The sequence below is a fragment of the Mycolicibacterium celeriflavum genome, assembly GCF_010731795.1.
GTDB lineage: Bacteria > Actinomycetota > Actinomycetes > Mycobacteriales > Mycobacteriaceae > Mycobacterium > Mycobacterium celeriflavum.
Genome location: NZ_AP022591.1, coordinates 1,875,835 through 1,991,177 on the forward strand (window position 1 = coordinate 1,875,835; position 115,343 = coordinate 1,991,177).

Consider the following 115,343-nt stretch of genomic DNA (forward strand, 5'->3'; position numbering starts at 1 on the left):
GGTTGGGTGCGGGAGTCGCTCGACGGCAAGCGGCTGACTGAAGTCGGCCAGGTCTTCCGGATGGCGATGTACCACCAGAACTACGGGGGCATGCACTATGAGATGGCCAACCGGATCGAGGTCTTCGCGCCGCCGTACGCGATTGCGTGGCAGCCCGGCCAAGGCGCGGACGACTCCAACCTCGACTTCGGCGGCTGGATCTGGCGCTACGACATCGAGGCGGTGGGCGACGACCGGGCGGAGGTCACCTTGACGTACGACTGGTCTGCGGTACCTCCGGAAATTCGCGAACACATCGCGTTCCCGCCCTTCGACGGGCAGCACCTCGACAACTCCCTGGTGCACCTTGCCGGACTTGCCCGAAAGCGGGCGTAGACGGCGGATGTTGCCTCGCGACGCTATGGCCGAGATTGCACTCAGGGCTGCGATGACCGTGTACGACCCTCAATGCAATCTCAACCGTAGGTGCGTCTTGTAACAGTGCCTGCGTCAGATGCAGCCCGCCACATGGTCGATGCCGCCCACTGCTCGAGGGTGAACGGAGCCGGTCTACCACTTGCTGCAGCCTTGTTCATCCGCTCGGGCGGTAGCTCGACGTAGCCGACGATCGCCGCTTCGCCGCGTAATCCCATGTGCTGTCCTTCGATTCGTTACCTTCGCGGAAGACCGAGGATCATCTGAGCGATGATGTTGAGCTGGATCTCCTTCGTGCCGCCGCCGATCAACTCGGCGGGGACCCGTAGATAAGGTTGCACAACGTCGGAGTCGATGGCCATCGCGATCCGGCCCGACGACCCCAGCGTGGCTGAAAATGTCCGGCGCAGAAGCACGTTCATCGCGACCTTGGCGATGCTGGAGGCTGGCCCGGCCCCCTGCCCGCCGAGCAACCGGATGGTTTCCCGCACACCCAGCGCCTTGATCGCATTGGCGTACGCGTCGAGTTCACCGAGTTCGCGCACGACGTCGTCGCGCTCCTCTCCCGCGGCGAGCCGACGCAGCGGTGCGGCCCGGTCGTACTGGACGTAACCACTGATGGCCGAGCGCTCCTCGGCCATCGTGGCGATGGCCAGCGCCCATCCACCAGTGGGTTCGCCGAGCAGCATCTCGTCGGGCACGAAAACGTCGTCGAGGAAGACCTCGTTGAACTCCTGCTCGCCGCTCGCCTGCTTGATCGGCTGAACCTCGATACCCTCCGACCGCATGTTGACGATGAAGTACCCGATGCCGCGATGCTTGGCGGCGGTCGGATCCGTTCGGGCCAACAGCGCCCCGAAGTCCGCCCGATGCGCTGACGAGGTCCAGATCTTGTGTCCGCTGACGCGCCAACCGCCGTCGACCTTGGTCGCCCGCGTCGTCAGTGCAGCGAGGTCCGAACCCGCTCCCGGCTCGCTGAACAGCTGGCACCACGCGAGTTCTCCGCGTTGGGTTGCCGGAATAAGCCGCTCCTGCAGTTCTTTTGATCCCGCCTTGATCAGTGACGGCAGGATCCACTCGGCGATGCCCAGGGACGGGCGCACCAGGGCGCGACGCTTGCCGAACTCCTCGTCGATGATCAGTTGCTGCAGCGGGCTGGCGTCGAACCCCCACGGCGGTGGCCAGTGCGGCGCGATCAGCCCCGCCTCGGCGATCGCCGTCCGCTGCGCTCCGGTGGCGAAGTGCTCGTAGTCGCCCTGGCGTCCCGGCCTGTCATTGCGCAACGCCGCGGCGGTGTCCAACGTCGCGGCCACGCGGGCGCGGAACTCCGATTCGGCGTCGCCCAGGTCGACCGAGAAGTTGCGCTCCTGCGTGGTGGTCACCTCGCCGAGTCGCCGGGCCCAGCGGCTTCTCGGTCCGATCGACGCGGCCAGGCTGGTGGCACGGCGCCAGTACAAGTGTAGGTCGTGTTCCCAGGTGAAACCGATCGCGCCGAACATGGTCAGTGTGTCGAGTGCGAGGTCCGGGCAGGGCGCAATTGCCATCAGTGCTGCGCCGGCCGCGGCCATCCGATGCTGGTCGAGCGGTTCACCTGTCGCCCGAACGGCGTCCCACGTTGCGGCGCTGGCCAACTCGCTGTTGACCAACAGCATCGCCGCGTTGTGCTGCAGCGCCTGGAACGTTCCGATGAGCTTGCCGAACTGCTCGCGGGTGTGCAGGTGTGCGGTCGCGGCTTCCACGCACCACTGTGCGATTCCCGCGGCCATGCTGGCGGTCAGCGCGGTCGCGAGGTATTCGGCCCGCTCGGCGTCGATGCCATGAAGAACATCGGCTTGCTCGACCGGATATGCGGTGAGGCGCATCGTGCCGAGGTCTGTCAACAGATCAGTACCTGCGACGGCCTCGACCGCGACGGCGGGGTGCACTGTGTCGACGGCGGCCCAGACCATCTGCCCTTCCTCGGTGACGGCACCCACCAAAGCGGTTGCGGCCGTGCACACTCCGGACGCCAAACCGGAGCCGCCGGAGATCAGCCACCGGTCGCCGTCGAGCTGGACGGTGAACTGCGAGTCGCGCGGCAGCACGACAACAGCCGCCAGGCCCCCGGCCAAACGGGTCAGAAGCGCCTCGGCCGATGGGGATGGTTCGGCAAGCGACGCGACCGCGCCCGTCGTCACCGTGGGTAGCAGCGGGCCGGGCAGCGACGCCTTGCCTGCCGCTTCGAGTACACAGGCGGCATCAAGCAGTTCGCCGCCCTGACCCCCGTAGCGCTCCGGAAGGTGCACGGCGTGAAAACCGCTGGCGCAGAGTTCCTCCCACCAGGGCGGAAGGTGGCCTTGCGCCAGCAGATCGAGTGCCTCACGCGTGGCGGCGATCGGAGCGCGGCGTGCGGCGAACTGGCCGACCGAGGCGCTGAGCTCGCGTTGTTCGGAGGTGAGTGCCAGGGTCATCGGGCCGCCCTGCTGGTGCGGCGCGTTTCGCGAAAGAACCTTGCCGCGGCGACGATCGCGTCGGGGGTGGGCGACGGGTTCCAGCCGAGTTCGCAGACCGCCTTCGAATGGTCCAGCGGAGTCATGATGTGCATCAGCCGGATGTTCAGCGGCGTCAGCTTGGTGTCATGCCCGCGAAATCCGGCGATCCAGCTGTTCGGGTAGCTGGCCGCCGCCATCACCTGGATCGGTATCCGTCGCCGAGGCGGCGCCGCTCCCACTGCCGCGCAGCCGATCTCGTGGATCTCCCGCGTGCTCATCCAGCGTTCGGAGACGATGTACCGCTCGCCGACGCGGCCCTGCTCTCCCGCGAGCACGAGGGCATGGGCCGCGTCCTCGATACCGACCACCTCCGCCTCGTAACCGTCGATGTAGAACGGCATCTTGCCGTGCACGGCCGCGGACAGCAGCGCGCCGTGCGGCGTCGGAAGCCAGTCGCCCGGACCGAACGAGTTCGCCACACACATCGCCACGGCGGGCAGCCCGTTCTCGACGCTGTATTGCAGCACCATCCGCTCGGCCTGCACCCGGCTGCGAATGTAGTCCCCGCCGACGTCGAGCCAGTTGTGCGCGGTGGTTTCATCCGCGAGCCCGTCCGTCGACCGTCCGATCGTGCCGATCGAACTGGTGAACACGAAGCGCTCGAGGTCGGCCTCGACGGCGATGTCGAGTACCCCGCGCAGTCCGTCGACGTTGGTGCGCCACAGCGGTGTCGGATCGAGCAGCCAGGGGCGGGCGTCGACCACGCAGTAGTAGACGACGTCGCAGCCACGCATCGCCTCACGCACGCTCTCGAGGTCGAAGATGTCACCGTGGCGAATTTCGACCGGCAGTCCGTCGATACCTCGCGTCGAGCTCGTCGCTCGGATCAACACCCGCACGTCGTCTCCGCGCGCGACCAAGTGCTTGGTGACGTGCGACCCCAGAAATCCACTGGCGCCGATCACGAGCTTCTTCATCGATGGCATCCGGCGCGCTGATCGGCTGTGGTCACCTTGCTCGCTTCTTCACATTTATCGAGACGGACCGTCTCGTCTTGCCAAGACTAGGTGTTGCTGTCACCATCTGTAAAGCCGTCAGATGCGGAGGAAGCAATGACCACCCCTGTGAGCGCGCCCCGGCGTCGCAGTGAGAAGTCCCGACTGGCGATCGTCAATGCCACGAAGGAGATACTGCTCGAGCGCGGATTCGACGGGTTGAGCATCGAGGCGGTGGCGGCGCGCGCCGGCGTCGGGAAACAGACGATCTACCGCTGGTGGCCCAGCCGGCCTGCGCTGGTCGCCGATGTCCTGCTCGAGGACGCCGACAAGATCCTGCGCCCCGTCGACCACACCGACGATCTGGCCGAAGACCTCACGCGATGGTCCACCAGACTGGCGGAGACACTCACCACCGAACGGGGGAACGCCATGCTGCGCATCCTCACCGTGGCGGGGATGGAGCACCAGGACATCAAGGCGCGCATGCAAGTCGGATTCAGCGCACCCCTGCACCAGAGCGTCAAGGCGAGGCTGTCGGCCGACGGCCTTGACGCCGCCACCTCGCAAGCGGCGGCCGACGCCATCGTCGGCGGCATCGTCTACGGAATCCTCAGTGAGGGCCGCTCGTTCCGCCGGAGCCGAGCCGAGACGATCACCCGGACCGTCATCGCTGGCGCCGCGCTATGAAACCTTCCCCCAACGTATTACGGGTCGTCGGCGCAGATGGAGTGCGCATAGTCGCCGACCGCCTCGGCGATCCCGACGCGCCGGCGGCCGTCTTCCTGCACGGCGGCGGTCAGACGAGACGATCCTGGGGCCGGGCGGCGGCGGCGGTGGCCGAACGCGGTTGGCAGGCAGTCACTGTCGACTTCCGCGGACACGGTGAATCGGACTGGTCTGCCGACGGCGACTACCGCGTCACCACCTTCGCCGAGGACGTCCTCGAAGTGCTCCGACGACTTCCCGATCGACCGGTCATCGTCGGCGCCTCGCTCGGTGGGTTCACGGCGATGCTGCTCGCCGGCGAACTCGCACCGGACGCCGTGCGCGCGATCGTGCTCGTCGACATCGTGCCGGATATGAATGAGTCCGGCGCGTCGCGAATCCACGACTTCATGGCCGAACGGATGGCCTCGGGGTTCGCGTCGCTCGACGAGGTCGCCGACATGATCCAGCAGTACAACCCGCACCGGCCCCGACCGACCGACCTCGACGGCCTGCGCACCAACCTGCGCCAGCGCGACGGCCGATGGTATTGGCACTGGGACCCGAAGTTCATCGACGGCACCGCGGCGCTGCCACCGATCGAGGTGACCGAGGTCGACAGGATGCACGCCGCGGTCGAAACGATTCTGTGTAGCGGCGTTCCGATGCTCCTGGTGCGAGGCCAGATGAGCGATCTCGTCACTCAGGAGCGCGCCGAGGAGTTCCTCGCCCGCTTCCCGCAGATCGAGTTCGTCGACGTCGGCGGGGCCGGGCACATGGTCGCAGGCGACCGCAACGACCTGTTCGCCGACGCCGTCGTCGACTTCCTCACCCGCCACACCGACGGACGACGCTGACCGACGCCTTCGGGCCGAAAGGCACTCAAATCCGTTCACCGAACGCGGGTATAAACCCTCCTATCAGGGAATGACTAGAGGGTTAATAGGCGCGAGGAGTTCCGATGAACATCATTTCGGCCGCCACCCAGGCTGTGGCGAAGACCGCTGAGGTCACTACCGCGACGGCCGGTGCGGTCGGCGGCGCGGCGGTCAACGGTGTGATCGGCGGCCTGAAGGGAGCGGCGTCCGGAGTGCGGGCCGGACTCGACAACGGCAGTCATTCGACTGCGGCGGCCGCGCTCACCATCGGCGCCATCGGTGCCGCCGGGTTGGTCGAGTGGCCCGTCCTGCTCACCGTCGGTGGCGCCGCGCTCGTGGTGCATCAACTCAACCGACGCTCGGATGCAGGGATCGATGCGGCACCCTCACTCGCCTCGGCTTCGTCGGCGACCAACGGTCGGGCCGGCACGTCGCCCGCGAAGCCCGCGAAGGCACCAAGTCGCAAGGCGCCGAGCCGCAAGGCGACGTCATCCCGTGCCTCGTCCCGAAAGCCTGCCAAGTCGGCGACCAAGACGGCGCGCAAGACGACGGCCTCGCGGCGCAGAACCACGAAGTGAGTCCGCTCCTCGGAAGGCTGGTCGGAAGCGTCACGACAGCCGTCACGGCGCCGATCACCCTGACCTCCGATTCGGTCGCGGCGGTCACCACTGCGGTCAAGGAACTCTTCGGCGGGACGCCGAGCCGACGGCGTTGGCGCAACGAGGACCGCTGCTGGATCGAAGTTCGCGGACTGTCCGACGAGAACAGCGAAACCGTGGCCGAGGCGGTGCTGCACGCCCTCCGCCGGGAGCCAGGGGTGCGTACGGCGCGGCTCAACCGACCACTGTCGCGAGTCGTGGTGACCATCGCCGAGGACGGGCCGTCGATGGAACGGCTGTGCCGGCTCGTCGCCGACGCCGAGGCACAGGCGGCAGATCGAGCCGACAACGGTGACGGGCGCCCTTCCGACCTTCCCGCCGACGGGATAGTGCTGGCGCACAAGATCATCGCGACGACCGCCAACGGCGTCGGGCTGTGCACCGCCGTGGCCGGCCGCGCGCTGATGTGGCCCGCACTGCCCGCCGGGCTCACCGCGGCGGTCACGCTCGTGGACTACCAGCCACGCTTACGCGCCATGGTCGAGAGCCGCCTCGGCCAGAGCGCCGCCGACACCGCGATCGCGATCGCTGCCGCAGCGGTCTACACAGTGACCGAGGCGCCGACATCCCTGGCTGTGGAAACGGTCCGGCATCTGACCCAGGTGGCAGAGGCGCTCGCCAGCGCGAATGCCTGGCAGCGGCGCGAACCGGCGATCGCGGCCCACGCCGAAGATGCCTCGATGCTGGTCGCGGCGCGCCGACCCGCTCCGCCGCCCCCGGGTCCGGTGGAACGCCATACGCAACGCAGCGGCCTGGCGCAGAGCCTCGCCGCCGCTTCGGTCGGGCTCATCACGCGCGACATCAACGCCGCTGGGACTGCCGCGGTGGTGGCCACACCCAAGGCCGCCCGCAACGCGCACGAAGGTTTCGCCGCGGCACTCGGCCGCGGATTGGCCGACAAGCACGGCGTCGTCGCCCTCGACCAGAAGGCCATCCGCCGTCTCGATCGGGTCGACGCCGTCGTGGTCGACCCGCGGATACTGGTGGGCAACCAGCTTCGGATCGGCCGGATGCGCGGTGTGTCCGACCGCGACCGCGCCGCGGTGTGGAAGTGGGCGCACGACAACCTCGACAACAATTCACTGGCCGTCGGCTGGCATCGCGCACCGCTTCACAACAACGGCGACAGCAACGGCGCAGCGACGGCGGAGGTGCTGGTCCGCCACGTCCACCATCCGATGGCGCCGAACGTGGTCGGCGAGATCCGACGTGCCGGCGCGGAGGTGGTGTCGGTCGAATCGGACGAACTCGACGACCTGCGCCCGTCGTTCGACGAGCTCTACCCGGTCGACGGCAGCCTTGACGCGGCATTGGCCGACACCGTCACGAAGCTGCAGCGCGACGGGCGCACGGTGGCGGTGATATCAACACAAGCGGCACAATCGATTTCGGCCGCAGACGTGTCGATCGGCCTCATCGCCGACGACGGTGCTCCACCCTGGCGCGCCGATCTGTTGGCCCCAGATCTACGCGCCGTGTGGCGGATCATGCGCGCTTTACCGGCGGCGCGCAAGGCGAGTAAGCGGGGCGTCGAACTTGCGACCAGCGCCTCGATGTTGGGTGCGCTGCTGATGATTCCTGGTGTCCGCGGACGCGGCCCCGGACCCGTGACCGCCGGTGCCACAGCCGGCCTGACGACCGGATTGTTACTGGCCCGCAACGTGCTCGGTGAAGACGCGCCGACTCCCGTTGCGATGCACGAATGGCACGCCATGTCCGTCGACGAGGTGCGCGAGCAGTTGCCCGTACCGAAACGTGACCCCGCGCAGCAGAAGTCGCGGTTGACGGTCGGAGTAAGCGCGTCTGCCGACGTGGTACAGCAGGTGACCGGGCCGGCGCTGCGGTTGGCGAGGGAGCTCGCCACCGCCCTGCGTGGCGAGCTTTCGGATCCGTTGACGCCCGTACTGGCGGTCGGCTCGGCGGCCAGTGCGCTGCTCGGTTCGCCGGTCGACGCGATCCTCGTCGGTTCGGTGCTGACCGGCAACGCCATGCTCGCCGCCTCCCAACAAGTCCGGGCCGAGCGCCTGCTCACCCGGATGCTCGCCGTGCAGGACCCGCTGGCTCGACGCATCGTCGAAGACGGGCACGAAACTGTCGAATCGGTGTACCTGCAGCCCGGCGATGTCATCGAAGTGCGACCCGGGGAGGTCGTGCCCGCCGACGCGAGAATCGTCGAGGCGGCCGAACTCGAGGTCGACGAGTCGTCGCTCACGGGCGAATCGCTTCCGGTCGCCAAACAACCCGGTGCGACACCGGGTGCGGCGCTGGGCGAACGAAGCTGCATGTTGCACGCCACCACGACGGTCGTTGCCGGAACGGCCGTGGCGATCGTCACCGCCGTCGGCGCCGCCACCCAGGCCAGCCGGGCGGCCCAGGTGGCACCGGCCGAAAAGTCCGCCGTCGGGCTACAGGCACAGCTGCGCGACCTGACCAATCAGGCGCTTCCATTCAGCCTTGCCGGTGGCGCGCTGGTCAGCGGGCTCGGGTTGCTGCGCATGGCGCCACTGCGCCGCGCGGTCACCAGCGGAGTGGCGGTAGCGGTCGCGGCCGTGCCCGAAGGCCTTCCCCTGGTGGCAACGCTGGCCCAGCAGGCGGCGGCGCGGCGGTTGACTCGCGCAGGCGTGCTGGTTCGCAGCCCACGCTCGGTCGAGGCGCTCGGACGCGTGGACGTCGTCTGCTTCGACAAGACCGGCACGCTCAGCGAGAACCGCCTGCGAGTCGCCAAGGCGCACAACGGCTCCGGCGTCACCGCTGAAGAGGTGGCCGAATGCGCCGCACGAGCCACCCCGCCCAAGAACGGCCATCGCCACGAGCACGCCACCGACGCGGCTGTGGTGGCGGCCGCGCCCGAAGCGAACGAACCGCCCGTCGGCGCCACGTATCTACCGTTCCGGTCCGGCAGACCGTTCTCGGCTTCCCTGGTCGACGGGCGCCTGTGCATCAAAGGCGCTCCCGAGGTCATCCTCGACGCATGCGAGAACCTCGATCCGAAGGTGAAGCGGGCCATGCGCGAAATGGCGGAAATGGGCCTGCGCGTCATCGCCGTCGCCCGCCGCGACGTCCCGCCTCGACAGGCGGCGGCCGCGCAGGCCAGCGACGAGGCGCTGATCAAGTTGTGCGGCAGCGGGTTACAGTTCGTCGGGCTTCTCGGCCTGTCGGACACTCCGCGTCCGGAGTCCGCGCCGCTGCTCGCCTCGCTACGGGAGCAGCGGATCGGCGTCAGGCTTCTCACCGGCGACCATCCGGTCACGGCGACGGCGATCGCGGCCGAGTTGGGCATGCCGGTCACCGAAGGACAGGTGATCAGCGGCGGCGACTGGGAGGGGTTGTCGCGCCGGGGCCAGGAGCGGGCGGTGCGCGACAAGCTGGTGTTCGCGCGGATGACGCCGGAGCACAAGGTTCAAGTGGTGCAGACCCTGGAGCGCACCGGCCAGGTCTGCGCGATGGTCGGTGACGGCGCCAACGATGCCGCGGCGATCCGGTCTGCGACGGTTGGGATCGGGGTCGCGGCGCGGGGCAGCGATCCGGCGCGCACGGCGGCCGACGTCATGTTGCTCGACGGCCGGATCGGGTCGATGCTCGACGCGCTCGACGAGGGCCGGCAGTTGTGGCGCCGGGTGCAGGCGGCCGTCGCGGTGCTGCTGGGCGGCAACGCGGGTGAGGTGGCGTTCTCCATCGTCGGTTCGGCGCTGACCGGAAGCTCGCCGCTGAACACCCGCCAGCTACTGCTGGTGAACATGATGACCGACGCCCTGCCTGCGGCGGCGCTGGCTGTCAGCCCGGCGGTCGCGTCGGCCGACGACGATGGCCGCGGCCCGAACCGGTCGGCGGTCTGGCGCACCGTGGCGATCCGGGGCACCACGACCGCCGCCGCGGCGACCTCGGCCTGGCTGATGGCCGGGTTCACGCTGGCGCCGCGGCGTGCGTCGACGGTCGCACTGGTGGCGTTGGTGAGCACTCAGTTGGGGCAGACGCTCATCGATTCACACAGCCCGCTGGTGATTGGCACCGCGGTCGGGTCTTTGGCCACGCTCGGCGTGCTCATCAGTACACCCGGCGTGAGCCAGATGCTCGGATGCACACCGCTGGGTCCGCTGGGTTGGACGCAAGCGTTGGGCACCGCCGGGGTGGCGACGGCTGCGGCCGGATGTGCACCGTGGGTGCTGCGCCGCGTTCAGTCCTCGATGTCGACGACGCCGATGCGCCACAGCACCGCATACAGTTCCCGCAGCGGGATCGTGATCAAGCCGGAGACGACGGTCAACGGGTCCGAGCAAGTTTTCACACCAGTTGGGGACACACCTCCGACGGTCCACACATCGGGCGTCCAGACGTCGAACACGCCATGACGGGAGGGCAACGAATGGCCGAATCCTCGCGAAACGCCGCAACCCACCGCGATGCCGTCCAACGAGTCCGCCACGCTCAGACGTTCTCGCTGGATCTGCCGATCGTCGGTCGAGTCCGAATTCCGCGACCCGAACAGCTCGCGTTCTACGGTGCGCTCGGAGCGCTCGCGGCGGTGGAAATCATCGAGTGGCCGGTCGCATTGGCGTTGGCCGCCGGTCATGTACTGCTGCAGAACGAACACAGCCGCGTCGCGCAGGAGATCGGCGAGGCTCTGGAGGATGTGTAGCCGGCGGCGGGTCGTGACGGGAATCATGGAGCCGCGGCTTGACCAATTAGGCGTGCTAAGCGCACGATCACAGCGTGATCGAGTTGAGTGAACAGCAGATCCTCGAACAGATCGCCGACCGGCTCACTGGGACCTATCCCGGCGTCCCCGTCGACGCGGTATCGCGACTCGTCCATGAACAGCACGCGCGTTTCGAGGGCAGCCGTATCCGCGACTTCGTCCCGCTTCTCGTGGAGCGGCATGCGCGAGCCGAGTTGAACAAAGTGAGCAGCGCCACCGCGGTGTAGCGTTCTGCGCCGAGCCGTCCAGGGGCTCGCGTCCAGTGTCCGCAGCCGCATAGCGTGAAAGGCCCTCATGGCAGACAAGAAGGCCGGCAGAGTCGTCGGCAAGGTCGCGTTCATCACCGGCGCTGCGCGTGGTCAGGGCCGTGAACATGCGATCCGGCTCGCCGAAGAAGGGGCCGACATCATCGCGATCGACGTCTGCGACGACATCGACGCTGCCGGATACCCCGGACCCTCCGAGGCGGACCTGGCCGACACCGCGGCACTGGTCGAGAAGTCGGGGCGGCGCATCGTGACCGCCAAGGCCGACGTGCGCGACCTGGCAAGCCTCCGCGCGGCCGTCGACCGCGGCGTGAGCGAACTCGGCCCGCTCGACATCGTCGTGGCCAACGCCGGCATCAGTGCCAGCCCGGCCCCTGCCGCGATGATCGAGGAGTCCGCGTGGCAGACGATGCTCGACATCAACGTGACCGGCGTTTGGCACACCGTGACGGCGGCCTTACCGCACATGACCAACGGCGGCGGATCGATCATCTTGGTCAGCTCGATGTTGGGCCTGCGCGGCGGCGGCTACATGGCCCACTATACGTCGGCGAAACACGCTGTGGTGGGCTTGATGAATTCCCTCGCCAATGAACTTGCGCCACAATGGATCAGGGTCAACTCGATCCATCCCGGCAACATTCTGACGCCGATGATCGACAACGACCACTTCCGTCGCACTGTGCGACCGGACCTCACCGATCCGACGATGGAGGACGCCACGCAAGTCATCGGGCACTTCCACCTGCTGCCGAAGCCAGTGATCGAGGCGAGCGCCGTGAGCAACGCCGTGCTGTTTTTGGCGTCCGACGAGGCGCAATACATCACCGGGGCGGCGCTGCCCGTCGACGCGGGTGCGGTCGCGAGATTCTGAACTACCGCCCCTGCAAACGTCGCAATCCTGACGCATTACGGTTGTTCGATCGAAGCCGGCCACGACAGATCAGGAGACCGTCGGAGATGACGATTCTGGACCGCTTCCGACTCGACGACAAGGTCGTCGTCATCACCGGCGCATCGTCCGGCCTCGGCGTCTCATTCGCCGAGGCGTGCGCCCAAGCCGGTGCCGACGTGGTGCTGGCTGCCCGGCGGATCGAAAAGCTCGATGCAACAGCGCAACTCGTACGCACAGCAGGCAGGCGTTCACTGAGCGTCCAGACCGACGTCGCGGATCCCGAACAGTGCGCCGCGCTCGTCGATGCGGCGATGCAGGAGTTCGGTCGTGTCGACGTCCTGGTGAACAACGCCGGCGTCGGAACCGCGGTGCCCGCTGTCAAGGAGACTCCCGAACAATTCCGCACGGTCATCGATGTCAACCTGAACGGCTCCTATTGGGCCGCTCAAGCATGCGGGCGGGTGATGCAGCCAGGGAGTTCGATCATCAACGTCTCGAGTGTCTTGGGTCTTACCACCGCGGCGCTGCCGCAAGCCGCCTACAGCGCAAGCAAGGCTGCGATCCTCGGCCTCACCCGCGACCTCGCCCAGCAGTGGGGCGGACGAAAAGGCATACGTGTCAACGCTCTGGCGCCAGGCTTCTTCAAATCCGAGATGACCGACGAGTATGCGCCGGGGTACCTCGATCGCACGCTGTCCAGCCGCGTGGTGTTCAACCGGGTGGGTGAGCCGTATGAACTGTCGGCCACGGTGGTTTGGCTCGCCTCCGAAGCCAGTGGCTATGTCACCGGTCAAACCATCGTCGTCGACGGCGGTGTGACCATCACATAGCAACTGCGCCGCTAACGCTTCGCACTCGCTTTGGTCACGAACAGTGAACGGCTATGCCTGGCTGGCGATGAAGGTGATTTGATCGGGGCAGCGGCTCGATGAGACGACGCCCGGAAGGTTGCCTATGGGTTCGTTGGGACCGCCACTTTCGACTGCCCTGCTGCTCGCGGTCGCCATCATCGCCGCGCTCTGCGGGTTCACCGCATCGGCCGTGATGCGCCGAAAGAAGCGGCACACGCCGAACGTCTTTCTCCTGGGCGCGCTCTGCGGATTCGTGGCGGGCGTGACCCTGCGGAGGACCAAACTCCGCCGGATGACTCAAGCCACGCTTGCGCTCTCGGCAGCATTCTTCCGCATCCGCTCCCACGGCCATGTCATCAGTGCCCACACGATGAGGACGATCGTGACCTCGGCCAGCAGATACAGCGGCCACGGACCCAAGACGTCCAACAGGGACGCGGTCGGGGGTTTCCTGTTGAGGTAACCGTAATTGGTCCCCACGATCGTGTTGAAGATGAACGTCGAAGCCGCCCATACCAGGGTTATGACGACCACGAAACGGTAACTGCGCCAACAGGGACGCATGCCTCTGCCCCATGTGAGGTAGATGGCCGCCCACACCGCGAAAACGTGAAGCACGAAGAACGTGACGAACAGGTGGTGGGGAAAATCGGGCGCGCCTTCTTCCGGTGTGCCTACGTCCGGTGTGATCAACGCCTGCGAGCTCAGGACCAGGCACCAGTAGTACGTGAGCGCGAACGCCCAATGCCGTTGCGACCACAGCGCGTAGGCAGCCATCAACTCCGCGATGTCGCACAGCTGGATCTGCACCGACGTCTGGACATCTGGCCGGATCAGTTTGTAGACCAACGCCACCACGAAGGCCGTCAGGATCAGGACCGCGAAGATTCGGCCGAACATCCGGGCCTGGGCTTCGGTCTGCCGGCGTCCGATCCAGACCAGTAGCGCAGCGCCTATGGCGAAGATCGCGAGGACCACCAGGTGTGACGGCCCATACGCCGCGAATTCTCGTTGTGCGTAGAACAATCCGACCACCTCCCCTACGTCAGCGTGGCCTGGGGGCAGGTGGCGAAGGCGTGACCGGCGGCGCGCTGCCGTAGAGGCCGAGGCTTTGCGCGGCTACCGTGGCGAGTTCGCCTTGCAGGTCCGAGACCGGTCGGCTGCCCCGAATATGGATCGCGTTCGTGAGCAGAATGACGTAGGTGTTCGATCCCGGGTCCATCCATATCGAAGTCCCGGTGAATCCGGTATGCCCGAAGCTACCGACCGGGAAGACCAACCCCCGCGGCCTGGAATGACCGGTGTCGATGTCCCAGCCGAAGCCGCGCAGCTCTTGTCCCGAGATCGCTGGAAACGGCTCAGGCACTGAGGAATCCGAGTTGGATGCCTCGAGAACGGCTCTGCGAGCGGCTTCGTTCGCCGCTTCGAGTTGGTGAGCTGCGTGGCCGGGTTGCTCCGGAGCGGTCATCAACTGCAGAGTCGCCTGCTTCAGCGGAAACTTGCTCGGGCGGCCCGCCAGCCGATCGAGCAGAGCCTGTGCATAGATGCTCAGATCCCGCGCCGTCGAGAACACACCGGCATGCCCGGCGACCCCACCCATGCGGCGCGCCGTCGGATCGTGCACGGTGCCGCGTAGCAGGCGGTCAATATCCGGATTTCTCCTCGGATCGGCTCTGCTCTCCTCGTCTAGCGCTGTCGGCGCGATACGCGGCAGAAGGCTCGTGCGCCAGGTACCTGTAGGACAGGTACCTGGCGCGCGGGGGTCGGCCGGCGGGGCCCACGCGATCGCTGCTCCTCTGATCTCATGCGGGCCACATGCTTTGGCGGGGGGAAGGTAGCGGGTGTCGTCCATGCCAAGCGGCGCAAACACATTGCGCTGAACGTAAACGTCCTCCGACTCACCGGTGACCTCTTCGATCAGCGCGCCGAGGAGAATGAAGTTGATGTCGGAGTAGCGAAACACCTCGCCGGGCAGCGATTGCAGCGGTGTCGTGAGCGCACGACGGAGACCTTCTGATTTGTCGGCTCCGTCCAGTCCCCATGGGTCTCTCAAGTCGATATCGCCCGCTATACCCGACGTGTGCGTGAGCAACATGCGAACCGTGACCCGTGCGCGCTGAGGGTCGTTGGCCTCGTTGAAGCCGGGCAGATACGTCTGCACGGGCGAATCGAATCCAACCTTGCCTTGTTCGTAGAGCTGCATGACGGCGGTCGCCGTTGCGAGGCATTTGGTCAACGAGGCGAGGTCGAAAATCGTGTCCTCGGTCATCGGCTCAGCAGGTGCGGGCACTCCGTCCAGTCCGGGTTCACCGGCGAGCTTGCGCATGCCGTACGCCCGGTGCAAAACGAGCCTTCCGCCGTGCCCCACCGCCACCACGGCGCCTGGCATCCTGTGCGCGGCAACCGCGTTGTTCATCAAGACGGAAACTGCCGAGAAGTCGATCGCCGGGACCGCAGGGGGCGCCGGCGACGGTCTCGGACTGATGACTGTCGTCGAACGATCGTCGGTTGCGGCCGGATGATCTACCCGGCCGCACGCGGAAGGCGCTGCAGCGGTAAGCAGGACGGCCGCCACCACAATGGCCCTGCGCACAGATGATTGACCGAACCGGGCGAGTCGGTCTGCTGACATGACCACCTTGTCGGTCGAACGTGCGATTGCCCTCAGCATAGGGTGAAGGCAACGCCTCGCGAACCGAATCCGAACGTCGTTGCCTGGTGTTTCGTGCCTGCGTATGAATCCGCCAACCCGCATCCGGTGCGCCCACCGTGTTGTTACCATCGCGCCGTGCACGAGTCCCCGGCGACACCTGGTCGCGGCGAAGGGCCGTCTCGTTCACGCCGCGAAGTCCTCAAGTACACCCTCTCCGCCCCTGCTCTGTTGCTCCTCGGAGCGGTGGGGGCGACCATTCGCGGGCCGGAGGCATCGGCCGAATCCCTGCGGTTGGCCGATTTTGCGACCCGGTTGGCCCCGGCGGATCAGCTCAAGGCGGCGGGCTTCGACGGTGCCCTGGTCTACGTATCCGAACTTCGGCCGGGTGCGGACTTCGACTTCAAACCCGTCACCCGCGAGTATGCCGATTCGCTGCGTGCGGAGGGACTCCACGTCGTCAGCTGTTATCAGTACGGGAAACCGGGTTGGCCGACGCCGTCGGACTACACCCGCGGGTATGAGGGCGGCGTGGCAGACGCTCAGACAGCGCTGCGACTGCACGGTGCCGCCGGAGGCCCGGATTCGGCGCCGATCTTCTTCAGCCTCGATGAGGACATCGACCGCGACACCTGGGACAGCGTTGCGGTCGAGTGGTACAGAGGGATCAATTCGGTGCTCGGGGCACATCGCACCGGCCTCTACGGGCACTCACGGGCGTGTTCGTGGGCGATCGGAGACGAGGTGATCGGGCGCTCGACCACTGACGGACACTGGTGGGCCTGGCAGACGAAGGCGTGGTCCGGTGGACAGCGAGAACCCCGGGCCGTGCTCTATCAAGCTGTGGTGATCGGCCCGTCAGAGCCTGGGGTACCCGTCGGCGACACCCACGTGGACGAGAACGAGGTGCTTGCGCCCGACTTCGGACAGTGGGGTCTCGACAGAGCTTGACGTCCATGCGCCAGCCGTCATCCGGAACATGGTCTTGACCAGCACTGATGCCGCTGCCGGCCATCTGTACGGCCACAGTTTCGCCACATCGCGGTCAATAATCGGCGGGGGAACACTCGCGGCCGATTCCGATTTAATACTCTGCTGACATGCCGGATCGTGGACCGGCCGGGGGGACGGTCGTAAAGCTGGGACTGTGCTGCCTGTTGGCTGGTGTGTTGGCGGCCGCCATGATGTTTCCGTTCGCGGGTGGGTTCGGGCTGCTGTCCAATCGCGCGTCGGACATCGTCGCCAACGGGTCGGCCCAGCTGGTGGAGGAAGACGTTCCGCAGGTGACGACGATGGTCGACGCTGCAGGTCGACCGATCGCCTGGCTGTACAGCCAGCGCCGGTTCGAGGTCGCGAGCGAACAGATCGCCAACACGATGAAACTGGCGATCGTGTCGATCGAGGACAAGCGGTTCGCCGAACACGCCGGGGTGGACTGGCAGGGCACGCTGACCGGCTTGTCCGGCTATCTCTCCGGGAACCTCGACACCCGCGGCGGTTCGACCATCGAGCAGCAGTACGTCAAGAACTTCCAGTTGCTGGTGACGGCCCAGACGAACGCCGAGAGGCGGGCCGCAGTCGAGGTGACACCCGCCCGCAAGCTGCGGGAAATGCGGATGGCGCTGACGCTCGACAAGACGTTCACCAAAGCCGAGATCCTCACCCGCTACCTCAATCTCGTCGGCTTCGGCAATGGGGCGTTCGGAGTGCAGGACGCGGCCCAGACCTACTTCGGCATCAACGCGTCTCAGCTGAACTGGCAGCAGGCGGCGCTGCTGGCCGGCATGGTCCAGTCGCCCACCTCGCTGGACCCTTACATCAATCCCCAAGGTGCGCTGCAGCGTCGCAACCTCGTGTTGGACACCATGATCGAGCACCTTCCCGCGCGCGCCGACGAGCTTCGCGTTGCCAAGTCGCAGCCGCTCGGGGTGCTGCCCCAGCCCAAGCAGCTGCCGGGCGGCTGCATCGCCGCAAACGACCGCGGATTCTTCTGTGAGTACGTGCTGGCTTATCTCGCACGTGCCGGCATCAGCAAGGAGCAGGTTGCGCGGGGCGGATACCTGATCCGTACCACGCTCGACCCAAAGGTTCAGGAGTCGGTCAAACGCGCGATCGACAAGGTCGCGAGCCCGACGCTGGAGGGCATCGCCAGCGTGATGAGCGTCATCGAGCCCGGCAAGAAGTCGCATCGCGTTCTGGCGATGGCCAGCAACCGAACGTACGGCCTCAACGACGAGGCCGGCGAGACGGTGCAACCGCAGCCGTTCTCGCTCGTCGGCGACGGGGCGGGGTCCATCTTCAAGATCTTCACCACCGCGGCGGCGATGGAAATGGGCATGGGAATCAATACCCAACTGGCCGTGCCGGGGTTCTTCCAAGCCAAAGGTCTGGGCAGCAGCGATACGCCGGGTTGCCCCAAGGAGACCTGGTGCGTGAAGAATGCCGGCAACTACCGCGGGTCGATGAATGTCACCGACGCGCTGGCCAGCTCGCCCAACACCGCGTTCGCCAAGTTGATTCAACAAGTCGGGGTCCCCCGCGCGGTCGACATGGCCGTTCGGTTGGGGCTGCGCTCGTATGCGATCCCCGGAACGGCGCGCGCATATGACCCGACGGGCAACGAGAGTCTGGCCGACTTCATCAAGGAGCAGAACGCCGGATCCTTCACCCTCGGACCGTTCCAGCTCAACGCGCTCGAATTGTCCAACGTGGCAGCGACTTTGAGCTCTGGCGGAGTGTGGTGCCCGCCGAGTCCCATCGACAAGATCGTCGACCGCGACGGCAACGAGGTCACGTTCACCACTGAGAGCTGTGACCAAGCCGTGCCGGAGGGACTGGCGAACACGCTCGCGAATGCGCTGAGCAAGGACGACAAGGGCGGCGGCACGGCGGCGGGCGCGGCCGCTTCGGTGGGTTGGGACCTGCCGCTGTCGGCCAAGACCGGCACCACCGAATCCCACCGGTCCTCCGGGTTCGTCGGCTTCACCAACCAGTACGCGGGCAGTGTCTACATCTTCGACGACTCCAACTCGCCGTCCGAGATCTGCTCGTTCCCGCTACGGAAGTGTTCGAGCGGTGACCTGTATGGCGGTAACGAGCCGGCACGCACCTGGTTCGAGGCGATGAAGCCGATCGCCACCGATTTCGGCGAGGTGCGTCTTCCGCCGACCGATCCCCGCTACGTCGAGGGCGGACCGGGTGGCGAGGTGCCCGACGTTTCGGGCATGAACCTCGAAACCGCCCGCCAGCGGCTGCGAGATGCCGGTTTCCAGGTCGCCGAAAAGCCGACGCCGGTCAACAGCTACGCGTCGTACGGCGCCGTGGTCGGGACCACCCCGAGCGGTCGAACCATCCCCGGGTCCGTCGTCACAATCTACACCAGCAACGGGGTCGCGCCCGCGCCGCCGCCGCGGCGGGAAGAACCGCCGCCCCCGCTCGGTGCCCCGGGTGGTCCTCCGCCTCCGCCGGTGGATCCGATGATCGTGCAGATTCCGGGGTTGCCGCCGATCACCGTGCCGATGCTCGGGCCGCCACCACAGGGGCCACCGCCGCCACCCGGACTACCTCCGCCGCCACCGCCGCCTCCACCGCCACCCCCGCCGCCGCCGTAGAGCTTCTGCAGGAGCGCTGAATCAGTAGTGGATCTGACGTTCGCTAGTCCGACGAACCGAGCGCTTCGCGTCGCGGAATCACTCGCGGGTGAGTTGGTCGGAATCTGCGAATAGGAGATTCCCCTCGTCGGAGATCACCGCCCAGCGTCGGGCAGGATCGGCGAAATGGTTGCTTCCGATGTCCACCGCGGCCGCCGCCATCTCGCCGAAGTCCTCGACGATGACGCCGTGAGTTTCGGTGTCTGTGTCCGGATTTACTCGGACGCGGACGTCTACCGCGAACTCCGAGTCGTCGCCCTGCTCGCGATCAGCAGCATCTTTGTCAGCCACTGTCTCCCCCTGACAACCGTCAAGTGATCCCCGAGAACGTCAGTGAATCACGATCTTTGCCCGCCCGTTGACGCAATTGCCGTTTTGCCTGCTTCCGTTCCCGCGGCCCATTGGGCTCCGGCGTCAGGCGTTCTCCTTGATCCACGCCATGACCATGCGCAGCATCTCGGGTGTCTGGTCGGCCAAGTGGCGACCGAAGTGGCTCTCGAGCTTTCCCCCGACGATCGGAACTTTGACCTTGATGGTTCCGCTGCACTTGATGCGCTCGCCGTTGTGCGTGGGCACCATCACGACGGTGCTGTGCGCGGAGCCCGGGGCGCCGCGGGCGTGAACGTGGACCTCCCCGCGTACCTCTTCCCCGCGATCGAGAATCCAGGTCTCGTCCTGCACGAGTTCCAGACCACGGGGATAGAGCTTGGCCAAGACGCCGGGTAGGACCGCATTCCGTAGATCCTGGACGACCCTCAGCCGTACGTCGCCGTTCGGGTCGACGGTGAATGAGTCGAGTTCGGTGGTCTCACTGTGTGGCGCGATGTTCTCCAGCCAATAGTCACGCTCGGAGAACGCGGCATGAATCTGTTGCAAACTGACCGAGGATTCGACCGAACACTCAAATCGCCGTGACATGGCGGCAGGTTATCGAAGCCGGCGTGGGTGCGCACGGCGCTTCGATCACTGGGCCCTGTTTTGCGGACGTACCGCGTCATCAGACGTCTCGGGAATATGCTCGCCACATGGCCGAGTGGTTGGTTCTGGCACTTCTTGTTCCGGCCATTGTCGTTCCGGTTGTGCTTCTCTTCGGCTTCGCCGGTTGCGACCAGGTTTTCGGGCTAGATCGTCTGGACGCTCCACAACCCGCGCCCATCATCGAGTCGGCCACAGGCAAGAGTCTGAGCACCATCACGCTGACATGGGCGATCGACCAAACGGCAACGAGTATCGAGTTCGAACGAACCAGAGTCGACGCGCCGGGCGAGCTGTACAAATTCACCGTGCCGGCATCACCTCCCAGCCACGATGACAGTGCCGGGTTGAACCCCGCAACGACCTATGAGTACACGGCGCGTGCGGTTTTCGCTGACGGTGACAGATCCGAAGCGTCGGCGCCGGTACGGGCCAGCACCCTCACCCCTCCCGCCTTCGACGCTGTAGGGGCTGGGAACACCGGCGCAGGCACCGCCAACGTCACCACCACCTGGTCTCATACAGCGTCCGGTGACTCCAGTGCGGTCGTGGTCGGTTTGCGGTGGTCACACACGGGCGGGTTCTTCCCCCCTAGTGGGACGCCTACGCGGACGGCAACGTACGGCGGAACTCTCATGACCTCGCTCGGGGTGGTCGGCCTCAACAACGCGGCACTCACCGACATCAACGGCACTTTCGTCTACCACGAGTTCTTCGGCTTACTCAGCCCCCCGACGGGTGAGCAACCAGTGTCGATCTCCGTTGCACGACCTGGCGCCGGTTCCATAACTGTCGAAGGATGCTCGGCCTCCTACAGCGCGGTGTCCGCATTCGGTTCCATCTCGGCGAACTTCGGCACGGAACCGGGCACGTCGCTGTCGCAGAATGTCATTTCGGCCATGTCTGAAAGGGTCGTCCAGATGTTCACGACGGCGTCAGGTCCGATCACCAACTACAACCAGACATTGCGTTTCGGTGGCGTGGCCAACGGAATTGGCTTCGTCATAGGAGACGCCCCAGGAGCCGCGTCGGTTCCATTCACCGCAACCCGAGCAGACAGTGTCGATTATGCCGGGCTCGCTGTGCGACTTACTCCGATCTCCTAGAAGGCTAGCCATGGCGAATCCTCTCACCGGCGACTACAGCGCAGTGGTGCAGATCGCCATGCGGCAGATCAATGGGCTCCTGGCCACCCTCCACCAGAACGGCGACCAGGACACCCCACTGAAGTTCTTTCACAGCATGGCCACACGCATCGGCGACCCTCGCCGTAGACGTCCGGAGGTCGGCGCGTTCGGGGACTGGGTGGTGGCATACCAGAAAGCCGGACCCGGCCGCGGGCTTGATGATCTTCGTACTCAGCTGACTGCCACCGCGCCGCCGGGAACCGCGAAGATGCTTTCAGATGCGTTCGTCGGGTTCGATCAGGACTGGGAGGTCGAGCTGCCTCCTGACGTGGTGCGCGGAATAGTGAAGCTGCAGGTGTCCTCGATTTCGATCACAGTTCCGACCGGGTCGTCAACCGAGGTCACCATTCACGCGGACGTCCGGGCGCAGTACTACCCGGATCCCGGTACCACCGAGATACCCAACTCGATACACGGCGAGGTGCGGGCCGCTTTCGACGTCAGGCAGACGCCGCAGGGTTCCGGACGTCGACTGCTGATTCAGCCCTCGGCTCAGGACTCCAAGTTCGAGTTCGTCGCCGCGCCCGGAAGCGGATTGACGACAGCAGAGGTGGGCAAGATTGCTGCGCAGGTTCGCAAGTTCGTTCGCGAAGGTGTGTCTCTGCTGCCCGTGGACTTGCCTCCTCACTTCGCGTTCACCGAGTTCAAGGGTCTCGGGTCCGGCGCCAACCAGGTGATCGCCCTGCCGTTCCAATTGTCGGGTGCTCCTTCGCCAGCCGACGGCCTCCAAAGCCTCACGCAATCCTTCATAGGCGCAAGTGGATTCGGCTTCGCGGTCAGTAAAGAACACGTCGGTACCCTCATTGATCTCGAGGCGATTCGCCAGGCGATCAAGAACCGGCGGCCACTGAAGTTCAGCATCGGCACCATCTTCGGCGGGTCTGTTTCCGTGACATATCGCCTGCGCTTCAGCTCCGGGCCGACCTTGACGTTCAAAAACGGTGCGATCGAGATCGGCGGTCGAGTCGCGGCGGAAACCGATACGTCGTGGGCACCCAACGGCTTCGTCAGCTTCAAGCAGCGAGTCACGCTCGTCTTGGACGCGACCAGCCAGAGAATCAGCTTGGAAAGCGCTGGCGAGCCCGATGTCGATGAGTCATGGTTCATCCCGCACGGCAGGGCGGTCAACATCGTGAGGGCTGAGCTTGACGCAGCGCTGGAGCGGAACCGCACAGCGATCCACCGCGTCTTCGACGACGCCAGAAACACAATCACCAACGGGCTGCGGAGGTTTGATGCCAGCACGTCGGCTTCGTACACTGCCGTCCACATCACCACCGACGGCGTAGTTGTCCGCGGCGAGATTCGCACCGCCGGACGCCGCGCACCGGTCGTCGAGATCGGTGAGACGCACAACGGCGCCGCGTTCACCGCGCTTCAAAGTTGGATCCCGGCCGGCCGCATCGATCGGTTCGTCTGGACGTGGGTGGAACGTTCAGGGGCCGACAGCATCTGGTCAGGTGTCGAAAGATCCTTCGTCGACGAGCACCGCTTCATCCTTCCCAAGCCCGAAGGCCTCACCAACGTCAGCCAGATCTGCCTACGGATAGAAGGCAGCCAGATCACGCCGTCCGGACAGCACGTCAGCATCGCAGGCGGCACGACGTGCAAAGTCCCAGAGCCTGAGTTCGAGATGAGCGTGCCATCGTGGTGGGCACCGCTCACCATTCCGTTCTGGAGACCGAGCCCGCCCGACACGGTCCCCTTGAGGCAGGCAATTGCCGGACACATAAGTGTGCCCGGGTTTCCCGGCGACACTGCGCCCAAACTGAACGCTCTTGTCTACTTCGTTGACGATCGCCAGGATCGCTTCTTGGATCCGCTGATCGAAGCGCTGGCTCAATCGCCCCATAGGTCTTCGGTCGTGATGACGGTAGTCGTACCGACCGGCACATTCGACACGTCTCGGCGGGAGGTGGAAAGCAAACTCGGTGTGAATCGGGAAAGCCTTCCGCCGGTACACTTCACCGAAGACGACGAGGGCGGCTGGACACGGACATTCGGGGTTTCCAGCACGCCGTCGATGTACCTGCTCAATTCGAAGAGCGAGTTCGTCTGGAGGAACGACGGCGATCCAGACGTGGCGGACGTGCTTGCGGCACTGGACAAGTACGCGGTCGCCACGTTGCCCTCCGGTTTCCGTCCGCTCCGGCTGACCGTCTCGCCAGGCGATCCGGCGCCGAATGTGAGGTTCGAAGACGAGGGACATCAGTACGCGCTGCACCGCATGCGTGGACGCGAGGTCTTCCTGACGTTCTGGCAATCGTGGTCTGCGCCTTGCTTCTCGGAACTGCAACGGCTGCAGCGACTACACCAGACGAGTCGACAGCCGCCCTTCATCGTCGGGTTACACGGCGGCGCCGACGGCAAGGCTGTCGGCGACGTCCGCAAGCGCCTCGGCCTGTCGTACCCGCTCGTCCAGGACCACCAACAGCGGATTGCCCGCGCATACGGCGTCCGTTGCTGGCCCACGTCGGTCAAGGTCGACGCCGAAGGGCGCGTCGAACACATCCAGTTCGGAACGGCGCACGAACACATGCGACCTGGCGTCGACCAAGGATCGGCAGCGCCGGTCTGAACGGCCGAACTATGCAACTTGCCCTGACAGCATTCGTCGTGCTTGCAATCGATCAAGGGTGCAAGCTGCTGGTTCGCAGTGACCGGTTCGAAAGCGTGCAGTTGGGGCAGTTCGGAAGCCTGCGCATGATCGGGGGACGATTGTGGTTGCGTCGGCTGGCCGGCCGTGGCCCGAAAGCGCTGTGGCTCTGGGCTGTATCGGCCGGTGTGCTGATAACCGCAAGTGCCTGGATTCCATCGTCGTTTGTGTTCGTCGGGCTGCTGGTCGGCGGCTCGTTGAGCAACCTCCTGGAGAGTTCGGTGCGGGGATCGGTCACCGATTACGTGTGTCTGCGGTTCTGGCCGGCGTTCAACCTCGCCGATGTCGCGCTCGCGGCCGGCGCGCTCGGCATTGTGATCGAGCTGCTGAAGACGCTAGAGGCAACTGCGGGGTGACATGAGCGCACCGCAGGCAACTCCCGCAGCGATGATCGGCTTCCCCCGGTTCTTCGTGTTTGCCGGGCGTCGCGTCAACTCGTACAAAGCCTTTTTGGCCGTTGGCATCTGCACCGGCACACTGTCGACGGCAGCGGTGGCAGACGCGTCCGGGCTCTCTCCACTGCGGGTCGGGCTGGCGGCGATGGTGTCCGCGCTCGCCGGGTTGATCGGGGCGCGGGTGTACCACGTGCTCGTGCACGCGCCCACCTACCTCAAAGCGGGCTCGCCAGGCGCGTTGTGGGATGGCGCGGCCGGAGGTTTGAGCGTTTTCGGCGCCCTGCTCACCTTCGTCCCGATCTCGTTCGCCGCGGCAGCCGTGGTGGGCATTCCGTTTGCCGCGTTGTGCGATTACATGGGGATCGGCGTGCTCGTCGGTGGCTTCTGGATCCGGTTGGGATGCGCGTTCAACGGCTGTTGCGCGGGCCGCGAAACCGACACCCTATTCGGGGTCCGCCTGCACGACACCCTGGGTGTGCGGAAGCGACGCCTCCCGGTGCAATTTCTCGAAATGGCGTGGTGGTTCCTCGGATTCCTGTGCATTGCCACTTTGTGGCCCAAGGGATTCCCGCCAGGGAGCTACGCGCTGGCCGTCCTTGCGTGGTATGGCGCGGGACGTTTCGTTCTCGAGCCCCTGCGCGAACGGCCAGATGTCATATGCGGTCGCGTGCGGATCAATCAGCTCGTGGCCGCGCTGATCGCGTTGTGTGCTGGCAGTGCGCTGGTCTTCCTTGTCTGGCGTTCGTGACGCCCGGCTCTTTCCGATCACGGCTCCGACGCAGCCATTCATCGAGTTTCGAAGTTTTCTCACGACGATGGCCTGCCGGTTTGTCTCACGCTCCGGGCCTACACTCTCACGGCCTCAATGAGGAACTCCGACATGCCGCCGGGAAGAGGACGGCGCGAGAAGGACTGGAAACCAGCTTCCTCCAGCCAGCTCATCCATTCAGGCCATGTTCGGACCATTCCCTCTCCGGAGGCGAGCGTCAAAAAGTAGGCGCAAAGGTGCGCTACGAAGGGCGGCCCCATCTCGTCGTCGTCCTGTAGCGCCTCGATCACATAGAGGCTCGCACCCGGCCGAAGCGCCCGCGCAGCCTTCGCGAGCAAACTGCGTACCTTTTCTTCGGACCAGATCGAGAGGAATCGGGAGAACAACATCGCATCGAATCCCCCGGGGAGCTCTTCCGCGAAACAGTCCCCGCCGACCGCCGTGACCCTCTCGGCCATCCCCTGCGCCGCCAGGCGGGCGCGGGTGGACTCCGCGACGGTCGGAAGGTCGAGTACGGTCACGTGCAGGTCAGGCCAGCGGCCCGCGAGGATGGTGGCGTTCACGGCCTCGCCGCCGCCCACGTCCAGCAACCTGCGGTGGCGCGACAGGTCAAGCGTCTCCGCGAGGAAGGCCGCGGTCCCAAACGAGACGAGGCTCATCATCTCGTGAAAGATCTTCTCCAACGGTGGATTTTCCGCGAGCCGCATATAGAGGTTCGACGCAGATCCCGGGATCTCCTGCAGCCCGACGTTGGTGTTGGCCTTGAGCGCCTCAGCGAACCGCGCCATGGGTCGATACTGAATATGGTTCGCCATTCGCACAGCGGGCACCATGTTCGCCGGGTGCGCTTTCGAGAAGAACCGCTCCGCGCCTGAGGTGTTGAAGTAACGATCGCCCTCCTTTCGGAGCAGGCCGACCGCGCTGCAGCCGAGCAGGAGAATACGCGCGGGCTGGTTCTCGAGCTTCAGGTGCTCGGCGACCTCATCGCGCGTGAGGCCCGGCGAGCGAGAGAGCAACGTAAACAGGTCGAGCTCGACCGCGGAAGCCAAGAATTGGAAATAATACATCCCGAGAAATAGATCTAAAATCGCATTCTCGTCTTGTTCGGTTAGCTCTTTCATGCCAGGCTCCGTGCGCTGAATAGGTCGAACAACCGGTAACAGCGTCGCACTCGGCCGGCGGGTTGCCGCTGTTCGCGCTCAGTTGCCGGTTGGCAGGCCGATGTCCACCCCGTCTTCCGCGAGCTGTTCTCTCAAGAATTTGAATCTCTGGTACTGCGTGACGGTGATCGGGCCCGAATAGCCTTCGCTCTGGAGCTTCCGCGGAGGGTATTTCAGGTAGGTCTGCATCAGCTCCTTGACCGCATCGTTGATGGATACGAGGGTCCACGTGTGCTCGGTGTAGTTGTTCATGAAGATGTCGTAGCGTTCCTGCGGGTCCTGCCAGAGATCGAAGATCTGCGGAACGGTCGCGACGTACGCTTGCGCACCTTTCCAGCCGAGGTTGGTGTCGACCGCGAGACCTCCGGTGGTCGCACCGTCATCACCGCGCAGATTGAAGACGGCCTTGTAGTGACCGACGCGCACCGCCCCGGGCGTCAGTTCGTTCTCACTGAAGTAGAACCAGGACTTGCGCTCGGACTTGCCGGTTCCCAACAACACCGGTGACATGTCGTAGCTGTCGAAGATGATGGGCTCGCCCTCACGGTCCTTCTCCGGCAATTGCACCCCAGCCAGCGCGGCGAAGGTCGCCATGTAATCAAGGCCGCCGACGATATCGGAGTTGCGTGATCCAGCTTTGATCCCCGGGCCCCAGGCGATTGCCGGAACGCGATTGCCGCCCTCGCGAACGGTGCCCTTGGTACCGCGGAACGGCGTGTAGCCGGCGTCGGGGTAGACGTCCTGCCAGGCGCCGTTGTCCGTCGTCCAGAACACATACGTGTTCTTGTCTAGGCCCAGCGAGCGGATCTTGTCCATGATGCGGCCGATCCGGGCGTCGTTCTCCACGATTGAATCCGCAAATTTCGACTTCGAGAGCGACTTGCCCTTGAAATCAGGGTGCGGCATGTTCGGCTGATGCACTTTCATGAAGTTGACGTGCATGAAGAACGGGTTGTCGGATTTCGCGTTGTTGTCTAGGAACTCCAACGCGTCCTGCTCGACGTACTCGTCGTAGAACGGAATGCCGACGAGCCCTTTCTCCGGCGTATTGACGTACTGGCCGTTGACCTGGAAGTCCTCTTTCGCCTTCTCGCCTGCTTTGCCCGATAGCGCGCCCTGCGTCACGCGCTCGAACATCGCGCGTAGTTCCTCATCCATGTCGGGGAACCATTCCGGGTCGGCATAGGTGTACGCGTTGAGGTGATAGAGCCCGCAGTGCCGCATTTCGTCGTAGCCGTGCGCGTTGGGTAGTGCGTAATCGGACTCTCCGAGGTGCCATTTGCCGGTGAAGAACGTCTTGTAATCGGCGGTCTTGAGCATGGACGCGAGAGTCCACTCGGCAGCCGGCAGCCCGCCACCCTGCCCCTGGAAGGCCACGGTCGTCATGCCGCTGCGATTCGGGATACGTCCGGTGAGAATCGCCGCGCGCCCGGGTGTGCAACTCGGTTGCGCGTAGAACGACATGAACTGCATGCCTTCTTCGGCCATCTGGTCGAGACCGGGAGTGGGCATCCCGCGGTTTTCGCCACCCCCGTACACGCCCGCATCGCCGTAACCGAAGTCGTCGGAGACGATGAGAACAATGTTCGGCTTGGACTTGCTCGATTTGCTCGGCGTGGACTTGCTCGATTTGCTCGGCTTGGACTTGCTCGACCCTTGCGCCATGTGTACCTCCCAGTGATGTGCAGTCAGATACCCACTCACCCTGCCACCAATCAGAGGTCGGCGGACAAACATTGCGGGGTTCGGGCGGACAACGACCAAAATTGTTGCCCCTCACCACGTTCGCTTTGCCGCCCGTTGCCCGCCCAGAGGGGCCGCGTCGTGGGTTGGCCGATGATGCCGGGCGAACGCAACGTCAGCGCGAGGAGTTCGTTCGCTTGGGTCAGGTACCTCGCCCGGCGTGAGCTCGCACGATGGACGACCTGGTGTCACGCTGCGCCAAAACGGGCGCCGCACGGATCGCCGACAAGGCGCAATTTGCCAGGTACCTCGCCCGGACGGCAACGCGAACCCACCCGGTCGATATCACCGTTGCGGACGCTACTGCGCGAGGTATCCCCCGTCGACAGGCAGCACCACGCCGGTGATGAAGGAGGCGTCGTCGGAAGCGAGGAAGACGATGGCGCTGGCGACTTCGGCCGGTTCGCCGATACGGCCCATCGGGTGCATGCGTTCGATCTCGGCCAGATACTCCGCGCCACCCGGCTCGTCCGGCAGCTGCTTGACGCGCTCGGTTCGGATCGTTCCGGGTGCCACGGCGTTGACTCTGATCCCCTGGTCCGCCCACTCGACCGCTAGGTGCTTGGTCAAGCCAGTGGCGATGAACTTGGCGGGCCCGTAGGCCGCCTGCCGTTTCTGCCCGGCCAGTCCGGAAATCGAGGAGAGGCAGACGATGGCCCCACCACCGGTCGACAGCATCGCCTCGATCGCGAACTTGCAGGTGAGAAACATGCCACGCCCATCGATGCCCATCACCTCGTCCCAACCGGCGGTGGTCACCTCCATCGCATCACCTAGCGGAATGATGCCGGCGTTGGCGACCAACACGTCGAGCCGTCCGAAGCGATCGGTCGCTGCTCCGATCATCCGCCGCGCGTCGTTCTCGACCGAGACGTCGCCGATAACTGTCCCGACCTCCGCACCGGTGTGCCGCAGTTCATCGGCCAGCGCCAGCAGCGGCTCGCCCTGAACGTCGGTCACGATCAGCCGCGCGCCCTCACGCGCGAAGAGCTCCGCGGTCGCCCGACCGATGCCGAACGCTGCCCCGGTGATCACAGCGGACTTGTCCAGGAGGCGTCTTGGTCCTTGGATCACAGTTTCCAATTTGCGGTCAGTCCGCCGCTATTCGCGCCTGCGTTCACCGCACTATCGTTTCATTGCTGGTCGGACGGTGTCCGAGCTTTGATCGTCGCGGTGCGCGGCGGGGCCAAAATGAGAGCAGGCCAGGGATTACGTCCCTGGCCTGCGACTTCAAAAGTGGAGCTGCCGGGAATCGAACCCGTATAAAGGCCCTTGACCTGCGGTTTTAGGCGAGCGACTCCGGACGAAATCGGACGAATCCGCAGGAAACCGGCTGCGGTGTCTTGACAGTGTCAATGCCGCATCGCCAGCAAGGCCGTTGGGCGCTCCGATCCCTTTATGGTTGAGGGCCGACCTGGGGAGCGATACGTCCTGCCAATAGGTCGTTGATGGACCATTTCGGTTGCCATAGCTGCCGCTTCGCGACTGCCGGATATGTGAACGAGACTGTTCGCGGTGTCCGTCAACACGCCGATTTGACCACTTCGGCCCGACACGCCAAGGAGAATTTTTTATCCACAGATTCTCCGGTCGTTCGCAGAGCCACCTTGTTAGCGGTCACCTTGAATGACCTTGAGCTGGTGCTTCAGCGTTGCCGTGTCGGCTGCCAGCTAGAAGGGACCAGCTCGGCGCCGGTTTTGCCATGAGTATGGGACCGCCTGCTTGCCACTGATGGGACCACCGGGCTGGCTGCTTTGCCAGTTATGGGACCACCCCGGCGTGGCTTCGGGGCTTCCGGTCGTTCGGCCGCTGTATTGGCCGAATGAGCTACCGGGAGGTGTCGGTGATCGAAATCAAGGAGATGCTGCGGCTGTGGCTGCAGGGTCGAGGACTGCGTGAGGTGGCCCGGCTATCGGGCACCGACCGCAAGACCGTGCGCCGTTATGTGGATCGGGCACGCGCGTGCGGGCTGGACCGTGACGGCGATGTCTGCCAGCTGACCGATGAGCTGTTGGCGGCGGTGATCGCCGGGGTGCGGTCGAGTCGGCCCAACGGCAAGAGCGAGGCGTGGGAGACCATCGCCGCTCAGGGCGAGCAGATCAAGGCGTGGCTGGATCAGGACCTGACGCTGACCAAGGTGCACACACTGCTGGGCCGCCGTGGTGTGGTGGTGTCGTATCGAACGTTGCACCGCTATGCGGTAACGGAATTGGGGTTCGGGCAGCGGCAGACCACGGTTCGGGTGGCCGACGGTGAGCCGGGCGCCGAAGTGCAGGTCGACTTCGGCCGGCTGGGCATGCTCACCGACGCAGCCGACGGGCGCCGCCGGGTGGTGCACGGGTTGATCTTCACCGCGGTGTATTCGCGGCATATGTTCGTCTGGCCGACCTACCGCCAAACACTCAATGATGTGATCGGCGGGTTCGAGGCTGCCTGGGCGTTCTTCGGCGGGGTGTTCGCGGTGGTGATCCCCGACAATCTGAAGGCCATCGTCGATAAGGCCGATGCGACCGACCCCAAGCTCAACGACGCGTTTCGCGAGTACGCCCAGGCTCGTGGGTTCGCCGTGGACCCCGCCCGGGTACGCAGCCCGCGCGACAAGCCGCGGGTCGAGCGCAGTGTGCCGTATGTGAGGTCGAATTTCTTCGCCGGAGAACAGTTCCGCGACATCGACGACTGCCGGGCGCGAGCCCAGCAGTGGTGTGCGCAGGTGGCCGGGATGCGGGTGCACGGCACCACCCGATGCCGGCCCGCCGAGGTGTTCGCCACCGACGAGGCACCCAAGCTCAAGGCGGCACCCGATGACGTGTTCGACATCCCGACCTGGACCCATCCCAAGGTCGCCCCGGATCGGCACGTGCAGATCGCCAAGGCCCTCTACAGCGTCCCCGGGGAGCTGGTGGGTCGGCGGCTGGATGCCCGGGCCGATGCGCGCACGGTCAAACTGTATTGGCGCGGTGAGCTGATCAAGGTCCACCCCGTCGTCGCGCCGGGGCGCCGCCAGACCGATCCCGCCGATCTGCCGGCCGAGGCGTCGGTCTATGCGATGCGGGATCTGAACACCCTGCAGCGCAAGGCATCAGCGCACGGTGACCATGTCGGCGCGTATGCCGCGGCGGTGCTGGAGCATCCGCTGCCGTGGACCAAGATGCGCCAGGTCTACCGGCTGCTCGGGCTGGTGCGTCGCCACGGCGCGGGCGCGGCCGATGACGCCTGCCGCCGCGCGCTGGACGCCGAAGTCATCGACGTCGGGCTGATCGAGCGCATGCTGTCCCGGGGTGCGGGCGAGCAGCTGCCGCTGATGGCGAAACCGCCAGCGACGGCGTCGCGGTTCGTCCGCTCTGCCACCGACTTCACGGTGCGGAGGCCCTCATGAGCCCCGCCCGGCCCGACACCACCCCGGCGGTCAAGCCGATCGAGGTCTCCAGCGACCTCAAAGCGCTGATGCGCCGCCTCAAGCTCGGCCAGCTGCTCGACACCCTGCCCGAGCGGCTGGCGCTGGCCCGGTCTAATCGGCTGCCGCACCACGACTTCCTGGAGATGCTGCTGGCTGACGAGGTCACCCGCCGCGACCGCCAATCCGCAGCACGGCGCGCCAAAGCCGCTCACCTGGACCCGCAGATGCAGCTACACGCCTGGGACGACACCGCAGCGATCACCTACGACCAACAACTGTGGGCAGAGCTGACCTCGCTGCGATTCCTCGCCGACGCCTACAACGTGCTCATCATGGGGCCGGTCGGAGTCGGAAAACGTTCCTGGCCAACGCATTAGGGCACGTCGCCGTCCGGCGTCACCACAGCGTGCACACCGAACGCGCCGACAAACTGTTCAAACGCCTACGCGGTGCCCGCCTGGACGCCACCTACGAAGACGAGATGCGCAAACTACACCGCGTCGAGCTACTCATCATCGACGACCTCGCGCTGCACCGGCTCGAAGCCACCGAAACCAGCGACTTCTACGAGCTCATCGTCGAGCGCCACCGCACCGCGTCGACCATCATCACCAGCAACCGTGAACCACCAGAGATCCTGACCATGATGGCCGACCCACTCCTGCCCAATCCGCGATGGACCGGCTGCAATCCGCGACTACGAACTCGTCGTCGAAGGCGAGTCCTACCGGCAGCGCCAGAAACCCCGCCCCGCAAATCCGGCCCACACCAATCCGTCGGATTGACCGGCGGCACCATCATCGGTCACCATCACCACACGGCCCGCGACCGGAAACAACCGGTCCCATCCTCATGGCAAAACGGTGGTCCCATCACCCTGGCAGGCGACAGCCGCACCCCTGCGGAGCCGTCGTTAGAGGGCGGCTTATATCAAGTTATCCCCAACGGGTCAACCCGAGCGACCGCCTTATCCCCAGGTCATCCACATAGCTGCTCCAAAGATTAGCTTGCGCCGCCGCCAGCAACGTCTACAGTCCTCAGCGTCGGGCCTGCTAGAAGCCACGGCTTACAAAAAAGCGGCCCCTCCGGTTGCAACGGAGGGGCCGCCTGAACACTCCCCCAACGCGATATCAAGGAAGCGAAGATGACGATAACCGACGACCACAGCGCGGGCCACTTTCGGATGCGCGCAGCCTGCCCCGGCTGTGGCAGCACCGATGGGGCCATCACCACAACGGGTGGTCAGGACACGGTCCGCTGCGTGAAGTGCAACCGATACTGCTACAACGCGCCACGTACCGAGACGGGCCGCGCACGCCGCTCGCTTCGGTCCCGACCGCAGGTATCTCCCAGTCAGCGGCAACGGATCTTGGTGCGCGACAAGCGGGCGTGTTTTGTCTGCGGTCGCAAGAATGTACATCTGGACATCGGGCACATCATCTCGATCCGTGAGGGGCGAGCGCATGGCCTGTCCGAGACTGAGTTGTTCGCCGACGACAACTTGGTGGCGATGTGTCCGGAGTGCAATGCCGGTCAGGGATCAGCGACGTTGCCGCTGCCCTTCCTGGTAGCCGTCTTACGCGCCGCGGGTCGGCCGGTTTCGATGCCGTTGCTCGTCGCAGTACTCCGTGTCCGGTGCGCGACCTAGACCAAGCGACGGGAGCTGTCGGCTGTCAGATGCGCTCAATGGGCCGATCATCGGCCATCCAGATTCCCGCGCCGCGAAAGTCCTCCGGTACGGGATAGCGCCCATAGATGCCGTCTAGGTCGCCCTGCTGCACCTGAGCGTGTTCGCGATCGGCGTGCGCAATCAGACGTGCCGCTCTCGCAGCCTCCACAGCGCGGCGGTCCTCGTTGGCCTCGTACCAGAGAAGCAGGAGCCTGGAAGCCACCACCAGGACGACCACTGCCACCAGGACGGGCCACATTTCGATGATCGCGCTGAGCACGATCATTAGGATCAGCGCCTGGCCGAGCGAGCGCATAACCAATGGTAGGCGCTGCCCGTCCTATGGGCTCAGACTTTCGCGACCTCGCGCATGGTGGCGACGTTGAAAGCGCCCCGGTAGATCGGTAGGGCGTAGCCGTTCGGTGTCTCGTCGGTGACCAGGATGGCGCGGGCACGGTACAGAGTCGAGCAGATCCCGGCGATGCTGCCCCCCAACGTGCCATCAACGATCCGCCCCTCAGCGGTGCCGAAGGTCAACGCGCACGCATACGGGCGTGCAGCCGTGGCGACGTACCGCAGCATCGACTGTGGGGACGGGCAGGAGTAAACCCCACAGCTGCAACCTTCGCACGGTGGCAGATGACCCGCGATCGGACACACTGCCCGCATCATGCCAGCGGTCGGCAGGACCGCGGCGCTTCCCAGGATGCCGAACGCCCGCGGCGACACCAAAGCCCCGTCCGCGATCCGCCACAGCTTCCAGGTATTCACGGCTTCCAGGTATTCACGTCGCGCGATACTTCGCCCGTCGTCGGTTGCGCCGCACCCTCAGCCGGGCGATGACCCAGCCTCGTGGTGCCGCTGCCCGACGTGCGTCCCAGAATTGAGAGTATGCCTTGCGTTCTGTCGACGCGGGCCAGTCGTCGGGGTCGAACTCGCGAAGCGGCCCGGGCGGATATTCCATCGTCCTCCACCAGTCCCACCCCGAGCGGTTCTCCCGCAGCCGGGCCATTACGCCTCTCGCAGTTCGTGAACGGTGGCGTGTCGCTCCGGTTCCTGCTCGCTCGGCAATGCCAGTTCGCGGACCAGCCGGCTTATGGTGCGCTGGCACTCCCTCAACTCCATCAACAAGGGGTTCGCCTTCGGCATCTGGCCGCGGCCCCCGGTGACGACAAGGCCATCCTCGACGATTCGGCGGTCAAGTTCTTCGATACGGTCGGCTTCGCGGCATAGCTCGCGCAGCAACACCAACTCGCAGCTTTCGAGGACGTATTTGGTCGTTATTTCACGCCAAAGCCCCCTTCCGCGCACCTTTAGGCCCGTTGGCGCGCGGGGTGGTTTCGATATGGTCATGGTCCCTCTGATTCGCGAATTAGCTTGCAGTACAGCATGTTTCGGTGATCTAATGGTGTTGCGGCGCAACGGATTCGACACGTCGCCGCAATGGCAGAAATCCCCTCTACCTGCGAAGATGCCTTTTTCGACCCCTCGCCATCTCGGGGACGGAAAGGTTCCTGACGTAGGTGCTAGTGACCTCTGGGCTTCAACTTTCGAGTACGCCCCCCAAAGCCCAAAGCTATTGCGGGCGAGCATGTTTCAAAAGATCGAGTCGGCCCGCCTCGATGGTAAGCATGTCACCAGTGACAGCGAACCACCGGCACTCGAATGGCATCCTTCATCAATGTTGATGTTATGTTGAAGTCCGACCGAGAACCCCGATGTCGTGGGCGACAGATGTATGGGTCGACGGGTTCTGGGAGACTTTGCACACCCCACCCGATTGCGACACAACATGGTCGGGATGCGCCGGGGGCCGCTGGAATCAGCGACACCCCCGGCGCAACGGGTCACGGCGTTGTGACCGCCCCCGTGACGATCGCCGGCTCAACGAACCACAGGCCGAAGCCCGCGTAGAAGCCACGCAACGCGCGAATCCGAACCAAGTGCATCACCTGCGCCTTGGTGAGATCCATACGTCGAGCGCACTCATCGAGGTCGACGTAGTCGCGATCGAACATCGCTTACGCAACGAGGTCGATCAGCGCGAAGCTGGCGGGGCGAAGGTGCCCTAGCCCGATTCTCGCCTCAGCACGCATGACGGCGGCGTTCTTTGCGAAGTGGTCGCCGCCCGCGTCGACGTCGAGCCTCATACTCTCGCGCACGTACAGCCGGATCTGGCTCCAGTCCGCCAAGATCGCGGTGCCCGTGGGCACGCTCGGCGAAACCACCCGCTGAATACTGGTCGGGCCAAACACGTTGGCGCTGCCAGCGTTGCCGTCGGTAAAGCCGTCCAGCAGGAAGCCGACACCATCGGCCGCTTCTTTCGTCAGGTCGATTGCCTCGGCATCCGCGGGCGAGACGACCCAGGCGTTCGGCATGACGCCGATGGTCTGCAACGCGGTGACACCCTTCCGGAGCGTGGTCACCACATCGGTAGCGAAGGGCACAGCCGTGGTTCCGGCCACGGTCAGGATGCCGGTCATGTTCTCGCCGGTGCCGCTACCGCTGACGACCTGACTTTCCAGCGCGTCTAGCACGCCTTCGGTCATCTCGGTTTCGAGCCAGCGCACCACTTCGGCGGCGTCTTGCCACAAACGGATCGGAATTTCTTCCGAGAGGTGAGCGATGACGCGGGCGCGGTCCTCGACCGGCTCCACGGTGAAAACGCTCGTGGGTTTGGAGCCCAGATCGGCAACGGGCGCAGCGTTATTCGTCCTCACCGTCTGCCGGAAGTACTCAAACGCGTTGGACTGCACCGTTGCCCGGTTGACCAGCAGATCCACCAGCCGCGTCGGCCGGGCCTTCGGGGTGACGGCGGGGTCGACGAGCACTGGCACGTCGACCGAACCCGACGAGATAGCACGGGCCTCGCCGCTCATCTTCCGAATCGCGTCGGCCGCGCGATGTGCCCACGCGTTACTAGCGCTGTTGTCGCCCACGCGGGCGGTAGCTCGGGCGACCGCGGCGACGTCGGGATTCTCACGGCCGGAACGGGCGATGTCGTCGCGCACTGCGGCGATGTCGGCATCGAGTTCGCGCAAGCTCTCCGTGATCGACTGGAATCGCTTGGTTTCGTCGGCGGTGAGGTCGCTCGCGCCACGCGCCTCCACGGCCGCGAGGATTTTTGCACGCTCGGCCTTCCGGTCCGCGTGCAGCGTGAGTAGCCTTCTCAGCTTCTCATTCATACGGTGATCTCCTATGGGGAGGTTGATCGCGGGGACGTTTGCCCATAACGATCAGTAGAGAACGCGCATAACGCTTGTTCTCTGATTGGCAGTTTGCTAAGTGCCATAGCCCAGACGTTTCGTGTCGGCGCCGCTGCATCCACGGAGTGCCACCGCATGCAGATCCGCCCGTGCCGGGCGGGGAAAGTTAGTAGTCGGTGCTAATGCTCAGGGCTCGGGAACCTCGGGCATGGGCTCGGGCGGAAGCTCGGACCACTTGGGCAGGCTCGCCGGGTCCGGTTCGGGCAGCGGCTCAGGCTGGTTCTCGGCGGCGATCACGTCGAACTTCGCCATGTCGAGATTCCACGCCCACTCACGTCGCGCCTTCTCGGCGTCGATGGTCACGGCAAGCGCACGACCGATCGAGCGGATGCCGGCGTAGCCGCTGGCCCTCCACAAATCGGCGACCGTCATCATGTAGGTCAGTTCGCCGTCTGTGGCCTTCTCGATGTTGAAGTCACCCCGGGCGATCCGGCGGTTATGGAGTTCCTCGAATCTGAGTTTCGATCTGTCGTACTTCACGAGTGCGCCTCTAGAGGTTGTTCAACTCCGTTGACGTAGCGACGGATTCGGGCCTTGTCGTCCCGATCGCGCTTGGCGGCGTGCTCATCCATGATCTGGCGCCGTTCCGGCATCGGGTCGGGTCGTCCCCGTGCGAGCCAGGCCAACAAGGATTCGATCTGCTCGTTGCTCAGGTGAAATGAGCACCCGCGCATGTGTAGTCGAATCCCGCCGTTCACCGGCACGAAATACGTCCGCGCAAGGGTTCGGCTCATGCTTCTGCATCCTCGGGTTCGAGACGGCCGCGCTTCTCCAGCTCGCGTTCAAGGAGATCGGAGGGTAGGCCGCGCGTGGCGCGCTCCTCAGCCAGTCGTCTGCGGCGGTCCAGTTCCATCTCCAACTCACGCTGCGGCGCGTGGCGAAGGGTGGAGCGATCCCATTGGTTCTCAAGCTTCGGTGTCGTCGCGCGCTCACCACTAGCGACGAACTCATTGAGCCGACGGATCTCGTCGTAGGACACGTGCAAGCTGAAGGTCCAACCGAGCAACTTGACGCCGTCCCGGGTGCGCAGAAATTCGAGCCGGTTCTTGTTCCTTGTCATTTAGTGGTGGTTCCCCTCAAAGATGATGTTGACGAGTTCGTTGGTTTCGGCTTTGTGTTCGGTTGATGCCAACCTTTGATGTCCCCTTCGGTGAAAATCGCCGCGTTGAGGCGGCCCTATTAGAAATACCTTTTAGAAATAGCGTCTAAGGTTGAAGTTTGCAGAATGGGAATTGTTTAACCGGCACATGCCAACCCCACCACCTGCCTTACCCCAGCCAGCCGCGCTGCCCAACGGGACATAACGTCCCCCCAAAGGGGAACCAGCCACCCGCGCAGCGGCTACGGTCGCGTGCGCTCCCTTCGCCTGCGCTCACCACACCCCGATACCGCAACCCGCAGTGCGAGCTGCGCTCGCGGCGTACCAAGAGGTAGGCAGGGGGATCGAGTTGGTGAGTTAGGTATGAGTTACGTAGGTGGTTCCGGTTCGTGTTCAAGCGTCTACCGTCAACCCCGATGCCCCTGGTCCGCAATCGTCGAACAATGAAGCGGGGGTTAGAAGGTGAGGTACGAGCCTTCTATATAGGGGGGTACCCAGTACCCAGTCCCCAGGCAGGTCAGAGGCGGTTTACTGAGCACGCTGGGTACAGGGTGGTTGTACCCAGCCGTCGCCGTCTTTGCGGATGCCGGCGCGGTTGATTCGCTGCTTGGCCGTGTTGTCCGTGATGCCCTCGCCCGCTGCGAGTTTGGCCGATGCCTCCCGCAGCGTCATCCCCCGGCAGTTGTCGTTGAGCCACGCCAGCAGTTGAGCGCCAGTGTCCAGCCGCGCCGTGGTGCGCTGCTGCTTAGGCTTATCCACGGCCTCACCGCCGCCGTCCCACGGACCACGGTTGAGGACCCTGTAGACCGGACCCGCCATCGGCTCGGCTACCAACTGCTGAGCCTGTTCGAGCCCATTGCTGCGGATGATGAGTGCCGTGTTGCCGCCACGTAGCTTGCGCCTCGCCGTCTGGCGCACCTGGATCCAGGTGCGCGCCTTCTGGGTGCTGGTGGACAGCCCCATCGGTGGGCTACCGGGAGTGGACCACCCGTGCTCCGACTCATGGTGAATCACCACTACGGCGACGCCGCGGTTCGTAAGCTGCGTCAGCCCGTCAAAGACAGTCGTCATCGCAGAGGGGTCGCTGGTGTCGCCGGTAATCCCCGCGAGGTTGTCGACCACGATGAAATTAAGCCCCTCCGCCATGACGTGATCTGTCAACGCATCCCACTCGTCCTGACGAACAGTTCGCCCGACGTGGAACATCGGAACTTCGGCATCGGACTCGCCCGGCGGTAGATGTCGATAAAGCCGCTGAGCGTATTCCACGTTAGAGCCGGGATCGGTCCACAGAATTGCCGGTCGCCACAACTTCGACTTGTCCGGCTGCATGTCCAGAAACTCGCGATCCTCCACGATCAGCGACAGCAGCATCGAGGAAACGAGGTAGGACTTACCGACGTTCGAACGGCCGTAAATCATTGTCAGCGATGAGCAGATCGTTTCGTGAAATATCCACGGCGGCGTATCTCGCGACTGTTCGTATGCCTCTTTTAGCGTGGTCCGCGGGAACCGTTTGGCGACGTCGATACTCATTCGACGTCCCGTCCGCACCATTTACACGTCGGCCTTGACGCCTGAGAACGCGCAACTCCGTCGCAGTATTTACACTCATCCGGCAGTTTCAGCGTCTCGGCAAACGTCATGGATTCCGAAAATTCGTAGGTCATTAAAGATAGTTCCCCCATTGTCCGCTTATTCCATTACACGCAGTTCTTTGGTGAGTTCAGCGGACTTCGCGGTCCACGGCGCGGGCCATGTCGAGCACAACTAGCAGTCGGTGGCCTTCGGCGATCCGGTCGGCGTCGAGTGGGACGCGGCGATCCTGTAGTGCTTGGGCCAGCTTCCGGCCTTCGGCGTTGCGGTGACGCTGCGCGGTCTGCCGCTCTTTCGCGCACTGCGAGCACGGCCGGCCAGCCACCTTGACCAGGTGCTTGCCACGATTGCACATCATGTCGAATTCCTTGTGAGTCACGAGATTTGGGCAGCCGTATCCGGCTCTCAGTTGAAGTCGTCGGGCACCGTGGGCGGGCTGAATGTGATCCAGAGGTCGCCGCCGTACTCCCCGAACAGAATCCTAGGCGGGACGTCGAGCACGCGGAGGTGAGCATCGCCGGTACGGCCGGTATCGGATGTGCGGTGACGCGCATGGACTGCCGCTCTGCCCCGAACCGCATGCGGACGTTCGTGTTTCGTGTATTCGAGGCATTTCGCTTGATGCATCCGCGCAGCAAACAACGAACCATGCCAGCGTCGGCCGCAGCACCGCAGGTACCACGGTCGCGAGGACGGAGCCGTCTGCTCACCGAGCAGTTCATCGAGTAGGAATGGGTCGGTCACAGGGTGCCGGTTTGAGGCCTTGCGGACCCTGCCGTCCGGATGAAGCTGAAAGTCGGGATGCCCGGCGATGGGCCGCCACTTCGACGTCGGTCCGCGCTTTCCCGTCTTCTTAATTCTATCAATTGGGCCTTGTGCAGCCGGAGCATGTTTCACGCCGCGCTACCGTCGCGATCCTTTCAACCTCGCGCTCATTGCGCACCGCCGACAGGCTGCAGCGCGCGCCTGCGGGCCGATGCGGGCGTGATTCCACTCGCCGCGGGTGCGTGGGCGTTGGTGTTCTTGAAGATGGCCAGTGCGGCTCGGACGTCGTCATCCGACATCACCCACGTACGACCTAGCTTCGTGCCGGGGATGATCCCCGCGTTGAGCCGGCGGCTCAACCAGTCGACGGAGGGAAACGGCAGGACAAGCTCCCTGATTGGGCGAGCCAGGGGCTCATGGGTTTTCGCGTTCATGCGGTCAAGCGTTGCACCGGGACCGGACAAACTGACCGCAGAATCGGGGCCGGGCAACGCGCTAACGCCGGTCGGCCAAGGCGTCTCGGTTCACCGACTGTGCAGTTCACCGATGGTTCTGCCGCTTCGGGTGATGTAGAGGCGGTTGTTGGTGTCCATCAGCACATCTAGAACGATGTTGCGCAGGCCTACCGCCTGACCAGCGACTATGACAGTTTTCAGCGGGTCGTCGTCGTATGACAAGTTGCGCAGGTCAAAGAGTGCGATGCTGCGGAAGTAGTCACGGAAGTAGTAGACGGAAAGACGCAGGCGCAGCCGATGCCGCTTAGCACCGGATCGCGCCAATCTCGGCGACCGGCTTTAGGTGGAGCGGGTGTAGTTGAGCGCGCCGCCCTACTTGAACGCAAGGGCGGCGGCGATTGCATCCGCCGCGGCCTCCGCGCTCTTGCGGTCGACGTGGCCGTACAAATCGACGGTCGTCTTGATCGACTCATGGCCTAGATGCGCTTGGACGACCGGCAGCGGGACACCGGCCTGAATCATCCACGACGCGCAAGTATGACGCAGGTCGTGTATCCGCGGCCGTGTCTTCAGTTTCGCCTTGGGTAGGGCCTTGTTCCACACGTTCGACCTCCACGAGTACAGGCGCACCGGCCCGTTGCCGGTTGTGGTGAACAACCACTTATGCGAGTAATCGAGCTGATCGAGCACAGCTCTCGGAACATTGACCGTCCTGATTGACTTCGGTGTCTTGGGTGCGCCCAGCTCGTAGCCGCCCGGTGTCCGCTTCCACGACCTTGAGATCCGCACCGTTCCCGCTGCGCGGTCGACGTCAGCGGGAGTTAGCGCAGTGACTTCTGAGAAGCGCGCACCGCTGGCGACCAGGAACGTCACAAGCGGTTGGTAGTGCTCGGAGAACGCCCCTAGCAACGCCTGAAACTCGGACTTGTCGAGGCAGACCATTTCTTTACGCGGTGTTCTGGGCAGGCGTTGGTTGGCGCACGGATTGGCTGTTAGTAGTCCTTCGCGCACGGCGCAGTTGAGCGCCGACGAAAGAAACCCGTGTTTGTTGGAGATCGTCTTTCCCGAGCCGGTCAGGCTATTGAGCCACAGCGCGATATCCGCTCGGGTGAGCGACGACAAGGGCATGGGGGCTATCGCAGTCTCACCGATCTGAGCCGCGTACCGCCGGTACTCGGCGATGGTCTTCCGCTCGCAGCCTGTCAGGTGGTCGATGTGGGCGGTCAGGTAGTCGGCGAGGGTCGGACCCGTCTTGACGGATCGCGGTGTGTCACCGATCTCCCACGCCTCCATCGCCCGCTTCCCGCCAACGCTGTTGACGAGTGCGCGGAACTTCTCGGCGTCCGGCTCGTCGGCGAACGGCACGGAGGTTTGACGCGCGTCAAGGGTGAACAGCACCGCGTACGTGATGCTGCCGTCGCGGCGGGGACGCTTGCGGATGGATGCCATACAGCACCGTAACTCTTGACAAACCATTGACACAAGAAAAACCCCCCATCTCTGGGGGGTTTGACCTGCTGTTTTGAGTGGAGCTGCCGGGAATCGAACCCGGGTCCTACGGCATTCCCTCAAGGCTTCTCCGTGCGCAGTTCGCTATGCCTCTACTCGGATCTCCTGATCACGCGAACAAGTCAGGATGACGATCCCAGTCGCTGTTTGGTGTCCCGATGAGTCCCGCGACCGAACTCACCGGTTGATCCCTCTAGATGACGCCAGGATCCGGGTCGAGGGAGTCCCCGGTCTGACGGACTCACAGTCGCTTATGCAGCGAGTGCGAAGTCGCGCTGATTGGAATCGGCGCTTAATTGGTTGCAACGACGCTTACGGTGGTCTCTTGCCTGCACCGGCACGCTTCCCTTGATTCGATACGCGAAGTCGAAACCGTTCAGCCCCTCGCATCCCCGCCGACCTTCGGCAGGACATTCCATCGTACGCCAGACCCAACAACGGATGCCAAGCATTTATGCCCGTGCCGACCTTTCGTCGCTGGTCAGATCACATAGTTGAGGTGCTCGACGACACGCTTGCCGGTGTCCTCGTCGCCCCCATAGGCGACGGCATCGCCGTGTCGAACCAGGTTTGTCCGGCCCCCGGCCAGGCGGGCGAACAGTAAGGCATCGAGGGTGATCGTCGCCGTCGGATCGGCCTCGCCGAAGTCCTCCACCACCTTGCCTCGCCCCTCGACCGCGACGTTGATCGTCCTGCCCAGTGGGCCCGTCAGCACGATCGACACCCGCGACCCGTCCGGAGCCCGGCCCAGCTTGCCGACCACGAACCCCATGCTGGCGGCCATCTCGTCCAGCGCGAGTCCCGCCGGCGCACCGGTCGGGTTCGTCTCGGATCGACCGATCGCGTCCCGGATGTCGTGCTCGTGCATCCAGCAGTCGAAGATCCTCACCCGCATGAACCGGCCGTAGGTGTCCGGACCCGCCGGCGTCGCGGTGATCTCGTCCCAGCCAGCGTCGGACATCGCCGTCAACGCGTCGCGCCGTTCGGCGGTGATGGTCCGGTACATCGCCAGCAGTTCGTTGGCGGGAAGGTCGCGCAGCTTGCGCACCCACCGTTCGTTCACCACGCCGATGTCATTGCGGACGTGCTCGAGCGTCGACACGTCGATATCGGCCTCCGGCGTCCCCACGCCCTGCAACATCGACTCGGTTCCGATCACGTGCGCGACGACGTCGCGCACCGACCACCCCGGTAGCGGTGTCGGTGCCTGCCACTGCGCGTCGGAGAACCCAGCGAGCACGTCGCCGATGGCGTCCCACTGCGCAAACAGTGCGTCGAGAACCGTTGCCTTGTCCAACCGGGTCACCGGGCGCGAGGGGCTGCTCACCGGGCGACGGTACCGCTCGGAGCCCGTGAGCGACCGTGGAATGTCCGCGGTTTGCGGCGTGTCGAGGGGCAAACACGGTCACTCGCGGTAAGTCAAGGAGTCAGGTCATGCCCTTGGCGCGGCGACCCAGCTCGCGGGTGATCTCGCGCTGGGCGTCGCGGCGCGCCAAATCTTGACGCTTGTCGCGGGCCTCTTTACCGCGGGCCAACGCCAATTCCACCTTCACCTTGCCCTCGGAGAAGTACAGCGACAGCGGCACCAGGGTGAGGTTGCCGTCGCGGATTCGACCGATGAGCTGGTCGATCTGTTTGCGGTGCATCAACAGCTTCCGGTTGCGCCGCGGCGCGTGGTTCGTCCAGGTGCCGTGGTGATATTCGGGGATGTGCACGTTGCGCAGCCACACCTCTCCGTCGTCGACGGTGGCGAACGCGTCGGCCAGCGAGGCCTGCCCGTCGCGCAGGCTCTTCACCTCGGTGCCGACCAATTGGATGCCCGCCTCGAAAGTTTCCAGGATCGAATAGTTGTGCCGAGCCTTGCGATTCGACGCGACGATCCTGTTGTTGCCGGACTTGGTCGGGTCCGCTTTCCTGGGCATGGCTACCTTCGGATGTAGAGCCGAAGTGTGACGTAGGCGGTGATTCCGGACATCGCCAGACCCAGGAACAGCATCAGCGGGGCGCTGAAGTACAGCACGTCGGCGTAGTCGACCTTGGCGATCAGGTTCGCCTGATAGAACTGGTTCAGCGCGTTCTCCAGGAACAACGCCCGCACCAATATCAGCCCGACGATCGCGATGACCACGCCTATCAACGCGGCCAGCATCGCCTCGACCAGGAACGGCAACTGGGTGTACCAGCGGCTGGCGCCGACCAGTCGCATGATGCCGATCTCGGTGCGCCTGGTGTACGCCGCGACTTGAACCATGTTGGCGATCAACAGGACCGCGCCAATCGCCTGCACCAATGCCACCGCGAACGCGGCGTTGCTGATCCCGTCGAGCACCGCGAACAACCGATCGATCAGGTCTTTCTGGTTGAGCACGTTGAGCACACCGGGTTGGCCGACCATCGCCTCGTCGAATTCCTTGTGCTGCTCGGGATTCTCGAGCTTGACGATGAACGACGCCGGAAACGCATCGCGGCCCGCCACATCCTTGTACTGCGGGAACTTCTTGATCGCGTCCTCGTAGGCCTCGTCGCGGTTGAGGAACCGCACCGAACGCACGTCCTCGCGCTCCTCGATCTGCTGACGCAGCGCCTTGCAGGGGTCGGCGTCGCACGACGGGTCGTTGGCGGAGACGTCGTCGGTGAGGAAGACCTGGCTCTCAACCCGGTCCAGGTAGATGTTGCGGGACTGGTCGGCGAGGCGCACGACGAGCAGGCCGCCGCCGAACAGGCCGATCGAGATCGCGGTCGTCAGGATCATCGCAACGGTCATCGTGACGTTGCGACGAAAACCCGTCAGGACCTCGTTGATGAGGAAGCCGAAGCGCACTAGCGATCCATTCCGTAGACGCCGCGCTGCTCGTCGCGAATCAGCCGGCCGAGTTCGAGTTCGACGACCCGCTGACGCATTGAGTCGACGATGTGGTGGTCATGGGTGGCCATCAACACCGTGGTTCCGGTGCGGTTGATCCGCTCGAGCAGATCCATGATGTCCTTGCTGGTTTCGGGATCCAGGTTGCCGGTGGGCTCGTCGGCGAGCAGCACCAGGGGCCGGTTGACGAAGGCCCGGGCGATCGCGACGCGCTGCTGTTCGCCGCCGGACAGTTCCGCGGGCAGCCGGTTGGCCTTGCCCGACAGGCCGACCATCTCCAGCACGTCGGGAACCACCCGATTGATGACGTCGCCGCGCTTGCCGATGACCTCGAGCGCGAACGCAACGTTCTCGAAGACGGACTTCTGCTGCAGCAGCCGGAAGTCCTGGAATACGCAGCCGATCACCTGGCGCAGGCTGGGGATGTGGCGGCCGGGCAGCTTGTTGACGTGGAACTTCGACACCTGGATGTCCCCGTGTGTGGGGCTGTCCTCGGCCAGCAGCAGGCGCATGAACGTCGACTTGCCCGAACCCGACGGTCCGATGAGGAAGACGAACTCACCCTTGTCGATTTTGACCGAGACGTTGTCGAGCGCGGGCCGCGCAGACGACTTGTACTGCTTCGTCACGTTGTTGAGGGTGATCATCACGGGTCGCCAGTGTAGCCGGGCGACGGCAATGCCCTAGCTGGGCGGAGTTGTGGCGCCCTGCGGCAGCAGCTGCGGTTGCTGCGGCATCAGTGGTGGCGCCTCGGTCGTCGTCTCCGGTGCGGTCGTCTCGGTTGTCGGGGTCCGCGGGCCGACACCGTCCGGGTCCAGCACCGTCGTCGTCGGCGTCGGACTGGTCGTCGTGGTCTCGGTCGGGCTCGTCGTGGTCGTGGTGGTCGTGGTCGGGGCCGTCGTGGTCGTGTACGACGGTTCCGTGGTACGACGCACGTTGGTGCGCGGCACCCAGGTGTAGTTGGGGTCCGGAACGAACCCCGGTGGGACCACGGCGGGAACGGGGGTGGGCCCGCGTTGCGGTTCGACCGTCTGATTCACCCAGAACAGCCCGACGAACGCGACGATGAGCACGATCGTCGACACCCGCATCCGGCCGAATCGGGCCTTGAACCAGTTCGTCACTGGTTCTGCTCCGGCGCACCCCTGGTCTCATCACCGGACCCGCCCGCGGCGGCCGCCGGGTGCGGGATCGCCGCGACCATCGGGGTTTGCCCGTCGGCGGGTGAAACGATCCCGCCGCGACGCAACGCGCGGATCACGAGCACCCGGAGCCGCCGGCCGACCTCGAACTGCTTACCGGGCAGGGTCCGGGCCACCATCCGCAGGTTGACGGTGTCGAGTTCGATGCTCTCCACACCCATCAACTGCGGGGCGTCGAGCAGCAGATCACGCAGCCCCGGTTCCTCGTACGCGCTGTCGGCTACCCCGTGCAGCAGGTCGTTCACCTCGTTGAGGTCGGCCGATGTCGGAACGGGGATGTCGATGACGGCGCGCGCCCAGTCCTTCGACAGGTTCACCGATTTGACGATCTGACCGTTGGGAATCGTCATCATCTCGCCCTCGCTCGACCGGATCTTGGTGACGCGCAGCGTGACATCCTCGACGGTGCCCTCCGCCGGAACGGTCACACCGGTTACCGTCAACGCCACCAGATCCCCGAAGCCGTACTGCTTTTCGGTGATGATGAAGAACCCGGCGAGCAGATCCTGCACCAGGCGCTGCGCACCGAAGCCCAGCGCGGCGCCCAGGACTGCGGCCGGGGCGACGAGCGAACCGATCGGGACGGCGAGTATGTCGGTGATCTCGACAAGCACGATGACGAACAGCAGTGCGACCGAAACCCAGGAGATCACCGAGGCGACGGCCTGGCGATGCTTGCTGCTCTCCGAGCGCACCAGCTGATCGCTGCCCATGTACTCGGCGTCGAGGCGACGCACGATCCTGACCGCGGCCCAGTTGATGAACCGGGCGGCCAGCACGCCGCCGATCAGCAGCAGCGCAATCCGCACTCCCCGGTCGAGGATCCAGACGCCGATGTTGCCGGCCCAGAACCCGTGCCAGCCGTCGGCGAAGTTCAATGCGAGTACGGTGCTGTTCATCTTCGGCTAAACGTCATTTTGGCTCTTGCGCCAACGAATCCCGGCTTCCAGGAAACCGTCGATGTCGCCATCCAGCACACCGGCCGGATTTCCGACCTCGAACTCGGTGCGCAGGTCCTTGACCATCTGGTAGGGGTGCAGCACGTAGGAGCGCATCTGGTTGCCCCATGAGCTGCCACCGTCGCCCTTGAGCGCATCCATCTCGGCGCGCTCCTCTAACCGCTTGCGCTCCAACAGCTTTGCCTGCAAAACCCGCATCGCCGACACCTTGTTCTGCAACTGCGACTTCTCGTTCTGGCAGGTCACCACGATACCGGTCGGGATGTGCGTCAGGCGAACCGCGGAGTCGGTGGTGTTGACCGACTGGCCGCCGGGCCCGCTGGATCGGTACACGTCAACGCGCACATCGCTTTCCGGTATCTCGATGTGGTCGGTGGTGTCCACCACCGGCAGCACCTCGACGTCTGCGAACGACGTCTGCCTGCGGCTCTGGTTGTCGAACGGGCTGATGCGCACCAGTCGGTGGGTACCCTGCTCGACCGAGAGAGTGCCGTAGGCGAACGGCGCGTGCACCGCGAACGTCGCGCTCTTGATGCCCGCTTCCTCGGCGTAGGAGGTGTCGAACACCTCGACGGGATAGTTGTGCTTCTCGGCCCATCGGACGTACATGCGCATCAGCATTTCGGCCCAGTCCGCCGCGTCCACTCCGCCGGCGCCCGACCGGATGGTGACAACGGCCTCGCGCTCGTCGTACTCGCCGGAGAGCAGGGTGCGGACCTCCATCGCCTCGATGTCCTCGCGCAGCTTCGTGAGCTCCGCGTCGGCTTCGGCGAGTGCTTCCGCAGCGCTGGCGCCTTCCTCTTCCGCGGCCATCTCGTAGAGCACCGGCAGGTCGTCGAGGCGCTGGCGCAGTTCTTCGACGCGCCGCAACTCACCCTGGGTGTGCGACAGCTCGCTGGTGACCTTCTGCGCGCGCGCCTGGTCGTCCCAGAGATTCGGATCGGAGGCTTCGTGCTCGAGCTTTTCGATGCGACCGCGAAGGGCCTCGACATCGAGCACCCGCTCCACCGTGGTCAGGGTGGAGTCGAGGGCGGCGAGGTCGGCTTGACGGTCAGGATCCACGGGAGTTCAGGTTACCTGTCAGCAGTTTGGCGCCGGTTCTCACGACTGGCGGCACGGAACCGACCGAGCGTTCTAGCATCGGGTGGTAACCAGCCCGGCCCAGCGCGACAGCCCCTTGCGCGAGGCCGGGCAGCGACAGAAAGCTCCGACAAAAGGTATCCATGCGCCCATATCACGTGGCGATCGTCGGCTCAGGGCCCTCGGGTTACTTTGCCGCGGCGTCGTTGTTGAAGTTCGCCGACTCGACCGACGACACCGACCAGAAAAGAGACGTCCGCGTCGACATGCTGGAAATGCTGCCCACCCCGTGGGGGCTGGTGCGCTCCGGTGTGGCGCCCGACCATCCCAAGATCAAGTCGATCAGCGCCCAGTTCGACAAGACCGCGATGGACCCGCGGTTCCGGTTCTTCGGCAACATCGCGGTCGGTGAGCACGTGCAGGCCGCAGAGCTGGCCGAGCGCTATGACGCGGTGATCTACGCCGTCGGCGCGCAGTCCGACCGGTCACTGGGCATCCCCGGCGAGGACTTGCCGGGCAGCGTCGCCGCCGTGGACTTCGTCGGCTGGTACAACGCGCACCCCCACTTCGAGGAGATCACGCCGGACATCTCGAGCGGCCGGGCGGTCGTGATCGGCAATGGGAACGTCGCGCTCGATGTCGCGCGGATTCTGGTCACCGACCCCGACATGTTGGCCGCGACGGACATCGCCGACCACGCGCTGCGGTCACTTCACGACCGAGGCGTGGAGGAAGTTCTGGTCATCGGCAGGCGCGGCCCGCTGCAGGCGCCGTTCACCACGCTGGAGCTGCGGGAGCTCGGCCAGCTCGAGGGCCTCGGCGACGTGGACGTGATCGTCGATCCGGCGGACTTCGCCGACATCACCGACGAGGACCTCGAGGCGGCCGGCAAGACCGTGCGCAACAACATCAAGGTGCTGCGCGGATACGCCGAACAGTCGCCGAAGAACGCCAAGCGGCGCATCGTGTTCCGGTTCTGCACCTCCCCGATCGAGATCAAGGGCGATGGCCGCGTGGAATCGATCGTGTTGGGCCGCAACGAGCTGGTCGACGCAGGTGGCCGCATCGTCGCCAAGGACACCGGTGAGCGCGAGGAGGTGCCCGCGCAGCTGGTGGTACGCGCCGTCGGGTATCGAGGGGTGCCGACGCCGGGACTGCCGTTCGACGAGCGCAACGGCACGATCCCGCACACCAGAGGCCGTATCGACGGCAGCCGCAACGAGTACGTCGTCGGCTGGATCAAGCGTGGTCCGACCGGTGTCATCGGCAGCAACAAGAGCGACTCGCAGGAGACCGTCGACACGCTGATCGAGGATCTGTCGGGGGCGCAGTTGTCCGACTTCGACGCCGAGCATTCCCAGCGCCTGGCGGAATGGCTGGTTGAGCGGCAACCGAAGCTGGTCACCGATGACCACTGGAAGCTGATCGACGAGTACGAGCGGTCAGCGGGCCAACCGCACGGCAGGCCTCGGGTGAAGTTGACGAGCGTGGCGGAGATGTTGCGGATCGGGCACGGCTAGGGCACCTACTCCGCCCGCTCCTACGCTCGAGACTGCGCTGAGGGCAGTGGATCGAGGGTCAACGACCCTGGATGCAATTTCAGGAGTAGGGCGTGGGCGGCGGGGCCGGTGGCGGGACTTCGGGCGACGCGAACCGCCAGTTGTCCGGGTTCTTCGGCGAGTAGACCACCGGGAACAGCTGGCCCATCGTCGGCCAGTCGTCGACATCGACCTCAAGGCGCTGGTACACCACATGTTCGTTGACCGTCGGACCGTTGATGACGCCGGTGATCGTCGCGTATTGCGGTCCCGTGACGTCGGTGGGCCGCGGGCTCACCCCGGTCACCAGCAGTTGCCCCGACGGCCAGTCGGGAGGAGCGCCGCGGCGCCGCATCAGCAGCGGTCGGGCCAGCAGCACCAGTGCACCGACCAGCAGCAGTATCACCGCGAATTCCCACACACCGACATGGTAGGACGACAGTCATGAGTTCCGAGGCGAGCGCGAGTGAGGATCGCAGCGAAGCGAGGACCGGTGGGCCCACGCCCGCAGGGCAGGGGACGAGTGCGAGCCGAGGCATGGGCTCCGAGGATCTGACGCTGGCGCTGGCCTTGGCAGACGAAGCGGATGCGCAGACCATGGCTCGCTTCGGCGCGGTGGACCTCGTCATCGAAACCAAACCGGATCTGACGCCTGCCACCGATGCCGACCTCGAAGTCGAATCGATGATCCGCCGGCGGCTGGGCCAGGCCCGCCCCGACGATTCCGTGTTCGGCGAGGAGTTCGGCGGCGCCGCGGAGTTCGTCGGCAGGCAGTGGGTCGTCGACCCCATCGACGGGACCAAGAACTTCGTCCGCGGCGTGCCGGTCTGGGCAACGCTGATCGCGCTGCTGCAGGACGGCGTGCCGACGCTCGGCGTCGTGAGCGCCCCCGCGCTGCAGCGACGTTGGTGGGCGCTGGCGGGGCAGGGTGCATTTTCGCGAGTGAACGGGCGGCCGCAGCGACGGCTGAGCGTTTCGAAGGTCGACGATCTCGGGTCGGCGAGCCTGGCGTTCTCCAGCCTCTCCGGGTGGGCCGAGCGCGGCATCCGGGACCGGTTCATCGCGTTGACCGACGACGTATGGCGGGTGCGCGGTTACGGCGACTTCTACAACTACTGCCTCGTCGCCGAGGGTGCGGTCGACATCGCGATGGAACCCGAGGTGTCGACGTGGGACCTGGCACCGCTCGACGTCCTGGTACGCGAGGCCGGCGGCCGGTTCACCAACCTCGCAGGCGACCCCGGTCCGCACGGCGGCAGCGCGGTGGCGACCAACGGCCTCTTGCACGACGCCGTGCTCGGCCGCCTGTAGGCCTGCCTGCGCTTGTGAATTGCACAACAACTTACTCGCCAGTCAGTTCACATACCTTACTCTGGAGTCAGTTCGACGAGTTCGGACGTCCCAACCCATAGCGAGGCCAGTCGACATGACCAACCCCCTGCCGTCGAAAAACGGATCGAAACCGAAGCGACGCGGTAAAGAAAGCGCAGTTGGGCTGAAACGGCACAAGCGCAGCGCGACCGACCTGGGCCTGGCTCTGGTCACTCCGCTGGTCGGTCAGGAGTTCCTGGATCGCTACAACCTGCGCGATCCTCTCAACCGCGGGCTGAAGTACGGCGTGAAGCAGGTGTTCTCGGTCGCCGGCGCCGCCAGCCGTCAGTTCAAGCGCGTCTCCGGCAACCAGGCGGGCCCGACGCGGCTGAAGAAGAGCGGTTCGGACTACTTCGACCTCACCCCCGACGACGAGCAGAAGATGATCGTCGACACCGTCAGCGAGTTCGCCGAGGAGGCCATCCGCCCAGCTGCGCGTGAGGCCGACGAAGCCGCCGACTATCCCGAGGATCTGGTCACAACGGCCTCCGAACTCGGCATCACCGCGATCAACGTGCCCGAGGATTTCGAAGGCATCGCGGCGCATCGCGCGGCGGTCACCAACGTGCTGGTCGCCGAGGCGCTGGCCTACGGCGACATGGGACTCGCACTTCCGATCCTGGCCCCTGCGGGTGTCGCGTCGGCGCTGACGCATTGGGGCAGCGCCGATCAGCAAGCCACATATCTGAAGGAATTCGCGGGCGAGAACGTGCCGCAGTCCTGCGTGGCGATCGCCGAGCCGCGCCCGCTGTTCGATCCGACGGCGCTGAAGACGACGGCCGTGCGCACCCCGAGCGGCTACCGCATCGACGGGGTCAAGTCCCTGGTCCCGGCCGCCGCCAACGCCGAATTGTTCATCGTCGCAGCGCAACTCAACGGCAAGCCGGCGCTTTTCATCGTCGAGTCGTCGTCGAAGGGGCTGTGCGTCACACCCGATCCCGGCATGGGCATCCGCGCGGCGGCGATCGGCCAGGTCACGCTCGACGGTGTCACCGTGCCGCTGTCAGCGCGACTGGGCGAAGAGGGGGCCACCGATGAGGACTACTCGGACGCCGTCGCGCTCTCGCGACTGGGCTGGGCGGCGCTGGCCGTCGGCACCTCGCACGCGGTGCTCGACTACGTCGTGCCATATGTGAAGGAACGTCGCGCCTTCGGCGAGCCGATCGCGCACCGCCAGGCAGTGGCGTTCATGTGCGCCAACATGGCGATCGAATTCGACGGCCTGCGGCTGATCACCTGGCGCGGGGCTTCTCGCGCGGACCAGGGATTGCCGTTCGCCCGCGAAGCGGCGTTGGCCAAACGCCTCGGCACCGACAAAGGCATGCAGATCGGTCTGGACGGCGTGCAACTGCTCGGCGGCCACGGCTACACCAAGGAACACCCCGTCGAACGCTGGTACCGCGATCTGCGCGCGATCGGCGTCGCCGAGGGCGTCGTAGTCATCTAACGAAAGTCGAACCATGGCAATCAATTTGGAACTGCCGCGCAAACTCGAGGCAGTCATCGAGAAGGCGCACCAGGGCGCGGCGGAGATGCTGCGGCCGATATCCCGCAAGTGGGACCTGCGCGAGCACGAATACCCGGTCGAGTTGGAGACCCTGGCGACGTTGTTCGAGGGCATCCAGGGCGCGAACGCGATCGCGTTCGCCGGCGCCGAGGCCTTCGCGGGTGGCGACGAGCCCAAGGCCGTCAACCACAACGGCGCCAACATGTCCGCGGTGCTCAACGTGTTGGAGATCAGTTGGGGCGACGTCGCGTTGATGTTGTCGGTGCCTCGGCAGGGGTTGGGCAACGCCGCGATCTCCAGCGTCGCCACGAAGGAGCAACTGGAGCTGCTCGGCAAGGATGTCTGGGCCGCGATGGCGATCACCGAACCCGACTTCGGGTCCGACTCGGCGGCGGTGTCGACCACGGCCAAGCTCGACGGCGACGAGTACGTCATCAACGGCGAGAAGATCTTCGTCACCGCCGGCTCCCGGGCCACTCACATCGTGGTCTGGGCGACGCTGGACAAGTCGCTGGGGCGCGCGGCGATCAAGTCGTTCATCGTGCCGCGCGAACACCCCGGCGTGACCGTCGAGCGTCTCGAGGACAAGCTGGGAATCAAGGCTTCCGACACCGCGGTGATCCGGTTCGACAATGTGCGGATCCCCAAGGAGAACCTGCTCGGCAGCCCGGAGATCCACGTCGACAAGGGTTTTGCCGGGGTCATGGAGACCTTCGACAACACTCGTCCCGTCGTCGCCGCGATGGCCGTCGGAATCGCCCGCGCCGCACTCGAGGAACTGCGCAAGCTCCTCACCCAGGCAGGCGTCGAAATCTCCTACGACAAGCCGTCACACGCGCAGAGCGCGCCCGCCGCGGAGTTCCTGCGGATGGAATCGGATTGGGAGGCAGCCTATCTGCTGACGGTGCGTTCGGCATGGCAGGCCGACAACGACATCCCCAACTCCAAAGAAGCGTCGATGGGCAAGGCGAAGGCCGCCCGGGTGGCCAGCGACATCACGCTCAAGGCGGTCGAACTGGCGGGCACCGTCGGCTACTCCGAGGTGACCCTGCTCGAGAAGTGGGCCCGCGACAGCAAGATCCTCGACATCTTCGAGGGCACCCAGCAGATCCAACTGCTGGTGGTGGCGCGCCGCCTGCTCGGGCTGTCGTCGGCCGAGTTGAAGTAGGACTGGGCTGCGGCGCAACGCCGTTTGTGAATCTGACGACGCAAATTCGCGAAAAACGTCGCCAGATTCACAAAGGAGGCGGCGCTAGGACATAGTGCGGGTCAGAACCCGTCGCGGACCACCACGCGGGTGCGGCCGGTGACGCCGCCGCCGATGATGGTGCGCAAGGTGTGCGGCGCCTCGAGCACCGAGACGTCGGTCGTGATGTCGGCGAGGTGCTTGGGCTTGAGTTCGCCTTCGAGCTGCTTCCAGACCTCGCGGCGCGGCTCGATCGCGAGCTGCACCGAGTCGATGCCGGCCAGCGTCACGCCGCGCAGGATGAACGGCATCACCGTCGTCGGCAGCTCGGCGGACCGGGCCAGACCCGAAATCGCAGCGACCCCACCATAATCCAATGTGCTCAATGCGTATGCGAGGGTGTCGCCGCCGACGCTGTCCAGGACCGCCGCCCACTTCGACTTGCCGAGCGGACGGACCTTCTCCCCCGCGTCGGGTAGCCGTCCGATCACCTCGCCGGCACCGAGGCCCATCAGATAGTCGTGCGCCTGCGCCTTGCCGGTCGATGCGACCACCTCGTAACCGAGGCCGGCCAACAGGTCGACGCTGACACTGCCGACGCCGCCGGTCGCCCCAGTCACCAGAACCGGCCCGTCCTGCGGGCGGACGCCGTGGGCGCGAATCGCGTTGACGCTCATCGCCGCCGTGAAGCCGGCAGTTCCGATCGCGGCGGCCTCCGCCGTCGTCAGCCCGTCGATCTTGACCAGGTAGTCGGCCGGGTAGCGGGCGGTGTCGGCGTAGCCGCCGTGCCTGCCGGTCCCGACGTCGTAGCCGTGAGCCAACACCCGGTCGCCGACCGCGAATTCCGGCGACGAGGAGGCCGCGACAGTGCCGGCCACGTCGATACCGGGGATCAGCGGATACGACCGCGCGACACCGCCTTTGGGTGTGACCGCCAGCGCGTCCTTGTAGTTGATGCCCGAGTACTCGACCGAGACCGTCACGTCCCCCTCGGGCAGGTACGTATCGTCGACGATTTCGTGACCGAGGGTGATTTCTCCCTCGGCGTCCTGATGTGCGACCAAGGCGTTGACTGCGCTCATGGGCCTCATTGTTCACTACATGCGAAAGTCCCCGGCCACCCCTCGAGTCAGGGTGTCCGGGGACCTTGCGACGTGCCTACGAGCCCAGGTACGAGATCAGGTCAGGCTTCATCTCCTGCAACTGCGCGCCCCAGTACTCCCAGCTGTGCGTGCCGTACGGCGGGAAGTTGAACACTCCGTTGTTGCCGCCCGCGGCGATGTAGTTGTCCCGGAACGTGATGTTCGTGCGGATCGTCAGGCCCTCGAGGAACTCGGCTGGCAGGTTCGCGCCACCGAGTTCGTTCGGCGTGCCGTTGCCGCAGTACACCCAGAGGCGGGTGTTGTTGGCGACGAGCTGCGGAATCTGCACCATCGGGTCGTTGCGCTTCCACGCGCTGTTCGGGTCTTCGGTCGGTCCCCACATGTCGTTGGCCTTGAAACCGCCCGCGTCGCCCATCGCCATGTTGATCAGGAACGGCCACTGGCCCTCAGACGGGTTGAGGAACGCCGACAGCGCCCCGGCGTAGATGAACTGGTCGGGGTGATACACCGACAGGATCATCGCGGAGTTGCCCGACATCGACAGGCCGACCGCGGCGTTGCCGGAGGTGGACACGCCCCTGTTGGCCGACAGCCACTGCGGCAGCTCACTGGTCAGGAACGTTTCCCACTTGTAGGTCTGGCAACCGGCCTTGCCGCAGGCAGGCGCGTACCAGTCGGAGTAGAAGCTGGACTGGCCGCCCACCGGCAGAACCAGCGACAGCGGTGTCTCGTAGAACCATTCGAACGCCTGGGTTTCCAGGTCCCAGCCGTTGAAGTCCTCACGGGCACGCAGGCCGTCGAGCAGGTACACCGCCTTGGAGCCGGTGCCCTTCTGGAACTGCACCTTGATGTCGCGGCCCATCGACGGCGACGGCACCATCAGGTACTCGACCGGCAGGCCGGGCCGGGAGAACGCGCCAGCGGTCGCTGACTGGCCGGTCAGGCTCACCACGCCGGGCAGCAGGGCCGCCGCGAAGGCAGCCACCGCGAAGCGCCGCGCCCATGGGCCACGAATCTTGTCAATCAAGCTCATTCTGCAAGTCCATCCATTTTCCGGTTGCCGCATACGAGGCGTTTCCGTTCGCGATCAAGCGATCGCCATCGACACCGCAGCTACTTTTTCACTGCGCTGTCATGCCCGCTCGACCGACCCCGGGGCCGTCGAACGGACCGAGAACATTTCAGTTGTCGCGTGTGCAGTAAAACATGATGATCAGCACATAAGAAACCCAGGGCGGTGTGGCGCGCCGCTTTGTGGGGTCGATCCGCTATTGACGCAGCCGTCGGCCACGCGTCCGTTTCGAGGTTCGGCGGGCCCGTCAGGTGCCCGTAGGCTGCCGATCATGGCAACGGCCCGCACGCCGCGACTGTCGGTCGAGGACTGGATCCAAGCCGGCTATGCGATCCTCGCCGAAGAAGGGATCAAGGCGCTCAAGTTGGATTCGCTGTGCTCCCGCGTCGGGGCCACCAAAGGCAGCTTTTACTGGCACTTCACCGACATGGCCGGCTACCGGGCCGCGCTGATCCAGGCCTGGGGCGAGTTGCGCGACGACGATCGCCGGCATTTCGCCACGCTGACCGACCTGCCGCCGCGCCAGCGGCTGTCGCAAATGATGTCGGCCTTGGTCGACGCCAGGCACTGGACGCTCGAACGCGCGATGCGGGAGTGGGCCCGAACCGACGCCGCGGTGGCCGCAGGCGTGCGCGCGTCGGATGCGCGGGTGCTCGAAGCCGTGCGACAGGCGTTCGTCGATCACGGGTTCGACGACGAGGAGGCCGACTTGCGCGCCAACGCGACATTCGCGGCGGGTATCGGCTTCCTTCACCTCTCCGGTTCGACGGTGAGCGCGAAAATCGCGGCGCGCCGGGAACGGTTCCTCGACATCATGCTCACCGGCTGACCCGCTACCATACAAAAAAGTATGGTAGCGTCCGGCGCATGACCGCCGCCTCGGCCACCTCTCTCATCGACGCCGAATTCGTCGGCCGGCTCGCCGAGCGGGCGCCGGAAGCCGAACGACTGCGCATGCTGCCGTCGGCGACGGTCGACGAACTCGTCGCCTCAGGCCTGACCGACCTGCTGGTGCCCGCGCGGTACGGCGGCAGGCAGGCGCCGCTTCCGGCGATCCTCGATCCGGTCCGTCAGATGGCGCACGGCTGTGCGTCCAGCGCGTGGACCATCGGCTTCTACATCCTGCACAACTGGATGCTGGCGCTGTTCGACGAGCGGGCCCAGGAGGAGGCCTTCGCGACCCGTCCCTTCCTCGCGCCCGCTCCCCTGGCGCCGACGGGCCGCGGGGTGCCCGTCGACGCCGGAATCAGGCTCACTGGCCGGTGGTCGTGGGCCACCGGCGTGATGCACGGCAACTGGATCATCGTCGGCGCACTGTGCGGCCCCGAGAACGACCTTGGGGCGATCTACCCTGCGCTCGCGCTGCTGCCGATCAAGGACGCCGTCATCGACGACGTCTGGCACACCGACGGCATGCGGGCAACCGGTTCGAACGATGTGGTGATCACCGACGCCTTCGTCCCCGAGCACCGGCTGGTGCGGGTCGCCGACATCTACACCGGCACCGCACCCGGCGCTGCCCTGCACGACGCCGACACGTACCGCTGGCCGATGGTGCCCGCGCTGGCGCTGCTGGCGGCCATGCCGGCGTTGGGCAGCGCCGAACGCGTCGCGCAGATCTACACCGAACGCCTGTCGGAGCGCATCCTGGCGTACGAGGGCGTCACGCAGAAGGACAAACCGATCGCCCAGGCCCGCCTCGGCGAGGCCGAGGTGCGGCTGCGGGCACTGCGCGGCTTGCTGGCCGACACGGTCGGCGAGCTGGAAACCATTGTCGCGGCGGGTGATTCGGTACCGCGTCCGGTGCGCGGTGCGGCACGGATGGCGGCGGCATACATCGTGCACGAGTCACGCGAGGTCATCGGACTGTTGCTCGAGGCGTCGGGGGCCAGCGCCCACTTCGTCGACAACCCGCTTCAGCGAATCAAGCGCGACGTCGACGTGTTGGCCGGCCACGTCGTCTTCGACTACGACACCAGCCGGGAACTCGCCGGAGCATTGCGATTGGGTATGAAGGTGTCACGGACCGCGATGGTGTGACCGAAGGGGGAATCATGGCCGAAGATCTACGCGACCGGATCACCAAACTGTTCCAGAAGAACGTCGCGAACCGGTTCACGAAAATGATGCCGTTCCAGACGCTGCTCGAAACGACGGGACGCAAGTCGGGCGAACCGCGTCGCACGCCACTGGGCGGGCGCCGCGTCGGCAACGAGTTCTGGTTCGTCTCCGAATTCGGCGACAGTTCCCAGTACATCAAGAACATCAAGGCCGACCCGGCCGTCCGGGTCAGGTTGAACGGCAAGTGGCACAAGGGCGTTGCCCACCTGGTTCCGGATGACGATCCGCAAGCGCGGCTGCGCTCGCTGCCGCAGTTCAACAGCTTCGGCGTGCGCACCTTCGGCACGAATCTGATGACCGTTCGCGTCGATCTCGAGGATTGACTCCGAGCTATAAGTAAAACTAAACTCAGTTTTAGTTTCGGGCGCGATTGGCCCCCGCCGTAGCCGTCGATGGAGCGAACCATGGAATCGTTTGTTCACCTGCGCAAGGGCCGCACGCCCAAGCGCCTGCACGCCGACCTCGACGGCCTGAAAGACGACGAACTGGGCCGCGGCGGGTTCGTCGGTCGCACCGCGAACATCTACCGCCGCCACGACCCGACGGCGTACCGCGCGTCGGGTCCGCTGCGCCCGGTCGACGTGATGACCAGCGAGCTGAAACCGACCGACGCCACCGAGGCCGCCGGCACGCCGCTGCTGCTCTTCAGCAATTCGGACTGCCGGATCTCGCTGAGTCGGCGCAGCGAGCAGATGCCGTTCTTCGTCCGCCACGTCGACGGTGACCTGCTGTCGTTCGTGCACCGGGGTACGGGCCTGCTCGAGACGGAGTTCGGACCGTTGCGCTACCGCGAGGGCGACTGGGTGTACCTGCCGAAGGCGACGACGTGGCGGCAGATCCCCGACAGCGAGACCACCCTGCTGATGATCGAGGCGACCGACGAGTTCCGGGTGCCGCCGCCCGGACCGCTCGGCAGGCATTTTCCATTCGATCCCGCGCAGGTCACCGTTCCGGAACCGGCGCCGATCGACACCGGCGACGGCCCGCAGCACGAAGGCGAGTACGAGGTCCGTCTGGTGCATGAGGGCGGACCGACATCGCTGTTCTACCAACACAATCCGATGGACGTCGAAGGATGGCGCGGCGACAACTTCCCGTTCACCTTCAACATCGACGACTACAACGTCATCGCCAGCGAGAGCGTGCACCTGCCGCCCACCGTGCACCTGTTCATGCAGGCGACCGGTGTGGCGGTGATGAACTTTTTGCCCCGGCCCGCCGAAACCATGCCCGGCACCGAGCGTCCGCCGTGGTATCACCGCAACGTCGACTACGACGAGGTCTCGTTCTTCCACGGCGGCGATCTGTTCGGCATCCCCATGCCACCGGGACTGGTCAGCCACGCCCCACAGGGCGTGCACCACGGTGCGCCCGAGAAGGCCCGCGAGCGGGCGCGGCGCAAGTTCGACGAGCAGGACCGCGTCGGTTGGTACGTCATCTCGATCGACACCACCCGGCGACTGACGCCGTCGGCGGAGGTCTTGGCAAACGACCTGGGGCAGCACTGAGATGACGCAGACGACGGAGGCCCCGGTGCGCTACGAATACGACCGCATCCCGTATCTCGTTGCCTATCAGAACACTTCGGGTGTGCGCGACGTGTACGGCGGGGTGGCCGAATTGGTGGTGCTGGAAAGCCACCTGCTGCGCCCGAAGGACCCAGAGCCATCAGCCGCCGGAGCCGCCCCGGCGGCGACCAAAGACACCGTGCTGGTGTTCATGCACCCGATCGGCGGCGGCGCATACCTGCCGATGATGAACGCCCTCGCGCGGGCAGGCCATCACGTCATCTACTGCAACAGCCGCTTCCGCGGGACGGACTCCGCGCTGCTGATGGAGAAGGTGGTCGAGGATCTCGGCGAGTGCATCAAGGACGCCAAGAACCGGTTGGGCTACTCGAAGGTGGTGCTGGCCGGGTGGAGCGGCGGCGGTTCGCTGTCGGTGTTCTATCAGCAGCAGGCGCAACACCCGACGGTCACCGCCAGCCCGTCGGGCGACGGCCCGGACCTGACCAAGCTGGGCCTGATCCCAGCCGACGGGCTGATGTTGCTGGCCGCCCACATTAGCCGCCACGGCACGATGACCGAGTGGCTGGACGCGTCGATCCTCGACGAGTCCGACCCGTCGAAGCGGGATCCCGAACTCGACCTCTACAACCCGGACAACCCCAACCAGCCGCCATACACCCCGGAGTTCCTCGACCGCTACCGGCAGGCGCAGATCGACCGCAACCGCCGAATCACCAAGTGGGTCAAAGAGAAATTGGCCGAGCTGAAGGCGGCGGGCCGACCCGATGACGAGTTCGCCTTCGTCGTGCACGGCACAATGGCCGACCCGCGCTGGCTGGACCCGACGGTCGACCCCAACGAACGCGAACCGGGGACCTGCTATCTGGGCGATCCTCGAGTGGTGAACAACAGCCCCGTCGGACTGGCCCGGTTCTGCACGCTGCGCAGTTGGCTGTCGCAGTGGAGCTACGACGACGCCAACGGCGACGCGGTGCAGTGCGGCCCGGACGTCGCGGTGCCGACGCTGGTGATCGGCAACCTCGCCGATGACGCTTGCACGCCGAGCCACACCCGCCGGCTGTTCGAGGCGATCGGGCATCATGACAAGGAGATGCACGAGATTCCGGGCGCGAACCACTACTACGCGGGCGCCGACCAGCGCGACAAACTGCGCCATGCGGTCGGCGTGGTCACCGACTGGCTGCACAGGCACGGCTTCTCGCTATGACGGTCTCCGGTCCGCTGGACGGCATCCGCGTGATCGAGGTCGGCACGCTGATCTCCGGGCCCTTCGCCGGGCGCCTGCTCGGCGACATGGGCGCCGAGGTGGTCAAGATCGAGCCGCCCGGCGCGCCGGACCCACTGCGCACCTGGGGGCAGGCCGAACTCGACGGGCACCACTTCTTCTGGACCGTGCACGCCCGCAACAAGAAAGCGGTGACGCTGAACCTGCGGACGGACGCCGGCCGCGCGCTGTTCCTCGACCTCGTCGAGCGCTCCGACATCATCGTGGAGAACTTCCGGCCCGGCACGCTGGAGAAGTGGAACCTCGGCTATGACGTGCTGCGCGAACGCAACCGCGGCATCATCCTGGTCCGCGTCTCCGGCTACGGGCAGACCGGGCCGGAGGCCCACAAGGCGGGCTACGCCTCGGTCGCCGAGGCCGCCAGCGGCCTGCGGCACATGAACGGCTTTCCCGGTGGCCCTCCGCCGCGGCTGGCGCTGTCGCTGGGCGACAGCCTGGCGGGCATGTTCGCCGCCCAGGGCGCATTGGCGGCGCTCTACCGCCGGTCGGTCACCGGCGAGGGCCAGGTCGTCGATGCGGCACTGACCGACTCTTGTTTGGCCGTACAGGAATCCACCATCCCCGACTACGACGTCGGCGGCGTGGTGCGCGGTCCGTCGGGCACCCGGCTGGAGGGCATCGCGCCGTCGAACATCTACCGCAGCGCCGACGGCAGTTGGGTGGTGATCGCGGCCAACCAGGACACCGTCTTCCGGCGCTTGTGCCAGGCGATGGGTCGCCCGGAGCTCGCCACCGACGACCGGTTCGCCAACCATGTGGCCCGTGGCCGTAACCAGGACGAGCTGGACAAGATCATCGGCGACTGGGCCGCCGACCGGCAGCCCGCTGAAATCATCGAAACACTCAGCGCCGCAGGGGTGATCGCCGGACCGATCAACACCGTCGCCGAGGTCGTCTCCGATCCGCAGTTCGCTTCGCGCGGAATGATCGCCGATCACTACGACGAGCGGATCGGCCGCAATGTCAAGGGCCCCGGCGTCGTACCGGTACTGTCGCAGACGCCGGGCACCATCCGGTTCGCCGGATCGGCGCGGCCCGGCCAGCACAACGACGAGATCTACCGCGGCCTGTTGGGCAAGTCCGCCGACGAACTCGACGCGCTACGGGCGGAGGGAGTGCTGTGATTCCCGAGCATGTCGACATCCGCGACGTCTCGCTGCGCGACGGCCTGCAGATCGAGGAGCCGATTCCGTTGTCGGCCAAGCTCGAACTGCTCGCCGCCGTGGCCGCGACCGGGGTGCGCGAGATGGAGGCGACGGCGTTCGTCTCGCCCTCGAAGGTGCCGGCGCTGGCCGACGCCGCCGAACTGGCGTCACACCTGCAGCAGTTCCGCGACTCCCACGGCATCGACTTCTCGGCGCTGGTGGCCAGCCCGAACGGCGCGAAACGCGCGATCGCGGCGGGATTGTCGTCGATCGAGTACGTGGTGTCGGCTGCCGACGGCCACAGCCACGCCAACGTGGGCCGCTCCTCGGCCGAGTCCACCGCGCTGATCGGTGAGATCACCGCGATCGCGCATGACAGCGGCGCCACCGTCGAGGTGATCGTCGCGACCGCGTGGGACTGTCCGTTCGACGGGCCGACGCCGCATCAGCGGGTGGTCGACGTGATCACCACCGCGCTGGCGAACGACGTCGACCGGTTGGCGATCGCCGACACGATCGGCACCACCACGCCGCGACGTGTCACCGAGACTGTGGCTGCACTGCGCCCCCTGATCGGTGACGTACCGCTGGGCGCGCACTTCCACAACACCCGCGGCGCCGGGTTGGCGAGCGCATACGCCGCGGTCGAGGCCGGCGTCACCCGGCTGGACGCCTCGGTGGGCGGCCTCGGCGGATGCCCGTTCGCGCCGGGGGCGAGCGGCAACATCGCCAGCGAAGACCTCGTATACCTGTTACGCGACAGCGGGATTCACGTCGACGTCGACCTTTCCGCGGCGATCGATGCGGCCGCTGTCGCGCAGCGCCTCGTCGGCCACGAGCTCCCCAGCTCACTGCTACGCGCGGGCGACCGGATCCTCGGCGATTAAGTTGCCCGCCGAGACGCTCAGCGCCAAGGGCCGCCAGACTCGGGAAGCGATCGAGCAGGCGGCGCGGAAGCTGTTCGCCGAACGCGGGTTCCACGGCACGACGCTCGGCGATATCACCTCGGCGGCCGGGAAGTCGCCGGCGGCCTTCTACCGCTACTTCGCCGATAAGGAGGATCTGCTGGCGGCGCTGGCGGAGTCGTTCCTGCACGACATGGTGGCGCCCTCGGGGTCCAGCCTCGAGTTGCCCGGGTCGCCGGACGACGACGCGTTCTTCCGCACGGTGGTCACCGGCTACTGGAACATGTTCAAACAGAACATCGGCATCATGATCGCCGTCGCACAGCTCGCGGCTACCCAACCGCGATTCGCCGCCGTGCAGAACGAGTTCCGTCGCTTCGGGATGGACATCGTCGCCGCATCCGTGCGCCGAGCCCAGGAGCAGGGCTACGCCGGCGAACTCAACCCCGAACACACCGCGGCGGCGATCGCCTTGCTGTTCGAGAACTTCACCACGGTCTTCGTCGGCACCTCCGGCCTAGGGGTCGAGATCACCGACGAGGACGCCGTCGCGACGCTGTCGAGGATCTGGAAGAAGACGCTTTATGGCTTCTAGTCCACCGCCGCCGCGTCAACAACCGTGCGCTCGGCGAAAAGTCTGAAAGGAATCACTGTGGATTTCGCTCTTCCCGATCATCTGCCCGGCCTCCTCGCCGAGATGGACGCTTTCATCGAGGCCGAGATCAAACCGCTCGAACGCGACCACATCCAGTATTTCGACAAGCGCCGCGAACACGCCCGCACCGACTGGGACAACGGCGGCATCCCGCGGCGGGAGTGGGAGGACCTGCTCGGCGAAATGCGACGACGCGCGGACAAGGCGGGGTGGCTGCGCTACGGACTGCCGTCACAGTTCGGCGGCCGCGACGGCAGCAACATCGACATGGCGGTCATCCGGGAACATCTGGCACACAAGGGACTCGGACTGCACAACGACCTGCAGGACGAGTCGTCGATCGTCGGGAACTTCCCTCAGGTCATCATGATGGACCGGTTCGGCACCGAGACGCAGAAGGCCGAGTGGACCGAAGCGCTGATCACCGGTGAACGGTCGATGGCGTTCGGCCTCACCGAACCCAACCACGGTTCGGACGCCACCTGGCTGGAGACCGTCGCAGTGCGCGACGGTGACGAATGGGTCATCAACGGCGCCAAGCGGTTCAACACCGGCGTCCACCGCGCCACCCACGACCTGGTGTTCGCCCGCACTTCCGGCGAACCCGGTCAGGCCCGCGGCATCACCGCGTTCCTGGTGCCCACGGACGCCCCCGGCTTCACCGTGCCGTACTACTGGTGGACGTTCAACATGCCGACCGATCACGGCGAGGTGGAGTTGAAGGATGTCCGGGTGCCCGCAGACGCGGTGCTCGGTGAGCTCGACCGCGGGCTCGAGGTCGGCCAGACCTTCCTGCACGAGAACAGAATCCGGCAGGCCGCCAGCAGCCTGGGCGCAGCCCAGTACTGCATCGACCGTGCGGTCGCGTACGCCAACGACCGCAGCGTCTTCGGCAAGGCGCTGTCGGTCAACCAGGCCGTTCAGTGGCCACTGGTCGAACTGCAGACCGAGGCGCAGATGGTCCGGCTCCTGGTGTACTACGCGGCCACCGAGCTCGACCGCAACCACCACATGGAGGTCTCGGACAAGGTGTCGATGGCCAATTACCGCGCCAATCGGTTGGTGTGTGAGGCCGCCGACCGCGCAATGCAGGTGTTCGGCGGGGTCGGCTACAGCCGCCACGAGCCGTTCGAGCACATCTACCGCCACCACCGCCGCTACCGCATCACCGAGGGCGCCGAGGAGATTCAGATCCGGCGGGTCGCGCAGCGGCTGTTCGGGTTCGGACGCAAGTGAAGGATCGGCTCGAGGCCGTCCTGCGCCCGGTCGTGGGCGACGACGTCGCCGTCGAGAATCTGCGCGCACTGACCGGCGGGGCGAGCCGCACGACGTGGGCATTCGACGCGGTGACATCGGATCGGACGCGGGCGCTGATCCTGCGCACCGGTCCGCCCGACGACGTGCACGCGTCGATGGAACTCGAGGCGCGCGTGCAGCAGCGCGCTGCGGCGGCCGGGGCGCCGGTGCCACACATCCTGGCCGCGGACAACTCCCTTGCTGCGCTGGGCAATCCGTACCTGATCTGCGAGGCCATCGGCGGCGAGACGATCGTGCGCCGAATCCACCGCGCGCTCGACGACACCGGCCGGGAGCGACTTCTGCACCACTGCGCGCGGGCACTGGCCGCCATCCACCGCGCCGACTACGACGGTGTCGGGCTGTCGGCCTCCGACCAGCTCGCCGAGTGGCAGGACCGGCTCGACGAGATGGGCGACACCACCGCCACTTTCGAGTGGGCATTCCGCTGGCTGGCCGCCCACCGGCCGGCGCCGTCGCGCCAGGTGCTGGTGCACGGCGACTTCCGGATGGGCAACCTGATCGTCGACGACTCCGGTCTGGCGGCCGTCCTGGACTGGGAACTGGTCCACCTTGGCGAGCGGTACGAGGATCTGGCGTGGTTCTGCATTCGGGCGTGGCGGTTCGGCGCACCCGAGGAACTCGGCGCCGGCGGGCTCGGGAGCGTCGAAACTTTCCTGCGCGCCTACGAATCCGCGTCGGGCGAGCCGCTCGACCGGGACGCGTTTCGGTGGTGGCTCACTGTCGCCACGCTGCGCTGGGGCGTGATCTGCCGGTTCCAGGCCGAACGCCACCTGTCGGGGCAAGCAGAGTCCGTCGAACTCGCCGCGATAGGTCGGCGGGTGAGCGAAACCGAATGGGATGTGCTGGATCTGCTCGAAGGAGGCGGTCCGAGGTGACCTGGTTGTACGGCCGGCCGACGGCGGCGGAGCTCGTCGCCGCCGTCGCCGGCTTCCTCGACAACGACGTGCGCAACGCCACCAGGCCCGACAGCCAGCCCGGCGACGCCGGCCAGGTGAACTTCCACGCGCGGGTGGCGGCCAACGTGCTGCGCATCGTCGAACGCGAGCTGCTGGACACCTCGGCCGGTGAGGTCACCGACGCGTTGGCCGGAATCGGGTATCGCGACGAGCCGCAGCTGGCTGCCGCGATCCGCGCCGGCGAACTCGACGGCCGGGCGGCCGACGTGCTGCCCGTCCTGCGGACGATCGTGCGCCACCGGCTCGACGTCAACCACCCCGGTTACTGACGATTTGTGGAGCCGCAGCGGCGGTGAGTGGCTGTTGGGAATTGCCGGTAGAGGTGTCTGGTGATGGTGAATGGTCGGGTGACCAGTTGTCGACCGGCGGCGATCGGCGGGTTATCCGGTGGCGTGGTGGAGTCGGGTGAGGTTGAGGGCTGCGGCGGCCAGGTGAAGTTCGGCGGTGACTGCTGTGAGTCCGCGTCGGGCGTAGCGGCGTAGTCCGATGCGGTCTTTGAGGTGTCCGATAACGGGTTCCACGGTCGCTGACCGGCGTTGGTATCGCTGTGCCTGATCGGGATCGCGCAGAATGTGACGCATCGCATCAGTCGGTGACAGATCCGGCGGTGGAGGGCCCTGGCTGGGTTGGTTTTTAGCGTCCCGGTGGACGACTCGGCCGCTGCCGGGGCGATGAGCCGCTCGGGTCCGGGGCTGGTGAGGTTGGCTTCGGTGAAGTAGCCGTTGTCGGCCAACGCCAGCCCGATCGTCTTGCCCAACGCATCCATCTGAGCGGTTGCTGCGGCCAAAGCCGGTGTCCAACAATGCAGATCGTTAGCGTCTTGGGATACGTGCACCCCGATCACGAGGTGATCATCAGAAGACACGATCTGACTGTTGTAGCCCTGAACCGACCCCCCGCCGGAGCCCTCGACCATCAACCGCGCCTCGGGGTCGGTCAGATTGACCACAGGTCCTCCCGTGGGGCCGCGACGGGCCTGGTCGCGATCCCGGATGCGTGCGACTGCACCGCGCCGATCGACCACCCCGGCTGCCTGGTCCTGTTGGGCGCGTCGCAGCCCAGCTTGAGCTTTTCTGAGGTTCTTGCCGATATCGCGGCGCGCCCTGGCTTGTACGGTCCCGCGCACGTTGATCACCGACGCCAGCCGGTGCTGTTCGCGGGCAATCCTGGCCCGCCACAACCGGACCTGATCGGTACCTGCCGGCGGGGCACCCACCACCGTTTCACCAGATTCGACTCGCTGCAGATACTGCTCCTGGCGGTCCTGATCGGCAGCGTCGGCCTCGGCGTCGCAAGCGTCCTGACGTCGGATTTCTTCCATCGCTTTTTTGATCGCGGCTACGCGCCCGGCCGGGGTCTTCATCTCCGCCGGCGGCCCCGCGGCGGGCACACCGGCGGCGGCCTCGGCGGCGTCTTCGGCGGCATCGACGGCGGCTGCGTCGCTGACTGCGGCTTCGGCGATCCGGCGGGACTGCTCACGCACCCACTGCCGAGACCGATTGGCTGATTTCGAGGCGTTGGCAGCGATCTTGGTGCCGTCGATGGCGATCGACTCGATGCGCACCATCTGCGCCTGGGCACACAACCGCAGCACCTGAGCGAACAGGTCGGTGAACGCGTCGTCGTGCTCGGCGCGGAACCGCGCGATCGTGGTGTGATCCGGGGCGTCTTGAGCGCACAGCACCCGGTAAGCGACATGATCAGCGCACAGCCGTTCAATCCGGCGCGAAGACCGCTGACCCGAGGCATAGGCATAGATCAACAACGCCACCAACATCTTCGGGTCATAACCGGCTCGCCCGACACCGCCGGTACGCCGACCAGCGTGAAACGCCGAGGTATCCAACTGCTCGACGGCATCGAGGATGAACCACACCAGATGATCAGCAGCCAGCCAATCCGCCATATTCGGCGGCAACAGAAACTGCTGATCACGCTCTACCGGACGATAAGAATGAGCCACCCACTCATCCTCGAACCGACCCCGTCACAAACCCGCCAACGACACAATCCATTTCGCAACAGCCACTGAGCGCCGGTAATACTCCACAAATCGCGGCTTAGACCCGGCGGACGCGGGCGAGCCAGGCTGGTTCGTCGACCAGCGAGCCGGCGGGCTTGCCGAAGGTCTCGACGTGCGGCTCACCGATGACCCCGCGATACGTCGTGCTGTCCAAGGCCTCCAGCACCCAGCCGTCGCCGAAGGCGCCGCGGATGTCGGATTCGCTGACCTCCGGACCAAAACCGTGGCCGCGATCGGACAGCGCCAGCACGTGCACCAGCGCACCCGACCGGCACGCTGCGTGCAGGCTGCGCACGTACCGCGCCCGGTCCGCCTCGTCGAAGATGTGGAACAGCGCGCTGTCGACGATGGTGTCGTAACCCGGGTTGCCGAGATTCATCGCGTCAGCCACCTCGAAACGCGCATCGACGCCCTTGGCTGCGGCGTTGCTGCGCGCGAACTCGATCGCCGACGGCACGAAGTCGACGCCGACCACGTCGTAGCCCAGGCGGGTGAGCATGATCGTGTGCTCGCCGGCGCCGCAGCCGACGTCCAGCACCTTGCCGCGGATCAGGCCCGCTCGTTCCAGGTCGACGATCGCGGGTTGAGGCTCGCCGATCACCCAGGGCGCGGTGCCGCTCTTGTAGGCGTCGTCGAATAGCGAGAGAGTAGGTGTCACATCCATGACCGCCAGTGTTCAACCTCAACCAGTATTGAGGTCAAGGAGGACCTGTGACCGTTGCCGACGACACCGTCGCCGAGGTGGCAGACCGCCTGTTCGGGGCGATCGAGTCCGGCGACCACGACGCGATTCGCCGGCTGTGGAACGACGACATCGTGGTCTGGAAGGTCGCCGACGGGGAACGCGACAAGGACCGGGCGTTGCGGGTCCTCGACTGGTTCATCGACACCACGACACAGCGCCGCTACGAAATCCTCGACCGTCAACTGTTCGACGGTGGGTTCGTCCAGCAGCACGTCCTGCACGCCACCGGACACAACGGCGGGGTGATCGCGATGCGCGTCGGCATCGTGATCAAGCTGGGGGCCAACGGGCTGATCAGCCGAATCGACGAGTACTTCGACCCGGCGGAGATCGCCCCGCTGCTCGACCAACGATGAGGAGATGACATGGCAAGCCTGAGCGAGTTTTTCAGCGATCCGGGCTCGGCCGGCACATGGACGCTGGACCCCGGCCGGTCCACCATCGCGGTCAAGACCAAGTCGATGTGGGGCCTCGTGCCCGTCAAAGGCAAATTCACCGAGTTCAGCGGTGAGGGCCAACTGACCGCTCCGCAAACGGTTTCCGGCCGCATCGAGATCAAGGCCACGTCGCTGCGCACCGGGATCCGCAAACGCGACGAGCACCTGCACTCCGCGGATTTCTTTGAGGCGGAAAAGTTTCCGGTGATCACAGCTGTTATCACCGGCGCCGACGCGGTCGACGGCGACACCATCGACCTGCGCGCCGAACTGACCGTCAAGGACGTGACCAGACCGCTGACGCTGCGAACCAAGGTGGTCCCGGTCGGTGATGGCGGAATGCGGCTGATCACCAAGGCCATCGTGGATCGGCAGGACTTCACCGTCGACGGCAACCTGGTGGGCATGATCGGTGACAAGGCGACGATCTCCGGCGACTTGGTGTTCCGCCACGCCGGCTAGCCGTACCATCACCCGCATGGTCGAGTCATCGCGTCCGTTGCGGGTCCTCGTCTACAGCGACAACCCCAGGACCCGAGAAGAGGTCCGGCTCGCGCTCGGCAAGCGGGTGCATCCGGATTTGCCCGAGCTGACCTACTTCGATGTGGCGACCGGCCCCATGGTCATCCGCCAGATGGATCAGGGTGGGTTCGATCTGGTGATCCTCGACGGCGAGGCCACCCCGACCGGCGGGATGGGAATCGCCAAGCAACTCAAGGACGAGATCGACGACTGTCCACCGATCCTGGTGCTGACTGGCCGACCGGATGACGCGTGGCTGGCCCGTTGGTCGCGCGCCGAAGCCGCCGTGCCGCACCCCATCGATCCGATCCGTCTCGGGGATGCCGTGGCGTCACTGCTGCGCACGCCAGTGCAATAGCTGGAAATACGTAATCGCCTGCTGCACTGGGCTATTGAGGGCACGACGGCATAGCCAGGCGTTGCCAATAGCGATACTAACCAAAAGGTGTGGCGCGCATCCCAAAGCCCGCTAGGGTGTGGGTAAGCTCACATCGAACAGCCCACGAGGGAGCGTTTGCTCGGTATGGATTTGTACACGCCAATCCTGGTGCTTGGCGCTATTGCCGCTGCGTTCGCGGTCGGCTCGGTCGCCATTGCTCTGCTGGTCGGCCCGCGGCGCTACAACCGGGCCAAGCTCGAGGCCTACGAATGCGGCATCGAGCCGGTGCCGCACGGCGGTCCGTCCGGTCAGCCGACCGGCCAGCGGTTTCCCATCAAGTACTACCTGACCGCGATGTTGTTCATCATCTTCGACATCGAGATCGTGTTCCTCTACCCGTGGGCCGTGGCCTTCGACAATCTGGGGCTGTTTGCGCTGGTAGAGATGCTGCTGTTCATGGCGACGGTGTTCGTGGCCTACGCCTACGTCTGGCGGCGGGGAGGGCTGGCATGGGACTAGAGGAGAAACTGCCCGGCGGGATCCTGCTGTCCACCGTGGAGAAGGTGGCGGGGTACATCCGCAAGGGCTCGCTGTGGCCTGCGACGTTCGGGCTGGCGTGCTGCGCGATCGAGATGATGTCGACGGCCAGCCCCCGGTTCGACATCTCCCGCTTCGGCATGGAGCGGTTCTCGGCGACGCCCCGGCAGGCCGACCTGATGATCGTCGCCGGCCGGGTCAGCCAGAAGATGGCGCCGGTGCTGCGGCAGATCTACGACCAGATGGCCGAGCCGAAATGGGTGCTGGCGATGGGGGTCTGCGCCTCATCGGGCGGCATGTTCAACAACTACGCGATCGTGCAGGGCGTCGATCACGTCGTCCCGGTGGACATCTACCTGCCGGGCTGCCCGCCTCGTCCGGAGATGTTGCTGCACGCGATCCTGAAGTTGCACGACAAGATTCAGGAGATGCCGCTCGGCGTGCACCGCGAGGAGGCGGTCCGCGAGGCCGAGCAGGCCGCGCTCGCCGTCACCCCGACCATCGAGCTCAAAGGGCTGCTGCGGTGAGCGCGACCAACGGCAACGGCACCTCCGGCCAAGGGGCACCCGAGATCATCGGCGTGCGCCGCGGCATGTTCGGGGCCAAGGGGTCGGGCGACACCTCGGGTTACGGCCGCCTGGTGCGGCCGGTGGCGCTGCCGGGCAGTTCGCCGCGGCCCTACGGCAGCTACTTCGACGAGGTCGTCGACCGGCTGGCCGAAGTGCTCGGTGAGGACGCCTACGCGGTGTCGATCGAGCGGGTGGTGGTCTACCGCGACGAGTTGACCCTCGAAGTGCAGCGTGAGCAACTGCCGACGGTGGCGACGGCGCTTCGCGACGACCCGCAGTTGCGCTTCGAGCTGTGTCTCGGCGTGAGTGGAGTGCATTACCCGGACGACGCCGGACGTGAACTGCACGCGGTCTATCCGCTGATGTCGATCACCCACAACCGGCGGATTCGGGTGGAGGTCGCCGCCCCCGACGCGGACCCGCACATTCCGTCGCTGTTCGGGGTGTATCCCACCACCGACTGGCACGAACGCGAGACCTACGACTTCTTCGGCATCATCTTCGACGGACATCCCGCCCTGACCCGAATCGAGATGCCGGACGACTGGGTGGGTCACCCGCAACGCAAGGACTACCCGTTGGGCGGCATCCCGGTGGAGTACCACGGCGCCGAGATTCCTCCGCCCGATCAACGGAGGGCCTACAACTGATGAGCATTTCCCACGTTCCGCCCGCGCAGGGCGGCGCTTCGTCCGCGGGCGCGCCCGATGGTGAGACGGTTGTCGTTGTCGGAGGCCAGGATTGGGACCAGGTGGTGCAGGCCGCCAAAGACGCCGCGGCACCGCACGCCGGCGAACGGATCGTCGTCAATATGGGCCCGCAGCATCCCTCGACTCACGGGGTGCTTCGGCTCATCCTCGAGATCGAGGGCGAGACGATCATCTCGGCCCGCTGCGGAATCGGCTACCTGCACACCGGAATCGAGAAGAACCTCGAGTTCCGCAACTGGACGCAGGGCGTGACGTTCGTTACGCGGATGGACTACCTGTCGCCGTTCTTCAACGAGACGGCCTACTGCCTCGCCGTCGAGAAACTGCTGGACGTCACCGACGCGATCCCGGAGCGCGCCAGCGTCATCCGCGTGATGATGATGGAACTCAACCGGATCTCCTCGCACCTGGTCGCACTCGCGACCGGCGGCATGGAACTCGGCGCGATGAGCGCGATGTTCTACGGCTTCCGTGAGCGTGAGCTGATCCTATCGGTGTTCGAGACCATCACAGGCCTGCGGATGAACAGTGCCTACATCCGGCCGGGCGGGGTCGCCGTCGACCTGCCCGACGAGGCGGTCCCGCAGATACGCGATCTGCTCGAGCTGATGCCGAAGCGGCTCAAGGACCTCGAGGACCTGCTCAACGAGAACTACATCTGGAAGGGCCGCACGGTAGGCATCGGCTACCTCGACCTGACCGGCTGCATGGCGCTGGGGATCACCGGCCCGTGCCTGCGCTCCACCGGGCTGCCGCACGACCTGCGCAGGGCCCAACCCTATTGCGGCTACGAGACATACGACTTCGACGTGATCACCGACGACGGCTGCGACTCTTACGGCCGGTATCTCATCCGGGTGAAGGAGATGCACGAGTCGTTGAAGATCGTCGAGCAGTGCCTGGATCGACTGAGGCCGGGGCCGGTGATGATCCAGGACAAGAAGCTGGGGTGGCCGGCCGACTTGAAGGTCGGTCCCGACGGACTGGGCAACTCGAATGAACACATCGCCAAAATCATGGGGCATTCGATGGAGGGGCTGATTCACCACTTCAAACTCGTCACCGAGGGGATCCGCGTGCCTGCCGGACAGGTGTACGTCGGGATCGAGTCTCCGCGAGGCGAACTCGGCGTGCACATGGTCTCCGACGGCGGCACCCGCCCCTACCGGGTGCACTACCGGGACCCGTCATTCAACAACCTGCAGGCCGTCGCCGCGATGTGCGAGGGCGGCATGGTCGCCGATGCGATCACCGCAGTGGCGTCGATCGACCCGGTGATGGGGGGCGTGGACCGCTAGTGAGCATTTTCCTCGAGCTCGGTCAGCGACCCGACGAACCCGGCCCGCCGATCCACGGGCCGGCGGCGTATCCCGACGATGTCGCGACGCGACTCGCCGTCGACGCCGAAAAGATCATCGCGCGCTATCCGCAGTCCCGGTCGGCGCTGCTGCCGCTGCTGCACCTCGTGCAGTCCGAGGACGGTTGCCTGACCCCGGCCGGAATCTCGTTCTGCGCCAAGCAGTTGGAGCTCACCGACGCCGAGGTCACCGCGGTGGCCACCTTCTACTCGATGTACCGGCGCACGCCGACCGGCGAGTACCTGGTCGGCGTCTGCACCAACACGCTGTGCGCGATCATGGGCGGCGATGCGATCCTCGAAGCGCTGCAGGACCATCTGGGAGTGCACGCCGGGCAGACGACGCCGTCCGTTAATGGAGGGCCCAGCGTCACGCTCGAGCACATCGAATGCAACGCCGCATGCGACTACGCGCCGGTGGTGATGGTCAACTGGGAGTTCTTCGACAACCAGACGCCCTCGTCGGCACGCGAACTCGTCGACGGACTGCGTGCCGGAGACCCGCCGGAACCGACGCGCGGCGCGCCGCTGTGCACCTTCCGCGAAACCGCGCGCACGCTGGCGGGCCTGCCGGATCCGCGGTCGGACAACGGCAAGGTCGGCGACGCCACGCTCGCGGGCTTGCGGGTGGCGCGCGAACGCGGGATGCATGCTCCCGAAGCCGCCAGCGAGGCGGCGCCGACGGGCGCACCCGACGACCAGAAGGCGGCGGCCGAAGCCACCCAGAACGCGCCCGCACCCGGCCCGGCGGCTACCGTGCCGCCGAAGCCGGACACCACCGAAACCAACCCGGACGCAACGGATTCGCGCGCATGACAGATTTGACCCCCGTGCTCAGCCGGTTCTGGGACGAACCGGAACCCTGGTCGCTGGACACCTACCAGCGCCACGGTGGATACGGCGCACTCGAGCGGGCATTGAAGATGGATCCCGACGACGTCATCACGCTGGTGAAGGAGTCCGGCCTGCGCGGGCGCGGCGGCGCGGGCTTTCCCACGGGCACGAAGTGGTCGTTCATACCCCAGGACGACACCGGCGCGGGTGCGAAACCGCACTACCTGGTGATCAACGCCGACGAGTCGGAACCCGGTACGTGCAAAGACATCCCGCTGATGTTGATGACGCCGCACTTCCTCGTGGAGGGCGCGATCATCGCGGCCTACGCGATCCGGGCGCATCACGCCTTCATCTACCTGCGCGGCGAGGTGGTGCCCGTGCTGCGCCGGCTGCACGCCGCGGTCGCCGAGGCCCACGAAGCCGGCTTCCTCGGAAACGACATCCAGGGTTCGGGTTTCGACCTGGAATTGATCGTGCATGCGGGTGCGGGCGCATACATCTGCGGCGAGGAGACTGCGCTGCTGGACTCGTTGGAGGGCCGCCGCGGTCAGCCCCGGCTGCGCCCGCCGTTCCCCGCGGTCGCCGGGCTGTACGCCTGTCCCACCGTGGTCAACAACGTCGAGTCGATCGCCAGCGTGCCGCCCATCGTGAGCAACGGCATCGACTGGTTCCGGTCGATGGGCTCGGAGAAGTCGCCGGGCTTCACGCTCTACTCGCTGTCGGGTCACGTCACCAACCCCGGCCAGTACGAGGCGCCGCTCGGCATCACGCTGCGCGAACTGCTGGAGTACGCGGGTGGGGTGCGCGCCGGCCACAAGTTAAAATTCTGGACGCCGGGCGGCTCGTCCACCCCGCTGCTCACCGACGAACACCTCGACGTGCCATTGGATTACGAGGGCATGGCGGGCGCCGACACCATGCTGGGCACCAAGGCGCTGCAGATCTTCGACGAGACCACCTGCGTGGTGCGGGCGGTGCGCCGCTGGACGGAGTTCTACGCCCACGAATCGTGCGGAAAGTGCACGCCGTGCCGGGAGGGCACCTACTGGCTGGCCCAGATCTACGAGCGCCTCGAGACCGGGGCGGGCACGGAGGCCGATATCGACAAGCTGCTCGACATCTCCGACAACATCTTCGGAAAGTCGTTCTGCGCGCTGGGCGACGGTGCGGCATCGCCGATCATGTCGTCGATCAAGTTCTTCCGCGACGAGTACATCGACCATCTTCAAGGCGGGTGTCCGTTCGATCCGCACGCCTCCACGCTGATGGCGACCGAAAAGGCGGGTGTGTGATGACGCAGACGGCCGACACCGGCGCCTCGGCGACCGAGGTGGAGATGGTCCACCTGTCCATCGATGGCGTGGACGTCGCTGTGCCCAAGGGCACGTTGGTGATTCGCGCGGCCGAGCTGATCGGCATCCAGATCCCCCGCTTCTGTGATCATCCACTGCTCGACCCGGTGGGCGCCTGCCGGCAGTGCCTGGTCGAGGTGGAGGGCCAGCGCAAGCCGATGGCGTCGTGCACCACGACGTGCACGCCCGACATGGTGGTGCAGACGCAGTACACGTCCCCCGCCGCGGACAAGGCGCAACAGGGCGTCATGGAGTTGCTGCTGATCAACCATCCGCTGGACTGCCCGGTGTGCGACAAGGGCGGCGAGTGCCCGTTGCAGAACCAGGCGATGTCCAACGGCCGCGCCGAAACCCGCTTCGAAGACGTCAAGCGCACCTTCCCCAAGCCGATCAACATCTCCTCGCAAGTGCTGCTGGATCGCGAGCGGTGCGTGCTGTGCGCCCGTTGCACCCGGTTCTCCGAACAGATCGCCGGCGACCCGTTCATCGACATGCTGGAACGCGGTGCACTGCAACAGGTCGGCATTGCCCCCGGCGAGCCGTTCCAGTCCTACTTCTCGGGCAACACCGTGCAGATCTGTCCGGTCGGCGCGCTGACCGGAGCGGCCTACCGGTTCCGGGCCCGGCCGTTCGACCTGGTGTCGAGCCCCAGCGTGTGTGAGCACTGCGCGTCGGGTTGTGCCCAGCGCACCGACCATCGCCGCGGAAAGGTGATGCGCCGCTTGGCCGGTGACGAACCTCAGGTGAACGAGGAATGGAACTGCGACAAGGGCCGATGGGCGTTCACCTACACCACCCAGGGTGACCGCATCACCACCCCGCTCATCCGCGATGACGACGGCAAGCTGCGGCCCGCATCCTGGTCCGAGGCACTGGCGGTGGCTGGTGAGGGCTTGGCCGCGGCCACCGGTAGCGCCGGCGTACTGGTCGGCGGTCGGATGACCGTCGAGGACGCTTACGCCTATTCGAAGTTCGCGCGGATCGTGCTGAACACCAACGACATCGACTTTCGGGCCCGGCCGCACAGTTCCGAGGAAGCCGACTTCCTCGCCGCCCACGTCGCGGGGCAACCGATGACGGTCACCTACAGCGACCTCGAGAACGCGCCCGCGGTCTTGCTGGCCGGGTTCGAGCCGGAAGAAGAATCTCCGATCGTGTTCCTGCGGTTGCGCAAGGCGGTGCGGAAAAAGGCGCTGCAGGTGATCTCTGTTGCACCGTTCGCCACCCGGAGCCTGACGAAGCTGCGCGGCCGACTGGTCGCAGCGGCACCCGGCCGCGAGGCCGTCGCACTCGACGTTCTGACCGAGGACCCGCAGCTGAGGCTGCCGGGTTCGGTGATCCTGCTCGGCGAGCGGCTGGCCACCTCGCCCGGGGCCCTTTCTGCGGCAGGCAGATTGGCGGCGGCGACGGGCGCCCGGCTGGCATGGGTGCCGCGCCGCGCCGGTGAGCGGGGCGCGACGGAGGCCGGCGCGTTGCCGAACCTGCTGCCCGGCGGCCGACCGGTCACCGACAGCGCGGCGCGCGAGCAGACGGCGGCGGCGTGGCATGTCGGCGAGTTACCGAGCACGCCGGGTCGGGATACCACCGCGATCCTGGAGGCCGCGCGCAGCGGCGAACTGGGTGCCCTACTCGTCGGCGGCGTGGAAATCGCCGACCTGCCGGACCCCGAGGCCGCGCTGGCGGCAATCGAGTCCGCGCCGTTCGTGGTCAGCCTCGAGCTTCGGGAAAGCGAAGTCACCGCGGTCGCCGACGTCGTCTTCCCCATCGCACCGGTCGTGGAAAAAGCCGGCTCGTTCCTGAACTGGGAAGGCCGCCTTCGCCCGTTCCAGCCGTCGCTGAAGACGAACGCGACCCCAGACCTTCGGGTGCTGAACTTCCTGGCCGACGAGATCGGAGTGGCGCTGAACCTGCCGAACGCGTCGGCGGCCGGCGACGAGATGTCGCGCCTCGGGCTGTGGGCGGGTCGACGACCGGGCCCCCCGGACATCCCGCCGTCGAAGCCGGCTGCACCGGCCGCCGGCCAGGCCGTGCTCGCCGGTTGGCGGATGCTGCTCGACGAGGGCCGCCTGCAGGACGGTGAGCCACACCTGGCAGGTACCGCCCGCCCGCCCGTCGCGCGGCTCTCTGCGGCGACCGCCGCCGAGATCGGTGTGGCAGAAGGCGATCTGGTCACCGCGCGGACACCTCACGGATCGATCACCCTGCCGTTGGCCATCACCGACATGGACGACCGGGTGATCTGGCTGCCGCTGAACTCCCCTGGTTCGGCCGTGCATCGGAGCCTGGGCGTCTCGACCGGAGACATCGTGTCGATCGGGCGGGCCGAACCGTGACCCATCCCGATCCGACGCTGTTCGGACACGACCCGTGGTGGCTGATCGTCGGTAAGGCGGTCGCGATCTTCGCGTTCCTGATGCTGTCGGTCCTCTCGGCGATCCTGATCGAACGCAAACTGCTGGGACGCATGCAGATGCGCTACGGCCCCAACCGCGTCGGACCCAGAGGCCTACTGCAGTCACTGGTGGACGGCGTCAAGCTGGCGCTCAAAGAGGGCTTGATTCCCGTCGGGGTCGACAAGTTCGTCTACCTGGCCGCGCCGGTGATCGCGGCGGTTCCCGCGTTCATCGCGTTCGCGGTCATCCCGATGGGCGGCGAGGTCTCGATCTTCGGTCACCGCACGGCGTTACAGCTGACCGACATGCCCGTCGCGGTGCTGTACATTCTCGCTGCGACGTCGATCGGCGTGTACGGGATCGTGTTGGCCGGGTGGGCCTCTGGGTCGACGTACCCGCTGCTCGGTGGTATCCGCTCGAGCGCACAGGTCATCTCGTACGAGATCGCGATGGCGTTGTCCTTCGTGGCGGTGTTCATCTACGCCGGCACCATGTCGACGTCCGGGATCGTCGCCGCCCAGGACGGCACCTGGTTCATCTTCCTGCTGCTGCCGTCATTCCTGGTCTACATCACCTCGATGGTCGGCGAAACCAACCGTGCGCCATTCGATCTGCCTGAGGCCGAAGGTGAACTCGTCGGTGGATTCCACACCGAGTACTCGTCGATCAAGTTCGCGATGTTCATGCTCGCCGAGTACGTGAACATGACCACCGTGTCCGCGTTGGCGACCACGATGTTCCTCGGCGGCTGGCACGCCCCGTGGCCGATAAACATGTGGGACGGCGCCAACACCGGCTGGTGGCCGCTGCTCTGGTTCGTCGCCAAGGTGTGGGCGTTCATGTTCCTGTTCTTCTGGCTGCGCGCCACGCTGCCCCGGATGCGCTACGACCAGTTCATGGCCCTGGGATGGAAGGCGCTGATTCCGTTCTCGTTGGCCTGGATCATGATTGTCGCCACGGCGCGCGCGCTGCGTAACGAAGGCTTCAGTCAGGTGACGACGACGCTGGCGTCTCTGGGCACCATCGTGGCGCTGCTGATCGTCGCCGTGCTGTGGCGGTCGGCGCGCCGCAGAAACATCCGCACAATCCCTGAGCAGAAGCTGGACCAGGGAGTCTTCCCCACCCCGCCGCTGCCGATTGCCAAGAAGCCGACCGCAACCAAGGAGCTTGCTCCAGAGGAGAAGACACATGCCTAAGTTCTTCGACGCGATAGCGGGCTTCGCGGTCACCTTCGGGACCATGTTCAAAAGGCCCATCACCGAGGAGTATCCGGAGAAGCCGGGACCCGTCGCGAAGCGCTATCACGGCCGCCACCAACTGAACCGGTACCCGGACGGGCTGGAGAAGTGCATCGGCTGCGAACTGTGCGCCTGGGCATGCCCCGCCGACGCCATCTACGTCGAGGGGGACGACAACACCGAAGATGAACGCTATTCCCCCGGTGAGCGTTACGGCCGCGTTTACCAGATCAACTACCTTCGCTGCATCGGCTGCGGCTTGTGCATCGAGGCCTGCCCCACCCGCGCGCTGACGATGACCAACGACTACGAGATGGCCGACGACAACCGCGCCGACCTCATCTGGGGCAAGGACAAGCTGCTGGCGCCGCTGCAGCAGGGCATGCTGCCGCCGCCGCATCCGATGGCGCCCGGCAGCACCGATGAGGACTACTACCTGGGCAATGTCACCCCCGTCACGCAGGAGGCGGAGAAGGTCACCGAGGACGTGCGATGAGGCTGGACCTGGTCGCGGCCGTGGCCGCCGACAACCCGGGACACACCACGACCACCGAGGCCGTGCTGTTCTGGGTGCTGGGCGCGGTCGCGGTGCTCGGCGCGCTCGGGGTGATATCGGCGCCGAAAGCCGTGTATTCGGCGATGTTCCTGGCCACGACGATGATCGTGCTGGCGGTGTTCTACATCGCCCAGGGCGCGCTGTTCCTCGGTGTCGTGCAAGTGGTGGTGTACACCGGCGCGGTGATGATGCTGTTCTTGTTCGTACTGATGCTCATCGGCGTCGACTCCTCGGAGTCGTTGGTGGAAGCGATTCGGGGGCAACGGGTTGCCGCGACCGTCGTCGGCATCGGTTTCGGCATCCTGCTGATCGGCGGCATCGGCAACGTCTCGGCGGGCGGGTTCACCGGCCTCGCGCAAGCCAACGCGAACGGCAACGTGGAGGGACTGGCCGCGCTGATCTTCGTCCGCCATCTGTGGGCTTTCGAGTTGACCAGTGCGCTGCTGATCACCGCCGCGCTCGGCGCGATGGTGCTCGCGCACCGGGAACGCTTCGAACGTCGCAAGACCCAGCGTGAACTCGCCGAAGAGCGGTTCCGGCCCGGCGGGTATCCGACGACATTGCCCAATCCCGGTGTGTTCGCACGCAACAACGCGGTCGACATCGCGGCCCGACTGCCCGACGGGTCCGGATCAGACCTGTCCGTCAGCCCCATTCTGCACAAGAGGACGGTGCTGGCGACGAACGGCCGAGGGGATGACGAATGAATCCCGACAACTACCTCTACCTGTCGGCGCTGTTGTTCACGATCGGCGCGGCCGGCGTCCTGCTGCGCCGCAACGCCATCGTGATGTTCATGTGCGTGGAGTTGATGCTCAATGCGGCCAATCTGGCGTTCGTCTCGTTTTCCCGCATGCACGGCCACCTGGACGGTCAGGTCGTGGCGTTCTTCACCATGGTCGTCGCCGCCTGTGAGGTGGTGATCGGGCTCGCGATCATCATGACCATCTTCCGTGCCCGCCAGTCGGCTTCGGTCGACGAGGCCAGCCTGCTGAAACACTAGAGGGGCGATGACGATTCCTGTTTGGCTGACCATCGCGCTGCCGCTGGCCGGTGCCGCAATCCTGCTGCTGGGCGGACGCCGCACCGACACCTGGGGCCACCTGCTGGGCTCTGCCGCCGCGATCGCCTCCTTCGTCGTCGGCGTCGTGTTGTTCACCGACATGCTGGGCCGCGACGCCGAGCACCGCACGGTTCACGAGGTGCTGTTCTCCTGGGTGCCGGTCGGCGGGCTGCAGGTCGACTTCGGCATGCAACTCGACCAGCTGTCCATGTGCTTCGTGCTGCTGATCACCGGCGTCGGCTCGCTCATCCACATCTACTCCATCGGGTATATGGCCGACGATCCCGGGCGACGCCGCTTCTTTGGGTACCTCAACCTGTTCCTGTCGGCGATGCTGCTGCTGGTGCTCGCCGACAACTACCTCGGGCTCTACATCGGCTGGGAGGGCGTCGGTTTGGCGTCCTATCTGTTGATCGGCTTCTGGGCCCACAAACCGTCGGCGGCCACGGCGGCCAAGAAGGCATTCGTCGTCAACCGCGTCGGCGACATGGGCCTGGCCATTGCGATGATGGTGATGTTCGCCTACATCGGGTCGATCTCGTATGCCGGCGTGTTCGCCGCCGCCCCCGCAGCCGGCGAAGGGGTGCTCACCGCGATCGGGCTGCTGCTGTTGCTGGCCGCGTGCGGGAAGTCGGCGCAGGTGCCGCTGCAGTCGTGGCTGGGCGACGCCATGGAGGGTCCGACGCCGGTGTCGGCGCTCATCCACGCCGCCACCATGGTGACCGCGGGCGTCTACCTGATCGTGCGCTCAGGCCCGGTGTTCGACCTCGCGCCGAACGCACAGTTGGGTGTGGTGATCGTCGGGACGGTCACCCTGCTGTTCGGCGCGATCATCGGCTGCGCGAAAGACGACATCAAGAAAGCCCTTGCGGCGTCGACGATGTCGCAGATCGGTTACATGGTGCTGGCGGCGGGGCTCGGCCCGATCGGCTACGCATTCGCGATCATGCACCTGCTGACCCACGGCTTCTTCAAGGCCGGTTTGTTCCTGGGCGCCGGATCGGTGATGCACGCGATGAACGACGAGGTCGACATGCGCCGCTACGGCGGCCTGCGTAAGGCGCTGCCGATCACCTTCGCCACGTTCGGCCTCGGCTACCTCGCGATCATCGGAGTGCCGCCGCTGGCCGGCTTCTTCTCCAAGGACGGCATCATCGAAGCGGCGTTGGGTGCCGGCGGTGTCAAGGGTTTCATCCTCGGCGGCGCGGCGATCCTGGGCGCCGGCATCACCGCGTTCTACATGACCAGGGTGATGCTGATGACATTCTTCGGGGAAAAGCGTTGGGCACCAGATACGCATCCGCACGAGGCACCGGCAGTGATGACGTGGCCGATGATCCTGCTGGCCATCGGATCCGTCGGCTCCGGCGCGGCGTTCGCGATCGGCGGCACGCTCGAGCATTGGCTGGAGCCGGTGGTCGGCGCGCATGAGATTCACCACGTCGCGCCAGTGTGGGTGGTGACGACGGTGATCCTGGCGGTCGTCGCAATCGGCATCGCCATTGCCTACCGGATGTATGCCGCCAAGCCTGTGCCCGAACGGGTCCCGGCCGGATCGGCGCTCACCGTCGCGGCCCGCAGAGATCTGTACGGGGACGCATTCAACGAACATGCGCTGATGCGGCCCGGTCAGCTGCTGACCCGAGGGCTCGTCGAGATCGACGACGAGGCGGTCGACGGCGCCGCCAGCGGGCTCGCCGGTCTGGTCAGCCGCGTGTCCGACGGGTTGCGCCGGTTGCAGACCGGTTACGCCCGCTCCTATGCGCTCTCGATGCTCGGAGGTGCGGTTCTGATGGTCGCGGCGATGCTGGCGGTGCAGCTGTGGTGAACAACTTCCCGTGGCTGACCGTGCTGTGGGCGACCCCGACCGTCGGCGCTGCGCTGGTGATCCTGCTGCCGGCCGCGCAGCGGGTACTGGCCAAGTGGTTCGCGTTGGCCGTCTCGATCGCGGTGCTGGCGATCACCGCACTGCTCGCGGTGCGGTTCCAACCGGGCGGTGAGCAGTATCAGTTCGTCGAATCGCACCGGTGGATCCCGTCTTTCGGCACCGGCTACATCCTCGGCGTCGACGGCATCGCGATGGCGATCGTGGTGCTCACCGCGGTGCTGGTGCCGCTGCTGATCATCGCCGGATGGAACGACGCAGACACCCGCACGGGCCTGCGGGGACGGTCGGTACAGACCTATCTCGCGTTGACGCTGGCCGTCGAGGGCATGGTGCTGATGTCGCTGGTCTCACTCGACATCCTGCTGTTCTACGTGTTCTTCGAAGCGATGCTGATCCCGATGTACTTCCTCATCGGCGGATTCGGCGGCGAGAACCGGTCCAAAGCCGCGGTGAAATTCCTGCTGTACAACCTGTTCGGCGGCCTGATCATGCTGGCCGCGGTGATCGGACTGTACGTGGTCACCGGCGCGAGCGACGCCTTCGCTGCCGGCACATTCGACTTCCGCGAGATCGTGGCCGCTGTATCCAGCGGCGAGTTCGTCGTCAACCCCGCCGTGATGAACGTGCTGTTCCTCGGCTTCATGTTCGCGTTCGCGGTCAAGGCGCCGCTGTGGCCGTTTCACCGCTGGCTGCCCGACGCCGCGGTCGAGGCGACGCCGGCCAGCGCGGTGCTGATGATGGCGGTCATGGACAAGGTCGGCACGTTCGGGATGCTGCGCTACTGCCTGCAGTTGTTCCCCGACGCGTCAACGTATTTCCAGCCGCTGGTGGTGACGCTGGCGGTGATCGGAATCGTCTACGGCGCGATCCTCGCGATCGGGCAGACCGACGTCATGCGGTTGATCGCCTACACGTCGATCTCCCACTTCGGATTCATCATCCTGGGCATCTTCGTGATGACCAGCCAGGGCCAGTCCGGCTCGACGCTGTACATGGTCAACCACGGTCTGTCGACGGCGGCCCTGTTCCTGATCGCGGGATTCCTGGTGTCACGCAGGGGAACTCGTTTGATCAACGACTACGGAGGCGTGCAGAAGGTGGCGCCGGTGATGGCCGGCACCTTCCTGTTCGCCGGGCTGGCGACGCTGTCACTTCCGGGCCTGGCGCCGTTCATCAGCGAATTCCTGGTGCTCATCGGCACGTTCACCCGCTTCCCGGTGCTCGCGGTGTTCGCGTCGACCGCACTGGTGCTGTCGGCCATCTACATCCTGTGGATGTACCAGCGGATGATGACGGGACCGGTCACCGACGGCAACGCCCGGGTGCGCGACCTGGTGCCGCGCGAACTCGTCGTCGTCACACCGCTGATCGCCTTGCTGCTCGTGTTGGGGGTGTATCCGAAACCCGCACTCGACGTCATCAATCCCGCGGTCGACCACACCTTGACCACGATCGACCAGCCTGACCCTGCACCCAGACTCGCGGAAGGGCCGACACCATGACCCTCACTCCGCCGACCGTCGAATACGGCCTGTTGTCCCCGATGTTGATCATCTTCGGGGTCGCGATCGCCGGGGTCCTCGTCGAAGCGTTCCTGCCGCGGCAACGCCGCTACGCCAGCCAACTGCTGCTCTGCTTCGGCGGCCTGGCGGCGGCCCTGGTGGCCGTGGTGATGCTCGCGCGCGACCTGCACGGCGCCGTCGGCCGTTCGGCGGTGATGGGCGCGGTCGTCGTCGACGCTCCCGCGCTGTTCCTGCAGGGCACGATCCTGCTCGTCGGCGTGCTGGGCGTTCTGCTGATCGCCGAACGGCAGGTCGGCGCGAACGTCGACGCGGACGGCGGCACACGCGGCCTGGACGGCTTCACGCCCCAGGCATCCGCGGTGCCCGGCAGCGTCGCCGAGCAGTTGGCCACCAAGGCCGGCGTCATCCAGACCGAGGTCTTCCCGCTGACGATGTTCGCGGTCGGCGGCATGTTGTTGTTCCCCGCCGCCGACGACCTCTTGACGATGTTCATCGCCCTCGAAGTGCTGTCGTTGCCCCTGTACCTGCTGTGCGGGCTGGCGCGCAAGCGTCGCCTGCTGTCGCAAGAGGCGGCGTTGAAATACTTTCTGCTGGGCGCCTTCTCGTCGGCGTTCTTCCTCTACGGCGTCGCGATGCTGTACGGGTATGCGGGGACACTGAACCTGGACGGCATCGCCGAGGCCGTCGCCGCGGGATCGGGTAAGACCTCGCTGGCGTTGATCGGCACGGGACTGCTGCTGGTCGGCGTGCTGTTCAAGGTCGGCGCGGTGCCCTTCCACTCCTGGATCCCCGACGTGTATCAAGGGGCGCCGACCCCGATCACGGCGTTCATGGCGGCTGCGACGAAGATCGCCGCGTTCGGCGCGATGCTGCGGGTGTTCTACGTTGCGCTCCCCGGACTTCGCGACGACTGGCTTCCGGTGCTGTGGGCGATCGCCATCCTCACGATGGTGATCGCCACCGTGGCCGCGGTGACCCAGGCGGACGTCAAGCGGATGTTGGCCTATTCCGCGGTGTCGCATACCGGTTTCATGCTCACCGGGTTGATCGGTGGAAGCGAGGCGGGGCTATCGTCAACACTGTTCTATCTTTTCGCGTACGGGTTCAGCACCGTCGGGGCGTTCGCGGTCGTCGGCCTGGTCCGTGACGCGGCCGGCGAGGAGGACACCGCCATGGCCCGGTGGGCGGGTCTGGGCCGGCGGTATCCCGTTGTCGGAATTGTCTTTTCCCTGTTCTTACTCGCTTTCGCGGGCATTCCGCTGACCAGCGGCTTCGTCAGCAAGTTCGCGGTCTTCAAGGCCGCGGGCGAGGGCGGCGCGATCGCGTTGGTGGTCGTCGGCGTCGTCGCGAGCGCGATCGCCGCATACTTCTACGTGCGGGTCATCGTGTTGATGTTCTTCACCGAGCCGCCCGATGACGCGCCGACGGTGGTAGTGCCAAGCCTGTTGAGCACGACGGTCGTCACCGCGACGGCGGCGGTCACGTTCGCGCTCGGCGCGCTGCCGCAGCCACTGCTGGATCTGGCGAACAACGCGAACCAGTTCCTGCGTTAGCTGGCGGGGAGCAGACCGACCTGACGGTAGGCGGCTTCCAGGTAGCGTCGCATCTGCCTCTCGGTCGGCGGATTCGGTTGCAACACCCGGTATGTCACGGCGCCGGCCAGCATGTCGACGAGAACGTCGAGATCGGCGTCCTCGGCGACGGCGCCGTCCCGCTGAGCACGTTCCAGCATGGCGATGGTGAGGTTGCGGCGCGGCGTGATGTACCGGTCCCAATACGTCTGCATCAACTGCGGATGCGTCACCGCAGAGCCGTAGATCTGCGCCACCAGCGCCCGGAACCGAGGGTCGGTCGCGGTCCGCGCCGCGCCGGCGATGTTGCGTCGGACGAAGACCGCAGGAGGTGTCGCCGCAATCTCCTCCGGGGTCGGCCACTGCACATCGGTGCTCACGTGCGCCTCGATCGCGTCGGCGACAAGTGGTTCCTTGCCTGACCATCGCCGGTAGACGGTCGGCTTGCCGACGCCGGCACGTTTGGCCACCTGCTCGATGCTCATACCGGCGATTCCGTGTTCGATGAACATCTCGAGTGCCGCCGCCACGATCGCGGCGTCGAGCTCCTGGCTCCGCGGCCGGCCGCGGCTCGGTGCGGTCATCGCACGGTCCCTGTCGTGAGCGCACGAGTCAGCCACTGGCGCAATGCTTTCTGTCGGCGGCCGCGCCACGCGAGATGGCCGTCGGGTCGGACGAGCAACGCGTCACCGTCGATGCGTCGGTCGATCAACGAAATGCTGTCAGCACCGAGGTGATTGATCGCGATCGCGGTGAGGTCATCATCGGCCCCCAGAAGCCCCCACCGCCCGTGCAATTCGGCGCCGGACACCCCGGGCACCCGGTCGCCCGGGCGCAGCCCCCGGCACGGCAGCGATCGGCGCGCCAACGGTCCGTGACGGTACGTCACCCACAACTGCGACGTCCGGTACGTCACCCAACGTTGCAAAGCTGGCAGGTTCATCACCGGAACCACCACGCGGTCGCGGATCAATCGACCGATTCTGCTCTGCGCCACATTCACTTTGGTCACCGCGCTGGTGCCGCGCAACACTTCGGTGGCAAGCGGACGGCGTTCGGCTTCATACGTGTTCAGCAGCTTCTCGTCGGCGCGACCGGCGGTGACGAGCGCGAGTTTCCATGCGAGGTTCTCGGCGTCACCGAGGCCGGTCAGCATTCCCTGACCGCCGAAAGGTGCATGAGTGTGCGCGGCGTCGCCGGCGATCAGCACCCGACCACGCCGGTATGTCGTTGCCAGCCGGCGATGCACGGTGAACATCGACAACCACTCGGACTCTTCTATGGGAGCCGAGCGGCCGGTGCGCTCCGGGATGATGCGCTCCAACCGCGCGAGAATCTCTTGCTGTGTGGGTTTTTTCGGTTGCGCATCCGGATCGTAGGCGATGATGCGCCACAGCCCACCGGGCATCGGCATCGCTCCGATCATCCCGTCCTGGTGTATCCAACCGGTGGTGCCCGACCGATCGAGGTCCCAGCCGATACGCAGGTCGGCGAGCAGGAAACGTTCGGTGAGCCGGACTCCGGGGAAGTCGATGCCGGCCGCACTCCGCGCGACGCTGGCTGCACCGTCGCAGCCGATCAACCAGCGGGCCCCGATGGTGTCCCCGGTATCAGTGACCGCCGTGACCGCATCCGGCTCCTGGCGCACGTCGGCCAAGGCTGTGCCCCAGTGGATTTCGCCGCCGAGCGCAGCGAGCCGGTCCCGCAGCGCACCCTCGACGGCGGCCTGGGAAATCACCATCGGCGGTGCCGCGGTATGCATGCCGGGGTCGCCGAACCGGATGCGCATGATCGGCTTGTCACCAAGATACGTCAGGATGCTCATCGCCCGCACCGACCGCTCGGGCAGATCACCGAGTGCGCCGAGGCGGTCCAGTACTTCGGACCCGCGAGCGTGCAGGAAGTTCGCCCGCGACGTGGTGGCCGGTGCGACCGCTTTGTCGATCACCTGAACACGGACACCTTGTAACAGCAGGCCGCAGGCCACGGCCAAACCGGTGGGCCCTGCCCCCACCACGAGGACGTCGGGATCATTCATCGCTGCATTTCCTTTACGCTTCCGTTTCGTAATTGAATGTAGTCGCTCGGACGGCCGAACGCTAGATCCTGTCGAACAACTAGCTGCACAGCATGGCGTCGAGGTATTCGCGCCACCGGTGCCGCGGGGCAGGTCCGCCCGCCCATGCGATGCGTCGGGACAAGGAAGCGGACGGTGCGCTTCCACGCGGTGTCTGTCGGACAGATCGGAGCGGTATCGTCGGCGCCGCTGACCTGGTTTCGGGTCACATGACTATTGACAGTGATGGCGCCGACAGTCTGCGCCGGCCAGGGCGCTGTCGGTGTCTCATGAGACGCTGATCTTTGATGGCGCGGCACACCACATTCCGGTTCTGTCTCGATCCGACGGTCGAGCAGTGTGCGGTGCTGGCCCGGCACGCCGGAGCCTCGCGGTTCGCGTTCAACCAGTGCTTGCAGATCGTGAAAACCACGCTGACACAGCGTCGCACCGATCCGGGCGTGGAGGTGCCGTGGACCGGTTTTGACCTGATCAATGCGTTCAACGCGTGGAAGAAGAGCGAGGCTGCCGGCCGAGTCTTCGCCGTCGATGCCCACGGCGGCGTCGAGGTGGCGGTGACAGGCCTGTCCTGGCGGCGTGAGGTCTGTCAGCAGGTGTTCGAGGAAGCTGCCGTCGACCTGGGCAACGGCCTCAAAGCGTGGTCGGATTCGCGCTCGGGCAAGCGATCGGGCCGCCGTGTCGGCTTCCCCCGTTTCAAGAAGAAGACCGGCGCTAGCGCCTCGCTTCGGTTGCGCAACAAGCATTCCAAGGGTAAACCGCCGGCGATCCGTGTCGGCGATGGCAACCGGCCTCGGTCGGTCACACTGCCCGGCATCGGTCTTATCTCGGTGCATGACGACACCCGCGATCTGCGGCGGATGATCGCCAAAGATCGGGCGAAAATCTTGTTCGCCACGATCAGCTATCGCGGCGGCCGGTGGTGGTGTGCGTTGAATGTCGAGGCCGCCGACTTGCACCCACGCCAGCAGCACCCGACTCGCGCCGACGACGCCGACGGTTGGGTGGGTGTGGACCGCGGCCTATCGACGTTCCTGGTCGCCGCCACCAGCGACGGCACCGAAGTCGCCCGCATCCGCGATGCGCCCAAAGCGCTGGCTGCTGGGCTCAAACAGCAGCGACGGCTAGCCAAGTCGTTGTCCCGCAAGCAGAAAGGATCACACCACCGCAAGCATGCCGCCGCCCGGCTGGGCAGGCATCATCACCGTGTCGCCAACATTCGACGCCATTTCCTGCACCAGGTATCAGGCGAGCTGGTCAAGACCCACGACCGGCTCGTCATCGAAGATCTCAACGTGGCGGGCATGCTGGCCAACCATCGGCTGGCTCGGGCGATCTCGGACGCGGGCTGGTCGGAGTTTGCCCGCCTGCTGCGCTACAAGCAGGCGTGGCGCGGCGGCGAGGTCATGGAAGCCGACCGCTGGTATCCCTCGACTCGCCTGTGTCCCCAATGCGGGGCGGTCAAGAATGACATGACGCTGGCCGATCGGGTGTTCACCTGCGGTTGCGGGTATTGCGCCGACCGGGACACCAACGCTGCGACGAATCTGGCCCGCTGGGGCCACAGCCATGACCTTCATCGATCCCCGGACCCCCAAGCAGGAGGCCGGGCCACCAATGCCCGCCGACGGGACGGCTCTGGCCAACACTCTTATGTTGGTGAAACCAGCCCGAAAGACGCGGGAACCGACGTTCACACCTCGCCCGCGGCCTGAACCGAAGACGCCCGAGAAGGGCGGTGCCGAACACTCACCAGAGTTGTTCGACACGCTTTAGATTCGGTGCATGACCGATGCCCTTGTCCTCGTCGTCGATCACGGCCCGGTGCGGGTCCTGACCCTCAACCGGCCCGAGGCGCAAAACGCGTTGAGTCGCGGCCTGATCAAGGCCGCATATACCGCGTTGACCGAGGCCGACGCCGACGAGTCCGTCGGCGCGGTGGTGCTCACCGGTGCAGACCCTGCCTTCTGCGCCGGCGTGGACCTCAAGGAGGCGCAGCGCGACGGCCTGAGCTATTTCGAGGAGTTCCGCTCCCAGAGCTGCATCGCCGCGACCGGCAACATGCGCACGCCGATCATCGGGGCGATCAACGGCGCGACGTTCACGGGAGGTCTGGAGATGGCGCTCGGCTGCGACTTCCTCGTGGCCTCCGAGCGCGCCGTGTTCGCCGACACCCACGCCCGGGTCGGCATTCTGCCCGGCGGCGGCATGACTGCCCGCCTCCCCCAGGTGGTCGGGCTCGCGATGGCCCGCCGACTCTCGATGACCGGCGAGGTTATCGACGCGGCCCGCGCCGAACACATCGGGCTGGTGACCGAGGTTGTCGCGCATGACCGGTTGCTCGACCGCGCGGTCGAACTGGCCATGCAGATCGCCGAGGTGCCCGGACCGGTCATGCTCGGCCTGAAGGAGATCTATACGACCGGGGCGGCCGCGGTGATCGATCCGGCGTTGGCCGCCGAGCAGAGAATCGCGTTCGCACAGCATCGCGATTTCGAGGGGCTGGGCGATCAGTTCCGCGCAGTGTCAGAGCGCAACAAGCGCCAGATCGACCGCTGAATCCCTTTGCGCGAGCGGGCGTGTTTGCTGCGCAACACGCCGCCCAACTTCGACGGTCGCGCACGCTCATGGGCTCTCGAGCGTGCACAAAGTGCTGCCCCGGCGCGGCGTGTCGTGTACAAACACGCACGCTCGCGCTATAGGGGGCTGGCGCTAGTGGTTACGCATCAGGACGAACTCGACGGTGCGGCCGCCGAACTCGCCGCGCGGGGGCGTCGACATCTCCACTTGTTTGCGGGCCTGCGCTGCGACAGGCGTATCCGGGTCGAGCACCGACAGGTAGACCTGGTGCTCGGAGAGCGACGCGACCGCGCGCTCGAAGCAGCCGTCGTCGACAGCCTCGACGTGGGTGCCGCCGGGGCCGTTCTGGAACAGCCAGCGCGGCGGGTCGGGCAGGCTGTCATACGCGTCGAGGACCGCGGTCGCGAACTCGATGTGATCGCGCTGGTTCGGCGCGCCCGGCGCCCACTCGGGACCGCCGTAGATGCTGATCACCAGGTCCGGGTCGAACTCGGTGATCGCGTCGACGACCTTCGCGCGCAGCTCGGCGGTGTTGCGGATCTCGCTGTCGGGAAAGTCCCAGAACCTGACATCGTCCACACCGACGATGGCCGCCGACCGCAGCTGCTCCTGCTCGCGCACCGGACCGGCCTGTTCGGGCGCCATCCCGGCGATGCCGGCCTCGCCGCGGCTGGCGAACACGTAGTGGATGGTCTTGCCCTCGGCGGTCCACTTCGCCACTGCCGCGGCGCATCCGTACTCGGGGTCGTCGGGGTGCGGGACCATCACGAGCGCGGTGCGCCAATCGGTTGGAAACGCCTCGGGCACGCCTGTCATGTCACCACACCGTGGACCACTATTGCGGCGGTCTGCTCGACCCAGTCGTCGCCGAGCGGCTCGCCGGGCCGCAGCAGCATCCGCAGCAACGTCGCGCCGCCGATCACCTCCACCAACCGGTCCGGGTCGACATCGGGATGAACCTCGCGTCGCTGCACCGCGTCGGTCAACCGGTTGCGCACCGCCACGAACACCCCGGTGAACCGGTCCATCACCCGGTCGTTGAGATCGGCGTCGGCGGCCATGTCGGAGATCAGGCCGGGCAACGCCGCGCGCACCACTGGGCTGGAGAACACGTCGCGGGCGGCCGCGAGCATCGCGCGGATGTCGGCGGCGATGTCGCCCGGCGGTGTGTCGATCGCGGTCGGCGCGGCCGGAAACGCGGCTTCGTGGACGAGTTCGGCCTTGCTGGACCACCGTCGATACAGGGCGGTCTTGGTGGTGCCCGCCCGTTCGGCCACCGCGGCGATCGTGAGGTTCGAATAGCCGATTTCGGCAAGCAGATCCGCAGTGGCCTGCAGTATGGCAGCGTCAATACGCGGATCCCGGGGTCTCCCGGCGCCCGAGGTCTTGTCAACCGATGACGCGTCTGATTTCATATCGCTACTTACCGTATCGTAATTCTCGGTCGAAGGAAGAACTTGTGGCTAGTGAACCGGCTGTCGAGGACGTCAACCGCCTCGAGCATTCGAGTCGCGATCTGAGCACCCTCCCAGGTGTGATGTCGCGGTGGCTCTCGACGGTGCTGCCAGGCGGAGCGGCGCCGGAGATCACCGTGGAAAGCGGCGTCGACGCCAACGGGATGTCGTCGGAAACGATCATCCTGACCGGACGCTGGACCGCCGACGGTCAGGCACAGGAACAGAAGTGGGTGGCCCGGGTGGCGCCCACGGCCGAGGACGTCCCGGTGTTCTCGTCCTACCGGATGGACCACCAGTTCGACGTGATCCGGTTGGTTCAGGAGAAGACCGATGTTCCGGTGCCGCAGGTGCGGTGGCTGGAGAACAGCGGCGACGTGCTCGGTACGCCGTTCTTCCTGATGGACTACGTCGAGGGCCGGGTGCCGCCCGATGTCATGCCGTACACCTTCGGCGGTAACTGGTTCGCCGACTCCCCGGCCGAACGGCAGCGGGAACTTCAGGACAACACCGTCGGCGTGATCGCCGAACTGCACTCAATCCCGCAACCGGAGACCACCTTCGGATTCCTCGACGACGGAAGCGACCGCAATGCGTTGCGGCGCAACCTGAACTGGCTCAAGGACTGGTATCAGTTCGCCGTCCCGGACATCGGACGCTCGTCGCTGATCGAGCGTGCCCTCCAGTGGCTCGAGGCAAACTGGCCTGCCGACGTCGCGGCGAGCGACCCGGTCCTGGTGTGGGGCGACTCGCGGGTCGGAAACGTGCTGTACTCGGATTACCGACCGGTGGCCGTACTCGACTGGGAGATGGCCACCCTCGGGCCGCGCGAGATGGATGCGGCCTGGATGATCTTCGCGCACAACGTTTTCCAAGAATTGGCGGGCCTCGCGGGGCTGCCCGGGCTGCCCGACTTCATGCGCGAGGACGACGTCAAGTCCACCTACGCCGCGCTGACCGGCGTCGAACTCGGCGACCTGCACTGGTTCTACGTCTACTCCGGCGTGATCTGGGCGTGCGTGTTCATGCGCACCAGCGCTCGGCGGGTGCGCTTCGGCGAGATCGAACGGCCCGACGACGTCGAATCGCTGTTCTACCACGGCTCACTACTCAAACGACTGATCGGAGAGGATGCCTGATGCTCGGGCCCACCGACGAATTCCCCATCCACCAGCTTCCGCAACCGATTGCCTGGCCCGGGTCGTCCGACCGGAACTTCTACGACCGCTCGTACTTCAACGCCCACGACCGCACCGGCGACATCTTTCTGGTCACCGGCATCGGCTACTACCCCAACCTGGGCGTCAAGGACGCATTCGTCCTGGTGCGACGGGGCGACGTACAGACCGCGGTGCACCTCTCCGACGGCATCGACTCCGACCGGCTCAACCAGCATGTGCTCGGCTACCGCGTCGAGGTGAACGAACCGCTGCACAAGCTGCGGATCGTCTGTGAGGAGACCGAGGGCATTGCCGTCGACCTCACCTGGGACGGCCTCTTCGACGCGGTGCAGGAACAGCGTCACGTGCTGCGCACCGGAACCCGAATCACGTTGGACGCTCAGCGTTTTGCACAGGTCGGGTCGTGGAGCGGCGTCATCGCGGTCGACGGTGAAGAAATCAAAGTCGACCCGTCGGTGTGGATCGGCAGCCGCGACCGGTCGTGGGGCATCCGCCCTATCGGCGAGCCCGAACCCGCCGGCAGGCCGGCGCATCCGCCGTTCGAGGGGATGTGGTGGCTGTACGTGCCGATGGCGTTCGACGACTACGGGATCGTGCTGATCATCCAGGAGGAGCCGAACGGCTTCCGCAGCCTCAACGACTGCACGCGGATCTGGCGCGACGGCCGCGTCCAACAACTCGGCTGGCCGCGCGTCAAGATCCACTACACCTCGGGCACGCGAATCCCCTACGGCGCGACCATCGAAGCGACCACACCGGACGGCTCGCCCGTGGTGTTCGAGGTCGAGTCGAAGCTGGCGGTCCCCATTCACATCGGCGGCGGGTACGGCGGCGACTCGGACTGGCTGCACGGCATGTGGAAGGGCGACAAGTTCACCGAACGCCTCACCTACGACATGACCGATCCGGCGGTAAACGGCCGTGCCATGTTCGGGGTCATCGATCACGTCGGCCGTGCGGTGTGCCGGGAGGGCGGTCGATCCGCCGAGGGTTGGGGTTTGTTCGAGCATGGTGCGCTCGGCCGGCATGACCCGTCGGGATTCAAGGACTGGCTCACGGTCGCCGACTGAGCTTTCTCGGTGCGCTGCTGATCGCCAGGCGATTGCTAGCGCACCGAAACCACCCATAGCGCCGCCGCGGCGATCGCCTCCACCAGAAGGTAGAACCAGTTCGGGTAGAACGACGTTCGCTGATCGACGACGGCCGACACCACGCGGCCGAACGCCATTCCGGCCAGCGCGGCAGCGACCGTGAGCACCACGCCCGTCCGCAGAGCGCCTCCCTCGACGGTCGCGTACGCCAGCACGCCGGCCATAGCCAAACCGAATCCCCCGTACACGGCACGCACTTCCGATCGCGATGCGGCGCCGCCGAGCGTGGTGCCGAACGGCCGCACGAGCGCGTCGGGCGCGGCCAACGCGTAAATACCCATACCCGCGAAAAACACCGCGATCACCGCCACTACGACGTGTGCCAAGGTAGCCTCCTGTCGACCGACCAGGAGTCCAGCATGACCGCACGCGGGGCTGAAGCGCTTCCACAAACCTGCTGTCCGTCGGTCTGGCTGTGGCCCGGCCAAGCGTTGTACGCCGGCCCGAGCCTCAAACTCGCCCCGCATTCCGGATCGGTGTGGTGCCTGGCGGTCGGTATCGGTGGACCGCTCACCGTCGCGGTCCGCCACGCGAATCGGGTCGAGGCGGGCAGTGTCCTGATACCGCCACGGATGACTCACCAGTTGATCTGCCACGGCCAGGGCCTGGTCTCGTGTTACCTCGAGCCGACGACGAGCCGCGCCGAAAGCTGCCACGCCAAGATGGGCGAATGGCATGGCGCACTCGGTACTGGTCATGTCGACGAGGAACGGCTGCAGTTCACCCCCGCCGACGACACCGAGGCGTCACGCTGGCTGGCGCTGGCCGCACCCGCCGTAGACAAACGGATCGATCCACGAATCATCAATGCTGTCAACCGAATTCGTGAGGGTCCAGCCGCGTCGATCCCGTCGCGGGCACTGGCCGCCGAGGCGGGTCTGTCAGAGTCGCGGTTCCTTCACCTGTTCCGCGACGAGTTGGGCACCACCGTGCGCCGCTACCGGCTGTGGACTCGGTTGATGGAGGCCTGCAACGCCATTGCCGAGGGTAAGAGCCTGACCGACGCGGCGATGCGCACCGGCTTCGCCAGCCCCTCGCATCTGTCCGACCGCTTCAAGTCGACGTTCGGATTGTCCGCGTCACAGTTGCTGGCGACCGGAGTGGTCGTCCGCGTCCCGGACCAAACCCGGCGAGCAGACGCAAATTGACCCGAAATGCCGGTCAAAATGGGCACTTTGCGGCTGCTCGCGCTAATCGCGCCTGTCAGGCAACTGGCGTTGCCGGGACCGGCGCCCGGCCGAACACCATCGACTCCTCGATCCGGTCGAAGCGGTGGTCGATCGCGTCGAGCACATAATTGTGCCGGACGTTCCACGGCCGGTGCGTCCCCGACTTCGGCAACGCGTGCGCGGCGCGTTGTACGTAGCCGGCGTTGATGTTCCACGCCGGCTTCTCCGGCATCGGTTTGTCGCCGAGATGCGGATAGGCGTGGGTGTACCCGTGAGAGTCCATGTAGGACACCAGCCTTGCGAAAGCGCGGGCGGTCAGATCCGCGCGCAGCGTCCACGAGGCGTTGATGTAGCCGACGCACCAGGCCAGGTTCGGCACGTCCTCGAGCATGTGCTCCTTGTAGACGAACCGGTCCTGCGGTTTGATCTCGTCGCCATCGATGCTGAGATGAACACCGCCGAGCGCCTGCAGCTGTATCCCGGTGGCGGTGATGATCACATCGGCGTCGATCCGCTGCCCGGAACGCAACACGATGCCGGATGCGTCGATATGGTCGATGTGGTCGGTCACCACGTCCAGGCGGCCGTTGTTGATCGCCTCGTAGAAGTCGTTGTCGAGCATCGCGCACAATCGTTGGTCCCACGGGTCGTAACGCGGGTTGAAGTGGACGTCGACCGGATAGTCCGCCGGTAGATTGCGTTTGGCGTTCCTGCGGATGAAGCGCCTGCTGAGCTTGGGAGCCGCGCGGGCGAACGCATAGATGAACACCGTGAAGATCGTGTTGTAGATGCGAGCGCCCCAGTAACCGGCCCGTCCCGGCAGCACTGCGCGGATCGCCTGCACGACGGGGTTGACCCGCGGCCCCGAGAGCATGTACGTCGGCGACCGCTGCAGCATCGTCACATGTCCGGCCGTCTCGGTCAGCGACGGGATCATGCTGACCGCCGTTGCGCCGCTACCGATCACCACGATGCGCTTGCCGGCGTAGTCGAGCGACTCGGGCCAGTGCTGAGGATGAACCACCTCGCCACTGAATTCGTCGAGGCCGGGGAAATCCGGCCGGTAGGGCTCGTCGTAGTTGTAGTAGCCGGTGCCGAAGAACAGGAAGCGGCCGCGATACGTCGTCGGCGTCCCGTCTTGCTCGGTCTGCACCGTCCACGTGTCGGTCGTCGAGTCCCAATCCGCGGCCAACACATGGGTGTTGAACCGGATGTGCTTGTCGATGCCGTGCTTTCGGGCGGTCTGGGTCAGGTATTCGCGGATGTCGGGGCCGTCGGCCACGTTCTCCGGACGCGTCCACGGTTCGAAGGGGTAACTCAGCGTGAAGATGTCGCTGTCGGACCGGATGCCCGGATAGCGGTGCAGATCCCAGGTGCCGCCGATGCGTGCTCGGCGCTCGAGCACCGCGTAGCTCAGGTTGGGGTTCTTCTCCTGCAGGCGATAGGCGGCGCCGATCCCCGAAATGCCCGCGCCGATGATCAGTACGTCGGCGTACTGCACCCGGTCGTCCATCCGCAACCTCCCTTGGTTCCGCTGAGTACCACGATAGGAGTCAGGCGGCCAGCGCGTCGACGATCTCGGCCAACGCATCGATGGCGATGGGTCCGGGCTGGTAGAGGCAGATCCGGTCGGACACTCCGTCGACGCGGTCGCGGATGTGGGCGGCCACCTCGGCCGGACTGCCGCACGCGGCGATGGTGTGCAGCACCTCGTCGTCGATCAGCGTGCCCATGTCCTGCCAGCGGCCCTGCTTGGACAGCGCGTTGAGCTCCGGTTGCAGCTCACCCCAGCCGTGCACGTCGAGCACCGGACGGTAGGCGGGCGTGGAGCCGTAGAAGGCCAGCAGCCTGCGCGCGGCCGCGTGCGCCGTCGCGTCGCTGCCCACCGACACGATGATCTCCGGCACCACCGCGAAGTCGTCGAGCGTACGGCCCGCCCGCACCAACCCGTCGCGCACGGCGGGCATCGTCACCTCGTGCAGGAACCGTTTGGAGCCGAACGGCATCACCAACAGGCCGTCGGCGACCTCGGCGGTGGCGCGGGTCAGCCGCGGCCCCAGCGCGCCGAGATAGATCGGCGGCATTCCGTACGGGTTCGGTCCCGGGTTGAACGTCGGGGTCATCAGCGTGTGCCGGAAGTACTCACCGCGGAAATCGAGGCGTTCGCCGGTCTCCCACGCCGCGAACACCGCGCGCAGCGCACCGACCATCTCCTTCATCCGGGCGACCGGACGGTCGAAGGCCGCGCCATAGCGCTTCTCGATCTGCGCGCGCACCTGCGTGCCGAGTCCCAACGTGAAGCGTCCCTTGGTGAGCAGCGCAAGATCGTAGGCTTGATGGGCGAGTTGAACGGGATTGCGCGGTAACGCGATGGCCACGTTGGTCATCAGGTCGAGGCCCTCGACGGTGGACGCCAATGTCAGCGGCGCGAAAACGTCGTGCGGTCCCTCGAAGGTGAACACTCCGCTGGCGCCCGCGTCGCGCAGCAGGTGCGCCCGCTCGATCGCATCGGTTGGGCCGAACAACGCTGTCATGACCTTCACGGCGTGAGAGCCTAATCGCGTGCCTTCTTCCTCCGTCCCGACCGCCACCGATGTGGTGGTGGTGGGCGCCGGGTTCGCGGGGCTGTCGGCAGCACGTGAGTTGGTACGCCTCGGCCACGACGTCGTGGTGCTCGAAGGCCGCGACCGGGTTGGCGGGCGGTCGTCGACGGCGACGATTGCGGGTGTCCCCGTCGACCTGGGTGGCACATTCGTGGGGCCGACTCAGGACGCTGTCGGCGAATTGGCGGCCGAGCTGGGGTGCGCAACGGTCCCGACGTACAGCCAGGGCAAGAACCTGATCCGCTGGCGAGGCAAGGTCCGGTCCTATCGCAGCACCATCCCGCGGCTGTCGATCATCGAACTGCTCGACGTGTCGCGGATCCAGTGGCGCTTCGAGCGCGTCTGCCGCAAGGTGCCGGTGGACAAGCCGTGGGAGGCCACGATCGCGCACAGCCTGGATTCTCAGACGCTCGACGGCTGGCTGAAGTCCGTGCACGCCAGCGCCGGAACCCGGGATCTGATGGCGATCATGTCGAGGGTCACCTGGGGGTGCGAACCCGACGTGGTGTCGATGCTGCACGCGGTTCGTTACGTCAAGGCCGCCGGGGGCCTGGACCGCATGCTCGACGTCGAGGGCGGCGCCCAGCAGGGCCGATTTCCCGATGGCACACAACAGATCGCGATACGGATGGCCGAGCAACTGGGTCCGCGTGTCGTGCTCGATGCCGTGGTGCGCAGCATCGAACGCCGCAGCGACGGCACCCTCACCGTGACATCGGATCGCGGGCCCGTGCGCGCCAAGGCCGTCGTCGTCGCAATCCCGCCCGAACACCGCGACGCGATCGCGTTCCTGCCCGAGCTGCCCGCCGAGTACGGCAAGCTCGCGCAGCACTGGCCCCAGGGCAACCTCAGCAAGGCCTACGCCGCATACGAGACGCCGTTCTGGCGTGCGAAAGGCTTGTCCGGCGAGGCGCTTTCCGACGAAGGCCCGGTGTTCATCACGTTCGACGTGAGCCCGGGCGATGAGGGCCCCGGCGTCCTGCTCGGGTTCACCGACGCCCGTTCGTTCGACGCGCTGCCGCCGGCGCAGCGCCGCGAACGCGCGCTGTCGGGCTTCGCGGCGTTGTTCGGCGACGCCGCATTGGCGCCGATCGACTACGTCGATCACTGTTGGGGCGCAGAGCAATTCGCACCGGGCGGGCCGACGGCCGCTGTGCCGCCTGGCTCCTGGACCACATACGGGCCGTGGTTACGCAAGCCCGTCGACGGGATCTATTGGGCCGGTACGGAAACCGCCGACACCTGGACCGGCTTTCTCGACGGCGCGGTGCGCTCCGGTCGGCGCGCGGCCGACGAGGTCCATCGCGCACTGACCGGTTCAGACCGTATAGAGCCGAACTAGGAACTGATGCGGCCCTCGGAGGTCACCGAGTCGATCAGCAGCCGCAGGTGCTTGTTCACCTCGTCCGGGCGTTCCAGGATCGCGCAGTGTCCACCGGACAGTTCGACGAACTGAGTCAGATTGGGTGCTGCACGGGCGATCCGGCGCGCCGACGCGATCGGCAGCAGCCGGTCCTTCTCGCTGCCGATCACCAGGGTCGGAACCACGAGGTTATCGAGCCCGATGTGTCGTGGACCGAGGTGGTCGACGAGCGTATGCGCCCAGCCGCCGCGGCCTGCGGGCGCAGTCGAGAGGAACAACTCGTGGACGAATGCGGCGATGGCGGGGTCGGCGTCGCGGCCCACCGCGAGCATCGACAGGAAGCGCTGATTCGCGCCCGCGGCGGCGCGCGGCAGCGGCATCGCGCCGAAGGTCTTCAGGAACGTCCCTGCGGTGAGTACGCGGGCGCCGGCCAGTGGCGCCGGCACGGGCAGCAGCTGGACGTTGCGCAGCAGGTCGCCGGTCGTGGTGTTGATGAGGGCGACGGCGTCCGCGCGTTCGGTCACCCGCTCGGCGTACCTCTCCGCCCACGAGGTGATCGCGATGCCGCCCATCGAATGGCCCGCGATGACCGCCCGCTCGTCCGGTGCGAGCGTCGCGTCGAGCACGGAATCGAGGTCGGCCGCCAGATGATCGAGGCTGTAGGCGCGGCGGCGGACCGGTACCGCGCTGCGACCGTGGCCGCGGTGGTCGTACGCGATGACGCGGTAGTCCCGCGACAGATCGGTGATCTGATGCGCCCACACCCGGATCGCGCACGTAATGCCGTGGGCCAGCACGATCGGGTAGCCGTCCTCGGGTCCGAAGACCTCGGCATGCAGGCGGATGCCGTCTTTGGAGCGTATCGCGACGGCGCGGCTCTCGGGCAGCGACTCGGCGGGAGCGAAAACGGCGGCCTTGCCCCGGCCTTGGGGACCACGACTCATCTGCGCTCCGTTCGACCTCGGCAACGTTGCCGCATCAGTGGGCTCATCCAACAGCGTGCAGCACCGCGGCGCGGATATCGGTCATTCGAGGATGTTAAATAGCGCCATGCGCGCAATTCAGATAGCCAGCCTCGACGGACCTTCGGCGGCGAAGCTTGTCGAGGTCGACGAACCGGACGGCTCCGATGCGGTGGTGATCGACGTGCACGCGGCCGGTGTCGCGTTCCCCGACGTGCTGCAGTCGCGCGGGCTCTATCAGTACAAGCCGGAGTTGCCGTATACGCCCGGCGGCGAGGTCGCCGGCGTGGTGCGCAGCGCGCCGGCGGACGCGCACGTGCAGGCGGGTGATCGTGTCGCGGCACTGACGATGCTGTGCGGCGCGATGGCCGAAGTCGTCGCGCTGCCCGCCGACCGCGTTTTCAAGCTGCCGGACAACGTCTCCTTCGAAGCCGGCGCGGGTTTGCTCTTCAACGACCTCACCATGCACCACGCGCTGCGGACGCGTGGCCGGCTGGCCGAGGGCGAAACCGTGCTCGTGCACGGGGCGGCCGGCGGCATCGGCACATCGACACTGCGGTTGGCGCCGGCGTGGGGGGCATCGCGGGTGATCGCAGTGGTGAGCAGCGAGGACAAGGCCGAGGTGGCCAGGGCCGCCGGGGCGACCGATGTGGCGCTGGCGGACGGTTTCAAGGACGCCGTGAAGGGGTTGACCGACGGCCGCGGGGTGGACATCGTGGTCGATCCGGTCGGCGGCGACCGCTTCACCGACTCGCTGCGCTCGCTGGCCCCGGGCGGACGGCTGCTCGTGATCGGCTTCACCGGCGGCGAGATCCCGACCGTGAAGGTGAACCGGTTGCTGCTCAACAACGTCGACGCGGTCGGCGTGGGGTGGGGCGCATGGACGTTCACCCATCCGAACTACCTTGCCGAGCAGTGGGCCGAACTCGAGCCGCTGCTGGCCTCGGGCAAGGTGTCGGCGCCGCAACCCCAGGTTTTCCCACTCGAGCGCGCCGCCGACGCGATCGCCGCGCTGGAGGACCGCTCGGCAAAGGGCAAGGTCGTCGTCGCAGTGCGGTGATCACAGGTAGGGGTCGGCCCAGGCGCTGATGATCCGGGCGGCGCGGGCTGCCTGGTTCTTCTCGGTGAGCAGATGATCGGCACCCTCGAGTGAGACGAAGCTGCGGGGGTGTCGGGCGGCGCGGAAGATCTCGCTGGCGTTCTCGATGCCGACGGTGTTGTCGGTCGGGGAATGCATGACGAGCAGCGCGCGGCGCAGGGTCCGGATGCGTTCCTGCAGATCGACGTTGCGGACGTCTTCGATGAAGTGTCGCTTCAACGTGAGCGCCTTGCCGCCGATGAGAAACGGCGCCTCCCCCTCGGCCTCGATCCGCTCCACGAGCGCGTCGTACGTGTGCTCGACGTGGGCGGGCTCGGACGGCGCCGCGATGCTGGCCAGCGCGGCGACACTCGGACACTGGTGGGCGGCGGCGATGGCGGCCGACCCGCCGAAGGAGTGTCCGACCAGCAGGCGCACCTCGCGACCCTCGGAGTTCATGAACTCGACGGCGCGCGCGGTGTCGGCCACCTTGTGCGAGAACGACCCGTCGCTCCACTCGCCTTCGGAGTCACCGAGGCCGAGGTTGTCGAACCGCAGCATGCCGATGCCATCGCTGGCGAGCTGCTTGCAGATGCGGCTCGCCGCGGGACTGTCCTTGCCGAGGGTGAAGCCGTGCGCGAACACGCCCCACCCGCGAACGTCGCCGTCGGGCACCTCGAGCACGCCCGCGAGCGTGGGTCCGCTGGTGCTCGGGAAACTGACACGCTGCGCCACGCGGGTCATCCTGTCATCCGGCGACCATGTGTCGTCGATCACTTCTTCGGGTACCAGGGTGCCATGGCAAACCGAATCATCATCGCGGCGCTCGCCGTGGCGGCTCCGATCGTCGCGCTGTCCGGCTGCGCCTCAGAGGACGCTGACGAACAGACCACGACGCCCGGCACCTCGGCGGCGCCGGCGGGCACCGAGCGACTGAACGCACAGGTGAAAACCGCCGACGGCACGCCCGTCGCCAATGCGACCCTGGATTTCGCGAACGGCTTCGCCAGGGTGACGGTCGAGACGATCGAAGGCGGCATATTGAGCCCGGGTTTCCACGGCCTGCACATCCATTCGGTGGGCAAGTGCGAAGCCAATTCCGTCGCGCCCACGGGCGGAGAGCCAGGTGACTTCCTGTCGGCGGGGGGACACTTCCAGGCACCCGGGCACACCGGCCATCCGGCCAGCGGCGATCTCACCGCGCTGGAGGTCCGTGCCGACGGGTCGGCAGAACTCGTCACGACCACCGATGCGTTCACGGCTCAGGATCTGTTGGCCGGTGAGGGCACCGCGCTGATGATCCACCAGGACGAGGACAACTTCGCCCACATTCCCGACCGCTACACCCAGCCCAATGGCACGCCCGGTCCGGATCAGGAAACGCTGGCCACCGGTGATGCCGGTACACGGGTGGCGTGCGGTGTCATCGAGTCGGCGTCGGGTACCACCACCACGACCACGACCACGACGACAACCACGACGACGACACCGACGACGGTGACGGAGACGGAGACGACCGTGATCAGCCCGACGGTGGTGCCGCCGCCGGCGACAGAGACCACGACGGCGGGCACAACGACCGTGACGACCACGACGACCGCGCCGCCGACGACGACGACGACCCCGACCGAGACCCCACCACCTGCGCCGCCGGCTCCGGGCGGCTGACGAGGATCAGGGCCGCTGCAGCAGGTCGCGTTTGACCTCCAGCCGGCGCAACTTGCCCGATGAAGTCCTCGGTAGTGCGCCGGGCTGAACGAAGATGACGTCGGCGGGTACCACGCCGCACTCGGATGCGACGCGCTCGATGAGGTCGGCGCGCGACTGCGCCTCATCGGGGCCGCGGAATTCCGCGACGATCGCGACGCCGGGCCGGACGGAGCGCTCCCCGACCCCGACCGCCACCACGGCGCCCTCGCGGACGCCGGGTGCGCCGGCCGCCACCCGTTCGACCTCGGCGGGGAAGATGTTGCGTCCGGCCACGGTGATCAGTTCCTTGGCTCGGCCACAGACCACCAGGCCGCCGTCGACCAAATAGCCGAGATCGCCTGTGGCGAACCATTCGTCGGGGTCCAACGGGGCGTCGTCGCGGTACCCCGACATCATCGAGGTTCCGCGGATCAGGATTTCGCCGACCTGCGCGCCGTCGCGCGGCTCGACACGCACCGACATGCCGGGGATCGGCTCGCCCAGCACCGCATGGCCGGCGTCGTCGACGATCAGGCCACGACCAGGCTCGGGAACTGTTACCGCACAAGAGGATTCAGCGAGGCCGTAGGAGGGCGCGAGCGCACCGGCGGAGAACCCGAACCGGGCCATCTCGGTGGCGAACAGGGCGGTCAGTTCACAGTCGACGGGTTCGCCGCCGTTGAGCGCGAACCGCATGCTGCTGAGGTCGACGTCGGTGACCCGGCGCGAGTACTTCCCGATCAATCCGTATGCCATGTTCGGCGCAGCGGTGATCGTAGCCCGACTCTCGGTGAGCCAGTTCAACCATCGAAACGGTGAGGCCTGGAATGCGGTGGTCGGCGCCTGCCACAGGTCGATACCGCCCAGAGCTCCGGCCAGCACGAAGCTCAGGCCCATGTCGTGGTACAGCGGCAGCCAGGAACAACCGGCGTCGGCGGGCGTCACCCCGATGCGGGTGCTGAGGCCCTTGAGGTTGGCGAGCACCGCATCCGGTGACAGCTGCACCGCGCGTGGCACACCCGTCGAGCCCGCCGTGCCCTGCAGCACGGCGATGGCGGCAGACTCGGCGGGCGGCCTGAAGGTCGTCGACCTGGCAAGCGTCGCAACGGAATCCAGTTCTTTCACCACCGGCCCACGGTCGACGAGGGCGAGGTGCTCGAGATGACTTCCCCGGGTGAGCACGTGGCTGACACCCATACCCGCGAACCGGGCCACCGTCGTCTGCGCCCACTTGTCTGTGTCCGCGCCTCGCACCGGGCTGGGCGCGATGGTCACCGCGACGCCCGCCTGGAAGGCGCCCAGTATCGCTGCGATCAGCTCGACGGTGGGTTCGCCCGCCAGCCCCAACGCGGTGACTTCCTCGTTGAGCAGCCAGTCCGCGACGTTCTCCGACCGGGCGTGCACCTCCGGCCAGGGGTGGCGGGTCCATGCGTCGTCGTCGAAGACGTACAGGCTGTTGTCGGAGCCGGTCAGCCGCTCCGCAAAGGCCTTCGCCAACGAGTCCATGGACAACCTCGCAGTGTTTACGCGCTCGAATGAACGATTGTCGATCTGGTCAATTGCGTCCCAAGCTAACCGATGGAAGTTCGCCGTGGGAAATCACCCCGATGCGGTGGTGAGAGACGAAAGCGGCCCCCGGAGTTTCTTCCGGGGGCCGCTTCACCTAGTAGCGGGGACAGGATTCGAACCTGCGACCTCTGGGTTATGAGCCCAGCGAGCTACCGAGCTGCTCCACCCCGCGTCGGGTGAACGCAACGTTACCGAAGGCGCTCGTGCACTTCCAAATCGCGCGGTCACGGGCCTTTCGGTGAGCGGCGAGCGTGCGCAAACGTCGTGCCGCGAGCGGCGTGTCGCGCAGCAGACACGCACGCTCGCGCGAAACGGAAACGGGGAACAGGGGCTAGCCGGCGGACTGGTACTTACCCATCGCATCGTCGAGGCGTTGCAGCGCCTCGCCGAACTCGCCGAAGTCCCCGCTCTGCTGGGCCTTACGCAGCGCGTCGAGCGCCGAGTTGACCTCTTGCAGCGCAGCGGCTTTCGGGCCGGACAACTCCACCGGGCCGCCCGGCGGCACCGCGTCAGGCGCGGGCGCCTCCGGTACCTGACCCTGCTGATTGGCCGGCGTGCGACCGGTCGGCGCCTCACCGTCGGCCGGGGGCTGCGCGGCGGGCTGCTGTCCACCCGGTCCCGCGATCGGCGCAGGCCCGGTGGCGGTCGCGTCGGCGCCGGGTCCGAACAACTCGGTCAGCGCATCGCGGACCGTGGGCCCGTAGCCGACCTTGTCGTTGTACATCATCGCCACCCGGATGAGGCGCGGGTACGACGACGCGGCGTCGCTGGCTCCCGGCGAGGCGTACACCGGCGCGACGTAGAGCAGCCCACCATCTGCCACCGGCAGCGTCAGCAGGTTGCCCCACCGGATGCGGTTCTGATTGTCGCGGCCGATCACGCCGAGGTCCTGGCTGACCGCGGTATCGGTGCTGATCGCGTTGAACGCCAGCTTCGGACCGTTGACCTGCCCGGGGATCGTCAGCACCGTGAGCTTGCCGTAGGTGTCGGGATCAGAACTGGCGCTGATGTAGGCGGCGAGGAAGTCGCGGCGGAACCGGTTCATCGCGCTGGTCAGTTGGAACGACGCCGAACGGTCTCTGGTGACAAGGTCTTTGGCGACGATGTAGTACGGCGGCTGATAGCTGCTCGCGGTCGGGTTCGGATCGAGCGGCACGTCCCAGAAGTCCGACGTGGAGAAGAACGTCACCGGGTCGTCGACGTGGTACTTGGCCAGCAGCGCACGCTGCACCTTGAACAGGTCCTCGGGATACCGCAGATGCTGCCGCAGTTCCGGCGAGATCTCGCTCTTGGGCTTCACCGTGCCGGGGAACACCTTCATCCACGCCTTGAGAACCGGATCCTGCTCGTCATGCGCGTAGAGGGTCACCGTGCCGTCGTAGGCGTCGACGGTGGCCTTCACCGAGTTGCGGATGTAGGACACCTGCTTGTCCGGTGCGAGCCGGTTGAACGCCACCTCGTTGGAGTCGGCGGTGGCACTCGACAACGTCGTCAACTCCGAATACGGGTAGTTGTCCAACGTGGTGTAGCCGTCGATGATCCACACCATCCGCTTGTTCACGATCGCGGGATAGATGTTCGTGTCGGTGGTCAACCACGGCGCCACCGCCTCGACGCGGTCCGCCGGATCGCGGTTGAACAGGATCTTGCTGTTCGGGCCGATCACGTTGGAGAACAAGAAGTTTCGTTCGGCGAACTTCGCGGCGAAGACCGACCGCGCGAGCCAGTTGCCGACCGGGACGCCGCCGCGGCCGGTGTAGGTGTAGTTCTTGGTCGCGGTGTTCGTCTCGTAGTCGTACTCGCGGTCGGCGTCGCCGTTCTTGCCGACGATCGCGTAGTCGGCGGGGGTGTTGGAGATGACCGGTCCGTAATAGATGCGCGGCTGATCCAGCGGTGCCGGCCCCGGCGAGATGACGCTGCCGTTGGCGCCGACCACGCTGGCCAGGAACTCCGGATAACCGCCGTTCTGGTTGGGGTCGTTGGCGACGCCACGCACGGTGTTGGCCGGTGAGGCGATGAACCCGTTGCCGTGGGTGTAGACGGTGTGGCGGTTGATCCAGTCGCGCTGGTTGTCGATCAGCCGGTCGGGATTGAGCTCGCGCGCGGCGACCACGTAGTCGCGCAGGTTGCCGTCGGGTCCGATGTAGCGGTCCATCGACAGCTGTTCGGGGAAGTAGTAGAAGTTCTTGCCCTGCTGGAACTGGGTGAACGCCGGGCTGACGATGGTCGGATCCAGCAGCCGGATATTCGACGTCGTCGCCCGGTCCGCGGCGACCTGCTGGGCGGTGGCCGGCGAGTCGCCGCTGTAATTGCGGTAGGTGACCACGTCGTCGGTCAGCCCGTAAGCCTGTCTGGTCGCCTTGATACTTCGGCTGATGTATTCGCTTTCCTTCTGCGCCGCATTGGGTTTGACGCTGAACTGCTCGACGACCAGCGGCCAGCCCGCGCCGACCACCAATGAGGAGAGCAGCAACAGCACCACGCCGATCGCGGGGATACGCAAATCGCGCAGCACAATCGCCGAGAACACCGCGGCCGCGCAGATCACCGCGATGGCCATCAGGATGAGCTTGGCCGGCAGGACCGCGTTGATGTCTGTGTAGCCGGCACCGGTGAACGGCTTGCCACCGCGGGTGTGGCTCAGCAACTCGTAGCGGTCCAACCAGTAGGCGAGAGCCTTGAGCAGCATCAGGATGCCGACCAGGGTGATCAGCTGGATGCGCGCCGCCCGGCTCAACGCGCCGGCGCGCCCGGACAGCCGGATGCCGCCGAACAGATAGTGACCCAACAGGTTTCCGAGAAACGCCAGGAAGGTCGCTACGAAAAGATAGTTCAGAACGAGCCGGTAGAACGGCAGGTCGAAGGCATAGAAGCCGAGATCCATGCCGAACTGCGGGTCGGTGACCCCGAAGCTGTCGCCGTGCAGGAACAGCTGGACCGTCTGCCATTGCCCCAGCGCGAACAGGCCGACGAACAAGCCGATGAGCGCGGGTACGCCGAAGCCGACGAGTCGCAAGCGCGCCATCACCGCGGTGCGGTAACTGGCGACCGGGTCGTTGGGACCGTTGGTCGGCACGAACACCGGTCTGGTGCGGTACGCCAGCGCCAGCCCGGCGAACAGGATCGCGCCGACCAGAACCGACACGACGAGGAACAGCAGGATCTGGGTGAACAGCACGGTGGTGAAGACCGAGCGGTAGCCGAGTTCGCCGAACCACAGCCAGTCGACGTAGGTGTCGATCAACCGTGGTCCGATCAACAACAGCAGGATGGCGATGGCGCCCACCCCGATGAGAATCCGGCTACGTCGTGTCAGCTTCGGCATTCGTGCCGCGGGCCGCATACCCACTCGTCGACTCCAGTTCCATTCCCGTACGTCGCGATCGACGTGGCCCCAACTCTACGCAACCGCCGACGGGCGGTGGCCGGTCAATCACCTAGCAATGGGGCCGTTCACCACCGGCGGACAACGTCTTCAAGGCGTCGACGGTCTGCGCCAGCGTGTCGACCTTGACCAGTTCCAGGCCGTCCTGCGGCGCGGTCTTGGCCTCCTCGCAGTTGTCGGCGGGCACCAGGAAGATCGTCGCGCCCGCCTCGCGCGCGGACTGCGTCTTGTGGGTGATGCCGCCGATCGAGCCGACCTTGCCGTCCCCGCTGATCGTTCCGCTGCCCGCGACGAACTCGCCGCCGTTGAGGTCACCGGTGGTGAGTTTGTCGACCACGGCCAGCGAGAACATCAAGCCCGCGGACGGACCGCCGATGTTGGCGAGGTGGAAGTCGACCGAGAACGGCGCCCAGGGCGCGTCGAGCACGCCGATGCCGAGATAGCCGTGGTCGCCCTCGGGATGCTTGCCCAGCGTGATGGTGGCGACGCCGGGCGGCCCGTCCTTACGGCGGTAGTCGAGCACCACGGTGTCACCGGGCTTGGTGTCCTCGAGCAAGGCCTGGAATTCGTCGAGCGTCGCCACCGGCTTGCCGTTGACGCCGTCGATCGCGTCGCCGTCCTTCAGCTTGCCCGCCGATGGTCCGTCGTCGTTGACGGTTTCCACCGTCACCGCCATCGGAAAATCCAGGTAGTGCAGCGCGGCGTATTCGGCGCTGCGTTCGGAGTTGCGAAAGTCGGTGGTGTTGGCCTCCTTGACCTCTTCTCGCGTCATGTCCGGCGGGTAGACCAGGTCGCGCGGCACCAGCTGCTCGCGGCCCGACAGCCACAGCGCCATCGCCTGCCCCAGCGTGAGCTGGTCGCGCTGGGACACCGTGGTCATGTTCAGATGCCCTGAGGTCGGATAGACGTCGGCGCCCTCAATTTCGACGACCTGCTTACCGTCGACCTCGCCGAGCGTGTTGAACGTCGGCCCCGGACCCAGCGACACGTAGGGCACCACCACGACCGACGCGAGCACGCCGAAGGCCAGAATCGGGACGAGCGCGACGAGCAACGTCAAAGTCCGCCTGTTCACGCCGCCCAATGTAAAGGGTGCGGCCAGCTTCGCTGTCAGCGTGACCTGCCCGGCCACATCACCTGCGGCCGGTGAGTACGGTTGAGGCATGGCTGACCCGCCTTTCGGCTTCTCCGCCGGGGACGACCCCGAGCGCGACAAGCGCAAGAAGGACCCCGATCAGGGGCCCGGCGCCGACCCGTTCGGCATGGGTTCTCAAGGCGGGTCCGAGTTCGACATGTCGCAGCTGGGGCAGATCTTCAGCAAGCTCGGCGAGATGTTCAGCGGGGCGGGCGGCGCGATGGCCGGCGGCAAGCAGTCCGGACCCGTGAACTACGACCTGGCCCGCCAGCTGGCGTCGAGCCAGATCGGCTTCGTCGCGCCGGTGCCGGAGAAGACGAGTGCGGCGATCGCCGACGCCGTGCACCTCGCCGATACCTGGCTGGACGGCGTGACGGCGCTGCCCGCGGGCACCAGCAAGGCGGTCGCATGGACGCCGACCGACTGGATCGACCACACGCTCGAAACGTGGAAACGGTTGTGTGACCCGGTCGCCGAGCAGATCTCGACGGTGTGGGTGTCCGCGCTGCCCGACGAGGCCAGGACCATGGCCGGTCCCCTGCTGTCGATGATGACGCAGATGGGCGGGATGGCGTTCGGCTCACAGCTGGGTCAGGCGCTGGGCAAGCTGTCGCGAGAAGTGTTGACTTCCACCGACATCGGGCTGCCACTCGGCCCCAAAGGGGTGGCCGCACTGATGCCGGAGGCGGTCGAGTCGTTGTCCGAGGGCCTCGAGCAGCCGCGCAGCGAGATCCTCACCTTCCTCGCCGCCCGCGAGGCCGCCCACCACCGCCTGTTCAGCCATGTGCCGTGGCTGGCCAGCCAGCTGCTGAATGCGGTCGAGGCGTTCGCCCGCGGCATGAAGATCGACATGAGCGGCATCGAAGAACTGGCCTCGGGCATCAATCCGGCGGCGCTGGCCGACCCGGCGCAGATGGAGCAACTGCTCAACCAGGGCATCTTCGAGCCGAAGGCGACGCCGGAGCAGACCGCGGCGCTGGAGCGCCTGGAGACGCTTCTGGCGCTGATCGAAGGGTGGGTGCAGACCGTCGTCACCGAGGCGCTCGGCGACCGCATCCCCGGTACCTCGGCGCTGGCGGAGGTGCTGCGCAGGCGGCGGGCCACCGGCGGACCGGCCGAGCAGACGTTTGCGACCCTGGTGGGGCTGGAACTTCGGCCACGCAAGATGCGTGAGGCCGCGGTGCTCTGGGAGCGCTTGACCCAGGCCGTCGGCTCCGATGGCCGTGACGCCGTATGGCAGCATCCGGACCTGCTGCCCAGCGCCGAGGACCTCGACGAGCCCGCCGGGTTCATCGACAGGATGATCGGCGGCGACACCAGCGGTATGGACAGCGCCATCGAGGAGGCGATTGCCGACCTCGAGAAGGACATCCAGAACCCCGATCGCGGTAAGGACGACGACCAATAGACGGTATGGGGGGCTGGGGCCTCGCTCACATGTGAACGTGGGTTGCCGTCAGGAAGTGGTCCTGGCCGGTAGAGCCACAGATGTGGGAGGCCCCAGTGAAGGTTCAGCGTACGAGTGTTGGTTTGGATGTGCACGCACGTTCGGTGGTTGCGTGCGGTCTTGATGGTGACACCGGAGAGCTCTTCGAGCGGCGATTGACCCCGGATCACGGCGAGATCGTGGCGTGGCTGAACGACCTTCCGGGTCCGGTGGCCGCGACCTACGAGTCCGGCCCGACGGGGTTTGTGTTGGCGCGCAGCATCAACGCCGCCGGGATCAGGTGTTCGGTCGCCGCGTCGTCGAAGCTGCAGCGTCCGGTCGGTGATCGAGTCAAGACCGATAAACGCGATGCTCGCCATCTGGCCCGGTTGTTACATTTGGGCGAAATTGTGGAAGTCGAGATCCCTAGTGTTGAGCAGGAATCCGCACGCGATCTGTTCCGCGCGCGTGAGGCCTGCCGCAAAGATCTGATGGCCGCACGCAACCGGCTCTCGAAGCTGCTGCTGCGCCGGGGCATCGTCTACTACGGCGGGACGGCCTGGTCGCGCAATCACGAGCGATGGCTGCAAAGCCAGCGGTTCGACGACCCCGCGCTGGCGATCGCCTACGACACCGCCTTCGACACGATGCTGACCACCACCGCTCGCCGTGACCGCCTCGATGCAGCCATCACCGCGATGGCCGCCGATTCCACGTTCACCCCGGTGGTGACGCGGCTGGGGTGTCTGCGCGGTGTTTCCACGTTGACGGCGTTCGGGTTGGCCACCGAAATCGGTGACTGGCATCGGCTGACCGGCCGCTCGATCGGCGCCTATCTCGGGCTGGTGCCCTGCGAGTACTCCACGGGAGACAATCGGACCCAGGGCGGGCTGACCCGTACCGGCAACACCCACGCACGCCGGTTGCTGATCGAGGCGGCCTGGCATCACCGGCCAGCGTATCGGCCCGGCGAGGTGATGCGACGACGCTGGGATGCCGCCTCGGCGGCGGCACGGTCCGCGGCCAGCACGCCAACCGACGACTGCACGCCCGCTGGGTGCGATTCAACGAACGCCGCAAACGCCCGTGGTGGCCAACGCCGCCATCGCTCGCGAGCTGGCCGGCTGGTGCTGGTCATTGGCCGTCATGGAGGACTGAGGCCACCGATCGTCCAGGTGGGCGTATCGAGGTGTCGGCAAGCGTCTTGGAGTGACCCGCGAAAATCGCTATGAGCAATCATGTTGCCCTGCAAGTTGATCACGCTCGATCAGTAGACCTGCGATCCACTCCGACTCGAAGACCCGTCCTGCGGTAACCAACCCGCGCATATCAGACTGACACGCGTCGATAAGACACGCTCGACACCAACGGCTGCTCACCTGGTCAACGAAGCGGCGGCCGCGACGACGGTTGCGGCCGCCGCCTCACCCTGCCCACTTGACAAACCGCCCCCCATATCAGCGATTTGGGTGTCTTGGGTGGGTCGCGTTCAGCGCGACCACGTGCACCGAAACGCCGCTGCGCGCAGCCCTGTGGATAACTTCCGGTGGCCCTCGCGCGGCGTGGCACGCTCGACCGATGACGCGATATGCGCTGAGCGCGGCGACACCGGTGCTGCTGCGCCCGGACGGCGCCGTGCAGGTGGGCTGGGATCCGCGGCGCGCGGTCATGATCCGTCCGCCGGCAGGGCTACCCGCGGCGGCGGTGGCGAGCATGCTGCGCCATCTGCAGTCCGGCGCGAGCCAGGCCGACCTGCAAGCGCACGCCCCCACGGTTGACCGGGCAGTCGTCGAAGACCTGATCGCATTGTTGGTCGACGCCGGTCTGGTCACCCCCACCCGGGCTCGACGAGGCCGCGCCGCGGCGGTGCGCATCCACGGCCGCGGCCCGCTGTCCGATCTGCTCGCCACCGCGCTGCGATGTTCGGGTGCGCGCCTCACCCACAGCAACCGCAGCGACACCGGCGCGCCGACCGAGCCGACCGATCTGGTGGTGCTCACCGACTACCTGGTCGCCGACCCGCGCGTGGTGCGCGAGTTGCACGCCGCCGGGGTGGCACACCTGCCGGTGCGGGTGCGCGACGGCGTCGGCCTGGTCGGGCCGCTGGTCATCCCCGGCGTGACGAGCTGCCTCGGGTGCGCGGATTTGCATCGCAGCGACCGAGATGCGGCGTGGCCCGCGGTCGCCGCGCAGTTGCGCCACACCGTCGGATGCGCCGATCGGGCGACCGTGCTGGGCACTGCGGCGCTCGCGCTCAACCAGGTCGACCGGGTCATCCGGGCCGTCCGTGGCGGGGCCGACACGGGTGGCTCCGCCGGGCCGCCGCAGACGCTCGACACGACGCTGGAGTTCGACGTCAACGTGGGTTCGGTGGTGGCGAGGCGGTGGTCGCGTCATCCGGGCTGCGAATGTTGACATCCATTGTTGGCAAGTCGTCGCGGGGTGTTCAGCGCGGTCGTGGATGATGGTCTGGTGAGTGACATCAAGCGGGGCCGGGCCGCGCGAAACGCCAAGCTGGCGAGCCTGCCCGTCGGCATGGCGGGCCGGGCCGCGTTGGGCTTCGGTAAACGGCTGACCGGTAAGTCGAAGGACGAGGTCAACGCCGAGCTGATGGACAAGGCGGCCCAGCAGCTGTTCACCGTGCTCGGTGACCTCAAGGGCGGCGCGATGAAGGTCGGCCAGGCGCTGTCGGTGGTGGAGGCCGCGATCCCCGAGCGATACGGCAAGCCGTACCGCGAGGCGTTGACCAAGTTGCAGCGCGAGGCGCCGCCGCTGCCGGCGGCCAAGGTGCACCGGGTGCTGGATCAGCAACTGGGCACCAAGTGGCGCGAGCGGTTCCAGTCGTTCGACGACAAGGCGATAGCGTCGGCGAGCATCGGCCAGGTCCACAAGGCGGTGTGGTCAGACGGTCGCGAGGTGGCCGTCAAGATCCAGTACCCCGGCGCCGACGAGGCGTTGCGCGCCGACCTGAAGACCATGCAGCGCATGGTCGGTGTGCTCAAGCAGTTGGCCCCCGGCGCGGACGTGCAGGGCGTGGTCGACGAACTCATCGAGCGCACCGAGATGGAACTCGATTACCGGCTCGAGGCCGACAACCAGCGCGCGTTCGCCAAGGCCTACGAGGACGACCCGAAATTCGTGGTGCCCAAGGTGGTGGCCAGCGCGCCGAAGGTCGTCATTCAGGAGTGGATCGAGGGCATCCCGCTGTCGCAGATCATCCGCGAGGGCACCCAGGAGCAGCGTGACCTGATGGCGACCCGGCTGTTCGAGTTCTGCGACGATGCGCCGCGCCGGCTCGAGATGGTGCACGGGGACGCCCATCCTGGGAACTTCATGCTGCTGCCCGACGACAAGATGGGTGTCATCGACTTCGGCGCGGTGGCGCCGATGCCGGGCGGCTGGCCAGTGGAGCTCGGCCAGATTCTGCGCTACGCCGTCGACAAGGACTACGACAAGCTGCTGCCCACCATGGAGAAGGCCGGCTTCATCCAGAAGGGCCAGCAGGTTTCCACGCGCGAAATCGATGAGATGCTCAAGCAGTACGTCGAACCGCTGGAGGTTCCGGTCTTCCACTACCGCCGGTCGTGGTTGCAGCGGATGACCACGTTGGAACTCGACCGCGCGGCGGGCCAGATCAGAACCGCTCGGCAGATGGACATCCCGCCGAAGTTGGCGATTCCCATGCGGGTGATCGCATCGATCGTCGCGATCTCCTGTCAGCTCGACGCCCACGTCGACACCCGGCGCATCGCCGATGAGTACGTTCCCGGCTTCGCCAACCCCGACGACGTCTAGCGGCCCCAGTCCCCGAGGCTCAGTTCAAGAACTCGCCTAGCAGGCGTTCCACAACTTCGGGTTGATCGACAGGAATCAGGTGGTTGGCCTCGTCGATGAGTTCAATTCGCGCGTGGGGCAACCGATCGCGTAACCGGGCGGCCATCTTGGGCCCGTCGTGAAGTGACTCCCGCCGGCCGACCATCACGAGGACGGGAAACTCAGCGGAGTTGAGCCGTTGCAGGTCGCAGGACCCGGGTCGCAACAGCGACAGAACCGGTTTGTGGAATCCGATTGCGCCGGTGACGTACTGCTGGATGATCATCCGCCACGGGTCCTGTTGCAGGCGCCGCCGGCCCACCGGTGTGGCCGTTGCTTCGATGAACTTTTCCAGACGCGCCTCGGTCGGGCGAAGATGGTTGGCAAGTAACCCGGACAGAATCCAGGTGAAATGCTGGTTGCTGACCAGTCCGACCGGTGCGATCAACGCAAGACGTTCGATGCGGCCAGGAAAGGCCATGGCGTAATGCGTCGCCATCCAACTCCCCATCGACATGCCGACCACCGCGGCTCGTTGGATACCGAGGGCGCTCAGCGCCTCGTCGAGCCATTCGACGACGAGGCCCGCGCCGGTGATCGGCTTTATCGAAACGCTCTTGTTGAGATCGCCGGGGGCGTCGAGCATCGTGACGCTGTGGTTCGCCACGAAAGTCGGCAGGAGCGGTACCCAGGAGGCGGAGCTGAACGCCAGAGGATGGATCGCGACGAGCGGAGGCATCGCTGGATGTCCCGCCGTCAGTACGTGCGTCAGGCCGAAGGACGTCTCCACATCGGATTCGGTGATCGGTACGGGGCTGGACGCGAGTGCCGCGTCATAGAGCTCGACGTATCGAGCGCGCGCGTCGTCGGACCGAAATGCCGCGACCTTCGCCATGGCGCCCCCTTAGCCGATGGGATCAACGTAACGATCACTCGGCCGTCCCGCCGGGAAACCCGACACCCCTAAGCCGCTGCCGGGTTTTCCGTGTTCTTGCGTGGCCGGCCCCGCGGCCGTTTGCGAGCGATGACGGTCCCGCGTTCGAGGATCTCACCACCCCAAACGCCCCATGGCTCTTGACGTTCCAGCGCAGCGGCCAGGCACTCGCGGCGGATCGGGCAATCCGCGCACAACGCCTTGGCGCGCTCGAGCTCGACGGGGTCTTCGGCGAACCACAGATCCGGATCGGCTCTGTGACACGGCACCGTCAACTTCGTCTTCTCTCGGCATGTCCCCGATGGGACGCTCTTTGCGCGAGCGCTCATCGCAGATGACATGGCTCGTACCTCGGCTTCCTTGGTTTCGTATCTCTTCGGATCAGTTCTGGCTGGATCCGGGACCGAGTCTTCGAGGCGTCGAACGGCTTTCGAAAGACGAAGGCCACGGATCCGGTTGACTGCGGGTCCGTGGCCTCTGTGGCGGAGATCGTGGCTTTACCTAAG

General features: G+C 66.1%; 108 protein-coding genes, 1 tRNA gene, 1 other RNA gene and 3 pseudogenes (2 of these 113 only partly in view). 61 read left to right on the plus strand and 52 right to left on the minus strand.

Features of this window, described 5'->3' with window-relative positions; all coding sequences use genetic code 11:
* Positions 1–375, plus strand: partial view of an SRPBCC family protein gene (locus tag G6N18_RS09200; protein WP_083002107.1) — the 3' portion only. Its footprint begins 105 nt before the window's first position; only the last 375 of its 480 coding nucleotides appear in the window; its start codon lies beyond the left edge, outside the window; its stop codon occupies positions 373–375.
* A 275-nt stretch (positions 376–650) separates the two neighbouring features.
* Here the strand turns inward: G6N18_RS09200 and G6N18_RS09205 are convergent, their stop codons facing one another.
* Both G6N18_RS09205 and G6N18_RS09210 read right to left on the minus strand, forming a co-directional pair.
* Positions 651–2,864, minus strand: a complete 2,214-nt coding sequence (locus G6N18_RS09205; protein WP_083002110.1) for an acyl-CoA dehydrogenase family protein — start codon at positions 2,862–2,864, stop codon at positions 651–653.
* Positions 2,861–3,862 carry an NAD-dependent epimerase/dehydratase family protein gene (locus tag G6N18_RS09210; protein ID WP_083002112.1) on the minus strand — a complete coding sequence of 334 codons (1,002 nt, stop codon included), beginning with the start codon at positions 3,860–3,862 and terminating at the stop codon, positions 2,861–2,863. The genes G6N18_RS09205 and G6N18_RS09210 overlap by 4 nt, the downstream gene beginning before the upstream one ends.
* Positions 3,863–3,997: 135 nt before the next feature.
* Here G6N18_RS09210 and G6N18_RS09215 point away from each other — a divergent pair, with 135 nt between their 5' ends.
* The 4 genes and pseudogenes from G6N18_RS09215 to G6N18_RS24890 form a co-directional block, all read left to right on the plus strand.
* The gene (locus tag G6N18_RS09215) at positions 3,998–4,570 is read left to right on the plus strand and encodes a TetR/AcrR family transcriptional regulator (protein ID WP_083002115.1); all 573 of its coding nucleotides are present in this window, start codon (positions 3,998–4,000) and stop codon (positions 4,568–4,570) included.
* Positions 4,567–5,445: an alpha/beta fold hydrolase gene (locus tag G6N18_RS09220; RefSeq protein ID WP_082949153.1), complete on the plus strand. Its 879-nt coding sequence runs from the start codon at positions 4,567–4,569 to the stop codon at positions 5,443–5,445. Before G6N18_RS09215 ends, G6N18_RS09220 begins: the two co-directional genes overlap by 4 nt.
* A gap of 104 nt (positions 5,446–5,549) precedes the next feature.
* Complete coding sequence (locus G6N18_RS09225; RefSeq protein WP_083002118.1) at positions 5,550–6,044, plus strand: hypothetical protein; 495 nt, start codon at positions 5,550–5,552, stop codon at positions 6,042–6,044.
* Positions 6,041–10,354: pseudogene (locus tag G6N18_RS24890) on the plus strand (HAD-IC family P-type ATPase); the annotation flags it as partial. The gene G6N18_RS09225 and the pseudogene G6N18_RS24890, both read left to right, overlap by 4 nt.
* Here G6N18_RS24890 and G6N18_RS24515 read toward each other — a convergent pair.
* Positions 10,300–10,548, minus strand: a complete 249-nt coding sequence (locus G6N18_RS24515; RefSeq protein ID WP_237671821.1) for an Rv1535 domain-containing protein — start codon at positions 10,546–10,548, stop codon at positions 10,300–10,302. The pseudogene G6N18_RS24890 and the gene G6N18_RS24515 overlap by 55 nt on opposite strands.
* Here G6N18_RS24515 and G6N18_RS09235 point away from each other — a divergent pair.
* The 4 genes from G6N18_RS09235 to G6N18_RS09250 all read left to right on the plus strand — a co-directional run bounded on the left by G6N18_RS09235 (position 10,489) and on the right by G6N18_RS09250 (position 12,812).
* Positions 10,489–10,761 carry a hypothetical protein gene (locus G6N18_RS09235; protein WP_083002123.1) on the plus strand — a complete coding sequence of 91 codons (273 nt, stop codon included), beginning with the start codon at positions 10,489–10,491 and terminating at the stop codon, positions 10,759–10,761. The genes G6N18_RS24515 and G6N18_RS09235 overlap by 60 nt on opposite strands.
* Positions 10,762–10,835: 74 nt before the next feature.
* Positions 10,836–11,048 (plus strand): three-helix bundle dimerization domain-containing protein, encoded by a 213-nt coding sequence (locus G6N18_RS09240; protein ID WP_067214732.1) that lies wholly within the window; start codon positions 10,836–10,838, stop codon positions 11,046–11,048.
* A 67-nt stretch (positions 11,049–11,115) separates the two neighbouring features.
* The gene (locus G6N18_RS09245) at positions 11,116–11,961 is read left to right on the plus strand and encodes a mycofactocin-coupled SDR family oxidoreductase (RefSeq protein WP_083002126.1); all 846 of its coding nucleotides are present in this window, start codon (positions 11,116–11,118) and stop codon (positions 11,959–11,961) included.
* 86 nt (positions 11,962–12,047) lie between these two features.
* On the plus strand, positions 12,048–12,812 hold the full coding sequence (locus G6N18_RS09250; RefSeq protein ID WP_083002128.1) for an SDR family NAD(P)-dependent oxidoreductase: 765 nt from the start codon (positions 12,048–12,050) through the stop codon (positions 12,810–12,812).
* Between the two features lie 318 nt (positions 12,813–13,130).
* Here G6N18_RS09250 and G6N18_RS09255 read toward each other — a convergent pair whose 3' ends face one another.
* Positions 13,131–13,868, minus strand: coding sequence for a YwaF family protein (locus G6N18_RS09255; protein WP_083002133.1), 738 nt, complete (start codon positions 13,866–13,868; stop codon positions 13,131–13,133).
* Positions 13,869–13,878: 10 nt separating this feature from the next.
* The gene (locus G6N18_RS09260) at positions 13,879–15,249 is read right to left on the minus strand and encodes a serine hydrolase domain-containing protein (RefSeq protein WP_407663563.1); all 1,371 of its coding nucleotides are present in this window, start codon (positions 15,247–15,249) and stop codon (positions 13,879–13,881) included.
* A 372-nt stretch (positions 15,250–15,621) separates the two neighbouring features.
* On the opposite strand from G6N18_RS09260, the gene G6N18_RS09265 reads away from it, so the two are divergent.
* Both G6N18_RS09265 and ponA2 read left to right on the plus strand, forming a co-directional pair.
* Complete coding sequence (locus G6N18_RS09265; RefSeq protein ID WP_083002136.1) at positions 15,622–16,434, plus strand: DUF1906 domain-containing protein; 813 nt, start codon at positions 15,622–15,624, stop codon at positions 16,432–16,434.
* Between the two features lie 149 nt (positions 16,435–16,583).
* Positions 16,584–19,094, plus strand: a complete 2,511-nt coding sequence (gene ponA2, locus G6N18_RS09270) for a transglycosylase/D,D-transpeptidase PonA2 (RefSeq protein WP_083002139.1) — start codon at positions 16,584–16,586, stop codon at positions 19,092–19,094.
* 78 nt (positions 19,095–19,172) lie between these two features.
* Here the strand turns inward: ponA2 and G6N18_RS09275 are convergent, their stop codons facing one another.
* Positions 19,173–19,424 (minus strand): hypothetical protein, encoded by a 252-nt coding sequence (locus G6N18_RS09275; RefSeq protein WP_067224494.1) that lies wholly within the window; start codon positions 19,422–19,424, stop codon positions 19,173–19,175.
* 123 nt (positions 19,425–19,547) lie between these two features.
* Positions 19,548–20,051, minus strand: coding sequence for a DUF2505 domain-containing protein (locus tag G6N18_RS09280; RefSeq protein WP_083002141.1), 504 nt, complete (start codon positions 20,049–20,051; stop codon positions 19,548–19,550).
* A gap of 107 nt (positions 20,052–20,158) precedes the next feature.
* On the opposite strand from G6N18_RS09280, the gene G6N18_RS09285 reads away from it, so the two are divergent.
* From G6N18_RS09285 to G6N18_RS09300, 4 genes are read left to right on the plus strand one after another with little or no spacing between them, the layout of a single operon-like run.
* Positions 20,159–21,214: a fibronectin type III domain-containing protein gene (locus tag G6N18_RS09285; protein ID WP_083002144.1), complete on the plus strand. Its 1,056-nt coding sequence runs from the start codon at positions 20,159–20,161 to the stop codon at positions 21,212–21,214.
* Between the two features lie 10 nt (positions 21,215–21,224).
* Entirely contained in the window at positions 21,225–23,873 is a 2,649-nt protein-coding gene (locus G6N18_RS09290) for a redoxin family protein (protein WP_163689844.1), read from the plus strand.
* A 38-nt stretch (positions 23,874–23,911) separates the two neighbouring features.
* Positions 23,912–24,307, plus strand: a complete 396-nt coding sequence (locus G6N18_RS09295) for a signal peptidase II (protein ID WP_163689846.1) — start codon at positions 23,912–23,914, stop codon at positions 24,305–24,307.
* A 1-nt stretch (position 24,308) separates the two neighbouring features.
* Positions 24,309–25,094 (plus strand): prolipoprotein diacylglyceryl transferase, encoded by a 786-nt coding sequence (locus G6N18_RS09300; protein WP_083002152.1) that lies wholly within the window; start codon positions 24,309–24,311, stop codon positions 25,092–25,094.
* A gap of 98 nt (positions 25,095–25,192) precedes the next feature.
* Here G6N18_RS09300 and G6N18_RS09305 read toward each other — a convergent pair whose 3' ends face one another.
* The 3 genes from G6N18_RS09305 to G6N18_RS09315 form a co-directional block, all read right to left on the minus strand.
* Positions 25,193–26,236, minus strand: coding sequence for a methyltransferase (locus G6N18_RS09305; protein ID WP_083002155.1), 1,044 nt, complete (start codon positions 26,234–26,236; stop codon positions 25,193–25,195).
* 78 nt (positions 26,237–26,314) lie between these two features.
* On the minus strand, positions 26,315–28,012 hold the full coding sequence (locus G6N18_RS09310; protein WP_083002157.1) for an arylsulfatase: 1,698 nt from the start codon (positions 28,010–28,012) through the stop codon (positions 26,315–26,317).
* 306 nt (positions 28,013–28,318) lie between these two features.
* Complete coding sequence (locus G6N18_RS09315; RefSeq protein WP_083002160.1) at positions 28,319–29,092, minus strand: SDR family NAD(P)-dependent oxidoreductase; 774 nt, start codon at positions 29,090–29,092, stop codon at positions 28,319–28,321.
* A 748-nt stretch (positions 29,093–29,840) separates the two neighbouring features.
* On the opposite strand from G6N18_RS09315, the gene istA reads away from it, so the two are divergent.
* Positions 29,841–31,394, plus strand: a complete 1,554-nt coding sequence (gene istA / locus G6N18_RS09320; protein WP_163689847.1) for an IS21 family transposase — start codon at positions 29,841–29,843, stop codon at positions 31,392–31,394.
* Positions 31,391–32,200, plus strand: a pseudogene (locus G6N18_RS09325) (ATP-binding protein). The gene istA and the pseudogene G6N18_RS09325 overlap by 4 nt, the downstream one beginning before the upstream one ends.
* 888 nt (positions 32,201–33,088) lie before the next feature.
* On the opposite strand, the gene G6N18_RS09335 reads toward G6N18_RS09325, so the two are convergent.
* The 21 genes from G6N18_RS09335 to prfB form a co-directional block, all read right to left on the minus strand.
* Positions 33,089–33,400, minus strand: a complete 312-nt coding sequence (locus G6N18_RS09335; RefSeq protein WP_083006724.1) for a hypothetical protein — start codon at positions 33,398–33,400, stop codon at positions 33,089–33,091.
* 32 nt (positions 33,401–33,432) lie between these two features.
* Positions 33,433–33,855 carry a hypothetical protein gene (locus G6N18_RS09340; protein ID WP_083006722.1) on the minus strand — a complete coding sequence of 141 codons (423 nt, stop codon included), beginning with the start codon at positions 33,853–33,855 and terminating at the stop codon, positions 33,433–33,435.
* A 240-nt stretch (positions 33,856–34,095) separates the two neighbouring features.
* Complete coding sequence (locus G6N18_RS24805) at positions 34,096–34,677, minus strand: P27 family phage terminase small subunit (RefSeq protein ID WP_109749580.1); 582 nt, start codon at positions 34,675–34,677, stop codon at positions 34,096–34,098.
* Positions 34,678–34,931: 254 nt separating this feature from the next.
* On the minus strand, positions 34,932–35,057 hold the full coding sequence (locus G6N18_RS24725; RefSeq protein ID WP_264007206.1) for a hypothetical protein: 126 nt from the start codon (positions 35,055–35,057) through the stop codon (positions 34,932–34,934).
* Positions 35,058–35,105: 48 nt separating this feature from the next.
* Positions 35,106–36,269 (minus strand): phage major capsid protein, encoded by a 1,164-nt coding sequence (locus G6N18_RS09350; RefSeq protein WP_083006717.1) that lies wholly within the window; start codon positions 36,267–36,269, stop codon positions 35,106–35,108.
* A 207-nt stretch (positions 36,270–36,476) separates the two neighbouring features.
* Entirely contained in the window at positions 36,477–36,830 is a 354-nt protein-coding gene (locus tag G6N18_RS09355) for a hypothetical protein (RefSeq protein WP_083006715.1), read from the minus strand.
* Positions 36,827–37,084 (minus strand): hypothetical protein, encoded by a 258-nt coding sequence (locus tag G6N18_RS09360; protein ID WP_133052483.1) that lies wholly within the window; start codon positions 37,082–37,084, stop codon positions 36,827–36,829. Before G6N18_RS09360 ends, G6N18_RS09355 begins: the two co-directional genes overlap by 4 nt.
* The gene (locus G6N18_RS09365; protein WP_083006710.1) at positions 37,081–37,410 is read right to left on the minus strand and encodes a hypothetical protein; all 330 of its coding nucleotides are present in this window, start codon (positions 37,408–37,410) and stop codon (positions 37,081–37,083) included. Before G6N18_RS09365 ends, G6N18_RS09360 begins: the two co-directional genes overlap by 4 nt.
* A gap of 567 nt (positions 37,411–37,977) precedes the next feature.
* Positions 37,978–38,985 carry an AAA family ATPase gene (locus G6N18_RS09370; RefSeq protein WP_163689851.1) on the minus strand — a complete coding sequence of 336 codons (1,008 nt, stop codon included), beginning with the start codon at positions 38,983–38,985 and terminating at the stop codon, positions 37,978–37,980.
* A gap of 190 nt (positions 38,986–39,175) precedes the next feature.
* Complete coding sequence (locus tag G6N18_RS09375; protein ID WP_083006706.1) at positions 39,176–39,424, minus strand: hypothetical protein; 249 nt, start codon at positions 39,422–39,424, stop codon at positions 39,176–39,178.
* Between the two features lie 553 nt (positions 39,425–39,977).
* Positions 39,978–40,244 (minus strand): hypothetical protein, encoded by a 267-nt coding sequence (locus G6N18_RS09380; protein ID WP_083006701.1) that lies wholly within the window; start codon positions 40,242–40,244, stop codon positions 39,978–39,980.
* A gap of 90 nt (positions 40,245–40,334) precedes the next feature.
* Positions 40,335–40,589: a hypothetical protein gene (locus G6N18_RS09385; RefSeq protein WP_083006699.1), complete on the minus strand. Its 255-nt coding sequence runs from the start codon at positions 40,587–40,589 to the stop codon at positions 40,335–40,337.
* 48 nt (positions 40,590–40,637) lie between these two features.
* Positions 40,638–41,714 (minus strand): tyrosine-type recombinase/integrase, encoded by a 1,077-nt coding sequence (locus tag G6N18_RS09390; protein WP_083006697.1) that lies wholly within the window; start codon positions 41,712–41,714, stop codon positions 40,638–40,640.
* Between the two features lie 75 nt (positions 41,715–41,789).
* Positions 41,790–42,158, minus strand: a transfer-messenger RNA (tmRNA) gene (gene ssrA / locus G6N18_RS09395).
* A gap of 97 nt (positions 42,159–42,255) precedes the next feature.
* Positions 42,256–43,101: a maleylpyruvate isomerase family mycothiol-dependent enzyme gene (locus G6N18_RS09400; protein ID WP_083006695.1), complete on the minus strand. Its 846-nt coding sequence runs from the start codon at positions 43,099–43,101 to the stop codon at positions 42,256–42,258.
* Positions 43,102–43,201: 100 nt separating this feature from the next.
* Positions 43,202–43,696: an SsrA-binding protein SmpB gene (gene smpB / locus G6N18_RS09405; RefSeq protein WP_083006692.1), complete on the minus strand. Its 495-nt coding sequence runs from the start codon at positions 43,694–43,696 to the stop codon at positions 43,202–43,204.
* 2 nt (positions 43,697–43,698) lie between these two features.
* On the minus strand, positions 43,699–44,595 hold the full coding sequence (gene ftsX / locus G6N18_RS09410; RefSeq protein WP_083006690.1) for a permease-like cell division protein FtsX: 897 nt from the start codon (positions 44,593–44,595) through the stop codon (positions 43,699–43,701).
* Positions 44,595–45,284 carry a cell division ATP-binding protein FtsE gene (gene ftsE / locus G6N18_RS09415; protein ID WP_067224511.1) on the minus strand — a complete coding sequence of 230 codons (690 nt, stop codon included), beginning with the start codon at positions 45,282–45,284 and terminating at the stop codon, positions 44,595–44,597. The genes ftsX and ftsE overlap by 1 nt, the downstream gene beginning before the upstream one ends.
* Positions 45,285–45,320: 36 nt before the next feature.
* Positions 45,321–45,761: an Rv3103c family proline-rich protein gene (locus G6N18_RS09420; RefSeq protein ID WP_083006687.1), complete on the minus strand. Its 441-nt coding sequence runs from the start codon at positions 45,759–45,761 to the stop codon at positions 45,321–45,323.
* Positions 45,758–46,738, minus strand: coding sequence for a mechanosensitive ion channel family protein (locus G6N18_RS09425; protein ID WP_067224515.1), 981 nt, complete (start codon positions 46,736–46,738; stop codon positions 45,758–45,760). Before G6N18_RS09425 ends, G6N18_RS09420 begins: the two co-directional genes overlap by 4 nt.
* 6 nt (positions 46,739–46,744) lie before the next feature.
* A complete protein-coding gene (gene prfB / locus G6N18_RS09430; RefSeq protein WP_083006685.1) occupies positions 46,745–47,860 on the minus strand; it encodes a peptide chain release factor 2 in 1,116 nt (371 codons plus the stop codon).
* A 161-nt stretch (positions 47,861–48,021) separates the two neighbouring features.
* On the opposite strand from prfB, the gene G6N18_RS09435 reads away from it, so the two are divergent.
* A complete protein-coding gene (locus G6N18_RS09435) occupies positions 48,022–49,398 on the plus strand; it encodes an FAD-dependent oxidoreductase (RefSeq protein ID WP_067224519.1) in 1,377 nt (458 codons plus the stop codon).
* A gap of 79 nt (positions 49,399–49,477) precedes the next feature.
* Here the strand turns inward: G6N18_RS09435 and G6N18_RS09440 are convergent, their stop codons facing one another.
* Positions 49,478–49,837: a hypothetical protein gene (locus G6N18_RS09440; protein ID WP_067224521.1), complete on the minus strand. Its 360-nt coding sequence runs from the start codon at positions 49,835–49,837 to the stop codon at positions 49,478–49,480.
* Positions 49,838–49,953: 116 nt separating this feature from the next.
* Here G6N18_RS09440 and hisN point away from each other — a divergent pair, with 116 nt between their 5' ends.
* The 3 genes from hisN to G6N18_RS09455 all read left to right on the plus strand — a co-directional run bounded on the left by hisN (position 49,954) and on the right by G6N18_RS09455 (position 53,462).
* On the plus strand, positions 49,954–50,727 hold the full coding sequence (gene hisN / locus G6N18_RS09445; protein WP_067224524.1) for a histidinol-phosphatase: 774 nt from the start codon (positions 49,954–49,956) through the stop codon (positions 50,725–50,727).
* Between the two features lie 115 nt (positions 50,728–50,842).
* Positions 50,843–52,234, plus strand: a complete 1,392-nt coding sequence (locus G6N18_RS09450; protein WP_067224527.1) for an acyl-CoA dehydrogenase family protein — start codon at positions 50,843–50,845, stop codon at positions 52,232–52,234.
* A 13-nt stretch (positions 52,235–52,247) separates the two neighbouring features.
* Entirely contained in the window at positions 52,248–53,462 is a 1,215-nt protein-coding gene (locus G6N18_RS09455) for an acyl-CoA dehydrogenase family protein (protein ID WP_067224529.1), read from the plus strand.
* Positions 53,463–53,563: 101 nt separating this feature from the next.
* Here G6N18_RS09455 and G6N18_RS09460 read toward each other — a convergent pair whose 3' ends face one another.
* Positions 53,564–54,562, minus strand: a complete 999-nt coding sequence (locus G6N18_RS09460; protein WP_083006682.1) for an acrylyl-CoA reductase family protein — start codon at positions 54,560–54,562, stop codon at positions 53,564–53,566.
* A 76-nt stretch (positions 54,563–54,638) separates the two neighbouring features.
* Complete coding sequence (locus G6N18_RS09465; RefSeq protein WP_083006680.1) at positions 54,639–55,616, minus strand: esterase family protein; 978 nt, start codon at positions 55,614–55,616, stop codon at positions 54,639–54,641.
* Between the two features lie 310 nt (positions 55,617–55,926).
* On the opposite strand from G6N18_RS09465, the gene G6N18_RS09470 reads away from it, so the two are divergent.
* The 11 genes from G6N18_RS09470 (at position 55,927) to G6N18_RS09520 (ending at position 65,840) form a co-directional block, all read left to right on the plus strand.
* Positions 55,927–56,484 carry a TetR/AcrR family transcriptional regulator gene (locus tag G6N18_RS09470; RefSeq protein WP_083006677.1) on the plus strand — a complete coding sequence of 186 codons (558 nt, stop codon included), beginning with the start codon at positions 55,927–55,929 and terminating at the stop codon, positions 56,482–56,484.
* A 38-nt stretch (positions 56,485–56,522) separates the two neighbouring features.
* Positions 56,523–57,695, plus strand: a complete 1,173-nt coding sequence (locus G6N18_RS09475) for an acyl-CoA dehydrogenase family protein (protein ID WP_083006675.1) — start codon at positions 56,523–56,525, stop codon at positions 57,693–57,695.
* A gap of 14 nt (positions 57,696–57,709) precedes the next feature.
* Positions 57,710–58,099 carry a nitroreductase/quinone reductase family protein gene (locus tag G6N18_RS09480; RefSeq protein ID WP_083006728.1) on the plus strand — a complete coding sequence of 130 codons (390 nt, stop codon included), beginning with the start codon at positions 57,710–57,712 and terminating at the stop codon, positions 58,097–58,099.
* An 81-nt stretch (positions 58,100–58,180) separates the two neighbouring features.
* Positions 58,181–59,284: a homogentisate 1,2-dioxygenase gene (locus G6N18_RS09485; RefSeq protein WP_083006673.1), complete on the plus strand. Its 1,104-nt coding sequence runs from the start codon at positions 58,181–58,183 to the stop codon at positions 59,282–59,284.
* A 1-nt stretch (position 59,285) separates the two neighbouring features.
* On the plus strand, positions 59,286–60,512 hold the full coding sequence (locus G6N18_RS09490) for an alpha/beta hydrolase family protein (protein WP_083006670.1): 1,227 nt from the start codon (positions 59,286–59,288) through the stop codon (positions 60,510–60,512).
* Positions 60,509–61,714, plus strand: a complete 1,206-nt coding sequence (locus G6N18_RS09495) for a CaiB/BaiF CoA transferase family protein (RefSeq protein WP_083006667.1) — start codon at positions 60,509–60,511, stop codon at positions 61,712–61,714. Before G6N18_RS09490 ends, G6N18_RS09495 begins: the two co-directional genes overlap by 4 nt.
* Complete coding sequence (locus G6N18_RS09500) at positions 61,711–62,622, plus strand: hydroxymethylglutaryl-CoA lyase (protein WP_083006665.1); 912 nt, start codon at positions 61,711–61,713, stop codon at positions 62,620–62,622. Before G6N18_RS09495 ends, G6N18_RS09500 begins: the two co-directional genes overlap by 4 nt.
* 1 nt (position 62,623) lies before the next feature.
* A complete protein-coding gene (locus G6N18_RS09505; protein WP_083006663.1) occupies positions 62,624–63,235 on the plus strand; it encodes a TetR/AcrR family transcriptional regulator in 612 nt (203 codons plus the stop codon).
* Positions 63,236–63,292: 57 nt separating this feature from the next.
* Entirely contained in the window at positions 63,293–64,531 is a 1,239-nt protein-coding gene (locus G6N18_RS09510) for an acyl-CoA dehydrogenase family protein (RefSeq protein WP_083006661.1), read from the plus strand.
* The gene (locus tag G6N18_RS09515) at positions 64,528–65,490 is read left to right on the plus strand and encodes a phosphotransferase family protein (protein WP_083006659.1); all 963 of its coding nucleotides are present in this window, start codon (positions 64,528–64,530) and stop codon (positions 65,488–65,490) included. The genes G6N18_RS09510 and G6N18_RS09515 overlap by 4 nt, the downstream gene beginning before the upstream one ends.
* A complete protein-coding gene (locus tag G6N18_RS09520) occupies positions 65,487–65,840 on the plus strand; it encodes a DUF6285 domain-containing protein (protein ID WP_179962388.1) in 354 nt (117 codons plus the stop codon). The genes G6N18_RS09515 and G6N18_RS09520 overlap by 4 nt, the downstream gene beginning before the upstream one ends.
* On the opposite strand, the gene G6N18_RS24950 is transcribed toward G6N18_RS09520, so the two are convergent.
* Both G6N18_RS24950 and G6N18_RS09530 read right to left on the minus strand, forming a co-directional pair.
* Positions 65,834–67,534: a transposase gene (locus G6N18_RS24950; RefSeq protein WP_163689854.1), complete on the minus strand. Its 1,701-nt coding sequence runs from the start codon at positions 67,532–67,534 to the stop codon at positions 65,834–65,836. The genes G6N18_RS09520 and G6N18_RS24950 overlap by 7 nt on opposite strands.
* Before the next feature lie 97 nt (positions 67,535–67,631).
* Positions 67,632–68,258 carry a class I SAM-dependent methyltransferase gene (locus G6N18_RS09530; RefSeq protein ID WP_083006334.1) on the minus strand — a complete coding sequence of 209 codons (627 nt, stop codon included), beginning with the start codon at positions 68,256–68,258 and terminating at the stop codon, positions 67,632–67,634.
* A gap of 47 nt (positions 68,259–68,305) precedes the next feature.
* Here G6N18_RS09530 and G6N18_RS09535 point away from each other — a divergent pair, with 47 nt between their 5' ends.
* The 17 genes from G6N18_RS09535 to nuoN all read left to right on the plus strand — a co-directional run bounded on the left by G6N18_RS09535 (position 68,306) and on the right by nuoN (position 85,253).
* A complete protein-coding gene (locus G6N18_RS09535; RefSeq protein WP_067224567.1) occupies positions 68,306–68,695 on the plus strand; it encodes a nuclear transport factor 2 family protein in 390 nt (129 codons plus the stop codon).
* Between the two features lie 9 nt (positions 68,696–68,704).
* Entirely contained in the window at positions 68,705–69,238 is a 534-nt protein-coding gene (locus G6N18_RS09540; RefSeq protein ID WP_083006336.1) for a YceI family protein, read from the plus strand.
* Between the two features lie 16 nt (positions 69,239–69,254).
* Positions 69,255–69,656 carry an Rv3143 family two-component system response regulator gene (locus tag G6N18_RS09545; protein WP_067224571.1) on the plus strand — a complete coding sequence of 134 codons (402 nt, stop codon included), beginning with the start codon at positions 69,255–69,257 and terminating at the stop codon, positions 69,654–69,656.
* A gap of 165 nt (positions 69,657–69,821) precedes the next feature.
* On the plus strand, positions 69,822–70,196 hold the full coding sequence (locus tag G6N18_RS09550; RefSeq protein ID WP_059165663.1) for an NADH-quinone oxidoreductase subunit A: 375 nt from the start codon (positions 69,822–69,824) through the stop codon (positions 70,194–70,196).
* A complete protein-coding gene (locus tag G6N18_RS09555; protein WP_067224574.1) occupies positions 70,187–70,741 on the plus strand; it encodes a NuoB/complex I 20 kDa subunit family protein in 555 nt (184 codons plus the stop codon). Before G6N18_RS09550 ends, G6N18_RS09555 begins: the two co-directional genes overlap by 10 nt.
* On the plus strand, positions 70,738–71,433 hold the full coding sequence (locus G6N18_RS09560) for an NADH-quinone oxidoreductase subunit C (RefSeq protein WP_083006338.1): 696 nt from the start codon (positions 70,738–70,740) through the stop codon (positions 71,431–71,433). Before G6N18_RS09555 ends, G6N18_RS09560 begins: the two co-directional genes overlap by 4 nt.
* Positions 71,433–72,791, plus strand: coding sequence for an NADH dehydrogenase (quinone) subunit D (gene nuoD, locus G6N18_RS09565; RefSeq protein ID WP_083006340.1), 1,359 nt, complete (start codon positions 71,433–71,435; stop codon positions 72,789–72,791). The genes G6N18_RS09560 and nuoD overlap by 1 nt, the downstream gene beginning before the upstream one ends.
* Positions 72,791–73,666 carry an NADH-quinone oxidoreductase subunit NuoE gene (gene nuoE / locus G6N18_RS09570; RefSeq protein WP_083006342.1) on the plus strand — a complete coding sequence of 292 codons (876 nt, stop codon included), beginning with the start codon at positions 72,791–72,793 and terminating at the stop codon, positions 73,664–73,666. The genes nuoD and nuoE overlap by 1 nt, the downstream gene beginning before the upstream one ends.
* On the plus strand, positions 73,663–74,979 hold the full coding sequence (gene nuoF, locus G6N18_RS09575) for an NADH-quinone oxidoreductase subunit NuoF (RefSeq protein WP_083006344.1): 1,317 nt from the start codon (positions 73,663–73,665) through the stop codon (positions 74,977–74,979). Before nuoE ends, nuoF begins: the two co-directional genes overlap by 4 nt.
* Complete coding sequence (locus tag G6N18_RS09580) at positions 74,979–77,372, plus strand: NADH-quinone oxidoreductase subunit G (protein WP_083006346.1); 2,394 nt, start codon at positions 74,979–74,981, stop codon at positions 77,370–77,372. Before nuoF ends, G6N18_RS09580 begins: the two co-directional genes overlap by 1 nt.
* Positions 77,369–78,628, plus strand: coding sequence for an NADH-quinone oxidoreductase subunit NuoH (gene nuoH, locus G6N18_RS09585; protein ID WP_067224590.1), 1,260 nt, complete (start codon positions 77,369–77,371; stop codon positions 78,626–78,628). Before G6N18_RS09580 ends, nuoH begins: the two co-directional genes overlap by 4 nt.
* Positions 78,621–79,166 (plus strand): NADH-quinone oxidoreductase subunit NuoI, encoded by a 546-nt coding sequence (gene nuoI, locus G6N18_RS09590; protein ID WP_083006348.1) that lies wholly within the window; start codon positions 78,621–78,623, stop codon positions 79,164–79,166. The genes nuoH and nuoI overlap by 8 nt, the downstream gene beginning before the upstream one ends.
* On the plus strand, positions 79,163–79,933 hold the full coding sequence (locus G6N18_RS09595; RefSeq protein WP_083006350.1) for an NADH-quinone oxidoreductase subunit J: 771 nt from the start codon (positions 79,163–79,165) through the stop codon (positions 79,931–79,933). Before nuoI ends, G6N18_RS09595 begins: the two co-directional genes overlap by 4 nt.
* Positions 79,930–80,229, plus strand: a complete 300-nt coding sequence (nuoK, locus tag G6N18_RS09600) for an NADH-quinone oxidoreductase subunit NuoK (RefSeq protein WP_059101064.1) — start codon at positions 79,930–79,932, stop codon at positions 80,227–80,229. The genes G6N18_RS09595 and nuoK overlap by 4 nt, the downstream gene beginning before the upstream one ends.
* A 7-nt stretch (positions 80,230–80,236) precedes the next feature.
* Positions 80,237–82,117, plus strand: coding sequence for an NADH-quinone oxidoreductase subunit L (gene nuoL / locus G6N18_RS09605; protein ID WP_083006352.1), 1,881 nt, complete (start codon positions 80,237–80,239; stop codon positions 82,115–82,117).
* A complete protein-coding gene (locus tag G6N18_RS09610; protein WP_083006354.1) occupies positions 82,111–83,679 on the plus strand; it encodes an NADH-quinone oxidoreductase subunit M in 1,569 nt (522 codons plus the stop codon). Before nuoL ends, G6N18_RS09610 begins: the two co-directional genes overlap by 7 nt.
* Complete coding sequence (nuoN, locus tag G6N18_RS09615; protein WP_067220066.1) at positions 83,676–85,253, plus strand: NADH-quinone oxidoreductase subunit NuoN; 1,578 nt, start codon at positions 83,676–83,678, stop codon at positions 85,251–85,253. The genes G6N18_RS09610 and nuoN overlap by 4 nt, the downstream gene beginning before the upstream one ends.
* Here nuoN and G6N18_RS09620 read toward each other — a convergent pair.
* Together G6N18_RS09620 and G6N18_RS09625 are read right to left on the minus strand one after the other, a co-directional pair.
* Positions 85,250–85,855: a TetR/AcrR family transcriptional regulator gene (locus G6N18_RS09620; protein WP_083006356.1), complete on the minus strand. Its 606-nt coding sequence runs from the start codon at positions 85,853–85,855 to the stop codon at positions 85,250–85,252. The genes nuoN and G6N18_RS09620 overlap by 4 nt on opposite strands.
* Positions 85,852–87,309: an FAD-dependent oxidoreductase gene (locus tag G6N18_RS09625; protein ID WP_083006358.1), complete on the minus strand. Its 1,458-nt coding sequence runs from the start codon at positions 87,307–87,309 to the stop codon at positions 85,852–85,854. The genes G6N18_RS09620 and G6N18_RS09625 overlap by 4 nt, the downstream gene beginning before the upstream one ends.
* A 326-nt stretch (positions 87,310–87,635) precedes the next feature.
* Here G6N18_RS09625 and G6N18_RS09630 point away from each other — a divergent pair, with 326 nt between their 5' ends.
* Positions 87,636–89,060, plus strand: coding sequence for an RNA-guided endonuclease TnpB family protein (locus G6N18_RS09630; RefSeq protein WP_083006361.1), 1,425 nt, complete (start codon positions 87,636–87,638; stop codon positions 89,058–89,060).
* A 70-nt stretch (positions 89,061–89,130) separates the two neighbouring features.
* Entirely contained in the window at positions 89,131–89,904 is a 774-nt protein-coding gene (locus G6N18_RS09635) for an enoyl-CoA hydratase (protein ID WP_083006363.1), read from the plus strand.
* Positions 89,905–90,057: 153 nt separating this feature from the next.
* Here the strand turns inward: G6N18_RS09635 and G6N18_RS09640 are convergent, their stop codons facing one another.
* Positions 90,058–90,741 (minus strand): PIG-L deacetylase family protein, encoded by a 684-nt coding sequence (locus G6N18_RS09640; protein WP_083006364.1) that lies wholly within the window; start codon positions 90,739–90,741, stop codon positions 90,058–90,060.
* Entirely contained in the window at positions 90,738–91,340 is a 603-nt protein-coding gene (locus G6N18_RS09645; RefSeq protein WP_067220052.1) for a TetR/AcrR family transcriptional regulator, read from the minus strand. Before G6N18_RS09645 ends, G6N18_RS09640 begins: the two co-directional genes overlap by 4 nt.
* A 44-nt stretch (positions 91,341–91,384) precedes the next feature.
* Here G6N18_RS09645 and G6N18_RS09650 point away from each other — a divergent pair, with 44 nt between their 5' ends.
* Complete coding sequence (locus G6N18_RS09650) at positions 91,385–92,518, plus strand: phosphotransferase family protein (protein ID WP_083006366.1); 1,134 nt, start codon at positions 91,385–91,387, stop codon at positions 92,516–92,518.
* Positions 92,518–93,630 carry an Rv3169 family protein gene (locus tag G6N18_RS09655; protein ID WP_083006368.1) on the plus strand — a complete coding sequence of 371 codons (1,113 nt, stop codon included), beginning with the start codon at positions 92,518–92,520 and terminating at the stop codon, positions 93,628–93,630. The genes G6N18_RS09650 and G6N18_RS09655 overlap by 1 nt, the downstream gene beginning before the upstream one ends.
* 35 nt (positions 93,631–93,665) lie before the next feature.
* Here G6N18_RS09655 and G6N18_RS09660 read toward each other — a convergent pair whose 3' ends face one another.
* Positions 93,666–94,037: a DUF4345 family protein gene (locus tag G6N18_RS09660; protein ID WP_234783633.1), complete on the minus strand. Its 372-nt coding sequence runs from the start codon at positions 94,035–94,037 to the stop codon at positions 93,666–93,668.
* Between the two features lie 33 nt (positions 94,038–94,070).
* On the opposite strand from G6N18_RS09660, the gene G6N18_RS09665 reads away from it, so the two are divergent.
* Positions 94,071–94,859 (plus strand): helix-turn-helix domain-containing protein, encoded by a 789-nt coding sequence (locus G6N18_RS09665; protein ID WP_083006370.1) that lies wholly within the window; start codon positions 94,071–94,073, stop codon positions 94,857–94,859.
* Between the two features lie 55 nt (positions 94,860–94,914).
* Here G6N18_RS09665 and G6N18_RS09670 read toward each other — a convergent pair whose 3' ends face one another.
* Together G6N18_RS09670 and G6N18_RS09675 are read right to left on the minus strand one after the other, a co-directional pair.
* Positions 94,915–96,393, minus strand: coding sequence for a flavin-containing monooxygenase (locus G6N18_RS09670; RefSeq protein ID WP_067220039.1), 1,479 nt, complete (start codon positions 96,391–96,393; stop codon positions 94,915–94,917).
* A gap of 40 nt (positions 96,394–96,433) precedes the next feature.
* Positions 96,434–97,423: a TIGR03617 family F420-dependent LLM class oxidoreductase gene (locus G6N18_RS09675; protein ID WP_083006371.1), complete on the minus strand. Its 990-nt coding sequence runs from the start codon at positions 97,421–97,423 to the stop codon at positions 96,434–96,436.
* 19 nt (positions 97,424–97,442) lie between these two features.
* Between G6N18_RS09675 and G6N18_RS09680 the strand changes: the two genes are divergently transcribed.
* Positions 97,443–98,825, plus strand: a complete 1,383-nt coding sequence (locus G6N18_RS09680; RefSeq protein WP_083006373.1) for a flavin monoamine oxidase family protein — start codon at positions 97,443–97,445, stop codon at positions 98,823–98,825.
* On the opposite strand, the gene G6N18_RS09685 is transcribed toward G6N18_RS09680, so the two are convergent.
* Entirely contained in the window at positions 98,822–99,790 is a 969-nt protein-coding gene (locus G6N18_RS09685; protein WP_083006375.1) for an alpha/beta fold hydrolase, read from the minus strand. The genes G6N18_RS09680 and G6N18_RS09685 overlap by 4 nt on opposite strands.
* Before the next feature lie 106 nt (positions 99,791–99,896).
* Here G6N18_RS09685 and G6N18_RS09690 point away from each other — a divergent pair, with 106 nt between their 5' ends.
* Positions 99,897–100,868 (plus strand): NADPH:quinone oxidoreductase family protein, encoded by a 972-nt coding sequence (locus G6N18_RS09690; RefSeq protein WP_083006377.1) that lies wholly within the window; start codon positions 99,897–99,899, stop codon positions 100,866–100,868.
* On the opposite strand, the gene G6N18_RS09695 is transcribed toward G6N18_RS09690, so the two are convergent.
* Entirely contained in the window at positions 100,869–101,621 is a 753-nt protein-coding gene (locus G6N18_RS09695) for an alpha/beta hydrolase family protein (protein ID WP_083006387.1), read from the minus strand.
* A gap of 63 nt (positions 101,622–101,684) precedes the next feature.
* Between G6N18_RS09695 and sodC the strand changes: the two genes are divergently transcribed.
* Positions 101,685–102,554, plus strand: coding sequence for a superoxide dismutase[Cu-Zn] (gene sodC, locus G6N18_RS09700; protein WP_083006379.1), 870 nt, complete (start codon positions 101,685–101,687; stop codon positions 102,552–102,554).
* Between the two features lie 6 nt (positions 102,555–102,560).
* Here the strand turns inward: sodC and mbtM are convergent, their stop codons facing one another.
* The 4 genes from mbtM to G6N18_RS09720 form a co-directional block, all read right to left on the minus strand.
* Complete coding sequence (gene mbtM / locus G6N18_RS09705; RefSeq protein ID WP_083006381.1) at positions 102,561–104,081, minus strand: long-chain-fatty acid--ACP ligase MbtM; 1,521 nt, start codon at positions 104,079–104,081, stop codon at positions 102,561–102,563.
* Between the two features lie 161 nt (positions 104,082–104,242).
* Positions 104,243–104,316 (minus strand) — tRNA-Met (locus G6N18_RS09710).
* Positions 104,317–104,475: 159 nt separating this feature from the next.
* On the minus strand, positions 104,476–107,493 hold the full coding sequence (locus tag G6N18_RS09715; protein WP_083006383.1) for a UPF0182 family protein: 3,018 nt from the start codon (positions 107,491–107,493) through the stop codon (positions 104,476–104,478).
* A gap of 88 nt (positions 107,494–107,581) precedes the next feature.
* Positions 107,582–108,604 carry a YlbL family protein gene (locus G6N18_RS09720; protein ID WP_067220070.1) on the minus strand — a complete coding sequence of 341 codons (1,023 nt, stop codon included), beginning with the start codon at positions 108,602–108,604 and terminating at the stop codon, positions 107,582–107,584.
* Positions 108,605–108,692: 88 nt separating this feature from the next.
* On the opposite strand from G6N18_RS09720, the gene G6N18_RS09725 reads away from it, so the two are divergent.
* The 4 genes and pseudogenes from G6N18_RS09725 to G6N18_RS09740 all read left to right on the plus strand — a co-directional run bounded on the left by G6N18_RS09725 (position 108,693) and on the right by G6N18_RS09740 (position 113,885).
* Positions 108,693–110,072 carry a zinc-dependent metalloprotease gene (locus G6N18_RS09725; RefSeq protein WP_083006385.1) on the plus strand — a complete coding sequence of 460 codons (1,380 nt, stop codon included), beginning with the start codon at positions 108,693–108,695 and terminating at the stop codon, positions 110,070–110,072.
* Positions 110,073–110,167: 95 nt separating this feature from the next.
* Positions 110,168–111,248 (plus strand): annotated as a pseudogene (locus G6N18_RS09730) (IS110 family RNA-guided transposase).
* 420 nt (positions 111,249–111,668) lie between these two features.
* Positions 111,669–112,505: a bacteriocin biosynthesis cyclodehydratase domain-containing protein gene (locus G6N18_RS09735; RefSeq protein WP_067221167.1), complete on the plus strand. Its 837-nt coding sequence runs from the start codon at positions 111,669–111,671 to the stop codon at positions 112,503–112,505.
* A gap of 42 nt (positions 112,506–112,547) precedes the next feature.
* Positions 112,548–113,885 carry a macrolide-binding ATPase MABP-1 gene (locus tag G6N18_RS09740; protein ID WP_067221175.1) on the plus strand — a complete coding sequence of 446 codons (1,338 nt, stop codon included), beginning with the start codon at positions 112,548–112,550 and terminating at the stop codon, positions 113,883–113,885.
* A 19-nt stretch (positions 113,886–113,904) separates the two neighbouring features.
* Here G6N18_RS09740 and G6N18_RS09745 read toward each other — a convergent pair whose 3' ends face one another.
* The 3 genes from G6N18_RS09745 to G6N18_RS09755 form a co-directional block, all read right to left on the minus strand.
* On the minus strand, positions 113,905–114,798 hold the full coding sequence (locus G6N18_RS09745) for an alpha/beta fold hydrolase (RefSeq protein ID WP_083004967.1): 894 nt from the start codon (positions 114,796–114,798) through the stop codon (positions 113,905–113,907).
* Between the two features lie 68 nt (positions 114,799–114,866).
* Positions 114,867–115,166: a WhiB family transcriptional regulator gene (locus G6N18_RS09750; RefSeq protein ID WP_272937599.1), complete on the minus strand. Its 300-nt coding sequence runs from the start codon at positions 115,164–115,166 to the stop codon at positions 114,867–114,869.
* A gap of 172 nt (positions 115,167–115,338) precedes the next feature.
* A protein-coding gene (locus G6N18_RS09755) for a hypothetical protein (protein WP_083004962.1) crosses the window boundary here: on the minus strand, positions 115,339–115,343 show its 3' end. It continues 193 nt past the right edge of the window; the window shows 5 of its 198 coding nt (coding positions 194–198); the start codon falls outside the window, past its right edge; the stop codon is at positions 115,339–115,341.

Bases quoted from the DNA above. Each gene is read 5' to 3' on its own strand.
- G6N18_RS09205 (WP_083002110.1), bottom strand. From the start codon at position 2,864: ATGACCCTGGCACTCACCTCCGAACAACGCGAGCTCAGCGCCTCGGTC.
- G6N18_RS09210 (WP_083002112.1), bottom strand. From the start codon at position 3,862: ATGAAGAAGCTCGTGATCGGCGCCAGTGGATTTCTGGGGTCGCACGTC.
- G6N18_RS09215 (WP_083002115.1), top strand. From the start codon at position 3,998: ATGACCACCCCTGTGAGCGCGCCCCGGCGTCGCAGTGAGAAGTCCCGA.
- G6N18_RS09220 (WP_082949153.1), top strand. From the start codon at position 4,567: ATGAAACCTTCCCCCAACGTATTACGGGTCGTCGGCGCAGATGGAGTG.
- G6N18_RS09225 (WP_083002118.1), top strand. From the start codon at position 5,550: ATGAACATCATTTCGGCCGCCACCCAGGCTGTGGCGAAGACCGCTGAG.
- G6N18_RS09235 (WP_083002123.1), top strand. From the start codon at position 10,489: ATGGCCGAATCCTCGCGAAACGCCGCAACCCACCGCGATGCCGTCCAA.
- G6N18_RS09245 (WP_083002126.1), top strand. From the start codon at position 11,116: ATGGCAGACAAGAAGGCCGGCAGAGTCGTCGGCAAGGTCGCGTTCATC.
- G6N18_RS09250 (WP_083002128.1), top strand. From the start codon at position 12,048: ATGACGATTCTGGACCGCTTCCGACTCGACGACAAGGTCGTCGTCATC.
- G6N18_RS09260 (WP_407663563.1), bottom strand. From the start codon at position 15,249: ATGAACAACGCGGTTGCCGCGCACAGGATGCCAGGCGCCGTGGTGGCG.
- ponA2 (WP_083002139.1), top strand. From the start codon at position 16,584: ATGCCGGATCGTGGACCGGCCGGGGGGACGGTCGTAAAGCTGGGACTG.
- G6N18_RS09280 (WP_083002141.1), bottom strand. From the start codon at position 20,051: ATGTCACGGCGATTTGAGTGTTCGGTCGAATCCTCGGTCAGTTTGCAA.
- G6N18_RS09285 (WP_083002144.1), top strand. From the start codon at position 20,159: ATGGCCGAGTGGTTGGTTCTGGCACTTCTTGTTCCGGCCATTGTCGTT.
- G6N18_RS09290 (WP_163689844.1), top strand. From the start codon at position 21,225: ATGGCGAATCCTCTCACCGGCGACTACAGCGCAGTGGTGCAGATCGCC.
- G6N18_RS09300 (WP_083002152.1), top strand. From the start codon at position 24,309: ATGAGCGCACCGCAGGCAACTCCCGCAGCGATGATCGGCTTCCCCCGG.
- G6N18_RS09305 (WP_083002155.1), bottom strand. From the start codon at position 26,236: ATGAAAGAGCTAACCGAACAAGACGAGAATGCGATTTTAGATCTATTT.
- G6N18_RS09310 (WP_083002157.1), bottom strand. From the start codon at position 28,012: ATGTTTGTCCGCCGACCTCTGATTGGTGGCAGGGTGAGTGGGTATCTG.
- istA (WP_163689847.1), top strand. From the start codon at position 29,841: ATGAGCTACCGGGAGGTGTCGGTGATCGAAATCAAGGAGATGCTGCGG.
- G6N18_RS09335 (WP_083006724.1), bottom strand. From the start codon at position 33,400: ATGCGCTCGCTCGGCCAGGCGCTGATCCTAATGATCGTGCTCAGCGCG.
- G6N18_RS24805 (WP_109749580.1), bottom strand. From the start codon at position 34,677: ATGCTCGCCCGCAATAGCTTTGGGCTTTGGGGGGCGTACTCGAAAGTT.
- G6N18_RS24725 (WP_264007206.1), bottom strand. From the start codon at position 35,057: ATGGATCTCACCAAGGCGCAGGTGATGCACTTGGTTCGGATTCGCGCG.
- G6N18_RS09350 (WP_083006717.1), bottom strand. From the start codon at position 36,269: ATGAATGAGAAGCTGAGAAGGCTACTCACGCTGCACGCGGACCGGAAG.
- G6N18_RS09360 (WP_133052483.1), bottom strand. From the start codon at position 37,084: ATGAGCCGAACCCTTGCGCGGACGTATTTCGTGCCGGTGAACGGCGGG.
- G6N18_RS09365 (WP_083006710.1), bottom strand. From the start codon at position 37,410: ATGACAAGGAACAAGAACCGGCTCGAATTTCTGCGCACCCGGGACGGC.
- G6N18_RS09370 (WP_163689851.1), bottom strand. From the start codon at position 38,985: ATGAGTATCGACGTCGCCAAACGGTTCCCGCGGACCACGCTAAAAGAG.
- G6N18_RS09380 (WP_083006701.1), bottom strand. From the start codon at position 40,244: ATGAACGCGAAAACCCATGAGCCCCTGGCTCGCCCAATCAGGGAGCTT.
- G6N18_RS09390 (WP_083006697.1), bottom strand. From the start codon at position 41,714: ATGGCATCCATCCGCAAGCGTCCCCGCCGCGACGGCAGCATCACGTAC.
- smpB (WP_083006692.1), bottom strand. From the start codon at position 43,696: ATGCCCAGGAAAGCGGACCCGACCAAGTCCGGCAACAACAGGATCGTC.
- ftsE (WP_067224511.1), bottom strand. From the start codon at position 45,284: ATGATCACCCTCAACAACGTGACGAAGCAGTACAAGTCGTCTGCGCGG.
- G6N18_RS09425 (WP_067224515.1), bottom strand. From the start codon at position 46,738: ATGAACAGCACCGTACTCGCATTGAACTTCGCCGACGGCTGGCACGGG.
- G6N18_RS09435 (WP_067224519.1), top strand. From the start codon at position 48,022: ATGCGCCCATATCACGTGGCGATCGTCGGCTCAGGGCCCTCGGGTTAC.
- hisN (WP_067224524.1), top strand. From the start codon at position 49,954: ATGGGCTCCGAGGATCTGACGCTGGCGCTGGCCTTGGCAGACGAAGCG.
- G6N18_RS09450 (WP_067224527.1), top strand. From the start codon at position 50,843: ATGACCAACCCCCTGCCGTCGAAAAACGGATCGAAACCGAAGCGACGC.
- G6N18_RS09455 (WP_067224529.1), top strand. From the start codon at position 52,248: ATGGCAATCAATTTGGAACTGCCGCGCAAACTCGAGGCAGTCATCGAG.
- G6N18_RS09460 (WP_083006682.1), bottom strand. From the start codon at position 54,562: ATGAGCGCAGTCAACGCCTTGGTCGCACATCAGGACGCCGAGGGAGAA.
- G6N18_RS09465 (WP_083006680.1), bottom strand. From the start codon at position 55,616: ATGAGCTTGATTGACAAGATTCGTGGCCCATGGGCGCGGCGCTTCGCG.
- G6N18_RS09470 (WP_083006677.1), top strand. From the start codon at position 55,927: ATGGCAACGGCCCGCACGCCGCGACTGTCGGTCGAGGACTGGATCCAA.
- G6N18_RS09475 (WP_083006675.1), top strand. From the start codon at position 56,523: ATGACCGCCGCCTCGGCCACCTCTCTCATCGACGCCGAATTCGTCGGC.
- G6N18_RS09480 (WP_083006728.1), top strand. From the start codon at position 57,710: ATGGCCGAAGATCTACGCGACCGGATCACCAAACTGTTCCAGAAGAAC.
- G6N18_RS09485 (WP_083006673.1), top strand. From the start codon at position 58,181: ATGGAATCGTTTGTTCACCTGCGCAAGGGCCGCACGCCCAAGCGCCTG.
- G6N18_RS09490 (WP_083006670.1), top strand. From the start codon at position 59,286: ATGACGCAGACGACGGAGGCCCCGGTGCGCTACGAATACGACCGCATC.
- G6N18_RS09495 (WP_083006667.1), top strand. From the start codon at position 60,509: ATGACGGTCTCCGGTCCGCTGGACGGCATCCGCGTGATCGAGGTCGGC.
- G6N18_RS09530 (WP_083006334.1), bottom strand. From the start codon at position 68,258: ATGGATGTGACACCTACTCTCTCGCTATTCGACGACGCCTACAAGAGC.
- G6N18_RS09540 (WP_083006336.1), top strand. From the start codon at position 68,705: ATGGCAAGCCTGAGCGAGTTTTTCAGCGATCCGGGCTCGGCCGGCACA.
- G6N18_RS09545 (WP_067224571.1), top strand. From the start codon at position 69,255: ATGGTCGAGTCATCGCGTCCGTTGCGGGTCCTCGTCTACAGCGACAAC.
- G6N18_RS09550 (WP_059165663.1), top strand. From the start codon at position 69,822: ATGGATTTGTACACGCCAATCCTGGTGCTTGGCGCTATTGCCGCTGCG.
- G6N18_RS09555 (WP_067224574.1), top strand. From the start codon at position 70,187: ATGGGACTAGAGGAGAAACTGCCCGGCGGGATCCTGCTGTCCACCGTG.
- nuoD (WP_083006340.1), top strand. From the start codon at position 71,433: ATGAGCATTTCCCACGTTCCGCCCGCGCAGGGCGGCGCTTCGTCCGCG.
- nuoF (WP_083006344.1), top strand. From the start codon at position 73,663: ATGACAGATTTGACCCCCGTGCTCAGCCGGTTCTGGGACGAACCGGAA.
- G6N18_RS09580 (WP_083006346.1), top strand. From the start codon at position 74,979: ATGACGCAGACGGCCGACACCGGCGCCTCGGCGACCGAGGTGGAGATG.
- nuoI (WP_083006348.1), top strand. From the start codon at position 78,621: ATGCCTAAGTTCTTCGACGCGATAGCGGGCTTCGCGGTCACCTTCGGG.
- G6N18_RS09595 (WP_083006350.1), top strand. From the start codon at position 79,163: ATGAGGCTGGACCTGGTCGCGGCCGTGGCCGCCGACAACCCGGGACAC.
- nuoK (WP_059101064.1), top strand. From the start codon at position 79,930: ATGAATCCCGACAACTACCTCTACCTGTCGGCGCTGTTGTTCACGATC.
- nuoL (WP_083006352.1), top strand. From the start codon at position 80,237: ATGACGATTCCTGTTTGGCTGACCATCGCGCTGCCGCTGGCCGGTGCC.
- nuoN (WP_067220066.1), top strand. From the start codon at position 83,676: ATGACCCTCACTCCGCCGACCGTCGAATACGGCCTGTTGTCCCCGATG.
- G6N18_RS09620 (WP_083006356.1), bottom strand. From the start codon at position 85,855: ATGACCGCACCGAGCCGCGGCCGGCCGCGGAGCCAGGAGCTCGACGCC.
- G6N18_RS09625 (WP_083006358.1), bottom strand. From the start codon at position 87,309: ATGAATGATCCCGACGTCCTCGTGGTGGGGGCAGGGCCCACCGGTTTG.
- G6N18_RS09630 (WP_083006361.1), top strand. From the start codon at position 87,636: ATGGCGCGGCACACCACATTCCGGTTCTGTCTCGATCCGACGGTCGAG.
- G6N18_RS09635 (WP_083006363.1), top strand. From the start codon at position 89,131: ATGACCGATGCCCTTGTCCTCGTCGTCGATCACGGCCCGGTGCGGGTC.
- G6N18_RS09640 (WP_083006364.1), bottom strand. From the start codon at position 90,741: ATGACAGGCGTGCCCGAGGCGTTTCCAACCGATTGGCGCACCGCGCTC.
- G6N18_RS09645 (WP_067220052.1), bottom strand. From the start codon at position 91,340: ATGAAATCAGACGCGTCATCGGTTGACAAGACCTCGGGCGCCGGGAGA.
- G6N18_RS09655 (WP_083006368.1), top strand. From the start codon at position 92,518: ATGCTCGGGCCCACCGACGAATTCCCCATCCACCAGCTTCCGCAACCG.
- G6N18_RS09665 (WP_083006370.1), top strand. From the start codon at position 94,071: ATGACCGCACGCGGGGCTGAAGCGCTTCCACAAACCTGCTGTCCGTCG.
- G6N18_RS09670 (WP_067220039.1), bottom strand. From the start codon at position 96,393: ATGGACGACCGGGTGCAGTACGCCGACGTACTGATCATCGGCGCGGGC.
- G6N18_RS09685 (WP_083006375.1), bottom strand. From the start codon at position 99,790: ATGAGTCGTGGTCCCCAAGGCCGGGGCAAGGCCGCCGTTTTCGCTCCC.
- G6N18_RS09690 (WP_083006377.1), top strand. From the start codon at position 99,897: ATGCGCGCAATTCAGATAGCCAGCCTCGACGGACCTTCGGCGGCGAAG.
- sodC (WP_083006379.1), top strand. From the start codon at position 101,685: ATGGCAAACCGAATCATCATCGCGGCGCTCGCCGTGGCGGCTCCGATC.
- mbtM (WP_083006381.1), bottom strand. From the start codon at position 104,081: ATGGACTCGTTGGCGAAGGCCTTTGCGGAGCGGCTGACCGGCTCCGAC.
- G6N18_RS09725 (WP_083006385.1), top strand. From the start codon at position 108,693: ATGGCTGACCCGCCTTTCGGCTTCTCCGCCGGGGACGACCCCGAGCGC.
- G6N18_RS09735 (WP_067221167.1), top strand. From the start codon at position 111,669: ATGACGCGATATGCGCTGAGCGCGGCGACACCGGTGCTGCTGCGCCCG.
- G6N18_RS09745 (WP_083004967.1), bottom strand. From the start codon at position 114,798: ATGGCGAAGGTCGCGGCATTTCGGTCCGACGACGCGCGCGCTCGATAC.
- G6N18_RS09750 (WP_272937599.1), bottom strand. From the start codon at position 115,166: ATGAGCGCTCGCGCAAAGAGCGTCCCATCGGGGACATGCCGAGAGAAG.